At 50.5% G+C, this 114,759-nt stretch carries 114 protein-coding genes, 5 tRNA genes and 3 pseudogenes (2 of these 122 cut by a window edge); 53 read left to right on the forward strand and 69 right to left on the reverse strand.

Annotation, left to right across the window (positions count from 1 at the left end; genetic code table 11):
* Positions 1-281, reverse strand: the 5' portion of a protein-coding gene (locus BEB54_RS03670) for a hypothetical protein (protein ID WP_001235962.1). It extends 544 nt beyond the left edge of the window; the window shows 281 of its 825 coding nt (coding positions 1-281); the start codon lies at positions 279-281; its stop codon lies beyond the left edge, outside the window.
* A 93-nt stretch (positions 282-374) separates the two neighbouring features.
* Here BEB54_RS03670 and BEB54_RS03675 point away from each other — a divergent pair, with 93 nt between their 5' ends.
* Positions 375-977, forward strand: a complete 603-nt coding sequence (locus BEB54_RS03675; RefSeq protein WP_032184426.1) for a YebB family permuted papain-like enzyme — start codon at positions 375-377, stop codon at positions 975-977.
* Position 978: 1 nt separating this feature from the next.
* Here the strand turns inward: BEB54_RS03675 and ruvC are convergent, their stop codons facing one another.
* From ruvC to aspS, 4 genes are read right to left on the reverse strand one after another with little or no spacing between them, the layout of a single operon-like run.
* Positions 979-1,500, reverse strand: a complete 522-nt coding sequence (gene ruvC / locus BEB54_RS03680; RefSeq protein ID WP_001295503.1) for a crossover junction endodeoxyribonuclease RuvC — start codon at positions 1,498-1,500, stop codon at positions 979-981.
* A 34-nt stretch (positions 1,501-1,534) separates the two neighbouring features.
* The gene (locus tag BEB54_RS03685; protein WP_000907234.1) at positions 1,535-2,275 is read right to left on the reverse strand and encodes a YebC/PmpR family DNA-binding transcriptional regulator; all 741 of its coding nucleotides are present in this window, start codon (positions 2,273-2,275) and stop codon (positions 1,535-1,537) included.
* Between the two features lie 28 nt (positions 2,276-2,303).
* Entirely contained in the window at positions 2,304-2,756 is a 453-nt protein-coding gene (gene nudB, locus BEB54_RS03690; RefSeq protein ID WP_077626310.1) for a dihydroneopterin triphosphate diphosphatase, read from the reverse strand.
* Positions 2,749-4,521: an aspartate--tRNA ligase gene (gene aspS, locus BEB54_RS03695; RefSeq protein WP_032184428.1), complete on the reverse strand. Its 1,773-nt coding sequence runs from the start codon at positions 4,519-4,521 to the stop codon at positions 2,749-2,751. The genes nudB and aspS overlap by 8 nt, the downstream gene beginning before the upstream one ends.
* A 309-nt stretch (positions 4,522-4,830) precedes the next feature.
* Here aspS and BEB54_RS03700 point away from each other — a divergent pair, with 309 nt between their 5' ends.
* The 5 genes from BEB54_RS03700 to cmoB are packed head-to-tail and all read left to right on the forward strand — an operon-like array spanning position 4,831 to position 8,412.
* Positions 4,831-5,397, forward strand: a complete 567-nt coding sequence (locus BEB54_RS03700; RefSeq protein ID WP_000891621.1) for a hydrolase — start codon at positions 4,831-4,833, stop codon at positions 5,395-5,397.
* A complete protein-coding gene (locus BEB54_RS03705) occupies positions 5,394-6,212 on the forward strand; it encodes a DUF72 domain-containing protein (RefSeq protein WP_105268678.1) in 819 nt (272 codons plus the stop codon). The genes BEB54_RS03700 and BEB54_RS03705 overlap by 4 nt, the downstream gene beginning before the upstream one ends.
* A gap of 52 nt (positions 6,213-6,264) precedes the next feature.
* Positions 6,265-6,660 carry an MAPEG family protein gene (locus BEB54_RS03710; protein WP_000252980.1) on the forward strand — a complete coding sequence of 132 codons (396 nt, stop codon included), beginning with the start codon at positions 6,265-6,267 and terminating at the stop codon, positions 6,658-6,660.
* 40 nt (positions 6,661-6,700) lie between these two features.
* Positions 6,701-7,444, forward strand: coding sequence for a carboxy-S-adenosyl-L-methionine synthase CmoA (gene cmoA, locus BEB54_RS03715; protein WP_000019597.1), 744 nt, complete (start codon positions 6,701-6,703; stop codon positions 7,442-7,444).
* Entirely contained in the window at positions 7,441-8,412 is a 972-nt protein-coding gene (gene cmoB, locus BEB54_RS03720; RefSeq protein WP_000564729.1) for a tRNA 5-methoxyuridine(34)/uridine 5-oxyacetic acid(34) synthase CmoB, read from the forward strand. Before cmoA ends, cmoB begins: the two co-directional genes overlap by 4 nt.
* Positions 8,413-8,576: 164 nt before the next feature.
* Here cmoB and torZ read toward each other — a convergent pair whose 3' ends face one another.
* The 4 genes from torZ to BEB54_RS03740 form a co-directional block, all read right to left on the reverse strand.
* Positions 8,577-11,006 (reverse strand): trimethylamine N-oxide reductase TorZ, encoded by a 2,430-nt coding sequence (gene torZ, locus BEB54_RS03725; protein WP_105276928.1) that lies wholly within the window; start codon positions 11,004-11,006, stop codon positions 8,577-8,579.
* 24 nt (positions 11,007-11,030) lie between these two features.
* The gene (locus BEB54_RS03730) at positions 11,031-12,131 is read right to left on the reverse strand and encodes a NapC/NirT family cytochrome c (protein WP_032184432.1); all 1,101 of its coding nucleotides are present in this window, start codon (positions 12,129-12,131) and stop codon (positions 11,031-11,033) included.
* Between the two features lie 385 nt (positions 12,132-12,516).
* Positions 12,517-13,263 (reverse strand): copper homeostasis protein CutC, encoded by a 747-nt coding sequence (cutC, locus tag BEB54_RS03735; RefSeq protein WP_001185733.1) that lies wholly within the window; start codon positions 13,261-13,263, stop codon positions 12,517-12,519.
* 13 nt (positions 13,264-13,276) lie between these two features.
* A complete protein-coding gene (locus tag BEB54_RS03740) occupies positions 13,277-13,843 on the reverse strand; it encodes a VOC family protein (protein WP_032184433.1) in 567 nt (188 codons plus the stop codon).
* Positions 13,844-14,058: 215 nt separating this feature from the next.
* Here BEB54_RS03740 and argS point away from each other — a divergent pair, with 215 nt between their 5' ends.
* Positions 14,059-15,792, forward strand: a complete 1,734-nt coding sequence (gene argS, locus BEB54_RS03750; protein WP_001025314.1) for an arginine--tRNA ligase — start codon at positions 14,059-14,061, stop codon at positions 15,790-15,792.
* Between the two features lie 41 nt (positions 15,793-15,833).
* Here the strand turns inward: argS and yecV are convergent, their stop codons facing one another.
* The gene (yecV, locus tag BEB54_RS29210) at positions 15,834-15,878 is read right to left on the reverse strand and encodes a protein YecV (RefSeq protein WP_211180499.1); all 45 of its coding nucleotides are present in this window, start codon (positions 15,876-15,878) and stop codon (positions 15,834-15,836) included.
* Between the two features lie 90 nt (positions 15,879-15,968).
* Here yecV and BEB54_RS03755 point away from each other — a divergent pair.
* Positions 15,969-16,458: pseudogene (locus BEB54_RS03755) on the forward strand (lysozyme inhibitor LprI family protein).
* A gap of 120 nt (positions 16,459-16,578) precedes the next feature.
* Here the strand turns inward: BEB54_RS03755 and flhE are convergent.
* From flhE to flhD, 15 genes are all read right to left on the reverse strand, one after another.
* Positions 16,579-16,971: a flagellar protein FlhE gene (gene flhE / locus BEB54_RS03760; protein ID WP_001202066.1), complete on the reverse strand. Its 393-nt coding sequence runs from the start codon at positions 16,969-16,971 to the stop codon at positions 16,579-16,581.
* Positions 16,971-19,049: a flagellar biosynthesis protein FlhA gene (gene flhA / locus BEB54_RS03765; protein WP_000066967.1), complete on the reverse strand. Its 2,079-nt coding sequence runs from the start codon at positions 19,047-19,049 to the stop codon at positions 16,971-16,973. The genes flhE and flhA overlap by 1 nt, the downstream gene beginning before the upstream one ends.
* Positions 19,042-20,190 carry a flagellar biosynthesis protein FlhB gene (flhB, locus tag BEB54_RS03770; protein ID WP_032184435.1) on the reverse strand — a complete coding sequence of 383 codons (1,149 nt, stop codon included), beginning with the start codon at positions 20,188-20,190 and terminating at the stop codon, positions 19,042-19,044. Before flhB ends, flhA begins: the two co-directional genes overlap by 8 nt.
* A 201-nt stretch (positions 20,191-20,391) precedes the next feature.
* Positions 20,392-21,036, reverse strand: coding sequence for a protein phosphatase CheZ (cheZ, locus tag BEB54_RS03775; RefSeq protein WP_000983609.1), 645 nt, complete (start codon positions 21,034-21,036; stop codon positions 20,392-20,394).
* A gap of 10 nt (positions 21,037-21,046) precedes the next feature.
* A complete protein-coding gene (gene cheY / locus BEB54_RS03780) occupies positions 21,047-21,436 on the reverse strand; it encodes a chemotaxis response regulator CheY (RefSeq protein ID WP_000763867.1) in 390 nt (129 codons plus the stop codon).
* A 14-nt stretch (positions 21,437-21,450) separates the two neighbouring features.
* A complete protein-coding gene (gene cheB, locus BEB54_RS03785) occupies positions 21,451-22,500 on the reverse strand; it encodes a protein-glutamate methylesterase/protein glutamine deamidase (protein ID WP_105276927.1) in 1,050 nt (349 codons plus the stop codon).
* Positions 22,501-22,502: 2 nt separating this feature from the next.
* Entirely contained in the window at positions 22,503-23,363 is an 861-nt protein-coding gene (gene cheR, locus BEB54_RS03790) for a protein-glutamate O-methyltransferase CheR (RefSeq protein ID WP_000204337.1), read from the reverse strand.
* A gap of 18 nt (positions 23,364-23,381) precedes the next feature.
* On the reverse strand, positions 23,382-24,983 hold the full coding sequence (tap, locus tag BEB54_RS03795) for a methyl-accepting chemotaxis protein IV (RefSeq protein WP_000483206.1): 1,602 nt from the start codon (positions 24,981-24,983) through the stop codon (positions 23,382-23,384).
* Positions 24,984-25,028: 45 nt separating this feature from the next.
* Positions 25,029-26,690 (reverse strand): methyl-accepting chemotaxis protein II, encoded by a 1,662-nt coding sequence (gene tar / locus BEB54_RS03800; RefSeq protein WP_032184437.1) that lies wholly within the window; start codon positions 26,688-26,690, stop codon positions 25,029-25,031.
* Between the two features lie 144 nt (positions 26,691-26,834).
* The gene (gene cheW / locus BEB54_RS03805) at positions 26,835-27,338 is read right to left on the reverse strand and encodes a chemotaxis protein CheW (RefSeq protein WP_000147302.1); all 504 of its coding nucleotides are present in this window, start codon (positions 27,336-27,338) and stop codon (positions 26,835-26,837) included.
* A 20-nt stretch (positions 27,339-27,358) separates the two neighbouring features.
* A complete protein-coding gene (gene cheA, locus BEB54_RS03810) occupies positions 27,359-29,323 on the reverse strand; it encodes a chemotaxis protein CheA (RefSeq protein WP_077760049.1) in 1,965 nt (654 codons plus the stop codon).
* A gap of 4 nt (positions 29,324-29,327) precedes the next feature.
* Entirely contained in the window at positions 29,328-30,254 is a 927-nt protein-coding gene (gene motB, locus BEB54_RS03815) for a flagellar motor protein MotB (RefSeq protein WP_105271415.1), read from the reverse strand.
* Positions 30,251-31,138, reverse strand: coding sequence for a flagellar motor stator protein MotA (gene motA, locus BEB54_RS03820; RefSeq protein WP_000906336.1), 888 nt, complete (start codon positions 31,136-31,138; stop codon positions 30,251-30,253). Before motA ends, motB begins: the two co-directional genes overlap by 4 nt.
* A gap of 126 nt (positions 31,139-31,264) precedes the next feature.
* On the reverse strand, positions 31,265-31,843 hold the full coding sequence (gene flhC / locus BEB54_RS03825; RefSeq protein WP_001291603.1) for a flagellar transcriptional regulator FlhC: 579 nt from the start codon (positions 31,841-31,843) through the stop codon (positions 31,265-31,267).
* 2 nt (positions 31,844-31,845) lie between these two features.
* Positions 31,846-32,196: a flagellar transcriptional regulator FlhD gene (gene flhD / locus BEB54_RS03830; protein ID WP_001295647.1), complete on the reverse strand. Its 351-nt coding sequence runs from the start codon at positions 32,194-32,196 to the stop codon at positions 31,846-31,848.
* 780 nt (positions 32,197-32,976) lie between these two features.
* Here flhD and uspC point away from each other — a divergent pair.
* Positions 32,977-33,405, forward strand: coding sequence for a universal stress protein UspC (gene uspC, locus BEB54_RS03835; RefSeq protein ID WP_000122421.1), 429 nt, complete (start codon positions 32,977-32,979; stop codon positions 33,403-33,405).
* 6 nt (positions 33,406-33,411) lie between these two features.
* Here uspC and otsA read toward each other — a convergent pair whose 3' ends face one another.
* From otsA to araF, 5 genes are all read right to left on the reverse strand, one after another.
* Positions 33,412-34,836 carry an alpha,alpha-trehalose-phosphate synthase gene (otsA, locus tag BEB54_RS03840; RefSeq protein ID WP_001295646.1) on the reverse strand — a complete coding sequence of 475 codons (1,425 nt, stop codon included), beginning with the start codon at positions 34,834-34,836 and terminating at the stop codon, positions 33,412-33,414.
* Entirely contained in the window at positions 34,811-35,611 is an 801-nt protein-coding gene (otsB, locus tag BEB54_RS03845; RefSeq protein ID WP_105276926.1) for a trehalose-phosphatase, read from the reverse strand. Before otsB ends, otsA begins: the two co-directional genes overlap by 26 nt.
* 166 nt (positions 35,612-35,777) lie before the next feature.
* Positions 35,778-36,764: an arabinose ABC transporter permease AraH gene (araH, locus tag BEB54_RS03850; protein ID WP_001306740.1), complete on the reverse strand. Its 987-nt coding sequence runs from the start codon at positions 36,762-36,764 to the stop codon at positions 35,778-35,780.
* A gap of 14 nt (positions 36,765-36,778) precedes the next feature.
* On the reverse strand, positions 36,779-38,293 hold the full coding sequence (gene araG, locus BEB54_RS03855) for an arabinose ABC transporter ATP-binding protein AraG (RefSeq protein ID WP_105271412.1): 1,515 nt from the start codon (positions 38,291-38,293) through the stop codon (positions 36,779-36,781).
* 69 nt (positions 38,294-38,362) lie between these two features.
* Positions 38,363-39,352, reverse strand: a complete 990-nt coding sequence (gene araF, locus BEB54_RS03860; RefSeq protein ID WP_000548675.1) for an arabinose ABC transporter substrate-binding protein AraF — start codon at positions 39,350-39,352, stop codon at positions 38,363-38,365.
* A 796-nt stretch (positions 39,353-40,148) separates the two neighbouring features.
* Between araF and BEB54_RS03870 the strand changes: the two genes are divergently transcribed.
* Positions 40,149-40,652: a non-heme ferritin-like protein gene (locus tag BEB54_RS03870; protein WP_000179469.1), complete on the forward strand. Its 504-nt coding sequence runs from the start codon at positions 40,149-40,151 to the stop codon at positions 40,650-40,652.
* 79 nt (positions 40,653-40,731) lie between these two features.
* On the opposite strand, the gene yecJ is transcribed toward BEB54_RS03870, so the two are convergent.
* Both yecJ and azuC read right to left on the reverse strand, forming a co-directional pair.
* Positions 40,732-40,983: a DUF2766 family protein YecJ gene (yecJ, locus tag BEB54_RS03875; protein WP_000082120.1), complete on the reverse strand. Its 252-nt coding sequence runs from the start codon at positions 40,981-40,983 to the stop codon at positions 40,732-40,734.
* A 114-nt stretch (positions 40,984-41,097) separates the two neighbouring features.
* Positions 41,098-41,184: a stress response protein AzuC gene (azuC, locus tag BEB54_RS28500; protein WP_010723106.1), complete on the reverse strand. Its 87-nt coding sequence runs from the start codon at positions 41,182-41,184 to the stop codon at positions 41,098-41,100.
* A 262-nt stretch (positions 41,185-41,446) separates the two neighbouring features.
* Between azuC and BEB54_RS03890 the strand changes: the two genes are divergently transcribed.
* Complete coding sequence (locus BEB54_RS03890; protein WP_001237859.1) at positions 41,447-41,770, forward strand: YecR-like lipofamily protein; 324 nt, start codon at positions 41,447-41,449, stop codon at positions 41,768-41,770.
* 171 nt (positions 41,771-41,941) lie between these two features.
* On the forward strand, positions 41,942-42,439 hold the full coding sequence (gene ftnA, locus BEB54_RS03895) for a non-heme ferritin (protein WP_000917208.1): 498 nt from the start codon (positions 41,942-41,944) through the stop codon (positions 42,437-42,439).
* A 37-nt stretch (positions 42,440-42,476) separates the two neighbouring features.
* On the opposite strand, the gene BEB54_RS03900 is transcribed toward ftnA, so the two are convergent.
* Positions 42,477-42,716, reverse strand: coding sequence for a YecH family metal-binding protein (locus BEB54_RS03900; RefSeq protein WP_000377224.1), 240 nt, complete (start codon positions 42,714-42,716; stop codon positions 42,477-42,479).
* Between the two features lie 190 nt (positions 42,717-42,906).
* On the opposite strand from BEB54_RS03900, the gene tyrP reads away from it, so the two are divergent.
* Positions 42,907-44,118: a tyrosine transporter TyrP gene (gene tyrP / locus BEB54_RS03905; protein ID WP_000797564.1), complete on the forward strand. Its 1,212-nt coding sequence runs from the start codon at positions 42,907-42,909 to the stop codon at positions 44,116-44,118.
* Between the two features lie 49 nt (positions 44,119-44,167).
* Here the strand turns inward: tyrP and yecA are convergent, their stop codons facing one another.
* The 7 genes from yecA to uvrY form a co-directional block, all read right to left on the reverse strand.
* A complete protein-coding gene (yecA, locus tag BEB54_RS03910) occupies positions 44,168-44,833 on the reverse strand; it encodes a UPF0149 family protein YecA (protein ID WP_000847882.1) in 666 nt (221 codons plus the stop codon).
* A 195-nt stretch (positions 44,834-45,028) separates the two neighbouring features.
* Positions 45,029-45,115: transfer RNA gene (locus BEB54_RS03915), tRNA-Leu, on the reverse strand.
* Positions 45,116-45,127: 12 nt separating this feature from the next.
* Positions 45,128-45,201 (reverse strand) — tRNA-Cys (locus BEB54_RS03920).
* A 53-nt stretch (positions 45,202-45,254) separates the two neighbouring features.
* Positions 45,255-45,330, reverse strand: a tRNA-Gly gene (locus BEB54_RS03925).
* A gap of 151 nt (positions 45,331-45,481) precedes the next feature.
* Positions 45,482-46,030 (reverse strand): CDP-diacylglycerol--glycerol-3-phosphate 3-phosphatidyltransferase, encoded by a 549-nt coding sequence (gene pgsA, locus BEB54_RS03930; protein WP_001160187.1) that lies wholly within the window; start codon positions 46,028-46,030, stop codon positions 45,482-45,484.
* 56 nt (positions 46,031-46,086) lie between these two features.
* Positions 46,087-47,919, reverse strand: coding sequence for an excinuclease ABC subunit UvrC (gene uvrC / locus BEB54_RS03935; protein WP_097409633.1), 1,833 nt, complete (start codon positions 47,917-47,919; stop codon positions 46,087-46,089).
* A complete protein-coding gene (gene uvrY, locus BEB54_RS03940) occupies positions 47,916-48,572 on the reverse strand; it encodes a UvrY/SirA/GacA family response regulator transcription factor (protein WP_000611335.1) in 657 nt (218 codons plus the stop codon). The genes uvrC and uvrY overlap by 4 nt, the downstream gene beginning before the upstream one ends.
* 141 nt (positions 48,573-48,713) lie before the next feature.
* Here uvrY and BEB54_RS29780 point away from each other — a divergent pair, with 141 nt between their 5' ends.
* The 3 genes from BEB54_RS29780 to yecF are packed head-to-tail and all read left to right on the forward strand — an operon-like array spanning position 48,714 to position 49,255.
* Complete coding sequence (locus BEB54_RS29780; protein ID WP_001302039.1) at positions 48,714-48,830, forward strand: hypothetical protein; 117 nt, start codon at positions 48,714-48,716, stop codon at positions 48,828-48,830.
* A gap of 37 nt (positions 48,831-48,867) precedes the next feature.
* The gene (gene yecU / locus BEB54_RS28505; protein ID WP_000590344.1) at positions 48,868-49,044 is read left to right on the forward strand and encodes a protein YecU; all 177 of its coding nucleotides are present in this window, start codon (positions 48,868-48,870) and stop codon (positions 49,042-49,044) included.
* The gene (yecF, locus tag BEB54_RS03950; RefSeq protein ID WP_105282134.1) at positions 49,031-49,255 is read left to right on the forward strand and encodes a DUF2594 family protein YecF; all 225 of its coding nucleotides are present in this window, start codon (positions 49,031-49,033) and stop codon (positions 49,253-49,255) included. The genes yecU and yecF overlap by 14 nt, the downstream gene beginning before the upstream one ends.
* 67 nt (positions 49,256-49,322) lie before the next feature.
* Here the strand turns inward: yecF and sdiA are convergent, their stop codons facing one another.
* The 8 genes from sdiA to BEB54_RS03990 form a co-directional block, all read right to left on the reverse strand.
* On the reverse strand, positions 49,323-50,045 hold the full coding sequence (gene sdiA / locus BEB54_RS03955; RefSeq protein WP_001154273.1) for a transcriptional regulator SdiA: 723 nt from the start codon (positions 50,043-50,045) through the stop codon (positions 49,323-49,325).
* Positions 50,046-50,274: 229 nt separating this feature from the next.
* Positions 50,275-51,027 carry an L-cystine ABC transporter ATP-binding protein TcyN gene (gene tcyN / locus BEB54_RS03960; RefSeq protein ID WP_001272994.1) on the reverse strand — a complete coding sequence of 251 codons (753 nt, stop codon included), beginning with the start codon at positions 51,025-51,027 and terminating at the stop codon, positions 50,275-50,277.
* Positions 51,024-51,692 (reverse strand): cystine ABC transporter permease, encoded by a 669-nt coding sequence (gene tcyL, locus BEB54_RS03965; protein ID WP_001158220.1) that lies wholly within the window; start codon positions 51,690-51,692, stop codon positions 51,024-51,026. Before tcyL ends, tcyN begins: the two co-directional genes overlap by 4 nt.
* A gap of 14 nt (positions 51,693-51,706) precedes the next feature.
* Entirely contained in the window at positions 51,707-52,693 is a 987-nt protein-coding gene (gene dcyD / locus BEB54_RS03970) for a D-cysteine desulfhydrase (protein WP_001128238.1), read from the reverse strand.
* A 104-nt stretch (positions 52,694-52,797) separates the two neighbouring features.
* On the reverse strand, positions 52,798-53,598 hold the full coding sequence (gene tcyJ, locus BEB54_RS03975; protein WP_105282135.1) for a cystine ABC transporter substrate-binding protein: 801 nt from the start codon (positions 53,596-53,598) through the stop codon (positions 52,798-52,800).
* Between the two features lie 87 nt (positions 53,599-53,685).
* Positions 53,686-54,237, reverse strand: a complete 552-nt coding sequence (fliZ, locus tag BEB54_RS03980) for a flagella biosynthesis regulatory protein FliZ (RefSeq protein WP_001317902.1) — start codon at positions 54,235-54,237, stop codon at positions 53,686-53,688.
* Positions 54,238-54,282: 45 nt separating this feature from the next.
* Positions 54,283-55,002 carry an RNA polymerase sigma factor FliA gene (gene fliA, locus BEB54_RS03985; protein WP_001087467.1) on the reverse strand — a complete coding sequence of 240 codons (720 nt, stop codon included), beginning with the start codon at positions 55,000-55,002 and terminating at the stop codon, positions 54,283-54,285.
* Between the two features lie 164 nt (positions 55,003-55,166).
* On the reverse strand, positions 55,167-56,627 hold the full coding sequence (locus BEB54_RS03990) for a flagellin N-terminal helical domain-containing protein (RefSeq protein WP_021552331.1): 1,461 nt from the start codon (positions 56,625-56,627) through the stop codon (positions 55,167-55,169).
* A 254-nt stretch (positions 56,628-56,881) separates the two neighbouring features.
* On the opposite strand from BEB54_RS03990, the gene fliD reads away from it, so the two are divergent.
* The 4 genes from fliD (at position 56,882) to amyA (ending at position 60,649) form a co-directional block, all read left to right on the forward strand.
* Positions 56,882-58,294 (forward strand): flagellar filament capping protein FliD, encoded by a 1,413-nt coding sequence (gene fliD, locus BEB54_RS03995; protein WP_000146101.1) that lies wholly within the window; start codon positions 56,882-56,884, stop codon positions 58,292-58,294.
* Positions 58,295-58,308: 14 nt separating this feature from the next.
* Entirely contained in the window at positions 58,309-58,719 is a 411-nt protein-coding gene (gene fliS, locus BEB54_RS04000; RefSeq protein WP_000287768.1) for a flagellar export chaperone FliS, read from the forward strand.
* The gene (gene fliT / locus BEB54_RS04005) at positions 58,719-59,084 is read left to right on the forward strand and encodes a flagella biosynthesis regulatory protein FliT (RefSeq protein ID WP_001015040.1); all 366 of its coding nucleotides are present in this window, start codon (positions 58,719-58,721) and stop codon (positions 59,082-59,084) included. The genes fliS and fliT overlap by 1 nt, the downstream gene beginning before the upstream one ends.
* A 77-nt stretch (positions 59,085-59,161) precedes the next feature.
* Positions 59,162-60,649 (forward strand): alpha-amylase, encoded by a 1,488-nt coding sequence (amyA, locus tag BEB54_RS04010; protein WP_001245699.1) that lies wholly within the window; start codon positions 59,162-59,164, stop codon positions 60,647-60,649.
* 33 nt (positions 60,650-60,682) lie between these two features.
* Here amyA and yedD read toward each other — a convergent pair whose 3' ends face one another.
* Positions 60,683-61,096, reverse strand: a complete 414-nt coding sequence (yedD, locus tag BEB54_RS04015) for a lipoprotein YedD (protein WP_001295642.1) — start codon at positions 61,094-61,096, stop codon at positions 60,683-60,685.
* A 186-nt stretch (positions 61,097-61,282) separates the two neighbouring features.
* On the opposite strand from yedD, the gene yedE reads away from it, so the two are divergent.
* From yedE to BEB54_RS04035, 3 genes are all read left to right on the forward strand, one after another.
* Entirely contained in the window at positions 61,283-62,488 is a 1,206-nt protein-coding gene (gene yedE, locus BEB54_RS04025) for a selenium metabolism membrane protein YedE/FdhT (protein ID WP_000118901.1), read from the forward strand.
* On the forward strand, positions 62,485-62,718 hold the full coding sequence (gene yedF, locus BEB54_RS04030; protein WP_000790504.1) for a sulfurtransferase-like selenium metabolism protein YedF: 234 nt from the start codon (positions 62,485-62,487) through the stop codon (positions 62,716-62,718). Before yedE ends, yedF begins: the two co-directional genes overlap by 4 nt.
* A gap of 106 nt (positions 62,719-62,824) precedes the next feature.
* Complete coding sequence (locus BEB54_RS04035; protein WP_000334599.1) at positions 62,825-63,496, forward strand: SOS response-associated peptidase; 672 nt, start codon at positions 62,825-62,827, stop codon at positions 63,494-63,496.
* Between the two features lie 39 nt (positions 63,497-63,535).
* Here BEB54_RS04035 and BEB54_RS04040 read toward each other — a convergent pair whose 3' ends face one another.
* Positions 63,536-64,744, reverse strand: a complete 1,209-nt coding sequence (locus BEB54_RS04040; protein WP_000826464.1) for an RNA-guided endonuclease InsQ/TnpB family protein — start codon at positions 64,742-64,744, stop codon at positions 63,536-63,538.
* 7 nt (positions 64,745-64,751) lie between these two features.
* Here BEB54_RS04040 and tnpA point away from each other — a divergent pair.
* Positions 64,752-65,183: pseudogene (gene tnpA / locus BEB54_RS04045) on the forward strand (IS200/IS605 family transposase).
* Between the two features lie 951 nt (positions 65,184-66,134).
* Here tnpA and BEB54_RS04060 read toward each other — a convergent pair.
* The 4 genes from BEB54_RS04060 to fliE all read right to left on the reverse strand — a co-directional run bounded on the left by BEB54_RS04060 (position 66,135) and on the right by fliE (position 68,642).
* Positions 66,135-66,932 carry a helix-turn-helix transcriptional regulator gene (locus BEB54_RS04060; RefSeq protein ID WP_000879831.1) on the reverse strand — a complete coding sequence of 266 codons (798 nt, stop codon included), beginning with the start codon at positions 66,930-66,932 and terminating at the stop codon, positions 66,135-66,137.
* Positions 66,933-66,941: 9 nt separating this feature from the next.
* The gene (gene ybcL, locus BEB54_RS04065) at positions 66,942-67,493 is read right to left on the reverse strand and encodes a Raf kinase inhibitor-like protein YbcL (protein WP_001403087.1); all 552 of its coding nucleotides are present in this window, start codon (positions 67,491-67,493) and stop codon (positions 66,942-66,944) included.
* Positions 67,494-67,661: 168 nt separating this feature from the next.
* Positions 67,662-67,994 carry a multidrug efflux SMR transporter EmrE gene (gene emrE / locus BEB54_RS04070; RefSeq protein ID WP_001070440.1) on the reverse strand — a complete coding sequence of 111 codons (333 nt, stop codon included), beginning with the start codon at positions 67,992-67,994 and terminating at the stop codon, positions 67,662-67,664.
* A 333-nt stretch (positions 67,995-68,327) separates the two neighbouring features.
* Positions 68,328-68,642: a flagellar hook-basal body complex protein FliE gene (gene fliE, locus BEB54_RS04080; RefSeq protein WP_001274295.1), complete on the reverse strand. Its 315-nt coding sequence runs from the start codon at positions 68,640-68,642 to the stop codon at positions 68,328-68,330.
* A 214-nt stretch (positions 68,643-68,856) separates the two neighbouring features.
* Between fliE and fliF the strand changes: the two genes are divergently transcribed.
* From fliF to rcsA, 14 genes are all read left to right on the forward strand, one after another.
* On the forward strand, positions 68,857-70,515 hold the full coding sequence (gene fliF / locus BEB54_RS04085; protein WP_105282136.1) for a flagellar basal-body MS-ring/collar protein FliF: 1,659 nt from the start codon (positions 68,857-68,859) through the stop codon (positions 70,513-70,515).
* Entirely contained in the window at positions 70,508-71,503 is a 996-nt protein-coding gene (gene fliG / locus BEB54_RS04090; RefSeq protein WP_000067950.1) for a flagellar motor switch protein FliG, read from the forward strand. The genes fliF and fliG overlap by 8 nt, the downstream gene beginning before the upstream one ends.
* Complete coding sequence (gene fliH / locus BEB54_RS04095; RefSeq protein ID WP_001282706.1) at positions 71,496-72,182, forward strand: flagellar assembly protein FliH; 687 nt, start codon at positions 71,496-71,498, stop codon at positions 72,180-72,182. The genes fliG and fliH overlap by 8 nt, the downstream gene beginning before the upstream one ends.
* Positions 72,182-73,555, forward strand: a complete 1,374-nt coding sequence (gene fliI / locus BEB54_RS04100) for a flagellar protein export ATPase FliI (RefSeq protein ID WP_000213311.1) — start codon at positions 72,182-72,184, stop codon at positions 73,553-73,555. The genes fliH and fliI overlap by 1 nt, the downstream gene beginning before the upstream one ends.
* Before the next feature lie 18 nt (positions 73,556-73,573).
* Positions 73,574-74,017 carry a flagellar export protein FliJ gene (fliJ, locus tag BEB54_RS04105; RefSeq protein WP_000807584.1) on the forward strand — a complete coding sequence of 148 codons (444 nt, stop codon included), beginning with the start codon at positions 73,574-73,576 and terminating at the stop codon, positions 74,015-74,017.
* Positions 74,014-75,141, forward strand: a complete 1,128-nt coding sequence (locus tag BEB54_RS04110; RefSeq protein ID WP_000620066.1) for a flagellar hook-length control protein FliK — start codon at positions 74,014-74,016, stop codon at positions 75,139-75,141. The genes fliJ and BEB54_RS04110 overlap by 4 nt, the downstream gene beginning before the upstream one ends.
* 104 nt (positions 75,142-75,245) lie before the next feature.
* Entirely contained in the window at positions 75,246-75,710 is a 465-nt protein-coding gene (fliL, locus tag BEB54_RS04115) for a flagellar basal body-associated protein FliL (RefSeq protein WP_000133106.1), read from the forward strand.
* A gap of 4 nt (positions 75,711-75,714) precedes the next feature.
* The gene (fliM, locus tag BEB54_RS04120) at positions 75,715-76,719 is read left to right on the forward strand and encodes a flagellar motor switch protein FliM (RefSeq protein ID WP_001355882.1); all 1,005 of its coding nucleotides are present in this window, start codon (positions 75,715-75,717) and stop codon (positions 76,717-76,719) included.
* The gene (gene fliN, locus BEB54_RS04125; RefSeq protein ID WP_001282098.1) at positions 76,716-77,129 is read left to right on the forward strand and encodes a flagellar motor switch protein FliN; all 414 of its coding nucleotides are present in this window, start codon (positions 76,716-76,718) and stop codon (positions 77,127-77,129) included. The genes fliM and fliN overlap by 4 nt, the downstream gene beginning before the upstream one ends.
* A 2-nt stretch (positions 77,130-77,131) precedes the next feature.
* Positions 77,132-77,497, forward strand: a complete 366-nt coding sequence (fliO, locus tag BEB54_RS04130) for a flagellar biosynthetic protein FliO (protein ID WP_001295640.1) — start codon at positions 77,132-77,134, stop codon at positions 77,495-77,497.
* Positions 77,497-78,234, forward strand: a complete 738-nt coding sequence (gene fliP / locus BEB54_RS04135) for a flagellar type III secretion system pore protein FliP (protein WP_001253428.1) — start codon at positions 77,497-77,499, stop codon at positions 78,232-78,234. Before fliO ends, fliP begins: the two co-directional genes overlap by 1 nt.
* A 9-nt stretch (positions 78,235-78,243) precedes the next feature.
* A complete protein-coding gene (fliQ, locus tag BEB54_RS04140; protein ID WP_000187358.1) occupies positions 78,244-78,513 on the forward strand; it encodes a flagellar biosynthesis protein FliQ in 270 nt (89 codons plus the stop codon).
* 8 nt (positions 78,514-78,521) lie between these two features.
* Positions 78,522-79,307, forward strand: coding sequence for a flagellar biosynthetic protein FliR (fliR, locus tag BEB54_RS04145; RefSeq protein ID WP_001403088.1), 786 nt, complete (start codon positions 78,522-78,524; stop codon positions 79,305-79,307).
* 289 nt (positions 79,308-79,596) lie between these two features.
* The gene (gene rcsA / locus BEB54_RS04150; RefSeq protein ID WP_000103987.1) at positions 79,597-80,220 is read left to right on the forward strand and encodes a transcriptional regulator RcsA; all 624 of its coding nucleotides are present in this window, start codon (positions 79,597-79,599) and stop codon (positions 80,218-80,220) included.
* 43 nt (positions 80,221-80,263) lie between these two features.
* Here the strand turns inward: rcsA and dsrB are convergent, their stop codons facing one another.
* Complete coding sequence (dsrB, locus tag BEB54_RS04155) at positions 80,264-80,452, reverse strand: protein DsrB (RefSeq protein WP_001403089.1); 189 nt, start codon at positions 80,450-80,452, stop codon at positions 80,264-80,266.
* Positions 80,453-80,614: 162 nt separating this feature from the next.
* Between dsrB and yodD the strand changes: the two genes are divergently transcribed.
* Positions 80,615-80,842: a peroxide/acid resistance protein YodD gene (gene yodD, locus BEB54_RS04165; RefSeq protein WP_000844800.1), complete on the forward strand. Its 228-nt coding sequence runs from the start codon at positions 80,615-80,617 to the stop codon at positions 80,840-80,842.
* Between the two features lie 297 nt (positions 80,843-81,139).
* Positions 81,140-81,955, forward strand: coding sequence for a mannosyl-3-phosphoglycerate phosphatase-related protein (locus BEB54_RS04170; protein ID WP_001403090.1), 816 nt, complete (start codon positions 81,140-81,142; stop codon positions 81,953-81,955).
* On the opposite strand, the gene dgcQ is transcribed toward BEB54_RS04170, so the two are convergent.
* From dgcQ to BEB54_RS04190, 3 genes are all read right to left on the reverse strand, one after another.
* On the reverse strand, positions 81,952-83,646 hold the full coding sequence (gene dgcQ, locus BEB54_RS04175; RefSeq protein ID WP_001403091.1) for a cellulose biosynthesis regulator diguanylate cyclase DgcQ: 1,695 nt from the start codon (positions 83,644-83,646) through the stop codon (positions 81,952-81,954). The two genes, BEB54_RS04170 and dgcQ, sit on opposite strands and share 4 nt — an antisense overlap.
* Before the next feature lie 170 nt (positions 83,647-83,816).
* A complete protein-coding gene (locus BEB54_RS04185) occupies positions 83,817-83,999 on the reverse strand; it encodes a YodC family protein (RefSeq protein WP_000009307.1) in 183 nt (60 codons plus the stop codon).
* Between the two features lie 78 nt (positions 84,000-84,077).
* Positions 84,078-84,995, reverse strand: coding sequence for a DUF808 domain-containing protein (locus BEB54_RS04190; RefSeq protein WP_000922682.1), 918 nt, complete (start codon positions 84,993-84,995; stop codon positions 84,078-84,080).
* 172 nt (positions 84,996-85,167) lie between these two features.
* Here BEB54_RS04190 and yedA point away from each other — a divergent pair, with 172 nt between their 5' ends.
* The gene (yedA, locus tag BEB54_RS04195; RefSeq protein ID WP_001403092.1) at positions 85,168-86,088 is read left to right on the forward strand and encodes a drug/metabolite exporter YedA; all 921 of its coding nucleotides are present in this window, start codon (positions 85,168-85,170) and stop codon (positions 86,086-86,088) included.
* Here the strand turns inward: yedA and vsr are convergent.
* The 4 genes and pseudogenes from vsr to drpB form a co-directional block, all read right to left on the reverse strand.
* The gene (gene vsr, locus BEB54_RS04200; protein WP_000786003.1) at positions 86,077-86,547 is read right to left on the reverse strand and encodes a VSPR family DNA mismatch endonuclease; all 471 of its coding nucleotides are present in this window, start codon (positions 86,545-86,547) and stop codon (positions 86,077-86,079) included. The two genes, yedA and vsr, sit on opposite strands and share 12 nt — an antisense overlap.
* Positions 86,528-87,946, reverse strand: a complete 1,419-nt coding sequence (gene dcm, locus BEB54_RS04205) for a DNA-cytosine methyltransferase (RefSeq protein ID WP_001157247.1) — start codon at positions 87,944-87,946, stop codon at positions 86,528-86,530. The genes vsr and dcm overlap by 20 nt, the downstream gene beginning before the upstream one ends.
* 66 nt (positions 87,947-88,012) lie before the next feature.
* Positions 88,013-88,708, reverse strand: coding sequence for a phosphohydrolase (locus BEB54_RS04210; protein WP_000365598.1), 696 nt, complete (start codon positions 88,706-88,708; stop codon positions 88,013-88,015).
* A 39-nt stretch (positions 88,709-88,747) separates the two neighbouring features.
* Positions 88,748-89,029: pseudogene (drpB, locus tag BEB54_RS04215) on the reverse strand (cell division protein DrpB).
* A gap of 647 nt (positions 89,030-89,676) precedes the next feature.
* Here drpB and BEB54_RS04220 point away from each other — a divergent pair.
* Positions 89,677-90,735 carry a porin gene (locus BEB54_RS04220; protein WP_105282137.1) on the forward strand — a complete coding sequence of 353 codons (1,059 nt, stop codon included), beginning with the start codon at positions 89,677-89,679 and terminating at the stop codon, positions 90,733-90,735.
* Positions 90,736-91,326: 591 nt separating this feature from the next.
* Entirely contained in the window at positions 91,327-92,178 is an 852-nt protein-coding gene (gene hchA, locus BEB54_RS04230) for a glyoxalase III HchA (protein WP_000218222.1), read from the forward strand.
* 107 nt (positions 92,179-92,285) lie between these two features.
* Here the strand turns inward: hchA and hprS are convergent, their stop codons facing one another.
* Both hprS and hprR read right to left on the reverse strand, forming a co-directional pair.
* Entirely contained in the window at positions 92,286-93,644 is a 1,359-nt protein-coding gene (gene hprS, locus BEB54_RS04235) for a two-component system sensor histidine kinase HprS (RefSeq protein ID WP_000826783.1), read from the reverse strand.
* Positions 93,644-94,315, reverse strand: a complete 672-nt coding sequence (gene hprR, locus BEB54_RS04240; RefSeq protein WP_001340597.1) for a response regulator transcription factor HprR — start codon at positions 94,313-94,315, stop codon at positions 93,644-93,646. The genes hprS and hprR overlap by 1 nt, the downstream gene beginning before the upstream one ends.
* A 132-nt stretch (positions 94,316-94,447) precedes the next feature.
* Here hprR and hiuH point away from each other — a divergent pair, with 132 nt between their 5' ends.
* The 4 genes from hiuH (at position 94,448) to zinT (ending at position 97,517) form a co-directional block, all read left to right on the forward strand.
* The gene (gene hiuH / locus BEB54_RS04245) at positions 94,448-94,861 is read left to right on the forward strand and encodes a hydroxyisourate hydrolase (RefSeq protein ID WP_000920132.1); all 414 of its coding nucleotides are present in this window, start codon (positions 94,448-94,450) and stop codon (positions 94,859-94,861) included.
* A 108-nt stretch (positions 94,862-94,969) separates the two neighbouring features.
* Positions 94,970-95,974 carry a protein-methionine-sulfoxide reductase catalytic subunit MsrP gene (gene msrP / locus BEB54_RS04250; RefSeq protein ID WP_000740111.1) on the forward strand — a complete coding sequence of 335 codons (1,005 nt, stop codon included), beginning with the start codon at positions 94,970-94,972 and terminating at the stop codon, positions 95,972-95,974.
* Positions 95,975-96,610 carry a protein-methionine-sulfoxide reductase heme-binding subunit MsrQ gene (msrQ, locus tag BEB54_RS04255; RefSeq protein ID WP_001240090.1) on the forward strand — a complete coding sequence of 212 codons (636 nt, stop codon included), beginning with the start codon at positions 95,975-95,977 and terminating at the stop codon, positions 96,608-96,610.
* 256 nt (positions 96,611-96,866) lie between these two features.
* A complete protein-coding gene (zinT, locus tag BEB54_RS04260) occupies positions 96,867-97,517 on the forward strand; it encodes a metal-binding protein ZinT (protein WP_001007767.1) in 651 nt (216 codons plus the stop codon).
* A gap of 669 nt (positions 97,518-98,186) precedes the next feature.
* On the opposite strand, the gene BEB54_RS04270 is transcribed toward zinT, so the two are convergent.
* Positions 98,187-98,276 (reverse strand) — tRNA-Ser (locus BEB54_RS04270).
* 93 nt (positions 98,277-98,369) lie between these two features.
* Between BEB54_RS04270 and mtfA the strand changes: the two genes are divergently transcribed.
* The 3 genes from mtfA to BEB54_RS04285 all read left to right on the forward strand — a co-directional run bounded on the left by mtfA (position 98,370) and on the right by BEB54_RS04285 (position 100,767).
* Positions 98,370-99,167 (forward strand): DgsA anti-repressor MtfA, encoded by a 798-nt coding sequence (mtfA, locus tag BEB54_RS04275; RefSeq protein ID WP_001300801.1) that lies wholly within the window; start codon positions 98,370-98,372, stop codon positions 99,165-99,167.
* 100 nt (positions 99,168-99,267) lie between these two features.
* Positions 99,268-99,343: transfer RNA gene (locus BEB54_RS04280), tRNA-Asn, on the forward strand.
* Between the two features lie 161 nt (positions 99,344-99,504).
* Positions 99,505-100,767 (forward strand): tyrosine-type recombinase/integrase, encoded by a 1,263-nt coding sequence (locus BEB54_RS04285; protein ID WP_001403099.1) that lies wholly within the window; start codon positions 99,505-99,507, stop codon positions 100,765-100,767.
* Between the two features lie 193 nt (positions 100,768-100,960).
* Here the strand turns inward: BEB54_RS04285 and ybtS are convergent, their stop codons facing one another.
* Genes ybtS through ybtP form a run of 4 tightly spaced genes read right to left on the reverse strand, consistent with a single transcriptional unit; the run spans position 100,961 to position 107,067 of the window.
* Positions 100,961-102,265 carry a yersiniabactin biosynthesis salicylate synthase Irp9/YbtS gene (ybtS, locus tag BEB54_RS04290; protein WP_000703041.1) on the reverse strand — a complete coding sequence of 435 codons (1,305 nt, stop codon included), beginning with the start codon at positions 102,263-102,265 and terminating at the stop codon, positions 100,961-100,963.
* A 27-nt stretch (positions 102,266-102,292) separates the two neighbouring features.
* Complete coding sequence (ybtX, locus tag BEB54_RS04295; RefSeq protein WP_001286292.1) at positions 102,293-103,573, reverse strand: yersiniabactin-associated zinc MFS transporter YbtX; 1,281 nt, start codon at positions 103,571-103,573, stop codon at positions 102,293-102,295.
* On the reverse strand, positions 103,566-105,368 hold the full coding sequence (gene ybtQ, locus BEB54_RS04300) for a yersiniabactin ABC transporter ATP-binding/permease protein YbtQ (protein WP_105282138.1): 1,803 nt from the start codon (positions 105,366-105,368) through the stop codon (positions 103,566-103,568). Before ybtQ ends, ybtX begins: the two co-directional genes overlap by 8 nt.
* The gene (ybtP, locus tag BEB54_RS04305) at positions 105,355-107,067 is read right to left on the reverse strand and encodes a yersiniabactin ABC transporter ATP-binding/permease protein YbtP (protein ID WP_001317926.1); all 1,713 of its coding nucleotides are present in this window, start codon (positions 107,065-107,067) and stop codon (positions 105,355-105,357) included. The genes ybtQ and ybtP overlap by 14 nt, the downstream gene beginning before the upstream one ends.
* Before the next feature lie 256 nt (positions 107,068-107,323).
* Between ybtP and ybtA the strand changes: the two genes are divergently transcribed.
* The 3 genes from ybtA to irp1 form a co-directional block, all read left to right on the forward strand.
* A complete protein-coding gene (gene ybtA, locus BEB54_RS04310; RefSeq protein WP_000140405.1) occupies positions 107,324-108,283 on the forward strand; it encodes a yersiniabactin transcriptional regulator YbtA in 960 nt (319 codons plus the stop codon).
* Positions 108,284-108,473: 190 nt separating this feature from the next.
* A complete protein-coding gene (gene irp2, locus BEB54_RS04315; protein ID WP_001403100.1) occupies positions 108,474-114,581 on the forward strand; it encodes a yersiniabactin non-ribosomal peptide synthetase HMWP2 in 6,108 nt (2,035 codons plus the stop codon).
* 87 nt (positions 114,582-114,668) lie between these two features.
* A protein-coding gene (irp1, locus tag BEB54_RS04320) for a yersiniabactin polyketide synthase HMWP1 (RefSeq protein ID WP_097740709.1) crosses the window boundary here: on the forward strand, positions 114,669-114,759 show its start. It continues 9,401 nt past the right edge of the window; the window shows 91 of its 9,492 coding nt (coding positions 1-91); the start codon lies at positions 114,669-114,671; its stop codon lies beyond the right edge, outside the window.

Below are 114,759 nucleotides of genomic sequence, written 5' to 3' on the forward strand. Positions count from 1 at the left end.
TAGAAATCCAGTAAAGCATTCACCACCTGCCCCTGCTGTATAACGCTAAGCCTCACGGTGACACCACTTTGCGCCATTCTCGCATCGTTAAGGCTTGCACCAGCTTCACCCACGCCGTAGATATCATCACGCATATGAATAATTTGAGGCACAAACTCATTATTCTCATTTAAAGAAATACGTCCATATCGCCAGGGATAGCGGATGACATTATCTTGAGCAAATACATTCACGCATTGACTGATCGAAACTATAATTATCACATTAATAAATAACCGCATAAAACATTCCTTGTTATTATTACAATACAATGCTAATGCTTTACCATCACGAAAGATAGATGCTGTTTTATATATAAATAATGGATTGATATAGTGAAAATAAATTACCCAGCTAAATATGAAACCGGTGATATTGTTTTTACCTGCATCGGTGCTCGCCTGTTTGGGCAAATCTCTGCAGCCTCGAAATGCTGGAGCAACCATGTGGGGATAATCATTGGACATGACGGTGATGATTACCTGGTTGCGGAGAGTCGAGTTCCGCTCTCCACAATCACAACTTTGTCACGATTTATTGAACGGTCGACCGATCAACGCTACGGTGTTCGCCGCCTGGCAGGAGGTTTAACCGCAGAGCAGAAACTTGCTCTTGTCGAAAAGGTCCCTGCCCGGTTGCATAAGTTCTACCACACCGGTTTTAAATACGAATCATCCCGCCAGTTCTGTTCAAAATTCGTTTTTGATATTTATAAAGAGGCGCTATGTATTCCAGTGGGTGAAATAGAGACGTTTGGAGAACTGTTAAATAGCAATCCGAATGCAAAACTCACTTTCTGGAAATTCTGGTTCTTAGGTTCTATTCCGTGGGAGCGTAAAACCGTCACGCCAGCCAGTTTGTGGCATCATCCGGGTTTGGTGTTGATTCATGCGGAGGGAGTAGAAACGCCTCAGCCTGAATTGACCGAGGCGGTATAACTTAACGCAGTCGCCCTCTCGCCAGGTTCAGCCGCGATTCGCTCATTTGCATCGCATTCTGACTAACGTGGCAGTGGGTGATGGCAATTGCCAGCGCATCAGCGGCATCCGCCTGAGGATTAGCGGGGAGTTTCAGCAAGGTGCGGACCATATGCTGCACCTGGCTTTTTTCGGCACTACCAATACCTACCACCGTTTGCTTTACCTGACGTGCCGCGTATTCAAATACTGGTAATTCCTGATTCACCGCCGCCACAATCGCCACGCCACGCGCCTGCCCCAGCTTCAGGGCCGAGTCGGCATTTTTAGCCATAAAGACTTGTTCAATGGCGAAATAATCAGGCTGGAACTGGGTGATGATTTCCGTCACGCCCGCATAGATGAGCTTAAGACGAGACGGTAAATCATCTACTTTGGTGCGTATACATCCGCTACCCAGGTAGGACAGCTGCCTGCCCACCTGGCGGATGACGCCATAGCCGGTCACGCGCGAACCCGGGTCAATGCCGAGAATAATAGCCATCACGCGTCTCCGTTTTGCTGTTTAGCAGGCCTCATCAGAGAGTCGCTGCAACCTCATCAGAGATTTCACCGTTATGGTAGACTTCCTGCACGTCGTCGCAATCTTCCAGCATATCGATCAGACGCATCAGTTTCGGTGCGGTTTCTGCATCCATATCAGCTTTGGTGGACGGGATCATGGAAACTTCCGCGCTGTCTGCTTTCAGACCTGCAGCTTCCAGAGCGTCGCGTACTTTGCCCATTTCCTCCCATGCAGTGTAGACGTCAATCGCGCCATCATCATAGGTCACAACATCTTCAGCACCAGCTTCCAGAGCTGCTTCCATGATGGTGTCTTCATCGCCTTTCTCAAAGGAGATCACGCCTTTTTTGCTGAACAGATAGGCTACGGAACCATCAGTACCGAGGTTACCGCCACATTTGCTGAATGCGTGACGCACTTCAGCAACGGTACGGTTGCGGTTATCAGACAGACATTCAATCATGATTGCCGTGCCGCCAGGACCGTAACCTTCGTAGATGATGGTTTCCATGTTTGCATCATCATCACCACCCACACCACGGGCAATTGCGCGGTTCAGGGTGTCACGGGTCATGTTGTTAGACAGTGCTTTATCAATAGCTGCTCGCAGACGCGGGTTAGCATCCGGATCGCCACCGCCCAACTTAGCCGCGGTTACCAGCTCACGAATGATTTTAGTGAAGATTTTACCGCGCTTAGCATCCTGCGCAGCTTTACGATGTCTGGTGTTGGCCCATTTACTATGACCTGCCATAAAAATATCTCCAGGTAGCCCTGCCTGTTCAGGCAGCGTTAATTACAAACTGTTCAATCGCCTGCCGGTTGCTCCATGACTTTGTGAGCGCCGCCGCAGCATGCGCATCAAGCCACTTGTAGGCCAGATGTTCAGTGAAAACGATCTGGCGCTCGTGCGGGAGTGCAAGACAGAACCAAGATTCCGTATTACGCGTTACGCCCGGCGCATAGCGATGACGTAAATGTGAAAAAATTTCAAACTCCACCGTGCGCTGACAGTCAATTAAGGTCAGTTGTTCAGCGACAACATCAATGGTGACCTCTTCCTTTACTTCGCGCATGGCGGCTTGCGGCGCGGTTTCCCCCTCTTCCACACTGCCGGTTACCGACTGCCAGAAATCGGGATCATCACGCCGCTGTAACATCAGCACCCGTTTCGTATCTTGCGCATAAATAACCACCAGAATAGAAACGGGACGCTTATAAGTCATATCAATTATTCTCTGCCTTCTTCACAACCTGAATGCTCAGCTCGGACAGAGCAGTCGGGTTAGCAAAGCTTGGCGCTTCGGTCATCAGACACGCTGCCGCCGTGGTTTTCGGGAAGGCGATAACGTCACGGATGTTGTCGGTACCGGTCAGCAGCATGGTCAGACGGTCAAGACCGAATGCCAGACCTGCGTGCGGCGGAGTACCGTATTTCAGGGCGTCGAGCAGGAAGCCGAATTTCTCGCGCTGTTCCTCTTCGTTGATCCCCAGAATGCCAAACACCGTCTGCTGCATATCACCATTATGGATACGCACAGAACCACCGCCCACTTCGTAACCATTGATGACCATATCGTAAGCGTTCGCCACCGCATTTTCCGGTGCAGCTTTCAACTCTGCCGCCGTCATGTCTTTCGGTGAGGTGAACGGATGGTGCATTGCCGTCAGGCCGCCTTCACCGTCGTCTTCAAACATCGGGAAGTCGATAACCCACAGCGGTGCCCATTTGCCTTCGTCGGTCAGACCAAGGTCTTTACCCACTTTCAGACGCAATGCGCCCATCGCGTCGGCAACAATTTTCTTGTTATCGGCACCGAAGAAAATCATATCGCCATCTTGCGCGGCAGTACGATCCAGGATGGCTTCGATGATTTCAGCGTTGAGGAACTTCGCTACCGGGCTGTTGATACCTTCCAGACCTTTCGCACGTTCGTTAACTTTGATGTACGCCAGACCTTTCGCGCCGTAGATTTTAACGAAGTTACCGTATTCGTCGATCTGCTTACGGGTCAGCGATGCGCCACCCGGAACACGCAGAGCAGCAACGCGGCCTTTCGGATCGTTCGCCGGACCTGCGAATACCGCGAACTCAACGGATTTCAGCAGATCAGCAACGTCAGTCAGTTCCATCGGGTTACGCAGATCCGGTTTATCAGAACCATAACGGCGTTCTGCTTCTGCAAAGGTCATTACCGGGAAATCGCCCAGATCCACGCCCTTCACTTCCAGCCACAGATGACGCACCAGCGCTTCCATCACTTCACGCACTTGCGGCGCGGTCATGAAAGAAGTTTCCACATCGATCTGAGTAAATTCAGGCTGACGATCAGCGCGCAGGTCTTCGTCACGGAAGCATTTGACTATCTGATAGTAGCGGTCAAAACCGGACATCATCAGCAGCTGTTTGAACAACTGCGGGGATTGCGGCAGTGCGTAGAATTTACCTTTGTGCACACGAGAAGGCACCAGGTAGTCACGCGCGCCTTCCGGCGTGGCTTTGGTCAGCATCGGAGTTTCGATGTCGAGGAAGCCGTGGTCATCCATAAAACGGCGCACCAGGCTGGTGATTTTAGCGCGGGTTTTCAGGCGCTGAGCCATTTCCGGACGACGCAGGTCGAGGTAGCGGTATTTCAGTCGCGCTTCTTCGGTGTTGACGTGGTTAGAGTCAAGCGGCAGAACGTCTGCGCGGTTGATGATGGTCAGCGAGGAGGCCAGCACTTCGATTTCGCCGGTCGCCATATCGCGGTTGATATTTTTTTCGTCACGCGCACGTACGGTGCCCGTGACCTGAATGCAGAACTCATTACGCAGTTCAGAGGCCAGCTTTAACGCGTCCGCACGATCCGGATCGAAAAATACCTGCACGATACCTTCGCGGTCGCGCATATCGATGAAGATCAGGCTACCAAGATCACGACGACGGTTGACCCAACCACACAGAGTCACCTGCTGCCCCACGTGGGACAAACGGAGCTGTCCACAATATTCTGTACGCATGAGATATCCCTTAACTTAGCTGCCGGCGGATGCCCCCTGCTGCGCAGGTGACCAAGTCGCAGCGTTAGCTGTATGTCACAACTGAATGAAAAAAGGCGGCTATTATACTGGAAATTCTGCCGCACCGTAAGAGCCTGGCCCGCGCTGGAACGCCTCGTTACCACTTTATATCGGGCCTGAAATCAGACTCTACGCCAGTTTGCTATAAAGGTGTTGCCCGAACTCATAAAAATTAACAAAATTTGTCGTTCCGCCATCAGCTAATCGCATTAAGGTGAAAGGCACGATTTCGTTTTATCAGGAGACAACATGCTTGAACTGAATGCTAAAACCACTGCGCTGGTGGTGATTGATTTACAAGAAGGCATCTTACCTTTTGCCGGTGGCCCGCATACTGCCGATGAGGTGGTTAATCGCGCCGGGAAGCTGGCGGCGAAATTTCGCGCGAGCGGTCAGCCCGTGTTTCTGGTGCGCGTTGGCTGGTCTGCCGATTATGCCGAAGCATTAAAACAGCCGGTTGATGCCCCCTCCCCCGCTAAAGTGTTACCCGAAAACTGGTGGCAACATCCTGCTGCATTAGGTGCAACCGACAGCGATATCGAAATCATCAAACGTCAATGGGGTGCGTTTTACGGTACGGATCTGGAGTTGCAATTACGCCGCCGGGGTATCGATACAATAGTATTATGTGGGATCTCGACCAATATCGGTGTTGAATCCACCGCCCGCAATGCCTGGGAACTTGGTTTTAATCTGGTGATTGCCGAAGACGCCTGCAGCGCCGCCAGCGCCGAGCAGCACAATAACAGCATCAACCATATCTACCCACGCATCGCCCGTGTGCGCAGTGTGGAAGAGATCCTCAACGCATTATGATTTACATCGGTCTGCCGCAATGGTCGCATCCTAAATGGATCCGTCTGGGGATAACCAGCCTGGAAGAGTATGCCCGCCATTTTAACTGTGTGGAGGGCAACACCACGCTATACGCTCTGCCGAAACCCGAGGTTGTCCTGCGCTGGCGTGAGCAGACCACAGATAATTTTCGCTTCTGTTTTAAGTTTCCGGCGACCATTTCGCATCAGGCAGCATTACGGCATTGCGATGATTTAGTAACTGGATTTTTGACTCGCTTGTCACCGTTAGCGCCGCGCATTGGGCAATACTGGCTGCAACTGCCTGCCACATTTGGCCCACGGGATCTGCCTGCGCTTTGGCATTTTCTCGACTCTCTTCCCGGCGAGTTTAATTATGGTGTGGAAGTCCGACATCCACAGTTTTTCGCCAAAGGGGAAGAGGAACAAACACTTAATCGCGGTTTACATCAGCGCGGCGTTAATCGGGTGATTTTAGACAGCCGCCCGGTTCATGCAGCACGCCCACACAGTGAAGCTATTCGCGACGCTCAACGGAAAAAACCTAAAGTTCCCGTACATGCTGTGCTGACGGCGACAAATCCGCTGATCCGTTTTATCGGTAGTGATGATATGACGCAAAACCGAGAGTTGTTTCAGGTTTGGTTACAAAAATTAGCGCAGTGGCATCAGACCACTACGCCTTATCTTTTTTTACATACGCCAGATATTGCCCAGGCACCGGAACTGGTACATACCCTGTGGGAAGACTTACGTAAAACGCTTCCAGAGATCGGAGCAGTTCCGGCTATTCCACAGCAATCTTCTCTTTTCTGAATTTGCCACCTATCATAGACAGGTGCCATCGGCCATTTTAAAGGGAGTTTGTATGGTAAGCGCGCTATATGCCGTTTTAAGTGCGTTGTTATTAATGAAGTTCTCTTTTGATGTCGTTCGCCTGCGAATGCAGTACCGCGTTGCCTATGGTGACGGAGGTTTTAGCGAACTGCAAAGCGCTATTCGCATTCATGGTAACGCGGTGGAATATATTCCCATCGCGATTGTGTTGATGCTGTTTATGGAAATGAATGGCGCAGAAACCTGGATGGTGCATATTTGCGGCATCGTTTTGCTTGCTGGTCGTCTGATGCATTATTACGGTTTTCATCACCGTCTGTTCCGCTGGCGACGTTCTGGCATGAGCGCCACCTGGTGTGCGCTGTTGCTGATGGTGCTGGCGAATCTTTGGTATATGCCCTGGGAGTTGGTTTTCTCCCTGCGTTAGCGCACAATACGCCACTTTCTTTTTCCCGGATTTTTACGTTATGTCTCACCGCGACACGCTATTTTCTGCCCCTATCGCCAGACTGGGCGACTGGACCTTTGATGAACGGGTAGCCGAAGTCTTCCCGGATATGATCCAGCGTTCCGTTCCCGGCTACTCCAATATTATTTCCATGATTGGTATGTTAGCCGAACGCTTCGTTCAACCTGGTACGCAGGTTTACGATCTGGGTTGTTCTCTGGGCGCGGCGACGCTCTCAGTGCGTCGCAATATTCATCATGATAATTGCAAAATTATCGCCATCGACAACTCTCCGGCGATGATTGAACGCTGCCGTCGTCATATTGACGCTTATAAAGCCCCTACGCCAGTAGACGTTATTGAAGGTGATATTCGCGATATCACCATTGAAAACGCATCGATGGTTGTGCTGAATTTTACCCTGCAATTCCTGGAACCTTCAGAGCGTCAGGCGTTACTGGATAAAATTTATCAAGGGCTGAATCCGGGCGGCGCGCTGGTGCTTTCAGAAAAATTCAGTTTCGAAGATGCCAAAGTTGGTGAACTGCTGTTCAACATGCACCACGACTTTAAACGTGCCAACGGTTACAGCGAACTGGAGATCAGCCAGAAGCGCAGCATGCTGGAAAACGTGATGCTAACCGATTCTGTGGAAACCCATAAAGCACGCCTGCATCAAGCTGGTTTTGAGCATAGCGAGCTGTGGTTCCAGTGCTTTAACTTTGGTTCACTGGTGGCATTAAAAGCAGAGGACGCTGCATGATCGACTTTGGTAACTTTTATTCTCTGATTGCCAAAAATCATCTTTCACACTGGCTCGAAACACTGCCCGCGCAGATTGCTAACTGGCAGCGCGAGCAGCAGCACGGGCTGTTTAAGCAGTGGTCCAACGCGGTGGAATTTCTGCCTGAAATTAAACCGTATCGTCTGGATTTATTGCATAGCGTAACCGCCGAAAGCGAAGAGCCACTGAGCGCAGGGCAGATTAAACGCATTGAAACACTGATGCGCAACCTCATGCCGTGGCGCAAAGGGCCGTTTTCACTGTATGGCGTGAACATCGATACCGAATGGCGTTCTGACTGGAAATGGGATCGTGTTCTGCCCCATCTTTCTGATTTAACCGGGCGCACCATTCTTGATGTCGGCTGCGGCAGCGGTTATCACATGTGGCGCATGATTGGCGCAGGCGCACATCTGGCGGTGGGTATCGACCCTACGCAACTGTTCCTATGCCAGTTTGAAGCGGTGCGTAAACTATTGGGTAACGACCAACGGGCGCATCTGTTGCCCTTAGGGATTGAACAACTTCCGGCGCTGAAAGCCTTTGATACCGTCTTTTCGATGGGCGTACTTTATCATCGTCGTTCACCGCTGGAGCATCTCTGGCAGTTAAAAGATCAACTGGTGAATGAAGGTGAACTGGTGCTGGAAACACTGGTTATTGATGGCGATGAAAATACCGTCCTGGTGCCAGGCGATCGTTACGCGCAAATGCGTAATGTTTATTTCATCCCGTCAGCCCTGGCGTTGAAAAACTGGCTGAAGAAGTGTGGTTTTGTTGATATCCGCATTGCGGATGTGAGCGTTACCACGACCGAAGAGCAGCGACGCACCGAATGGATGGTCACCGAGTCTCTGTCCGATTTCCTCGACCCACATGATCCGGGTAAAACGGTGGAAGGCTATCCTGCGCCTAAACGCGCGGTACTGATTGCGCGCAAGCCGTAAAGGTCTGGTATTACTGCCGGATGCGGCGTGAACGCCTTATCCGGCCTACAAAGCCTTTGTAATTCAATATGTTGCAGGGACTATGTAGGTCTGATAAGCATAGCGCATCAGGCAGTTTTACGTTTGCATAACCTCAGCGCCCGTTTCCGGGCGCTTTTCACGTCTTATGCCTGAACAGCTGGCTGATCAAACGCCGTTAACTTCGGTGCATTGCCCGTATATTTTTCGATATACACCAGCGCAGAGTTACCGGCACAGGCATTTGCCAGCTGAGAGCTGGGGATATCCGCCGTTAACACGTTCGCACTGCCGTTTTTACACAAGCCATTTTCCAGATCTGGCCATGCACCTTCATGCACGCATACCACGCCTTTTTTGATCCCGTCAGTCACCACCGCGCCTGTCAGAATCTGACCACGTTTGTTCCAGACACGCACCAGATCGCCATTCGCAATACCAAAGCGAGCAGCATCTTCGGTGTGAATAGTGATCGGTTCACGATCGGCAACCGCATATTTTTTACGCAACTCAGCATAGTTAAGCTGACTGTGTAAACGGTGTGCCGGATGCGCGGTCAGAAGCTGCAACTGTTTCTCGTCGGCGGCACCCTTCCACTCATCAGGCGCAAGCCAGGTTGGGTGTGCCGGACAATCCTTATAGCCAAATTTTTCCAGCGTTTTAGAGTAGATCTCAATTTTGCCGCTTGGCGTACCCAGCGCATTTTTCACCGGATCGGCGCGGAAATCAGCATAACGAACGTACTGTTCGTTCTTCTCGCTGCGGCGCATTTCGATCAGTTTATTTTGCTGCCAGAAAGCATTAAACATCGGCATAGTCACGCGTTGCGCACGCGCACCTTTCTGAGCGGCATCATAGAAAAATTTCAGCCACGCCATTTCATCTCTACCTTCGGTATAGATCTCTTTTCCGCCAGGTTTGAGTAATTCAGCAAGATCGGCAAACACATCAAAATCGTTACGCGCTTCAAATTGCGGAGCGACAGCCTGCTTCATCGGTACAATATGCTGGTTGCTGTAATCACCGGTCATCGTCAAGTCATTGCGCTCAAACGATGTGGTGATCGGTAATACGATATCTGCATGTTTAGCAGCTGCGGTCCAGTAGCATTCAGAAACGACGATCATCTCCGGTTTCTGCCATGCTTTAATCAGACGATTAGTATCCTGGTGATGGGTAAAGTTACCGCCACCCGCCCACCAGATCATTTTGATATTCGGATACGTTTGTTCTTTACCGTTATGCTGATATTTGCCGCCAGGATTTTCCAGCGCATCAACAATACGGGCGACAGGAATCGCCGTCATTCCGCCATCATCAGCGGCCTCGCTGGCCTGTCCGGCAATCGCCGCAGACATTTCCGGCAGCACTCCGCCAACATGCGTCGGGTTGCCACCGTTTGAGTAATGATAAGAGAAACCAAACCCGCCGCCCGGTGTACCAATCTGCCCTAACATCGCCGCCAGCGTCACCAGCATCCAGTGTTTCTGTTCACCATATTGCTGGCGCTGAATTCCCCAGCCTGCCATCAGCATTGTGCGATTTGCCGCCATCAGTTCAGCGAGTTTGACTATCTGCGCTTCCGCTACGCCAGTAATTTCCGCCGCCCAGGCCGCGCTCTTCGGCGTATTATCGCTCTTACCTGTCAGATACTCTTCAAACTGCGGATACCCGGTGGTGTATTTTTCAAGGAACACTTTATCGTGTTTGCCTAGTGTCATCAGGGTATGTGCAATCCCCAACATCAGCGCCACGTCGGTGCCCATATTTGGCGCGATCCAGGTAGCATTGTCGCCAAAGAACTCAATAGTTTCGGAACGAATAGGGTCGATAGCAATCACTGGTTTGCCAGATTTTTTCAGCTGATGGAAGTATTCCAGCCCTTGCTCATCGGTACTGCTCCAGGCAATTTTTAAGGTATTCAGCGGGTTCATCCCCCACAACACCACCACCTGACTGTTTTCCAGAATCAGTGGCCAGGAGGTCTGCTGTTCATACACCTCCACGGAACCCACCACGTGCGGCATGATTACCTGTGCCGCCCCGGTTGAATAATCGCCGCTATGCCCTGAATAACCGCCCGCAAGATTCATATAACGTTGCAGTAAGGTTTGCGCTTTATGCAACACGCCAGAAGAGCGCCAGCCGTAAGATCCGGCAAAAATGGCCGATGGTCCGTTAGCTTTACGAATACGATCGTGTTGCCCATGAATCAGTTTTAATGCTTGTTCCCAGCTCACCTGTACATAGGTATCTTCGCCACGACCTTTCGCCGGTTGTAGTGGATTATCGAGATAGCTTTTTCTCACCATCGGATGCTGAATACGCGCCGTTGTATGTACCTGATCCGCCGCCGTAGACTGTAAGGAGTTCGGTATGGTTTTCGCCAGCGCGCCTGTCGAAGAAACAATCTTCCCGTCCTTCACTTCTACGTTCATCGCTCCCCAACGGCCCGCGGTGAGGATTTTGCCCCCCTTCTCTTCTGCCCATGCGGGTAGCGGTGCAGCCGATGTCACCACCAGCGCCCCAGCGGCAATACCGCTGTGTTTAATAAATTCACGTCTTGTTAATGTCATAACTTCCTCCCTGATCAACGAGGATCACTGTTTCTCGGTAATATCTTTGGCGTTGTACTGGAAGTACCGCGTCAAAATGTCCAGTTCGTTTTCGCTCATGCTGGTTCGCGCACCCATTCCTTTGGCAATGGACGGCCATGCATTGACGGTGTAATGGTCGGAGGCAATAGGGGCATGGCAACCAGCGCAATAGGTATCGTCAAGTTTTTCAGCGTATTGCCATAGCGGTTTACGGTCCGCTAATGCGGGATCGGTAAGCACACCCTGTAAAGACGCCTGACGCCATTGATTGCCGTATTCGTCAGCCTGCCATTCCCCGTTTACCGTTAACGCCTTGATACCTTCTTCACTTAATGTGGCTAGCGCCAGCCGTTGACCTGCCGCCAGGTAGAGCGTGTTTTCACTGCCCTGCATTTGATAACCCTGCAACAGAACGATCGGCTGTTTGCCACTGGCATCAACGACGGTGAGATCGGTACCAGGATTCACGGTAGCCAGCTCGCCTATGCGAGAAGTTTTGAAAGGATAAATATGTGCGCCATTGGTAACTGAAGTAGCGGCCTGACTTTCCAGCTCATGCGCCGCGTTGTCATCCATTTTTATTTCTGGTGGAAAATGGGCAATGCCTTTATGACAATCGATACAGGTTTCGCCGTCCTTTTGCGCTTTGTTATGCATTTTCTGCGCAGATTCACTTTGCGAGGCAATATCCATGGCATCAAAAGAATGGCAACTACGACACGTTGCAGAATCAGTTGCTTTTAATTCTTTCCATACTGTTTCGGCCATTTCCTGACGATGCGCTTCGAACTTATCGTCACTGTCTATTTTGCCGCTAACAAATTCATGATAAATATCTTTAGAAGCTTTTAATTTAGCAAATAAATAATCCACCCCTGACTTTGGAATATGGCAATCGGCACATTCCGCACGTATCCCTTTCTGGTTAGAAAAGTGGACAGTTCCCTGATATTCCTCAAAAGGTTTACTCATCGAGTGGCAGGAAAGGCAAAATGCGGTATCCGACGTTTTATGTAAGGCTTTTTGCGCCAGTAATAACCCGCCGCCACCAACCACAACCGTTATCAGCAAAAATAATAACCCAATGCGTTTTTTCCCTCGCATAGATTCCTCTAATTAATTCCAGAACACCGAAATCATTGTATAATTAAATATACAACGAATTGACCGCTTGCATAATTCGGCACAACACTGCCTGAAATAATCGATAAAGAATATGATTTATTACAATGTAATCATTAATTGCTAAGGAATAACTCAGTTGTTATTTAGAATATATATTTGTCAGTTTTAGTAATTTAAATTACATAATTAATATGAATATATAAAAATTTTTAGCACAACGCTATGCGCACTGTCACGCGCTCAACTGATTACAGAAATCGTTCGTTTTTTATACTTCTCGGGGATAAAAAAAGGCCCCTGTTGAAATTGCAGGGGCCTGGTACGAGCAAGCATCATATTGGGCGACATGATGCAACGGTAAAAATCATTTGGCCTGACGGCGTTCAATGATTCCTTTCATTTCAGCAACCGCCGCCCCGTCTACGACATAACGCGAATACTCGTCCGCGTGTGCATCTGATGACATGGACAATCCTTGATTACGATAACGCATTGGTGAGGCTTGCCACGCTCCCGCGGAGCTATGGACTTCCAGCACTCCGGCATCGAGGAAGTGGTGCAGGTTTTCTGCACGGACTCCTGCTCCGGCCATAATGATTGGAGCATCACCATGGGCAATAAGTTCCATAATTTTTGATAAACCTTGCAGTGCGTCTGATTTTTGCCCTGATGTCAGTACCCGAGCAACGCCCAATTCCGCAAGATTATTGAGTGTATTTAAAGGGTTAGCGCACATATCGAAGGCGCGATGAAAAGTCACTGCCAGCGGACCGGCAGCAGCCATTATTTTTTCCATTCGTGGCATATCGACATTCCCGTCAACATCGAGAACGCCCGTCACCAGTCCAGGAAAACCTAATTCGCGGACTGTGCGCACATCCTCAAGAATGGCGGCAAACTCACCGTCGCTGTAGCAAAAATCACCACCGCGTGGGCGAATAATTGGATGCACAGGGATCGTCACCCGCTGGCGCACGGATTTCAATACCCCCAACGACGGCGTTAAGCCCCCCTCTTTTGGGGCTGCGCATAATTCAACTCTGTCTGCGCCGTTTTGCTGCGCCGTTAGCGCGCATTCCATGCTGTAACAGCAAATTTCCAGTAATGCCATTTTTGCTCCTTAATTACGCCGACTGCTCGCTGGCAACGATCTCTTCAATGGACCACGGATGAAATTTAATGGTCGTTTTGCCATCGGTGACCGCCAGCGTCGGGTTCGGTAATCGCTCATGCTCACCTTTTGGCGAACTGGTTTTAACTGAGATCCCCGGCAGGCTGAGTCCTTCATCAGAAAGCAATGCCAGCGCACGGGAATTCAGCGTTTCTGGATCGCCCGGCAGAACGATTTCAATATGTTCCCAACCTTCGTGCGGGTAACGTTTTTCCCCGGGCCACGGTAGCTCGACAATGGAAAACTGCCAGTGCGCAACCTGTACCGGTTCATGCAATTTAAACAGACAAATCGGCCTGCTATTGATCATATTTTCTGACAAAAGCTCGCCGCACTGTTCAAACCCGCGACGCCAGCGTTCAGCGGTGACGTTTTGATGGCAACGCAAAGAAATGTGATCGGCAGTCAGTGGAGTGATATCCAACCCCAGACGGCGGGAAAGTTCATCTAATGCGTGGGTAAATCGCGGTAAATCCGATGCAATATCCTGCAGCTCGTCGATAGATTGCCAGTTCGCCATAATCACTCTTCGTCTTTCAGTAAAAGCGTTAATTTACCCTGTTGCCCTGCGCCAACCAACCGCTGATTTCACGCCGCTTCTGATGCAATAGTGAAAACGGCAATACACCACGCGCACGTTGCTGACGAAAACAGCCATTTGCAGTATACTCCCGCCCTAATTTCTTTAACTGGTGCGGGCAATTTTTGCTCGCTTCATCAATGTAAGGTATTCCGGTGAATATTCAGGCTCTTCTCTCAGAAAAAGTCCGTCAGGCCATGATTGCGGCAGGCGCGCCTGCGGATTGCGAACCGCAGGTTCGTCAGTCAGCAAAAGTTCAGTTCGGCGACTATCAGGCTAACGGCATGATGGCAGTTGCTAAAAAACTGGGTATGGCACCGCGACAATTAGCAGAGCAGGTGCTGACTCATCTGGATCTTAACGGTATCGCCAGCAAGGTTGAGATCGCCGGACCAGGCTTTATCAACATTTTCCTTGATCCGGCATTCCTGGCTGAACATGTTCAGCAGGCGCTGGCGTCCGATCGTCTCGGTGTTGCGACGCCAGAAAAACAGACTATTGTGGTTGACTACTCTGCGCCAAACGTGGCGAAAGAGATGCACGTCGGTCACCTGCGCTCTACCATTATTGGCGACGCAGCAGTGCGTACTCTGGAGTTCCTCGGTCACAAAGTGATTCGCGCAAACCACGTCGGCGACTGGGGCACTCAGTTCGGTATGCTGATTGCATGGCTGGAAAAGCAGCAGCAGGAAAATGCCGGTGAAATGGAGCTGGCTGACCTTGAAGGTTTCTACCGCGATGCGAAAAAGCATTACGATGAAGATGAAGCGTTCGCTGAGCGTGCACGTAACTACGTGGTAAAACTGCAAAGCGGTGACGAATACTTCCGTGAGATGTGGCGCAAACTGGTCGACATCACCATGACGCAGAACCAGATCACCTACGATCGTCTGAACGTGACGCTGACTCGTGATGACGTGATGGGCGAAAGCCTGTACAACCCGATGCTGCCGGGTATCGTGGCTGATCTCAAAGCCAAAGGTCTGGCTGTAGAAAGCGAAGGCGCAACCGTCGTATTCCTTGATGAGTTCAAAAACAAGGAAGGCGAACCGATGGGCGTGATCATTCAGAAGAAAGATGGTGGCTATCTCTACACCACCACTGATATCGCCTGTGCTAAATATCGTTATGAAACATTGCATGCCGATCGCGTGCTGTATTACATCGACTCCCGTCAGCATCAACACCTGATGCAGGCGTGGGCGATCGTCCGTAAAGCAGGCTATGTGCCGGAATCCGTACCGCTGGAACACCATATGTTCGGCATGATGCTGGGCAAAGACGGCAAACCGTTCAAAACGCGTGCTGGCGGTACGGTGAAACTGGCCGATCTGCTGGATGAAGCCCTGGAACGCGCACGCCGTCTGGTGGCAGAGAAGAACCCGGATATGCCAGCCGATGAGCTGGAAAAACTGGCTAATGCGGTTGGTATTGGTGCGGTGAAATACGCAGATCTCTCCAAAAACCGCACCACGGACTACATCTTCGACTGGGACAACATGCTGGCGTTTGAGGGTAATACCGCGCCATACATGCAGTATGCTTACACGCGTGTATTGTCCGTGTTCCGTAAAGCAGAAATTGACGAAGAGCAACTGGCTGCAGCTCCGGTAATCATCCGTGAAGATCGTGAAGCGCAACTGGCAGCTCGCCTGCTGCAGTTTGAAGAAACCCTCACCGTGGTTGCCCGTGAAGGCACGCCGCACGTGATGTGTGCTTACCTGTACGATCTGGCCGGTCTGTTCTCTGGCTTCTACGAGCACTGCCCGATCCTCAGCGCAGAAAACGAAGAAGTGCGTAACAGTCGTCTGAAACTGGCACAACTGACGGCGAAGACGCTGAAGCTGGGCCTGGATACGCTGGGTATTGAGACAGTAGAGCGTATGTAATCGATTTTTCGTGAGAGTGAAGCCTGATCAGGGTTACCTGATCAGGCTTTTTTATTGCCATCTAAATGTATTCTGAAAATGGACATGCCACTATTTTCTCACTATTGGATAAGAGGCCAGAAGCGTAATATCCGGCCCCAGGGAAACGATAACGGTTGAATTTAAGGAATACCGCAGTGTTTAAATTTCTTGTATTAACATTAGGCATTATCTCTTGCCAGGCTTACGCAGAAGATACGGTTATAGTCAATGACCATGACATTTCAGCCATCAAAGATTGTTGGCAAAAAAATTCAGATGATGATACTGACATTAACGTGATCAAATCATGCCTGCGACAAGAATACAATCTCGTCGATGCGCAATTAAATAAAGCTTATGGTGAAGCTTATCGTTATATAGAACAAGTACCACGCACAGGTGCCAAAAAACCTGATACCGAACAACTTAACTTGCTTAAAAAAATCACAACGAGCCTGGCTGGATTTTAGGGACAAAGAATGTGAATTAATCCTTTCAAATGAAGACGTTCAGGATTTAAGTGCCCCTTATTCTGAATCAGAATGGCTCTCATGTATGATCATACAGACCAATACGCGAACTCGCCAGTTGCAGTTATACCGTAACTCTGAAGATTTTTATCCAAGCCCTTTGACAAGAGGATAATTCACATATTTTTGGCATGTTTTGTTGTAAGCTATTCCTGATAAATAATTGCAACAAAACATCGAGCCTTTTTCACTGAGTTATTAAACATGCCGCGAGCGCGTAATTTTTATTTGTCCTTCAGCGATAATTCACAATCACTTCATTACGTTGTACTTTTAGCGGCGGAATTAACCGCCCGCCGCCAGGCACTTCCCAGATAAATCGCAACGGTTCTGCCGCCGGTATACCGGAAAAGGCCACGGTGGTTCCGCTCTGCCCCTCTAATTCGACACAACGAGATTGTGAACACAAGCGAACCCGCAGCCCTACGGGAGTTGGGCCGATAAGCTGATAACGCCACGCAACCAGCGTCATCAATCCTGATGCAGGTTGTCGCGAAGAAAGAGGCGCTGACGACATCGATTCACCACGGTGATTCAACGTAACGCCCACACTGCTCGCCTGCCACATCCCCTCCCCGGCGGCTTGCGCCAGCAGCGGAAACAATAATATTGCTAATAAGGCTCTCATTATTTGCCGCCAATCGTCGCCGTCATACGGATATGTCGGTTATCTGATAGTTCCAGATTCGACAGCACCACTAACTGCGGCAGGCTGCGACGCAGGAAGCGAGACAATAATGGTCGCAGCGCGTGGTTCACCAATAATACTGGCGGCGCACCCAGCATCTCCTGACGGGATAGCGCTTCCTGAGTTTGTGCCAGTAAACGATCCGCCAGCCCAGGCTCCAGTCCGCCCCCACCCTGCAAGGCCTGTAGTAACAAACGTTCCAGCGGTGTATCGAGGCCAATAACATGGACTTCATCTTTGCCAGGAAACCACTGCTGGGTTATAGCCCGTCCTAACGCCACGCGCACGACGGCGGTTAATTCATGTGGATCGCTTTGGATGGGCGCATGTTCCGCCAGCGTTTCGAGAATAGTGCGCATATCGCGAATCGGGACTTTTTCATCGAGGAGATTTTGCAGCACTTTATGCAGTGTGGTGAGCGTGACGACGCCAGGAACGAGATCTTCCGTCAGCTTTGGCATCTCCTGAGCGACACGATCCAGCAGCTGCTGCGCCTCCTGACGACCAAACAGCTCTGCGGCATGCTGGCTTATGAGGTGGTTAAGATGCGTAGCCACCACCGTGCTGGCCTCAACCACGGTATAACCTTGAATCTGCGCCTGTTCTTTTAGCGCACTTTCAATCCAGATAGCATTCAGACCAAACGCCGGATCGACGGTCGCCTCTCCTGGTAACGTTCCAGCTGCGGTACCTGGGTTTATTGCCAACCAGCGCCCCGGATATGCATCACCACTGCCTATCTCCACGCCTTTCATCAAAATACGGTAGCGGGCAGGTTGCAGATCCATATTGTCGCGAATGTGTACTACCGGCGGCAGAAAGCCCATTTCCTGAGCAAATTTCTTGCGAATACTGCGAATACGACCCAGTAGTTCACCATCCTGCTGAAAATCGACCATCGGGATCAGTCGATAACCCACTTCCATTCCCAGAGAATCTTCCAGTTGAACATCGTTCCACGTTGCTTCGACAACGGCATTATTCTCTGCCATTTTTACCGGTTTTGGTTCGGCAGGCGCTTTTTGTTCGCGTCCGCGGATCCACCAGGCCAGCCCCAGCAATCCGGCAGTGAACAGCAAAAATACCAGGTTCGGCATTCCAGGCACCAGGCCGAGTAAACCGAGCACGGCGGCGCTTAACAACATAACGCTCGGGTTACTGAAAAGCTGATTCACCATCTGTTCGCCAACATCCTGATCAGTGCTGACGCGCGTAACGATAACCCCCGCGGCGGTAGAAATCACCAGCGCCGGAATTTGTGCTACCAGACCGTCACCAATGGTCAATAGCGTATAACTTTCCGCCGCATGTCCCATGCTCATGCCATGTTGCAGCACACCGACCAGCAATCCGCCGACAACGTTAATGACCATGATGAGGATCCCGGCGATGGCATCGCCGCGAACAAACTTACTTGCCCCGTCCATTGAGCCGTAAAAATCGGCTTCCTGAGTGACTTCACTGCGGCGTTTTTTCGCCTCATCTTCACCAATCAGTCCGGCGTTAAGGTCGGCATCAATCGCCATCTGCTTTCCTGGCATACCATCGAGAACAAAGCGCGCGCCTACTTCTGCGATACGCCCGGCACCTTTGGTAATAACCATAAAGTTGATGATCACGAGAATGACGAACACCACGATACCGATAGCGAAATTGCCACCAACGAGGAAGTGACCGAACGCTTCGACCACCTTCCCTGCCGCCGCCGCGCCAGTATGCCCTTCCATCAAAATGATACGGGTTGAAGCCACGTTAAGTGCCAGACGTAACAGGGTGGTAAACAACAGAATGGTTGGAAACGCAGCAAACTCGAGCGTGCGCTGGGTAAACATCGCGACCAGCAACACCATGATCGACAAGGCAATATTGAAGGTGAACAGCAGGTCGAGTATGAATGCGGGCAGTGGCAGCACCATCATCGACAAGATCAACAGGATCAAAATCGGTCCGGCAAGGATCTGCCATTGTGTCGATTTCAGGTTTGCGGGCAGGCGCAGCATCGCGGCCAGATTACTCATGGGTCGGTTTCTCGTTAATAAAATCCAGGGCTTCCGGCACCGGAAGATGAGTAGGTTGTACAGGGCGCTGTCCACCAGCCAGACGCCAGCGTTTCAGTTGCCAGACCCAGGCCAGCACTTCCGCCACTGCGGCGTACAGTTGACCCGGGATTTGTTGACCGATCTCCGCATGTCGATACAGCGCTCGCGCCAGCGGCGGCGCTTCAAGCGTAGGGACGTTATTTTCAGCGCCAATTTCACGAATGCGCAGTGCGACCAGCCCTGCACCTTTAGCGACCACTTTCGGTGCGCTCATTTTGTTTTCGTCATACTGCAACGCTACCGAATAGTGGGTCGGGTTATTGACAATGACATCCGCTTTCGGCACATCGTTCATCATCCGACGCCGTGCGGCAGCTCGCTGCATCTGACGGATCCGCCCCTTAACATGAGGGTCGCCTTCGCTTTGTTTAAACTCATCACGAATATCCTGCCGCGACATACGCAGTTTTTTCAGGTGGCTAAAGATTTGGAAAAAAACGTCAAATCCCACCATCGGAATAACACCAAGCACCACCAGCAGTGCGCATAGCCCAACCAGATCCATCGCATTACCCATGGCAGTAATCGGAGACTCAGCCATTAAGCGCATCATCTGCGGCCAGTGATGCCAGAGATAAAACCCCGTCACGCTGCCAACCAGGATGGTTTTCAAAATCGCTTTAAGCAACTCCGCGCCAGTCTGTGCCGAGAATATCCGTTTAATTCCCGGTAGTGGGTTGAGTTTGGAAAACTTCGGCTGCAAGGATTTTCCGCTAAATACCAGCCCTCCCAGCATGACCGGAGAAATGAGCGCCACCAGCACCACGCCGCTAATCAGTGGCAGCAGCGCCAGCATGGCTTCTCTGATCAGCAGAATAATCTGCCCGAGGATCAGATTCGGGTCATTGATAATATTGTGATCAAAATGCAGCCCAGCGGAGAGCATGCCCGACAATCGACGGGCCAGCGACACACCGCCAAACCAGATAACACTAACGCCCACCAACAAAATCAGCAGTGAGGTCAGTTCACGGGAACGCGGGATCTGCCCTTCCTCCCGCGCTTTTTCAAGTCGGTGGGGTGTGGGGGCTTCTGTTTTGTCGTCGCTCTCGTCAGACACGTCGCCAATCCTGGAAAGAGTATTAAGCGTAAATGATGCCAGAGCGCAAAGCGTTCAATGGTTTGAGTAAGGGGCAAAACAGGCGGGATTTAGGGCTTTTGCTGCCACACATCAAGCATAGTATGCGTTTGTCGGTTGCAGCGTCATCGCGTTATCCGACCGCCTGATATGACGCGGTCACGCCACATCAGGCAATACAAATCAAAATCCAAGACTATCCAACAAATCGTCTACCTGATCCTGACTGGCTACCACACCGGCTTTGCTGGTATCAACCTGAGGTCCATTAAGCAAACTCTGGTTTTCACGTTTTGGACGCGACTCCTGTTCCGGGATGTTTTCCAACAGCACCATCAGCAATTGACGTTCGATCTCCTGAATGACATCCATCATCCGCTTAATGACCTGTCCGGTGAGGTCCTGAAAATCCTGCGCCATCATGATTTCCAGTAGTTGCGCGTTAGTAAAGCTGGTATGCGCGGGGACATCTGCCAGAAATTGCCGCGTATCTGTCACCAGTTCACGGGCATCGGCAAGGTCAATCGGATCGGCAAACCAATCATCCCAACGTTGGGTTAATGCTTTTGCTGATTTCTCCATTTGATCCTGATGTGGTTGTGACGCTTCAACACTGTTCAGCGCCCGCTCTGCAGCCTGGGCAGTCATCTGCACAACATAGTACAAACGATCGCGGGCATCGGGGATGGCTTCCGCCGCTTCGGCAATTGCCTGATCCAGCCCCAGCTCGCGCAAACTGTCGCGCAACATACGCGTCAGGCTGCCGATGCGCGCAATGATATCGCCAGCTGAATGCTCGTCAGCAGGTTTGATTGATGGTTGCATCATAGTCGCATCCTCACATGCCCAGTTTCTCAAAGATTTTGTTGAGTTTTTCCTCCAGCGTCGCGGCGGTAAATGGCTTCACCACATAGCCACTGGCCCCCGCTTGCGCCGCAGCAATGATGTTCTCTTTCTTCGCTTCTGCAGTCACCATTAACACCGGCAATGCCGACATCGCGCCATCCGCACGAATCGTTTTCAGCAATTCCAGGCCATCCATGTTGGGCATGTTCCAGTCGGAGATAACAAATCCATAACCGCCTGCCTGCAACTTATTGAGGGCGTCGACGCCATCTTCCGCTTCCTCAACATTATTGAATCCCAGCTCTTTCAGTAGGTTACGCACAATGCGTCGCATGGTGGAAAAGTCATCCACAACCAAAAATTTAAGTTCTTTATCCGCCATTTCACACTCCTGATTTAAATACGTATCGCCTGTCCGGCACTGATTTTCGCCAGCATTTGCTGGCTTACCTGGCTAAGATCGACCACTTCGCAAACACCACCCATATTGATGGCCTCGCGCGGCATGCCGAACACCACGCAACTTGCTTCGTTTTGTGCAAGGGTCCATGCCCCCGCCTGACGCATCGCTAACATTCCCGCCGCGCCGTCGTTGCCCATACCGGTCAGGATCACCCCAACCGCATTACGCCCCGCCTGTTTGGCAACAGAATGGAACAACACATCTACCGAAGGCCGATGACGGTTAACCGCCGGGCCATCGTGGATTTTGATTTGATAATTCGCGCCGCTACGCGCCAGTTCCATATGCCGATCTCCAGGTGCGATATAAGCATGCCCCGGCAGAACGCGTTCTCCGTCTTCGGCTTCTTTAACACCGATTTGGCACAACTTATTAAGTCTGTCGGCAAAAGAGCGGGTGAAACCGGGCGGCATATGCTGGGTAATTAACAGTGCCGGACTGGAAAGCGGTAACGGTTGCAGGACGTGACGAATTGCCTCAGTTCCCCCCGTTGAAGCACCAATCGCAATCAGTTTTTCAGAACTCAACAACGGCCCCGCTTTCAGCGTTGTCGGTGCCGACAATGGTTTATGTGCCGCAAGGCTCGCCTTTGCTGCCGTGCGTACCTTTTCAGCAATCATTTCGCTATACGCCAGCATTCCTTCGCGAATACCTAACTGCGGTTTGGTGACAAAATCTATCGCCCCCAGCTCCAGCGCGCGCAGCGTAACTTCTGACCCTTTGCCGGTCAGGGAAGAAACCATCACAACGGGTATTGGACGCAAACGCATTAATTTTTCGAGAAAATCCAGTCCGTCCATCCGCGGCATTTCAACATCCAGCGTCAATACATCGGGATTGAATTTCTTAATCAAATCACGCGCAACCAGCGGGTCAGGGGCGGTCGCCACCATTTCCATGTCGCTATGGCTGTTGATGATTTCTGTCATGATCTGGCGCATTAGTGCCGAATCATCGACAGATAACACCCTGATTTTGCTCATCGTTAATCCTTACTTAGCGCATACACCGTCTGACCACGCAGCGTGAAGCGGCGCTCAAGGTGGCTAAAGTTTTCAGAGTGACCCGCAAACAGCAATCCGTCGGGTTTAAGGAGCGGAACAAAGCGGCGCAAAATCTCCTGCTGGGTAGTTTGATCGAAGTAGATCATGACGTTACGACAGAAGATCGCATCAAACGGCCCCGGCACGGTGTATTGTTTCGCCAGTAAATTCAGCGGGGCAAAATCAACATAGTTCGCCAGCTCCTGACGCACGCGTACCAGCCCTTCATGCGGTCCCGTCCCTCGCATGAAGTACCGCTGCAGTTGCTGCGGCGTCAGATTTTTCAGCTCTTCATGGCGATAAATACCGCTTCTGGCTTTTTCCAGCACCTCGGTGTCGATATCGCTGGCAAACACTTTCCAGCGTCCAGGCGCGGTGCCCAATGTGTCAGCCAGCGTCATCGCAATGCTGTACGGCTCTTCGCCGGTCGAAGCCGCCGCGCTCCATACGCGATACTCGCCAGAACGACGCCGGGCGTGATCCGCGAGCAGAGGAAAATGATGCGCCTCACGGAAAAAAGCCGTCAGATTCGTGGTCAGCGAATTGATAAACGCCTGCCACTCACCGCTGTGCTGGTTAGATTCCAGCAAGTTCAAGTAATGGCCGAAATCCGTCAGTCCCAGCGAACGCAAGCGACGAACTAATCGGTTGTAAACCATGTCGCGTTTATGGTCAGCCAGAACGATCCCGGCTCGTTGATAGATCAATTGACTTATCCGCCGAAAATGCGCGTCGGAAAGCGCCAGGCGCTCGGTCATCTGTAACAATAAAGACGTTTGCCCACAGGGCAGAGATGAAGTCATAGCGCCTTCTCAATCACTTCAGGATACCACTGGCGCAATCTGTAACTGCGCCGACTCATGTCTTGCTACTTCATGTTCTTCAAGGGTAAATGCCGCCACGCGCGACGAAAGATTGTCAGCCTGGTTCGCCAGTTGTTCCGTTGCCGCCGCCGCTTCTTCTACCAGGGAGGCGTTCTGCTGTGTCACCTGATCCATCTGGCTGACAGCCTGTGCAACTTGTTCAATCCCACGCCGTTGTTCTTCCGACGCCGAGGCAATTTCTCCCATAATGTCGTTCACGCGGGTTACTGAACTGACAATATCGGTCATGGTCGCGGCGGCGTTATTCACCAGTTTCGAACCCTGCTGGACACGATTGACAGACTCTTCGATCAGCCCTTTGATCTCTTTTGCCGCCTGGGCGCTACGGCTGGCAAGATTGCGCACTTCACCTGCCACTACCGCAAAACCACGCCCCTGCTCTCCGGCGCGAGCCGCTTCCACTGCCGCATTCAGGGCCAGAATATTGGTCTGGAAAGCAATGCCGTCGATAACGCTGATAATGTCGCCAATTTTTTGCGAGCTGGTGGCGATTTCCTGCATGGTGTGAGTCATGGTACTGACCTGGACACCCCCCGCCTGCGCCGTTGTCGCGGCTTTTTTTGCCAGTTCCGAAGCCTGTCGCGCGTTATCGGCGTTTTGCCCTACCGTGGCGGTTAATTGCTCCATACTGGCGGCCGTTTGTGACAACGATGCCGCCTGCTGTTCGGTACGACTTGAGAGATCGTTATTGCCTGCGACAATCTCCGCGATACCAATGTGCATCTCCTGGCTTCCCTTACGCACATCACTCACCGTCCCACGTAAAGCCTGCTGCATGGTCTTCAGGCTGGCAAAAATGGCGGTGATCTCATTGCGACCATATACCGCAATCGGACGCGCCAGATTACCCGCAGCAATGCTGTCAAAATGGCTACCGATGATGGCCAGTGGTTGAACAATCATCTTGCGCGTCCACCACAGCGCACTGCTGATGTAGAGCGCTGCAACAATAATCATGCTGATAAACACCAGCGCCGAAATCTGATAGTTACGCTGGCTTTGCGCACTGGCGGCTTCCAGCACATGGTTGATCTCCTGCTGCCAGGCCTCAAAGTTAACGTCAAACGCATTCTGTGATTCCTGCACCGGCGCAGTGAGGAAATCCGAAAGTTGATTACTTTCAAGCCAGGTCGCCTGATGTTCGAGATCGTTGTGCCAACGGGCAAAACTTTTCTCCGTCTCTTTTTGCAACGCCCTGACGTGCTCGTTGCCCGCAGTCATCGCCATAAAACTTTTAAACAGCGTGGTGGATTGCGTCAGACTGGCGCGCGCCGTCGTCATCAACGTTTTAATGTCATCCGCCGGATAGCTAAGCGCCGTCAGAGTGCCCGCTTTGTTCAGCGCGGTACTGGCCTGTAACATTACCGCCCGAGTTTGCGCTAATGCCGCACGTTGCTGATTGCTCTGCTCGACCTGATTCAATCGTTGCAAATCATCGCGAAATGCCCAAAAAGACATGCCGTTACTGCCAATCTGCAAGATCCCGCAGAGAATCAAAATTAAAAACAGCGTGGTCGAAATTCGAATACGATTAAACATCAACGCTCCCCATCAGGCGGCAATGACCGCGTTAGTCAATGCTCGTTAAAATGTTTCCCAGTTTGGATCTTGTTCAGCAATTCGCAGTCGTGGCTGTGCCGGTGGTTGCTCACTGGCAGGACGAGATGATGTTTGCGTTTTATTGGTGAGTGGGCTGGCTGCCAGATGGAACGCAGAAACCGCTTGTGTTAAACGACTGGCCTGTTCTTCCAGCGCAGCGGCGGCAGCAGCTGATTCCTGCACCAGCGATGCGTTCTGTTGCGTGACGCGATCCATTTCCGAAACCGCCAATGCGACTTGATCGATGCCGCGGCTCTGTTCATCTGATGCCGATGCAATTTCGCCCATAATGTCAGTCACGCGAGTGACAGCATTGACGATATTGTTCATTGTTTCCCCGGCGCTTTCGACCAACACCGAACCGGTATCAACGCGCGAGACGGAGTCTTCAATGAGGGCTTTGATCTCTTTTGCCGCCTGGGCGCTGCGACTGGCAAGATTACGCACTTCGCCCGCCACCACGGCAAAACCACGGCCTTGTTCACCCGCTCGCGCGGCTTCAACCGCGGCATTCAGCGCGAGGATATTAGTCTGGAAGGCAATACCGTCGATAACGCTGATAATGTCGGCAATTTTCTTCGAACTATCGGCGATCTCATGCATCGTTTTCACTACGCCATCCACTACTTTGCCGCCATGCTGGGCGGTGTCGGAGGCACTTTGCGCCAGTTGTGAGGCCTGGCGGGCGTTATCGGCGTTTTGCTTCACTGTCGCGGTGAGCTGCTCCATGCTGGCGGCAGTTTCTTCCAGCGCAGATGCCTGCTGTTCAGTACGGGAGGAAAGATCGGTATTGCCCGCCGCAATTTCACGGGTACCGACATAGATGGCATCTGAACCTTCGCGCACATGAGTGACGGTGTCAGTCAAAGAGCGTTGCATATGTGAGACGCTCTGCGCCAGATCGCCCATTTCACTGCGCCCGTCAATGGTCAGGGTATTCGCCAGGTTACCACCGGCGATTTCGCGAATATGAGCAATAATTTTTGCCAGCGGTGTAAGCAACATACGGCGAATGCCGTACCACGCCACCAGCAGAATCATTACCACCACCAGCGCGATAACCGCCAGTTGCCACTGGGCAAATCGGTAATCATCTGCGTTGTCAGTGACGATATCGCGATACAGTTTTTCACTGCTGAGGGCGTACTGAGCAAACGCTTCGCCCATTGCATTTTGCATTCCCTGGGTTGGCTGAGCGAAATAAGCTCCAGTATTGCCATAATCAAGATAATCAATCAGTTCAGTTAATGCTGTGTGATAGTTTTTATATTTTTCATCAATATTACGACTGGTAGCGACCATTTCAGGTAACGGCGCCATGCTTTTAAATTTTTTATAATGTGTCGCGGCCTGGGCCAAAGTTTTCCTGGCGCTATCAAGCAATTCAACTTTGGCGTTACTTTGTTGATTGGAAGAATCCATCATCATCCGCACCGCTGATCGACTCAGGTTAATGCGCGTTTGCAGCATTAAATCCCAGGTTGACGTCAGCTCGCCCTGCTGTTCCCGTAATTGATTGGAAACCACAAAGCTCTTCTGGCTATGGTGAAGGGAAGAAAAAAACAGACTGCCGGAAATAAGCTGTAACAGTGCGAATACCCCCAGCACCATTACCAACAGCGTGACTACGCGGATACGGTTAATCATAAGGCACCTTCCTGAAAACAAGTTGATCTCGTTATCGGCAAGGAAGGGGGAAACTTTATTGCTGATGCCACCCGCCGCGAAACTGAAATAAAAAACCCGATGCGCAGGTCATCGGGTTCATTGCAATTGAGGAAATCAGGAGAATTACGCCACTTCTGACGCCGCGCTATCTAACAGCGCCATCTCTTCGCTGTTCAGCAGTTTTTCGATGTTCACCAGAATCAACATGCGGTCGCCCAGTGCGCCGAGTCCAGTGAGATATTCTGTTGAAAGCGTCACGGCAAATTCCGGTGCCGGACGAATTTGCTCCGCCGTCAATGAAAGAACGTCCGAAACCCCGTCCACTACGATGCCGACGACCCGCTGCCCGAGATTCAGGACAATAACTACTGTGTTGTCGTTATAGTCCACATCCACCTGACTGAACTTAATTCGTAAGTCGACAATCGGCACAATAACACCGCGCAGATTAGTGACACCTTTGATAAACGCTGGCGTGTTTGCAATCCGTGTCACCTGATCGTAACCACGGATCTCCTGCACTTTCAGAATATCAATACCGTACTCTTCGTCACCAAGGGTAAATACCAGGAATTCCTGGCCTGACGGCTCGCTGGCCAGCTTTGTTACATTCGTCATACCGGTCATATTGTTACCTTTTTACTCATTCAGGCGGCGGTGTTCGCCATACGTTGTTCGCGGTTTATCGCCTGCAAGGCGGAGACATCAACAATCAGTGCCACGCTGCCGTCGCCAAGAATGGTCGCAGCAGAAATGCCGGGGACTTTGCGATAGTTACTTTCAAGGTTTTTAACCACAACCTGGTGTTGACCAATTAATTGATCCACAAGCAAGGCGTAGCGGCGACCGCCACTTTGTAAGATCACCACAATTCCCTGGGTGGCTTCGGTTTTCGCGCCCGCGACGTTGAACACTTTCCACAGTTCAACGATGGGCAGATATTCACCACGCACTTCCAGCACCCGCTCGCCACCTGCCAGTGGATGCAGATCGGCTTCACGGGGTTGCAGTGATTCCATGACCGCATTCAGCGGCAGAATGAAAACTTCATCCGCAACGCGTACGGACATGCCGTCGAGGATGGCCAGCGTCAGCGGCAGTAAAATGCGGATCGTAGTGCCAGTACCCTGCTTCGACTGGATTTCGACATGACCGCCCATCTCCTGGATATTACGTTTAACGACGTCCATGCCGACGCCGCGCCCAGAGACGTCGGTGACCTGCTCCGCCGTGGAGAAGCCAGGTGCAAATATCAGCATCGCGACTTCGTCGTCGCTCATGTTTTCGCTGACGGTCAAACCTTGCGAGGCCGCTTTTGCCAGAATTCGCTCACGGTTTAGCCCCGCCCCATCGTCGGTCACTTCAATGCAAATGTTGCCGCCCTGATGTTCGGCAGACAGAATTAAATTTCCGACGCTGTTTTTACCTGCGGCGAGCCGTTTTTCTGGCAGTTCAATACCGTGATCGAGGCTATTGCGTACCAGGTGGGTCAGCGGGTCGATAATGCGTTCTATCAGGCTCTTGTCGAGTTCAGTGGAACTGCCCACCAGCGTCAGTTCTACCTGCTTGCCGAGTTTTCCCGCCAGATCTCGCACCAGGCGGGGATAGCGACTAAAGACATACTCCATCGGCATCATGCGAATCGACATCACTGATTCCTGCAAATCACGAGCGTTACGTTGTAACTGCCCCATGCTGGTAATCAAATCACCATGATTAACCGGGTCCAGTTCGCTGGAACGCTGGGCAAGCATGGACTGGGTGATGACCAGCTCGCCGACGAGGTTAATCAGTTGATCAACCTTTTCTACCGCCACACGAATGCTGGTGGATTCACTGCTGCGTGTCGTTTTTTCCCGCTCCACGCGTCCAGTTGGGGCTTGTTCGGTTGCCAGTTTAAGCACTGGTGGGGGAGATGTTTTTGGCGAAACTTCTACTGTTTCAAAGGTAATCTGATCGGCCTCGATCACAAAACAGAGTACCGCTGTGATGTCATCTTCGGCAATGTCGCCCGGTAATATTGCCGAGAGAGAATCCGCCCCCTTTACCACGTCAGTTAGGGTTGTCAGATGTCCCAGCTCTTCTTCCAGCAGGTCGACTTCCCCGGCCTTCAGGCGAGAAAGGATAATTCGACGCGGTGACTGACAGCGACTCTGCTCATCTTGCGGTTCACTTTTGGCAACCACACTTAATCGGGTCACTGCGGATGGCATTTCGCCTTTCGCTTCTAATGCCAGTTGACGCAAGGCCTGGCAGATATAATCGAAGCTGGCGGCATCCGGCTCTTGCGACTGTTTATAAGCGTCGAGCTGTTCTTGCATGATGTCCTTCGTTTCCAAAAACAGATTAATAATGTCGGTGTTGAGTTGCATCTCACCTCGTCTGGCTTCGTCGAGCAGGTTTTCCATCAGATGCGTGGTTTCCTGCAAAACGCTGAAGCCAAAGGTTCCTGCCCCTCCTTTGATCGAGTGGGCAGCCCGAAAGATGGCATTCAATTGTTCGGCATCTGGCGCTTCCGGCTGCAAAACCAGCAGATGCTGCTCCATGTCAGCCAACAGTTCGTCCGCTTCATCAAAAAATGTCTGATAAAAATCGCTTATATCCATGCTCACGCTGTCACCTCGGTTCGGCTGATGGCATTGTGGGAACACTGACCTGTGGTGCAACCTCAGGTTTTTCCAGGGCGCTTACTGGCTCATTCTGGCTTTCGGCGTTTTCATGCAAAATGGCCTGTTCGGCTTGTTTGTTCAGTACCAGCAGGCTGATGCGACGGTTGACAGCATCATCAGGACCTCGATCGCTTAAGCGCATCGTTGCCGCCATGCCGACGACACGTAACACTTTGCCGCCATCCAATCCGCCAACCATCAGTTCGCGGCGGGATGCATTGGCTCGATCGGCAGAAAGCTCCCAGTTGCTATATCCTTTCTCACCACTGGCGTAAGGGAAATCATCGGTATGACCCGAAAGGCTAATACGGTTGGGAATACCATTCAGAACGGGCGCGATGGCGCGCAGAATGTCGCGCATATAGGGTTCGACGTCGGCACTGCCGGTTCTGAACATCGGGCGATTCTGGCTATCGATGATCTGAATACGTAGACCTTCCTGGACCAGATCGATTTTGAGATGTGGACGTAACGCCCGCAGTTTCGGATCGGATTCAATCAACTGGTCGAGATCGCCACGCAATTTCCGCAATCGACTTTGCTCCATGCGTTTTTTCAGCTCTTCGATGTTCGGCTGCTTATTCACTTCCCCCTGGCTTTGGGTGTAATCATCACCCCCACCGGGAATTGGGCTTTCACTATTAGAAATGCGATCGCCGCCCGTAACCGCAGTCGCCAGTGGAGTCCGGAAGTACTCCGCAATCTGAATCAGCTCTTTTGGGCTGGAGATGGAGATTAGCCACATCACCAGAAAAAAGGCCATCATCGCGGTCATAAAGTCGGCATAAGCAATCTTCCACGATCCATGTGCTGCCCCGTGGCTTTTGGCTTTGCGTCGTTTGACGACAATTATCGGATGCGCTTGACTCTTCATGCTTCCTCGGTTGTCGTCTGTTGTTGCGGATTTTTCACCGCACGCACATGCTCTTCCAGTTCAATAAACGACGGACGTTCGCTGGAATAGAGCGTTTTGCGACCAAACTCAACGGCGATAGGCGGTGCGTAACCGTTCAGATTAGAAAGCAGTGTGACTTTCACGCATTGCATCATTTTGCTGGTTTCGGCGCTTTTCTGACGTAAAACACTCGCTAATGGGGAAATAAATCCGTAAGCCAATAAAATACCGAGGAAAGTCCCCACCATCGCATGTGCGATAAGCGCCCCCAGCTCGGCGGCAGGACGATCGGCTGAACCTAACGCGTGAACGACCCCCATCACAGCCGCGACAATACCAAACGCCGGAAGTGAGTCCCCGACCAATGCCAGACTGTTCGCCGGGACTTCTGCTTCGCTTTCGTGCGTCTCAATCTCTTCATCCATCAGGGCTTCAATTTCGAAGGTATTCATGTGACCGCTGATAATCAGGCGCAGATAATCGACGATAAAATCAAGCATGACGCTATCCGCAAGGATGCGTGGGTAGCTGGCGAAGATCTCGCTCTCACGGGGATTTTCAATATCGCGTTCCAGCGAAAACATCCCCATCTGCCGCGATTTCGCCATCAACCGATAAAGCAGAGCGAGCAGATCCATATACATTGCTTTGGTATATTTGGAGCGACGAAATAGTAACGGCAGCGCCTTCAGCGTGCCTTTAATCGCTTTACCATTATTGCCGACGATAAACGACCCAATCCCTGCACCGGCAATAATCACCAGTTCAGCGGGTTGATAGAGTGCTCCAAGGCTTCCACCGGTCATCAGATAACCGCCGAAAACTGTACCGAGAACAACCAGGTAACCTAATAAGATAAGCACGACATCATCCTTCCACTGTTGACCATGACAGGATGTTCAGTCGTCAGACGTTAACGTGCGATTGGGGCAAAAAAAAGCAGCGGTACGTCGTTACCGCTGCTGGAATGTTTCGCCACACCGTATCAGTTAAACAGCCTGTACTCTCTGTTCATCCAGCAGTTGTGGGATAATATCGGCAGGATTCTGAGAAAGTTTACGTCTTTTTACTGCCCGGGATGGCGGCTGACATAAGCTGCAGGCAAAGCTGCCAACAGGCTGGTGAGCGTGGGTAATAAAATTGCCGCCGCAGCAGTTGCAGCTGGAAAGTTGCAGTAATCCACTTTCAACAAACCGTACCAATGTCCAGGCACGGGTTAATGCCAGTAGCGGTCCTTCTTCTGCTTGCGGGCACTGTTCAAGGTATAAACGGTAGGCTTTGATTACCGCATCGACGCCATTACACAAGCCGGTTTTCAGTAAAAACTGCCATGCGTTACAGAACATCGAAGCATGAACGTTTTGTTCCCAGGTCATAAACCAGTCGGTTGAGAATGGCAGCATGCCTTTCGGCGGTGGGCTTCCGCGCAGTTCTTTATAGAGTTTTATCAGGCGTCCGCGACTTAACTGTGTTTCGCTTTCCAGCATCTGCAAACGAGCGCCCAGGGTAATCAATTCCATTGCCAGCTGAATATCCCGCGCTTCCTGAACAATGCTTTTTTCACTCATGATCACGCCCTTTTCTTGCGCAGCGCTTCTTCAGGCTGATTAACATCATTCAGCAAGCGTGTTGAGAGCATGATGCCGGTATGAATTTGCTGGAGATCGTCAACGCGGGAATCTTGCGTCAACTGAGTAATCGTCTGGTGGCTGTCAAAACGAAAGTGACAAACCAGTTGATTGGTTTCTGCCAGCTTAACCATTTGCGGAAGAGTCAGTGCCGCTAACGTTGTCGCCATTTCTTCATTTATGCCGAGACGAAACATTGCGGACGCTTTGTCCTGAACAATCAGACGCTGTGCAAGTAGTAAATATGACAAGTTGATGTCATAAATGTGTTTCAGCAACTCGGAGGTATGCATTATTCCCACCCAGAATAACCAACTTTATTTTTATGCGGTCTCACCGCACCCCGTGATGTCGCCGGGAAGCCCCGGTAAAAAATAATTAGCATTAGAATAGTTGCGATAAGCTGCAATAGGCAGAGCCCCTTTTTTGGATTTAATAAGTCCTTACAAATAGAAGGGGTTCTTTACACTTATCTAAGATTTTTCCTAAATCGACGCAACTTTACTCGTCACTACACTCACATACAACGGAGGGGGGCTGCGATTTTCAATAATGTGTGATGCAGATCACACAAAACGCTCAATTACTTAACATAAATGTATAAGTCATACTTTTGTTTTGGGTGTATTTCAATCTGTTAAAAAGTTTTTCGCTACGATAGCAAGTAAAAATGAAACAGGAATAATCGAAATGGGATGTTGCGCACAGTTAAAATAACTCACCGTAAATAATCATCTGCTATAAATAATTGCTTTAATGCAATACCCGATAAGCTATTTTTAAACAGACACTTACCGCACAACAAACTAATTAAATACAAAGAAAGGCAACAATCAACTTAATGTTAATAAAATGTTTTGCATATATTAACCACTTGTTTGATATGGAGAATCAGTACATTATTTTCTTATAATTACAGTTGAAATCATATAATCACCGAGAGTGATTGATTAATTGTATTTACTAATAATCACACTAATATTTACCTGTTTGACTGAGTTGGGATTGCGTCGATTCTCCATTAGGAGTAAAGCTTTAATGTCACCTGAAGTTCACAGAATAAGGAACAGGTTATGAGCTATAGCAATATTCTTGTCGCCGTTGCGGTTACACCGGAAAGTCAGCAACTGCTAGCAAAAGCGGTATCTATCGCCAGGCCAGTAAAGGGACACATCAGTTTAATTACTCTCGCTTCCGACCCGGAAATGTACAATCAATTAGCCGCGCCGATGCTTGAAGATTTACGCAGCGTGATGCAGGAAGAAACGCAAAGCTTTCTTGATAAGTTAATTCAGGATGCGGGGTATCCCGTTGACGAGACGTTTATTGCCTACGGTGAGTTAAGCGAACATATTCTGGAGGTTTGTCGCAAACATCATTTCGATTTGGTGATTTGCGGTAATCACAATCACAGTTTCTTTTCGCGAGCATCCTGCTCGGCGAAAAGAGTGATTGCCTCAAGTGAGGTCGATGTGCTGTTAGTTCCACTTACGGGAGATTAACCGCACTTACGCAAGCTTAGGAAAGGTAGCAACTTTATCGCGCTGCTGGCTTTCCGCGCTTCGCGGAACTATCTGCTTTAGGTCGCTAATGAAGCACTCCTGCCAGTGGTTAATATCGTTTTTCACGATAACGTCCAGCATTTCTGCATGACGGGAAATACGTTCCGCCAGCGACATAGTCAATGCACGATCCAGCGCAGCTGCAACTTCGTCACGATCGTAGGGATTAACAATTAACGCCGACGTTAACTCGTTTGCCGCTCCCGCAAATTGCGAAAGAACAAGTACGCCCGGGTTGGCTGGGTCCTGAGCGGCAACATACTCTTTTGCCACCAGGTTCATCCCGTCACGCAGTGGCGTCACTAAGCCCACGTCAGAGTAGCGGAATATTTTCATCAGTAATTTACGGTCAAAATGCTGATTCAAATAATAAAGCGGCGTCCAGCCTAATTGCCCATATTTACCATTAATTCGTCCGGCTTCATTTTCGAGCTGATGACGAATATCCTGATAGGCTTGCACATCACCACGCGACGTTGGCGCGATCTGGGTATAACGAATTTTACCGTGATGTTGCGGATATTTTTCCAGTAACGCTTCATAGGCGAGAAAACGCTCCGGCAAACCTTTTGAATAATCCAGTCGTTCGACAGAAAAGATATTTTGTACGTTTTTCAGTTCCGCTTTGAGTTGCGCCAGTTTTGGCGGCAGTGGTCCGGCAGCCTGTTTCGCTATTTCTTTCGGTTCAATGCCGATCGGGTAAACTTCCGTTCGAAACGCTTTGCCCCACGCCGTATGGCTTTTTGCGCTACGCGTCGTGACGCGGGTCAGGTTAGAAAGGCAATCCAGGAACGCCAGACGATCGTTTTCTGTCTGGAAACCCAGCAAATCATAATCACAAAGCTGTTCAAGCAAGGTGTCATATGTCGGCAGCGCGTTGAAGATTTCCGGTGTCGGGAAAGGAATATGCAAAAAGAAACCAATGCGATTATTCACCCCACGTTTGCGTAATTCATGCGCAAAGGGCAACAGGTGATAATCGTGGATCCAGATAATGTCATCGTCTTGCAACAGCGGCAGTAATTTATCTGCCAGCAACGCATTTACGCGTAGATAGCCGTCCCAGGCAGGACGCTGAAATTGCACCAGATCGAGGCGATAATGAAAAGCAGGCCAGAGAACGGCATTGGAGAATTGGTTGTAGTATTCGTCAAGGTCCTGTTCGCTGAGGTTAAAAGAGGCCCACGTAATGTTACCCTTTTTCACCTTTTTTAGCGGCTGATCCTCATTTCCTGTTTCGCCACTCCAGCCAAACCACAGTCCACCTGCGGCTTTCAGTGCCCCCAGTATGCCAACGGCAAGGCCACCGGCACTGGCGGCGTGCTCATCTGGTGGTGCAATCCGGTTAGATACTACGACTAAACGACTCATAGTCATCACTCCTGTTATTTTCTCTTTTTTGTTGTAATGCGGTGGTTATCATTTCAAGCCAGCTCCAGACATCCGGCACGGCCGCCAGTCGCCATGATGCCTGAGTTGCGCCTGTGCCAATTTTTACTGACATTCCGCCCAGCCGGTTAACGACAGCGAAGCCAGATTCATCGGTTAAATCATCGCCCAGAAATACCGGCGTTCGCCCGATAAAGGGAGCTTCCTGCATAAAGGCAGCAATCGCCTCACCTTTACTGGTGCCTCGCGGCTTGATCTCGACAACACACTTTCCCTGCTGTAACGCCATTTGTGGCCAGATCTGAGTAATACGTTGCGCTAATGTCATTAATGCGTCTTCATGCTGCGGAGCCTGACGATAATGCAGCGCAAAGGCCATCCCTTTCGTCTCCAGCTCCGCACCGGGAAACTGGGCGATAGCCGTATGCAGTTGCACGCTAATATCACGCGCAATCGCATCCGGCAGATGAACGATATGCGTTTTACCATTGATGTCACGGCGCTCCGCCCCATGCACGCCCGCTAACGGGAAGCGATAAGGTTTTGCCAGTGCATCAAGCTCCACCATTGAGCGCCCTGATATCAATGCCAATGCACCATCACTTGCGGTTGCCAGTAGCTGAAGTCCTTGCAGAATATTGTCAGGCACGACGACCTGATCGGGATGCGGTTTGATTTCCGCCAGCGTTCCATCGAGATCAAAAAACCAGGCATATTTCGCGGATAGTTCAGGGGTTTCGGTTAACGGTTCTGTCACCCGGTTCTCCTCCTTCTCTTTTCTTATTGTGTTGCGCAGAACGCGCTTTACAGACATGTAAGTATAGACAGTGTGACGGGGGTCGCCATTTGTAACGAAGAACAGCCAACCGTTGTGGCGGCTGGCTGTGGTGGGAAAAAAAGCTAAATTGTTGCAGAAAAAAGCATCAAACAGTACGTTTCGCTTTTTGCTTGTAACGGTCGAAGATCACCGCTGCCAGCAGGATTAAGCCGCGAACCACGTACTGGGCGAAAGGAGAAATATTAAGCAGGTTCATGGCGTTTTCCACGGTGCCTAAAATTAAGATACCCGCCACCACATATGAGATTTTTCCGATGCCACCTTTCAGAGAAACGCCACCTAAAACGCAGGCGGAGATAACAATCAGCTCATAACCAATCGACGTCATTGGCTGCCCACTGGTCATACGTGAAGCCAGAATAATTCCGGCTATCGCTGATACCAGACCAGAGAGAACAAAGATAATAATTTTGGTGCGAACAACCGGTACACCCGCCAGACGCGCAGCCTCTTCGTTCCCGCCAATCGCCAGGGTGTTACGCCCAAAGGTGGTTTTATTCAACAGCAAACCAAAGACAATCAGACACGCGACGGTAAGCCAGATTGGCGCAGGCAGACCGAACCAGTTGGCGTAACCAAGGGCAAAGAAGCTTTCATCTTCGATACCGACCGCTTTACCGTCTGAAATGATGTACGCCAGACCTCGAACAATCTGCATCGTTGCCAGTGTCGTGATCAGGGCATTTATTTTCAGTTTGGCGATAACAAAGCCATTGACCAGACCACAGAGAACGCCCAGCAACAAACCCGCTGCCACGCCAATCCACAGGCTTTCAGTCAGGTTGATAACCACCGCCGTGGTGACACCCGCACAGGCAATTACGGAGGCGACAGAAAGGTCAAAGTCACCGGAAGCAAGGCAGAACAACATGCCACACGCCACCATCCCCGACATAGAAATTGCCAGGCCCAACCCTTTCATATTAATGAAGGTGGCAAAATTTGGGACAAAAATGGCACAGGCGATAAAAAGCACCGCAAACACCACCAGCATGCCGTACTGATCCCAGATACGCCCGAAGCTGAATGACGACTTAGGTGCACCAGAACCCGATGTAGAAACAGAAGACATCATACTCTCCTTACTCAGGCAACTGCCTGGCTAACTTTAGGCATCGCAAGGCTCAGTGCCTGACGCTCATCTGCCTGCTCGTGTAACAATTCACCGGCGATTTCGCCTTCCCGCATCACCACAATCCGGTCGGCAACGCCGAGGACTTCGGGTAAGTCGCTGGAGGCAAACAGCACCGCCACGCCCTGCGCTGCCAGCGCATAAATCACGTTGTAAATTTCATGCTTAGCACCAACATCAATGCCGCGCGTAGGTTCATCCAGCAAAATGACCTTCATCTCTTCCGATAACCAGCGGCCCAGAATGGCTTTTTGCTGATTTCCGCCTGAAAGATTCATGATCAGTTGCTCTGCGCCCGGCGTTTTGATGTTGAGCGAACGAATGTGGTGATCGGCATTGTTTTCTTCCCAACCGTTGTTGATTACACAACCGCCGAGCACATGTTTGCGTCTGGCACTGATGTTGATATTGTCGCGAACGGAGTGCACAGGAATAATGCCTTCCGCTTTGCGATCTTCCGGGCAGAGCATCATGCCTGCGGCAATGGCATGACCCGGTTTACGGATATCGATCGGCTGTTGGTCGATATAAACCTGACCGGCGGTGATTTGCGTCCCGCCAAACATGCCTTTCATTAATTCACTGCGCCCGGCCCCCACCAGACCAAACAGACCGACAATTTCACCACTACGAACCGCCAGACTTATTGGCGTACGCACGCCTGGTGCTTTCACAGCATCAAGACGCAGCCGCTCCTCGCCATAACTACGCGGTTGCCAGCCGTAGATATCGCCGATGTCGCGCCCGACCATCGCCTGCACCAGCGCGTCATGATCAACCTGCTGCATATCGGTAAAGGTTTTGACATAACGCCCATCTTTAAAGACGGTGATGGCATCACTGAGGGCAAATATTTCTTCCATACGGTGAGAAACATATAAGATCACGCGCCCTTCTTTACGCAGTTCACGAATAACGCGGAAAAGATTGTCGATTTCACGGGCAGAAAGGGAACTGGTTGGCTCATCAAAGGCGATGATTTTGGCGTTACGCGCCAGCGCTTTGGCAATCTCAACCATCTGCCACTGACCAATAGAGAGATATTTCAGCGGCGTATCCGGGTCAATATCCATACCAAGATGTTTAAGTTGTAAACCCGCTTCATAATTCAGCAGTGAGCGATTCACTATGCCGCCTTTATGAGGAAGCTGGCCGAGATAGATGTTTTCCGCGACGGTCATTTCCGGCACGAGATGCAGTTCCTGATAAATAATCGCCACACCCGCGTTAAGTGCCGCGGTCGTGTCGGAAAAGGACATTTCTTGTCCATTAATCACTACAGAACCCGTGGTTGGCGCATAGTTGCCGCTGAGGATTTTTAAGAGAGTTGATTTTCCTGCGCCATTTTCACCCATCAACGCATGAACCTGACCGGCATAGCAGTCAAAACTAATATCCGTCAGCGCCTTAACGCCGGGAAACGTTTTACCGATGCCGCGAAATGAGAGATACGGGGTAGACTGTTGCATAACGTCTCCGTGAATCACTGGTCGTTCACACCCCCTCTGCATCATGCAGAGGGGAATTTTTTCGGCAGATTACTTACCGCCTAAACCTTTTTTCTCCAGTTCTTCTTTAAAGTTGTCACGCGTGATCAGTACCACGTCGGTAACTTCGGTAAATTTTGGCGGTTCAACGTCTTTTGCTACCCAGTTGTAAAGCATTTCACTGGATTTATAGCCATGTACGTCCGGGCTTGGCAGCAGGGAACCGTAGAAGCCGGTTGCCTGTGCTTTAGACAGTTCGCTTACTGCATCCACACCGTTAATACCAATACCGATGATATCGGCTGCTTTAAAGCCCTGACCTTCGGTTGCACGTACGCCGCCAAGTACGGTGCTGTCGTTCATACCGACGATCAGCCAATGTTTAACTTCCGGATGTTGAACCAGCATTGAGTTGGCAGCGTCAAATGCCCCCGGGATGTCGTTAGATTTGGTAGGTACCTGATAAATTTGTTTTTCCGGGAATCCGGCCGCTTTCAGCGCATCCATAGATCCCGTAGTACGGCGACGTGCCGTATCCAGTTCGTTGGCGGTAATCGCCATCACCGCGCTTTCTTTGACATCCCAGCCACGTTTCTGCATCTCTTTATACAGTTCCTGGCCCTGACGTTCGCCAATTTTAGTCGCCGCCATCATCACCAGAGGAACGGTATCCATTGGCTTACCTTTGGCGTTAACAAACTGGTCATCCACGGCAATGACTTTCATATCGTAGCCACGCGCTTTCGCCACAATGGCAGAGCCGAGCTTCGGGTCCGGAGTACAAATAACGAAACCTTTTGCGCCACTGGCTGCCAGGCTGTCGATCGCGTTCAATGTTTTTTCGCCATCCGGCACGGCAATCTTAATAACCTCAAACCCTAAATCCTTCCCGGCTTTATCGGCAAACTTCCATTCGGTCTGGAACCACGGCTCTTCCGGTTGCTTCACCAGGAAACCGAGCTTCAAGTTCTCCGCCATAGCGGATTGTGACATAACGGCTGCCAGACCAATGGCTGCCAGGGCTTTAGTAAATTTGTGCATGGTTCTCTCCAGCTTTAGTGTCGTTTTGTGTAGGGCAAAAACGAATAACTCTCGTTAATTTAATCGGAAAACAAAGCATTACCTTTTAACTAAAAGATAAGTGACTGTGTTGACATAGTTTTAGCGAGAAATTAATTCTCCATAGGAGAGCAATATCACATCGCAGAATTACAGTGAGAACGTGCATAAATTTAGCGGGAAAAGACATAGAGAAAGGCTCATTTGTCAGACAAATCATCGAGTACACAGCAGATTAATCCATAAGATTAGCCTGGAAGTCCTTGTTGTGTTTTGTACCCATACGGAACGTCTTCTTTTTAACCAGTCAATTGGCCACATTACCTGGCGTTGAGCTTTTGAAATGGTGTAATAACCGCAACTCAAAGATGTGGAAAATGCGCGTCATTCATTTCGCCATTAATTATCACTGTGCTCATTAATTAACAGAACACGTATACTGAGAGCCATATCGCAAAAATGAAAAAACGTTTTAAAAAATCATTGCTTCATCATGAATTCAAATCCCCCTATTAATATCAACAAGATACAAAAAGCATCATCATTAAAATTCATTGCAGTTACATTGATTTCATCAATGAAATGTAAAAATATATAAACTTGATGATTTAAGCATTTTCTTATACCCGTTCAGACGTTATTCTTATTTCAGATCATCGTCAGAATTGACTCCACGATCACATTTCGGACCGGCAGAAAGGAATTATTCTGCAAACAGTAATTATGGTGTTTTGATTTATCTTGCACCTCTCCACTTCTGGATATAAGGATATTAGGTATGGCAACCGCTGGAATGCTTCTCAAACTCAACTCTCAAATGAACCGCGAGTTTTACGCATCCAATCTCTACCTTCACCTGAGTAACTGGTGTTCTGAACAGAGTCTGAACGGCACCGCCACTTTCCTTCGCGCCCAGGCACAGAGTAACGTGACCCAAATGATGCGCATGTTTAACTTTATGAAGAGTGTCGGCGCTACTCCCATCGTTAAAGCCATTGATGTTCCCGGTGAAAAACTGAACTCACTGGAAGAACTTTTCCAAAAAACGATGGAAGAATACGAGCAACGTTCAAGCACGCTGGCACAGTTAGCCGATGAAGCTAAAGAACTGAATGATGATTCAACCGTCAATTTCCTGCGCGATCTGGAAAAAGAGCAGCAGCATGATGGCCTGTTGCTGCAAACCATTCTTGATGAAGTGCGCAGTGCGAAACTTGCTGGTATGTGCCCTGTGCAGACCGACCAACATGTTCTGAATGTCGTGTCACACCAGCTGCATTGATCATACATCGGCGCTAATGCATTGCGCCGATGAAGTTTTTGAGAAACCGCTGCCTCATCTGTTTGAAGCAGTGGTTTTTTTAATGGGATTCGCCCTGTGGGGTAAACTTGAGTTCAATCAGCGCGATGGCTTTTTGGATTGCCCGCATGGTGACCGGGTCTGCGGCGGCGGGATGGTGAGTAAAGTCGATATTCTTCAGCTGGCTGGACATTTTTTCGCGAACTTCAACGGGCGCGATTACATCCAGAACGTCGAGAATTTGTTTGATAACCAACTGGCAAGCAACCACATCAGAAACCAGTTCCTGATCGGCATTCAGCGGCTGGGACATCGTAAACTCCTGATAGCATTTTGAAAGCCGTTATAGTAGCGGCTTCACATCTTCAGCGATAGTCACATACACCGTCATCAGGACACAAAAAAACCTGCCGGAGCAGGTTTTTTGTTATCGGAACATATTGCCTGGCGGTACGTCTTTGAACGTCTTGCAATAGTTATTGAACATACTTTTCAGGATCTTGCGCAGTTTCATCGCGGCACTCCGACTATTTGTTATGCAGGTGTTATTGTCTTTGCACTTATAATATGACAACCATCACAAAAATCAATCTTTATGTGATGCGAATCACATAAATAACCCTTTAATGTTATAAAAATGATAATCAAAAAGCAGCCCCCCCATTTCTGACACATACAGATGGCGAGAAATAGCGCCTGCCAGGCGTCTTTTCCGGCCATTGTCGCAGCGCTGTAACGCGTAAAATACTGCTTTCTTTTACTCTTCTGGCTGGACCATGAGACTTCTGATTCTGACTCTTTCATTAATAACGCTGGCGGGGTGCACAGTTACTCGCCAGGCTCATGTGGGCGAAGTTGACGCGGCAACAGGTATTGTTCGGTTGGTTTATGATCAGGCTTTTTTGCAGCATGCCCGTACCGATCGTTATGTCAGTCGCGGGATCGCCGATCGCGCATGCCAGCAGGAAGGCTATACCCACGCTATCCCCTTTGGTCAGCCAGTAGGCAACTGTAGCCTCTTTGCGGGTTCCTTATGTTTGAATACGGAATTCACTTTGTCATATCAGTGCCATCATTCCGCCTTCCCTGTCTTTCTCTAAACGTTTTAATCAGCGAGGGGGATCTTCGCTGATTAAATAAATAGCGGTAATGCGTTTTATTCCCATTCGTATTTTTAATAAATGAAGTTTATATTTTACCTTTTGCAAATAATAAAATAACAAATTATAGTGACGCCACAGCAACAAATATAACCTTTGTGGAGCACTATCATGCTGAAACCAGAAATGATTGAAAAACTTAATGAGCAGATGAACCTGGAACTGTACTCTTCACTGCTTTATCAGCAAATGAGCGCCTGGTGCAGCTATCATACCTTCGAAGGTGCTGCCGCGTTCCTGCGCCGCCACGCCCAGGAAGAGATGACGCATATGCAGCGTCTGTTTGATTACCTGACTGATACCGGAAACTTACCGCGTATTAATACCGTTGAATCTCCGTTTGCTGAATATTCTTCACTTGATGAATTATTCCAGGAAACCTATAAACACGAACAATTAATCACGCAGAAAATTAACGAACTGGCTCATGCTGCAATGACCAATCAGGACTACCCAACATTTAATTTCCTGCAATGGTATGTTTCTGAGCAGCATGAAGAAGAGAAACTGTTCAAATCGATTATTGATAAATTAAGTCTGGCAGGCAAAAGCGGCGAAGGTTTGTATTTTATCGACAAAGAACTCTCTACCCTCGACACACAAAACTAATGTTCTCCGGCGGCAGGTTTACTGCCGCCGTTTCAAATCAGTGACGGCAAATCTTACTCTGATCGGTCGAAAAACCTTCTTCCGAAGGTATAAATTTGCCTTTTGCTGCCAGAAACGCTACCAGCTCTCCCGCTGTCATCCCTTCTGCCGAGCAGGTGTGAAAACGTGCCTGTTCACCAAAACGCGCTTTAATCGCTGCTTCCAGACTGGCATGCGTATATTGCTCGCCTGATTCAATCATCATATTTAACACTTCATGACCGTGAATAGAGTCCATCGTTCCTCCTCAAAAAAAGGCTAGCGTAGCGATTGCCGCTTACCAAGACTTTGCGCCAGCGCAGGACTGAACGCATTTTATTGTACATTTATATTTACACCATATGTAACGCCGGTTTGACGAAGCAGCCGTTATGCCTTAACCTGCGCCGCAGATATCACTCATAAAGATCGTCAGGACAGAAGAAAGCGTGAAAAACAGAACTCTGGGAAGTGTTTTTATCGTGGCGGGAACCACAATTGGCGCAGGCATGCTGGCAATGCCGCTGGCTGCGGCAGGTGTTGGTTTTAGCGTCACGTTAATCTTGTTGATTGGGCTTTGGGCGTTGATGTGCTACACGGCGCTATTACTACTGGAGGTGTACCAGCATGTCCCGGCAGATACCGGTCTGGGCACGCTGGCAAAACGCTATCTGGGACGCTACGGTCAGTGGCTGACGGGCTTCAGTATGATGTTCTTAATGTATGCTCTGACTGCGGCATACATCAGCGGTGCTGGTGAATTGTTGGCTTCCAGCATCAGCGACTGGACAGGTATTTCAATGTCGGCAACCGCTGGCGTGCTGTTGTTCACTTTTGTTGCCGGTGGCGTGGTTTGTGTCGGAACTTCGCTGGTCGATTTATTTAACCGTTTTCTGTTCAGCGCCAAAATTATTTTTCTGGTGGTGATGCTGGTACTGCTACTTCCGCATATTCATAAGGTGAATCTTTTAACCCTGCCGTTGCAACAGGGGCTGGCACTGTCTGCAATCCCAGTGATTTTTACGTCGTTTGGTTTTCACGGTAGCGTGCCGAGCATTGTCAGTTATATGGATGGCAATATTCGTAAGCTACGCTGGGTGTTTATAACCGGTAGTGCGATCCCCCTGGTGGCATATATTTTCTGGCAGCTGGCGACGCTTGGCAGCATTGATTCAACAACCTTTATGGGATTGCTGGCTAATCATGCCGGATTAAACGGGCTGTTACAGGCGTTACGCGAAATGGTGGCCTCTCCGCATGTTGAGCTGGCGGTGCATTTATTTGCTGATTTGGCCCTCGCCACGTCCTTCCTTGGTGTAGCATTAGGTTTATTTGATTATCTGGCAGATTTGTTTCAGCGTTCAAATACCGTTGGTGGACGATTGCAAACTGGTGCAATTACCTTTTTGCCGCCACTGGCGTTTGCACTGTTTTACCCACGAGGTTTTGTGATGGCGCTGGGTTACGCCGGTGTGGCGCTGGCGGTACTGGCATTGATTATCCCTTCGCTGCTGACCTGGCAAAGCAGGAAACACAATCCTCAGGCGGGTTATCGGGTGAAAGGTGGTCGTCCGGCGCTGGTGGTGGTGTTTCTCTGTGGAATTGCTGTGATTGGCGTGCAATTTTTGATTGCGGCAGGCTTGTTACCAGAAGTGGGATGATTAGATCTTATTGGGTGCCAGAATTAACGCTGACACCCAATTTGACCTCTTAATGCAGGCAGCACTGCTTAAATTTCTTACCACTGCCGCACGGACAAGGATCGTTACGACCCGGTTTCTCTTCTGCTTTGATCGGTTGCTGAACAGCTTTTTCCTGCGGATGCGCCATCCAGTATGCATGTAAATCAAGCGCCGCCAGTCGAATGGCATCTACGCTCTCTTCAAACGCTTCTGGCGACATCTTCTCTACCCGCTCGAAGTTTTCCTCAGTACCGTGCAGCGCAATCGCCTCCAGCGCCGGTTTTAACGAATCGGGCAACGTTGACCAGTCAGAAAGTGCCACGCCCCGCATATAGCCAAAGCACCACTCCTCAACAATCGTCAGCTCGCTGCCATCGACTTCTCGCAAGCCGAATAACGGCTCAAACTGCTCCGGGAATTCGTTCAGACGCTCTGCGGTATCGGCCATATGCTGAAAAGCCAGGTTCATAAAGCGCGTCATCTCTTTCTCTGACGCCCAGCGTGGCACATAGTCAGCCCCACCCCATACGGCAACCAGCCACTGTGCCGGTTCAATCTCTTGCGGAGAACTCAACACCGCCGTCAATAAACCGTCCAGCTCCGCCACATCAAGAATGGCGTGGTCAGTGTTGTATTTGGTCAGAATATCGTCCAGCCATTCCAACTCACTTTCGTTTAACGGTCCCGTTTTCATACGCTTTTCCTTGTGGATCTCAACTCGCCAACACCTATCTTACATGTCGGTCCGTATCAGAGATACTTTTTGAGTGGCTTTGCCGGTGATTAAAAATTAAGGAGGGTGTAACGACAAGTTGCAGGCACAAAAAAACCACCCGAAGGTGGTTTCACGACACTGCTTATTGCTTTGATTTTATTCTTATCTTTCCCATGGTACCCGGAGCGGGACTTGAACCCGCACAGCGCGAACGCCGAGGGATTTTAAATCCCTTGTGTCTACCGATTCCACCATCCGGGCTCGGGAAGAAAGTGGAGGCGCGTTCCGGAGTCGAACCGGACTAGACGGATTTGCAATCCGCTACATAACCGCTTTGTTAACGCGCCAAATTCTTCAGGCCTTTCAGCCGGACATCCGCTGACGCCGATGTCTTTTAAACTGGAGCGGGAAACGAGACTCGAACTCGCGACCCCGACCTTGGCAAGGTCGTGCTCTACCAACTGAGCTATTCCCGCATTCATCAAGCAATCAGTTAATCACTTGATTTTATTATCGTCTGGCAATCAGTGCCGCCGTTCGATGCGTTGCATTCTACTTACCTGGCGCGATGAGTCAACGATATTTTTCACCACTTTTGATCGTTTGCTGAAAATTGCGCCGAAACGATCACTGATCAAGCAAATCTGCACGCGCAGCGCTCAAATATTGCAACATTGACCACAGAGTCAGTACCGCAGCCACAAAGAAAAGTGCAATACCGGCGTACTCAACCCAAATGTTCGGACGCCACAGCAGCCAGGCCAGCGCTACCATCTGGGCAGTGGTTTTCACTTTCCCAATCCAGGAGACAGCCACGCTACTGCGTTTACCCAACTCTGCCATCCATTCGCGTAGCGCAGAAATAATAATTTCACGGGCGATCATCGTTGCCGCCGGTAATGTCACCCACCAGCTGTGATAATGCTCGGTTACCAGCACCATGGCGATAGCCACGAGAACTTTATCTGCTACAGGGTCAAGGAAAGCACCAAACCGGGTACTCTGGTTCCAGCGGCGTGCCAGAAAACCATCGAACCAGTCAGTCACCGCCGCGACGCAGAAAATGAGCGCGGCGGCAAACGGCGACCAGGTGACAGGCAGATAAAAGACCAATACAAAGAATGGGATAAGGATGACACGGAACAGTGTAAGCAACGTAGGGATATTAAATTGCATAATGACGGGTAACTATCTGTTGTCAGTAAGATTACCCCTATGTTGCTACAGAGACATCAATGTTTCAACGACCAGAAGATCTTTTCTGCGAGACCTTGCGAAATACCCGGCACTTTTGCAATTTCCTCAACGCTGGCGTTACGTAAACCTTGCAAACCGCCCATATATTTCAACAACATTTGCCGACGTTTTGGCCCAACGCCTTCGATGGTTTCAAGGGAACTGGTATTTTTAACCTTCGCCCGTTTTTTGCGGTGCCCGCCAATCGCGTGATCGTGTGATTCATCGCGAATATGCTGGATAACATGCAGCGCGGGAGAATCTGGCGGCAAACTGAATCCCTCACCTTCCGGCTCAAAGAACAGCGTTTCCAGCCCAGCCTTCCTATCTGCTCCTTTGGCAACGCCAAGTAGCAGCGGATGATTTTTATCCCATGAGACATCCAGTTCGGCGAAGACATTTTTCGCCTGCGCAAGCTGGCCTTTGCCGCCGTCGATAAGGATCACATCCGGGATCTTACTGTCGTCGATGGCTTTACCATAACGCCGACGCAGCACCTGATTCATCGCCGCATAATCATCGCCCGGCGTAATGCCAGTAATGTTATAGCGCCGATACTCCGCACGCAGCGGGCCGTTAGCATCAAATACCACACAGGAGGCGACGGTTTGTTCACCCATGGTATGGCTGATGTCAAAGCACTCCATCCGCTTCACTTCCAGCAATTTCAACACGCTGGCAAGCGCGGTCAGTCGCTGGTGAACGGTAGATTGCTGCGAAAGTTTGCTGGTTAAGGCCGTCGCCGCATTGGTGCGCGCGAGTTTCAGATAACGCGCCCGATCGCCGCGAGGTTTGGTTTGAACATTAATCTTGCGTCCCGCCAGTTCTGAAAGGGAATCGGCGAGCAGCGTTTTATCGCTAAGATTAAAATCGAGCAGGATCTCACCCGGTAAGGTGCGCATCTGGCTGCCTTGTAAATAGAACTGACCTACGAAGGTTTCCACCACCTCGCTCAGTTCCGTACCGCCCGGCACTTTCGGGAAATAGCTGCGGCTGCCGAGCACTTTACCCTGACGAATGAACAATACGTGGACACAAGCCATGCCCGCATCGAACGCCACACCAATAACGTCAAGGTCGTCGCCAGTATTGGACACAAACTGTTTTTCGGTGACGCGTCGCACCGCCTGAATTTGGTCGCGAATACGTGCCGCTTCTTCAAACTCCAGATTCTGGCTGGCAGTTTCCATACGGCTAATGAGTTGCGTAAGCACCTGATCATCTTTGCCAGACAAAAACAGGCGCACATACTCGACCTGCTGAGCGTATTCTTCTTCACTCACCAGTCCTTCAACGCACGGCCCCAGACAGCGCCCTATCTGATATTGCAGACACGGACGCGAGCGATTGCGATAAACACTATTTTCGCACTGGCGAATGGGGAATATCTTTTGCAGTAACGCCAGTGTTTCACGTACGGCATAGCCATTCGGGAACGGGCCGAAATATTCACCTTTGGCATGCTTCGCACCACGATGCATCGCCAGACGCGGGTGGGTATCGCCACTCAGGAAGATAAAAGGATAAGATTTATCATCGCGTAGCAAAACGTTGTAACGCGGCTGATAGAGTTTGATGTAGTTGTGTTCCAGCAACAGCGCTTCGGTTTCTGTATGAGTAACCGTTACATCAATTTGCTGGATCTGGGCGACCAGCGCTTCGGTTTTGCGCGAAGCGAGGTTGCTACGGAAATAGCTGGAAAGCCGTTTTTTCAGGTCTTTCGCTTTGCCGACATAGATAACCGTACCACCAGCATCGTACATGCGATAAACGCCTGGCTGGCTGGTTACGGTTTTTAAAAACGCTTTTGCGTCAAACTGATCACTCACTGACTTGATAATGTCTCCGCATTACACAGACCATGGCGAATTGCCAGGTGAGTCAGCTCAACATCGCCATGAATGTTTAGTTTACTGAACATACGATAGCGGTAGCTGTTCACCGTTTTCGGACTGAGATTGAGCTGTTCTGAGATCTCATTGACCTTCTGGCCCTTGGTGATCATCAGCATAATCTGCAATTCACGTTCAGACAAACTGGCAAATGGGCTTTCTGTTTTTTCTGGTTCGATCTGGCTTAACGCCATTTGTTGAGCGATGTCAGAAGCAATGTAACGCTGCCCTGAATAGACAGAACGAATCGCACTCACGACTTCCTGCGGAGCCGCGCCTTTGCTGAGGTAGCCCGCAGCACCGGCCTGCATGACTTTCGCTGGTAAAGGGTTTTCTGTATGGACGGTAAGCATGATGATTTTGACATCAGCTGTGGAACGCGCGATTTTACGCGTCGCCTCAAGACCGCCAATGCCCGGCATACTCATGTCCATTAGCACCACGTCAACGGCATTTGTCCGGCACCACTTAACGGCGTCTTCACCGCACGATGCCTCACCGACGACTTTTATACCCTTTATATCTTCCAGAATGCGTCGTATCCCTGCGCGCACCAGTTCGTGGTCATCAACAAGTAGAACGTTGATCAAAGGAATATCTCCAGAAATAGGGATAACGCTACTGATAGTTAGTCATTCGTATATTAGCGGTTTTTATTGCAACTTTGAAACGTTAAAAATGGTGGGTATTCGATTTTTCTCTCGTTTTTGTCAATTCGATTGTCCACAGTTATGGTCACGCCCGTCACCAACGGCTTACCGGATCGTTTCACAGTAAGCCCTGCGACGAAATGTGACAAAAATTACCTTTATTCAGCAAAAATGAAAATCAGCCCGCTGAATATGTAACATTAATTAACCCGAACAATACGGGCAAAAAACATTCATGATAAAAATATTTATTGGTCATTATATTAACGCATTTAATAGCACCGTTGACGATACGCTCAAAAAACAACCACTGCTATTTTTAGCAAAGCTTATGGTATACTCCGCCGCCTTAACATTTTTCACCGCAAATTTTCATTGCAACATGACGAGGAAAATAAATGAGTACGCCTGATTTTTCTACTGCCGAGAATAATCAAGAACTGGCAAATGAAGTCTCCTGCCTGAAAGCGATGCTGACGCTGATGCTGCAGGCGATGGGACAAGCTGACGCGGGCCGCGTGATGTTAAAGATAGAAAAACAGCTTGCGCTGATCGAAGACGAAACCCAGGCTGCAGTATTTTCCAAAACGGTTAAGCAAATTAAACAAGCCTACCGTCAGTAATATAAAACCGGCTGATAGCGTGCCTTTCAGCCGGTTTTTGCATCTGGCACGCAGGACAGAAAAGAGATCAAATTAAGCCAGTAGCGGCCGCGTAACAGGCAACCTGGGTCTTATTCGGTGCATTGATTTTTTTCTGCATGTTTTTCTGATGGAAATTGACCGTATTCTCAGAGATTGACAAAATCATCGCTATCTCTGCTGATGTCTTCCCTTCCGCCGTCCATTTCAAAATTTCTTTTTCGCGCTTGCTGAAATTCATCTCTGGCGTCATCACTATTTCATCATTTAAACGCATCAGAGCCATCAGACTTTCGCGCACCAGTAACTGCATTTTTAATTGCAGTTCATCACTAAGAATGGGTATTTCGCGCGCGCTGCTACGGGAAAAGGACAAAAAGCCCAGCGCCCGGTTTGGCAGCATTAAATACTGAGTGACACCGCGGCGTAAACCATGTGCGCGCGCGGCTTCCCATAACGGCTGTGCTTCGCTGAATAAGTCATCATTCCACATTAAATGGCCCTGACTAAAGTTTTCAGGGTTCAGCACCGGATCAATTGCGAGAAAGTTTTTTGCCTGATAATAACTAACCCACGCCTCAGGGTAATTGGTGTAGAAAGCCACTTTAGGTCGCGTGAATGGTACCGGGTGGCGAACACATAACGAATAGTAATCGTACTCTAGCTGCTGAGCCTGAAGCTCTATTTCATGGTAGACCTCTTCTGCGGCCTCCATCCTCTGAAAACGCAACAGCATCGTGCGACGCCAGCTGAAAAAATCCGTATCCTGCATAGTAAACCGCAACGCCCCTGAGAGTGAGTATCATTTATAATGATAATTCAAACTATCACATAAATAAGATTTATATATAATTTATATTATTCAGGCAATGAATTACTTTTGCAAGCCATCGCATTCTCTTATGTTATTAATGAGTTATGCTGATTTGTTAGGCTGTTTTATCACGCTTGAAATGGCGTCCCGCCCCGACAGGTGAATCGTCGGGGCTGATTTTTTCTTATTATTGCAGCAGAAACTTCTCGAGGAACTGGCGGGTGCGAGGCTGCTGGGGATCGGCAAATAACGCTTTTGCTGCCCCCTGCTCGACTATCCGCCCCTGGTCCATAAAAATCGCCCGGTCCGCAACATCCCGGGCAAAGCTCATTTCGTGCGTCACAATCACCATCGTGCGCTTTTCCTGCGCCAGCTGACGGATGGTGTTCAGGACTTCGCCCACCAGCTCTGGATCCAGCGCCGACGTTGGCTCGTCAAACAAAATCACCTCAGGACGCATTGCCAGCGCACGTGCAATCGCAACACGTTGCTGTTGACCGCCAGACAAACGACGTGGATAGCTGGTTTCTTTACCGGCCAGCCCAACTTTCGCCAACAGCTCGCGAGCGCGCGCCGTGGCCTCTTCTTTCGGTTCGCCTTTGACGATCACCGGCCCTTCAATAATGTTTTCCAGCACCGTACGATGCGGAAACAAATTAAAGTTCTGGAAGACAAACCCGACGTGCTGACGCAACTGGCGAATCAGCGATTTTTGCTGACTTAATGAACGTGCAGTATCAATAGTGATATCGCCAACGGTGATCGTTCCCGCTTCGGGTTGTTCCAGCAGATTTATGCTGCGTAGCAACGTGGTTTTGCCGGAACCACTCGGACCGATAATTGCCACCACTTCGCCAGGCTTTACCTCAAGGTCGATACCGTGCAGCACCGTCTGACCGTGAAATTTTTTCACCAAGTTCTTAACTTCAATGGCACTCATTTTGGTTCTCTCTCCTGGCGATTAAGTTGATTCTCAAAATGGTTCTGCAACGTCGATAATACTGTCGCCATGATCCAGTAGATGAGCGAAGCCGCCAGGTACATGGTGAACACCTCCAGCGTGCGCGAGGTAATCAACTGCGCCTGACGGAACAGCTCCGGCACCTGGATTGTCGCGGCCAGCGACGTATCCTTTACCAGGCTGATAAAGCTGTTCGACAGCGGCGGCAACGCCACCCGCGCCGCCTGTGGCAAAATCGCGCGACGCATAGTCTGCCATGGCGTCATACCAATACTGGCAGCTGCTTCCCACTGACCTTTATCAATAGAAGAAATGGCGGCGCGCAGTGTTTCGGCGGCATAGGCGGCAGTGTTCAGCGACAGACCAATCATTGCTGACGGAATGGGATCTAATTCGATACCAAACTGCGGCAGGCCGTAATAGATCATAAACAGTTGTGCGATGAGCGGTGTACCACGAAAAATAGAGATATAAAAACGCGCCAGCCAGCGCACGGGCCAGATTGGCGACAGGCGCATCAGCGCGAGAATAAACCCGAGCAGTAAGCCAAAAAACATGCCGCCGATACTGAGTTGCAGCGTATACCCAGCCCCTTTCAGCAGGAACGGCAAGGAATCAATAACCAGTTGTATACTTTCTTGCATGAGCGTTCCCGGAGCTAAACGTGGGGATGATAGGCGAACAGCGCAGGCGCACCGCCGGTATGAATAAACAGAATCGGCCCTTCATCTTTGAAGCGTTTCTGACTGATACCGTCAATCAGCCCCGCCATCGCTTTTCCGGTATACACAGGATCAAGCAGAATGCCTTCCAGCCGCGCCAGCAATTTCACTGCTTCCATGCCTTCGTCGTTCGGCACGCCGTAGCCAGGTGCAAAATAGTCATCCCAGAGTATAATTTCCGCTGATGCGGTCAGCTCCAGTTCTTTCGCAATCGCCTGTTGTAGGTTAACCACTTTCGGCAACTGATCGGCAACGGAACGCGACACGGTCACGCCAATCAGTTCGCTTTCAGGCATCAGGTGTTCCAGCCCAACAGCCAGTCCGGCGTGAGTTCCGGCACTGCCCGATGCGACTACCACCGACGAAATATTAACCGCCCCTTCACACTGTTGCGCGATTTCCAGCGCACTCTCCACATAACCTAGCGCGCCAAGAGCATTAGAACCGCCAACCGGAATGACATACGGGCGAAAGCCTTGTGCTTCGACTCGCGTCGCCAGCTCTTCCAGTTGGGCATTGGGATCGGTCAGTGCTTCGCACATTTCAATCTGGGTATTGAACAGATCCAGCAACAAGCGATTGCCGTTGGTTAAATAGTTTTCTGCGGTTGTGCCAATAGGATTTTCCAGCAGCGCCACACAGTGCAGACCGAGTTTCGCCGCAACTGCGGCAGTCTGCCGCACATGGTTAGACTGGATCGCCCCGGCAGTAATCAGCGTATCGGCACCTTCGCGCAGAGCATCTGCTGCGAGAAATTCCAGCTTACGTAATTTATTGCCGCCCATTGCCATGGGGGTGACGTCATCCCGTTTGATGAAAATTTCCCGTCCAAGATAATCAGAAAAGCGCGGCAGATATTCGAGCGGTGTTGGCGCGCCGATAAACTCCAACCGTGGAAAACGGGTTAAATTATGCAGTGGCATAACAGCCTCCGATGTGTGTTGTTGTGATTTTCTTATTATGCACGCTGAAAACGCGTAAATAAAAAAGGCGCTGGTGAAAGCGCCCTTTTTTGTCATTATGCTGATTATTTGGTCACATCAGCACCAAACCATTTTTCGGAAAGGGCTTGCAGAGTGCCATCTTTTTGCATTTCCGCAATTGCATCGTTCACTGCTTTCAGCAGGTCTTCATTTCCTTTACGCAGCGCCACGCCAGACTCCTGACGGGAGAATGCTTCACCGGTTACTGCCAGCGTATCGTTGGTTTTCTTCACCAGATCCAGCGCCGCCAGACGGTCAACGAGGATCGCATCGATACGGCCTACGCGCAGATCCTGATATTTGGTCGGGTCATCATCATAGGTACGCACATCGACGCCCTGAACATTCTGCCGCAGCCACTCTTCATAGTTGGTGCCCAGACCGACACCCACTTTTTTGCCTTTCAGATCAGCAGCCGTTTTAATGGTGCCTTCGTTACCTTTTTTCACCAGCGCCTGAATACCAGAAATGGTGTACGGGGTAGAGAAATCGTATTTTTTCTTGCGCTCATCAGAAATGGTGACCTGATTAATCACCACATCAATGCGTTTAGAGTCCAGCGACGCCAGCATACCGTCCCATTTGGTCGGTTTTAGTGACGCCTCAACGCCAAGATGTTTTGCCAGCTGTTGGGCAAATTCCACTTCAAAACCGGTTAATTTGCCGTCACCCCCCTGAAAACTGAACGGCGGATAAGTGCCTTCCAGCCCTACCAGCAGCGTGCCGCGCTCTTTAACTTTATTAAGCAGACCTTCATCTGCAAAACTTTTAACGCTCATGCCCGCAACCAGCGCTACGGCCATCACACTCATCAATGCCTGACGTCCCAGATGTGCTAATTTCATATTTACCCCGAATGTTGTTATGTCTGTTTGCAGTGTAGAGCCATTGTTTGTAAACACAAAAACAACTCCGCTACATCTTATTCTTATTTAATATATATCAGAAGCAGGCAGGCTGGAGGATTTCTGCACAAGTCCGGTACACGTTTGACGCTGATAGTGTTGATACTTCCGTAATGCGATGCGGTAATTGTTGGTGCTGGTGGTGGGCAGCCACGGGGCGAGGATTTCATCAAGGAAACCGTCCTGCAGCGGATCGAGGGAAATATTTTGCTCGTGTAGATGATTCCCCAAACGGCGCAAACGAACGACATATTCACGCACCGTACCTGGGCTCATTTCAGTTTGCTCAAAAAGAAATTGCTTAAAGCCGATAATATCGAAAAAATCACTCTGCGTTTTGCAATGTAAATCACCGCAAAATCGGCACAATGCCGCCCATGATTTTTGTTCCGTTTGCCAGCCATTTTCATCAAGCAGCGCGTCCAGGCGGGAAATCTCGATTTTATTCACTATTTTGCCGTCGCGAACTAAGGTAATGCGATCGAGTAATTTACGGCAATGCGCGCAATGAGTCTGGCTGTGTTTAAAGTCTTTAAGATAGCGGCTTAATGGCCGTCTTTTCAGGTGCTGCACCATCATTAAGAACTCCTGGTAGTCAAAATTAAAGTGCGGCATTTACTGACGTTATAACTTACCCAGTTTAGTGCGTAACCGTTTAATGGCCTGGCTGTGTAACTGACTGACCCGCGATTCCCCGACCTCCAGCACCGCACCAATCTCTTTGAGATTCAGCTCTTCCTGATAATAGAGGGTTAATACCAGTTTTTCGCGCTCCGGCAACGTTTCGATGGCTTCCATCACCCGCTGGCGCAGATTACTGTCCAGCAGTTGTTGTAGCGGGTTTTCTCGCTGATGATCATCAGTAACCAGTTCGATGCTATCGCCGTGCTCTTCGCGCCACTCATCGTAGGAGAAGAGCTGGCTGTTATTGGTGTCGAGCAACATTTGGCGATAATCGGCAATATCGATCCCTAAACGTTCCGCAACCTCAGTTTCCGTGGCGTTGCGGCCAAGTTCCTGCTCCAGTTGCCCTATTGCCTGTGCCACTTCACGCGCGTTGCGTCGCACGCTGCGCGGCACCCAGTCACGGCTGCGAAGTTCATCCAGCATAGCGCCACGTATACGCTGCACTGCGTAAGTTGTAAATGCCGTTCCTTGTAGGGCGTCATAGCGTTCGACGGCATTAAGTAACCCAATGCCGCCCGCCTGTAGCAGATCGTCAAGTTCCACGCTCGCGGGCAGTCGAACCTGCAGGCGCAATGCTTCGTGACGCACCAGCGGGACATAACGCTGCCACAGCGAGTGTTTATCCATTACACCTTCAGCGGTATAGAGTGAATTCACGATAAACAGCCCTGCGTTATATGAGTTATCGGCATGATTATCCGTTTCTGCAGGGTTTTTAATCGGACGATTAGTGGGTGAAATGAGGGGTTATTTGGGGGTTACCGGTAAATTGCGGACAGAAAAAACCCCGCCGTTGGCGGGGTTTGAGCGATAAGTGTAAATTAACGCAGCAGAGACAGTACGTTCTGCGTGGTCTGGTTAGCCTGCGCCAGAACAGAGGTACCCGCTTGTTGCAGGATCTGCGCACGAGACATGTTAGACACTTCGGTCGCGTAGTCAGCATCTTCGATACGGCTACGGGCAGAAGACAGGTTGTTTACGGTGTTGCCAAGGTTGGTGATAGCAGAGTCGAAACGGTTTTGTACTGCACCGAGGTCAGAACGCAGATTGTCAACTTTAGCCAATGCCTTGTCGATGGTTTCGAGCGGGTTGGTAGTAGATTGCAACGATTTTGCTGCATCTTCTTTTACCAGAATCGGGCTACCACCTTCTGATTTGCTCAGATACATAGTTTTGCCAAGCCCAGTTACTGTCTTACCATCAGCGCTAACTTCATAATCAGCGCCATTTACAACTAAAGAACTACCCACTTTTTTAGCGTTATTTAAGTCCAGATCCGATGCTGTAGCGGCTTTGTTTTCAACCTTAGTTGTAGTGAACTGACCTGCACTATTTTTGTAAACAGGATCAGACGTTTTTAATGTTGCGTCCTTCCCTGTCGCATCAATAGTAAAGGTTACATCTTTGCCATCAATATTAGCGATTAGAGTGCCGTTACCACTGCCATCAAATGCACCAGTGCCTTTGTTGGTGAAAGTAATACCTTGGTATTTAATTGAGGCATCTTTAGCTAAAGAAACTGCGGCTTTTGCAAGCCCAGTCGCATCAATACCTGTACCACCGACTTTTGTATCACTCTTAGTAGTCAGAGAACCATCGGTAGCGCTAACAAAAATTGCGTCACCATCCTCATTTTGAACTGCTCCACTATCTACATTAACAGTATAGTTATCAGTACCGTTAATTTGATAATTATCAGTACCTGTCGCTTTAAATTTAGAAATCAGGTCACTGCCAGTTGCTTTCTGCGCGCCATCGATATTAAAGCCGTCCAGGCCGAGAGTTTTCGCATCAATTTTTGCCAGATTGATAGTGATGGTTTCCCCATCATTAGCACCAACCTGAATTTTCATTTCATTATTTTCGGCAAGGACTTTCACGCCGTTAAACTGAGTTTGCTCAGATACACGGTCAATTTCTTCCAGACGTTGAGTAATTTCTGCCTGAATAGAAGAAAGATCGCTGTCAGAGTTAGTACCGTTAGTTGCCTGAACAGTCAGTTCACGTACACGCTGCAGGTTGTTGTTAATTTCATTCAGCGCACCTTCAGTAGTCTGCGCAACAGAAATACCATCATTCGCGTTACGGGAAGCCTGAGTCAGACCTTTAATATTTGCCGTAAAACGGTTAGCAATCGCCTGACCTGCTGCGTCATCTTTAGCACTGTTAATACGCAGGCCAGAAGAGAGACGCTCAATAGCAGAGCTAAGAGAAGACTGAGATTTGTTCAGGTTATTCTGGGTCAACAGCGACAGGCTGTTTGTATTAATGACTTGTGCCATGATCTTTTCCTTATCAATTACAACTTGATGTTATTGGGCTGTTGCCCACGGTTTCTCACCGTACCCCTTGTATCGGCACCTGAATTTCGAACTTTAGAAAATTTTAGTTTCTCTCCTGTTTTTTCTTAACGGCTGAAATATCCGTAATATACAACTCTACTCTGCGCATCATCTTCGTGAATCAACTATTAAACTTTGCGCACAAATTGCCGATAACCCGCTTATCTACTGTTTGCAATCAAAAGGAATTAGGTATGGCTTCATTTACATCTCTTGGCGTTGGTTCGAATCTGCCGCTGGATACATTGCTAAACAACCTGACCATCGCTGAAAAAAAACGCTTAAACCCAATTACTCAGCAACAGAGTGACAACACCGCACGTCTGACAGCCTATGGCACATTAAAAAGTGCATTAGAAAAATTCCAGACTGCAAATACTGCGTTAAATAAAGCCGATCTGTTCAAAAGCACTACCGTTACCAGTAGCAATGAAGACCTTAAAGTTTCCACCGAAGCAGGTGCTGCCCCCGGTATCTATACCATCAGCGTAACCCAACTGGCGCAGGCGCAATCTTTACGAACTGATTCCCCGACAATCATTGCATCAACAAAAGATGCACTGGGTGATGAGTCATCAGATACACGCACAATAAAAATTACCCAAGACGGCCGTAAAGAGCCGCTGGAAATCAAGCTCAATAAAGATCAGACGTCATTGGATGAGATCAGCAAAACCATTAACGATGCCGATAGTGGAATTTCCGCTAGTATCGTTAAAGTCAAAGATGGTGACTATCAATTGGTATTGACCGCCAGTGAAGGTCTGGCCAATAAAATGACCATATCTGTTGAGGGTGACAGTAAATTAAATGATCTGCTGGCTTATGACAGCAAGACCAACACCGGGAATATGAAGGAACTGGTTAACGCGCAAAATGCACAGCTAAACGTTAACGGTATCGATATTGAACGTTCAAGTAACAAAATTACCGATGCTCCTCAGGGAGTGACTCTCGATTTGACCAAAAAAGTCACTGACGTCCGGGTCACGGTGACAAAAAGCAACGATAAAGCAACCGAAGCAATTAAAGGCTGGGTGGATTCATATAACTCCCTCATTGACACCTTTAACACCCTGACAAAATATAAAGAAGTAGACCCAGGTGCTGAAGCACAAGATAAAAATAATGGTGCACTTCTCGGAGACAGCGTTGTACGTACAATTCAAAGCGGCATCCGCGCACAATTTGCAAACGGTGCCAGCGACGGTGCCTTCAAAACATTAAACGAGATCGGGATTAAGCAGGACGGCACGACGGGTAAGCTGAAAATTGATGATGATAAACTCAAAAAAGTCCTGAATGAAAATACAGCATCCGTACGTGAATTGCTGGTAGGCGATGGTAAAGAAACAGGAATTACCACCAAAATTGCCACCGAGGTAAAAGGTTACCTTGCCGATGATGGCATTATTGATAGCGCACAGGACAGTATTAACGCCACACTGAAAAAACTAACCAAACAGTATCTATCCGTCAGTGCCAGCATTGATGACACCGTGGCGCGTTACACTGCACAGTTTACGCAATTAGATACCATGATGAGCAAACTGAATAACACCAGTACCTATCTCAGCCAACAATTTACTGCAATGAGTAATTCCTGATCACGGAGGTCAGCATGTATACCGCGAGCGGCTCAAAAGCCTATGCACAAATTGGCGTCGAAAGCGCCGTAATGAGCGCCAGCCAGCAGCAGCTGGTCACCATGCTATTTGATGGAGTGCTGAGCGCACTGGTTAGAGCGCGCCTGTTTATGCAGGACAACAATCAGCAAGGCAAAGGCGTCTCTTTGTCAAAAGCGATCAACATCATTGAGAACGGACTGCGGGTGAGTCTTGATGAAGAGAGCAAAGACGAATTAACCCAAAACTTGATTGCTCTTTATAGCTATATGGTCAGGCGCTTGCTGCAAGCCAATTTACGCAACGATGTCTCCGCAGTCGAAGAAGTGGAAGCATTAATGCGTAATATTGCCGATGCCTGGAAAGAGTCGTTACTCTCCCCTTCTTTGATTCAGGACCCAGTCTGATGAACCATGCACCGCATTTGTATTTCGCCTGGCAACAACTCGTCGAAAAAAGCCAGCTCATGTTACGCCTGGCAACGGAAGAACAATGGGAAGAACTCATCGCCAGCGAAATGGCGTATGTGAATGCGGTGCAGGAGATTGCACATCTGACTGAAGAGATTGACCCGTCCACCACGATGCAGGAGCAGCTCCGCCCGATGCTGCGCCTGATTCTCGACAACGAAAGCAAGGTAAAGCAGTTATTACAGATTCGGATGGATGAACTGGCGAAACTGGTCGGTCAGTCATCGGTGCAAAAATCGGTGTTAAGTGCCTATGGCGATCAGGGCGGCTTTGTGCTGGCTCCGCAGGATAACCTCTTTTGAATCTGAACGAGTCGATGGCTCGCGAATAATCCGATTACGGCTACGCTTCTAATGTTCCCCTTGAATGGAGTCGAAGAATGCGTAATCCCACGCTGTTACAATGTTTTCACTGGTATTACCCGGAAGGCGGTAAGCTCTGGCCTGAACTGGCCGAGCGCGCCGACGGTTTTAATGATATTGGTATCAATATGGTCTGGTTGCCGCCCGCCTATAAAGGCGCATCGGGCGGGTATTCGGTCGGCTACGACTCCTATGATTTATTTGATTTAGGCGAGTTTGATCAGAAAGGCAGCATCCCTACTAAATATGGCGATAAAGCACAACTGCTGGCCGCCATTGACGCTCTGAAACGTAATGACATTGCGGTGCTGTTGGACGTGGTAGTCAACCACAAAATGGGCGCGGATGAAAAAGAAGCTATTCGCGTGCAGCGTGTAAATGCTGATGACCGTACGCAAATTGACGAAGAAATCATAGAGTGCGAAGGCTGGACGCGTTACACCTTCCCCGCCCGTGCCGGGCAATACTCGCAGTTTATCTGGGATTTCAAATGTTTTAGCGGTATCGACCATATCGAAAACCCTGATGAAGATGGCATTTTTAAAATTGTTAACGACTACACCGGTGAAGGCTGGAACGATCAGGTTGATGATGAACTCGGTAATTTCGATTATCTGATGGGTGAGAATATCGATTTCCGCAATCATGCCGTGACGGAAGAGATTAAATACTGGGCGCGCTGGGTGATGGAACAAACACAATGCGACGGTTTTCGTCTTGATGCGGTCAAACATATTCCGGCGTGGTTTTATAAAGAGTGGATCGAACACGTACAGGAAGTTGCGCCAAAGCCGCTGTTTATTGTGGCGGAGTACTGGTCGCATGAAGTCGATAAACTGCAAACGTATATTGATCAGGTGGAAGGCAAAACCATGCTGTTCGATGCGCCGCTGCAGATGAAATTCCATGAAGCATCGCGCATGGGGCGCGACTACGACATGACGCAGATTTTCACGGGTACATTAGTGGAAGCCGATCCTTTCCACGCCGTGACGCTCGTTGCCAATCACGACACCCAACCGTTGCAAGCCCTCGAAGCGCCGGTCGAACCGTGGTTTAAACCGCTGGCGTATGCCTTAATTTTGTTGCGGGAAAATGGCGTTCCTTCGGTATTCTATCCGGACCTCTACGGTGCGCATTACGAAGATGTCGGTGGTGACGGGCAAACCTATCCGATAGATATGCCAATAATCGAACAGCTTGATGAGTTAATTCTCGCCCGTCAGCGTTTCGCCCACGGTGTACAGACGTTATTTTTCGACCATCCGAACTGCATTGCCTTTAGTCGCAGTGGCACTGACGAATATCCCGGCTGCGTGGTGGTCATGTCGAACGGGGATGATGGCGAAAAAACCATTCATCTGGGAGAGAATTACGGCAATAAAACCTGGCGTGATTTTCTGGGGAATCGGCAAGAGAGCGTAGTGACCGACGAAAACGGCGAAGCGACCTTCTTTTGCAACGGCGGCAGCGTCAGCGTGTGGGTTATCGAAGAGGTGATTTAAATTCATCCCCGGCGGCAAGCCGGGGAGATTTCATTACGGCAGTGGCGTCGGTAACGGCGCTTTATCCAGCGCGGCGGCACACTCTGCCGTCGGGCGATCCACACGCTCCATCGTCATACCATCGTACTCAATGGTGTTACCGTCACGCTCAACCTCGTACAGCTCACGTTTTACGGTAACGTTAGTGAGATCATCAGACATCAATGTCAACTTGCCCGGCACGGCAATCACCCGCTGCCACTGACGGCAATCCAGGGTATCGCCCTCTTTAGTGACAATCAGGCTGCCTATCGCTTCCGGACTGACCAGCGCACGTTGCGGCCCTTTGGTCTGCCAGTAGCCCGCCAGCCAGTCCGGCGCGGGGGTTTTCACGACATTGTTATAGTTTTCGACTTCGGCACAGCCCGCCAGCAACATGAGCGCGCCTGCAATTGCGAGTTTTTTCATCATTCGTCCTGCATGAGAAGAAAAGAGGATTGTGGCATTAAAGCCCTGATGTCGCCAGCCTTTCCAGGTTCAGAGAGAAATTTGATCTAACTATTATTTTTGTGAATTATTACCCCGAAAATAAATTTGCATGATGTATGATTCGCGATTCTTGTTTCAAACCTTCTGAGTTCAGAGGCTACATTCATGTCATGGCAGCAATTCAAACACGCCTGGTTGATTAAATTCTGGGCACCCATCCCTGCGGTCATCGCGGCGGGTATTCTCTCCACTTACTATTTTGGCATTACTGGCACCTTTTGGGCTGTCACGGGTGAATTTACCCGTTGGGGCGGTCAGCTCCTGCAGCTGTTTGGCGTCCATGCTGAAGAGTGGGGTTATTTTAAAATTATCCATCTGGAAGGATCGCCATTAACCCGCATCGACGGGATGATGATCCTCGGCATGTTTGGCGGCTGCTTTGCCGCAGCGCTGTGGGCCAACAATGTCAAACTGCGCATGCCGCGCAGCCGTATCCGCATTATGCAGGCCATTATTGGCGGCATTATCGCCGGTTTTGGCGCGCGTCTGGCAATGGGCTGTAACCTGGCGGCGTTCTTTACCGGCATTCCTCAGTTCTCGCTGCATGCCTGGTTCTTTGCCATCGCCACTGCCATTGGTTCATGGTTTGGCGCGCGCTTTACCCTGCTGCCCATCTTCCGTATTCCCGTGAAAATGCAGAAAGTTTCTGCCGCCTCACCGCTGACGCAAAAACCGGATCAGGCGCGGCGTCGTTTTCGTCTCGGGATGCTGGTCTTTTTCGGCATGCTGGGCTGGGCGCTGCTCACGGCGATGAACCAACCCAAACTGGGGCTGGCAATGCTGTTTGGCGTCGGCTTTGGTTTACTGATTGAACGTGCGCAAATCTGCTTTACTTCGGCGTTCCGCGATATGTGGATCACCGGACGTACCCATATGGCGAAAGCAATCATTATCGGTATGGCGGTGAGTGCCATCGGGATCTTCAGTTACGTACAGTTAGGCGTTGAACCCAAAATCATGTGGGCGGGACCAAACGCGGTAATTGGTGGTTTACTGTTTGGTTTTGGCATCGTGCTGGCAGGCGGCTGCGAAACCGGCTGGATGTACCGCGCGGTAGAAGGCCAGGTGCACTACTGGTGGGTCGGTCTGGGCAATGTGATCGGCTCGACGATTCTGGCGTATTACTGGGATGATTTCGCTCCGGCGCTGGCCACCGACTGGGACAAAATCAACCTGCTGAAAACCTTTGGCCCGATGGGTGGCCTGCTGGTGACATATTTGCTGTTGTTTACTGCGCTGATGTTGATTATCGGCTGGGAAAAACGCTTCTTCCGCCGTGCGGCACCGCAGACTGCTAAGGAGATCGCATGAAAAATATCGTTCCTGATTACCGCCTTGATATGGTGGGTGAACCCTGCCCTTATCCGGCAGTCGCAACTCTTGAGGCGATGCCGCAGTTAAAAAAAGGGGAAATCCTGGAAGTGGTGAGCGACTGTCCACAGTCGATCAATAATATTCCACTGGATGCGCGTAATCACGGCTATACGGTGCTGGATATTCAGCAAGACGGGCCGACCATTCGTTATTTAATTCAGAAGTAATCCCTCATTCCCGCTGTGGCCCACAGCGGGAACATCGTTGCCTCTGACACATAGATTTTACCCGCCCCCTCTCCTATTCTTTTCAGTATGATCTCAGGAGGTTTCTATGTGTGGACGCTTTGCCCAATCCCAAACGCGTGAAGATTACCTTGCGCTTCTCGCGGAAGATATTGAACGCGATATTCCCTACGATCCCGAACCCATTGGCAGATACAACGTCGCGCCGGGAACCAAAGTTCTTCTGCTCAGTGAACGTGATGAACACCTTCATCTAGATCCGGTTTTCTGGGGATATGCTCCCGGATGGTGGGATAAACCGCCGCTGATTAACGCCCGCGTAGAAACTGCGGCCACCAGTCGTATGTTTAAACCGCTCTGGCAACATGGTCGGGCAATCTGTTTTGCCGATGGCTGGTTTGAGTGGAAAAAAGAAGGCGACAAAAAACAGCCTTATTTTATCTATCGCGCTGATGGACAACCTGTTTTTATGGCCGCGATAGGTAGCACACCGTTTGAGCGCGGTGACGAAGCCGAAGGATTTTTAATTGTCACTGCAGCAGCAGACCAGGGTCTGGTAGATATTCATGACCGCCGCCCGCTGGTTCTGTCGCCAGAAGCTGCACAGGAATGGATGCGGCAAGAGATTGGCGGTAAAGAAGCATCAGAAATTGCTACCAACGGCTGTGTGCCAGCAAACCAGTTCACCTGGCACCCGGTATCGCGCGCGGTAGGTAATGTCAAAAACCAGGGCGCGGAGTTAATTCAACCTGTTTGTTGACATCCTCCACGCCCTGAAGGACGAGGATCCCTGCTACGTTCAGGCTGTCGCCTGAATCATTTCGGTGGGTTCCTGCTTCAACGGGCGGCCTGACTGCACCATCTCTCCACAGGCAAGAACGGCGTGCCCCGCCGCTAAAATGTTACGAGCGCCATTTACATCGGCGTTCGCTGTATATCCACATACCTGGCATCTGAATTTACTTTGTGACAGGCGGTTTTCTTTCGCTGTATGACCACAGCACGCGCAACGCTGGCTTGTGTACGCTGGCGGAACAGCAAGCACCTGACCGCCACGCCAGAGCTGCTTGTACTCAAGCTGGCGGCGCATTTCATACCAGCCCTGATCCAGTATCGAACGGTTTAAACCTGATTTTGCCCGGACATTGCGCCCCGGCTGGCTGACCGTACCCGCTGCTGACTTTGACATGTTGCTGACCTTCAAATCCTCAATGACTATCATTGCGTGGTTTTTGCTGACGGTCGTTGTGACTTTGTGAAGGTAGTCCCTGCGGATATTTGCGATACAGGAATGCAGTCGCTGTATTTTGCGTTTCTGCTTTTGCCAGTTGTTGCTGAATTTGACCTTGCGGCTTAACTGTCGCTGAAGTCTCGCCAGCTTCTTCTGGTTTTTCTGAAAACTGTTTACAGGCTCAAAGACTGTGCCATCTGACAGCGTGGCGAGTTTAGCCACGCCAGCATCCAGCCCGACCATTGATGCTGAAGGGTGAACCGGAGTTGATACTTCACTTTCTGTCTGAATACTGATGTACCACTTACCGCAGGACTGGCTGACAGTGACATTTTTCACAACACCCGTGACCTGACGGCTGTTCCGGTAGCGCATCCAGCCCAGTTTCGGCAGAAAAATACGGCTGTTTTCCTGATCGAGCTTAACGCCCTGCGGGTAGCGGAATACATCATTCTGTCCCCGCTTTTTGAATCGGGGAAAAGCAGCCCGATTCTGGAAGAAGTTTTTGTAAGCCCGCTCAAGGTCTTTCAGTGACTGTTGCAATGGCTGTGACGGGGCATCTTTAAGCCATTGCGTTTCAGTGGCATTTTTCCACTCAACCAGCCAGGAAGCCATTTTCCCGTAAGGGATGTATTTATTACCGACCTCATGATTCTCATTCTGACGTGCCAGAGCACGATTGAAAACGAAACGACATGCGCCTGCGAAGCGCCTCATTTCACGCTCCTGTTGACCACCGGGTCTTAACTGGAATTTAAATGCTTGTAGTCGTTTCACAGGCCAAATGATACTTTGGTCTGTGAAAAAAGAAACCGATATCCGGCGTGGAAGGCATTGTGTTTTCCTGATGCATGTTCACCTGGTCTTTGTCACCAGATACCGACGTCAGATTTTTGACCATGACGCGACAGAAAAACTACGCACTTACTTTTCAAATGTATGTGCTGATTTTGAAGCTGAACTGGTTGAAATGGATGGCAAACCAGATCACGTCCATTTGTTAATTAACTATCCTCCCAAACTGGCGATATCCAGTCTGGTAAACAGCCTCAAAGGCGTATCGGGTAGGTGACTGCGACGAGATCGACCAGATATTGCAGTCAGGTATTACTACAAAGGCGTTTTGTGGAGTCCTGGCTATTTTGCCAGTAGCTGCGGAGGTGCGCCAATATCCGTCATCCGCCAATACATTGAACAACAGCAAACACCTGGTTAGGTGGAAAACCACGCCTTATATCCCTGCCCTGAAGGACGGGGTTTTACGGCGCACCGGATAAGCCTGGAGATTATCTACACCAGCATGGACATCATTGTACTATGCCCCGTACATGCCCCATCACATCCTCAACATCAAAGTATTAGAGCCTTGCAAACCATTATGCGTCTCAGTTTGTCTCATCTATCTTACGCAAAAAAAATAGAACTAATATCAAGCGGCGCTATATTGCGTATTAAATAAAACCACCTCAATTACATTAATAAATCTAAACAAACATCATGCAAATAATTTCCATGGTTATTTCTAGGCTATTTAAATTAAATAAATAAATTATGAGTCAATCATAAATAACAACCTTTAATATAATTTAACTACCAAATTTATATTCGTTCACAAAATAGTCATGCATTGTGTGCAATAGAAACAGTTCAGATAAAGATAGGGATCTACTTCACAATTTAAATGAGAAACTAAAACTTACATCTTGAAATAATCTCATTGATTGGATGAATATTTGTAGTGCAGTGACATCATTTTTAAATAATAGTTCAAATAAAAGGCTCACGATGAAAAAATTAACAGTGGCAATTTCTGCTGTAGCTGCATCTTAACGTATAAACTAGATTTAATAACAACGAACTAGATTTAATAACAACGATATCCGTACCTATCCGGATATCTAATGTCATAAGCATCCCTTTAATTATCCCCTCAACCTCTTGTAACTTTCCCACTCTTGAACTCCACATAGTCCAAACGCCGGATGCAAAAAAATCACACGTGCATTTCTGAAATTGTGATGGAGGAAGATAGTATCAATTATATGTGCTTATAAACGTCCCCGATTAGCGCAGAAGTCACCGGATTGTTCAGGCTCCAATAGGTTGAGTATGCCGTATTTATTTTCCAAAATAAAAATCTATGCTGTTGCTCCTTCATAAAATACTTTTACTCTCTGGACGCTTTTCTTAGCTCTCTTGGTGTTATCTTAAAACGATTATGGAACCTTTCAGTAAAACGAGAAGGACACTTGTAACCATTTTCCCTGGCAATCTCGCTGATGGGTTTTACTGTCGTTTGTATAGCAGACAACGCATTATTTAACCTCACGTCGTCCAATATACTTTGAAAACTTACTCCCTCGCTTGCCAGACGGCGATGCAATGTGGAAACAGAAATGTAGAGATATCTCGCTACCTTGTTTGCTGTCCATTTTGTTCCAGGTTCGGATAGCATTAGGTTATAACAACGACTTATTAATGATTGTTTACTATCTGATAAAAGTAAACAATTAACATGATGTGCTCCTAATGAAAGTAGAACGCCCATTGCTAAGTGTTCCTGAATTTGCGTTGAGAAGCCTCGGGAAATAGATGTTTTTAGTTGCTCCCAACAATATATTAACTCGGGATTCTGAGGTAAGCAGAAACCTGTCGTGTTACGAATTTGATCGGTTATCGCATAAAGATTTTGGAACTTTTCAATTAGATCAATGGGATAATAAAGCATTTCTGCAAGATAAAGACCTGCTTCTGGGTAATTCGCAATATAAAATTCATATCCACAGGGAAATAATATTATCTGATTATTATCAACAGTTAGACTATGCGTCTCCCAATTGATAATTTTTTTTCCCTGACGGATACGACATAAAGCTGGCATAAGAGGCTTAACCCTGTGAATCTCATGATGTTTATGCATCCGTATTTCTTCAATCTTTAGGTTAGTCCTATCTTTTGCCAGCATACTCTTATCCTACTTTACCTCATAAACGGGTATTATCTCAGCGGTTGCAATTTTATTGGCATTAAGCATATAACCAACTAACGCTCCGCTGGAATTAGAATCCACAGGAATCTTATCAGTTTTTAGAGCCCATATTTTAAACTGGTAATGATGGGGTTTATCTCCTTTGGGAGGACATGCTCCACCAAATCCCGCATAGCCAAAATCATTTCGGCCTTGGACAGCACCAGTCGGAAGTTTTGTACCATCACGTCTTCCTGCATCAGCGGGCAAATATGTTACCGTTGCTGGAATATTAGCAACAGTCCAGTGCCACCATCCGCTGCCTGTAGGCGCATCTGGATCATACACAGTTACGGCAAAGCTGTTGGTGCCTTCTGGAGCACCAGACCAGGTTAATGAGGGCGATGTATTACCCCCCTCACACCCAAATCCAGAAAATACATGAGACGTTGTAAGTTGCTCTCCTGTTTTTATTTCATTACTAGTGACCTGAAATGCTGCGGCCTGCGCAGAAAATGTTATGAATGCCAATACACTTGAAACGATAAGTTTTTTCATAAAAACCTCTTTGTTGTGACCTATCGTTATTTTATTTGATGTGCATTGATCTCATTATGCAAAAAGGCGCAATGATCGCGCAAATGCAATCATAATTATAAAGTTGCCCCGAACATTAGCCATAATATGCACAAATCAGATTCCTGTTATCTCAAGGATGATTATTTTTTAATGCGGTGCGCTTCGTGACAACAAGTTAATGACTAACACACCGGCACAAATCAACATCATGCCTATGATGGCTGGCAAGTCCAGTCGTTGGCCAAAAAATCCCCAGGAAAGCAAACTAATCAGAACGATACCGACTCCTGACCAGATAGCATAAGCAATCCCTGTAGGTATATAAGCCAGTGTCTGAGCTAATAACCAAAATGATGCACAATAGCAAATAATTGTGCCAACAGAGGGCCATAACCGTGTAAACCCCTCTGAAAACTTCATTAAGGTTGTACCAATGACCTCTGCAAGTATTGCGCCACCAAGATAAATATAAGGGTTCATAGCATATTCTTTCCTGTTCATACTGGAGAGAATTGTACTACAGTTTGAACACAACTCACCGTTTTCATCCTGGTGTATGTGTATCCAGGGGGCTCTGGCGTGGCAAGAGATAAAGGCAGGAACAATAATGATCAGAAGGAACCCCAGGCTAACAAAAGAGTTCACTCTTCCTATGAGCAAAGCGAAGACAAAACATGTTATCGCGTTTACGGATCGTGGATGGCAGAAAACTTTCAGGATCAGGTATCCATTTTAAACCAGAAATTGAGTGAGTTTGCCCCATCCATGCCCCAAGCGGTGAGATTGGAAGTAATTAACAACAGGTTACAAAACCTACACCTGCATGGACATCACTTCCTGATACGCCGCCACCAGCTTATTACGCACCTGAATCCCCATTTGCATAGAAACTGAGGCTTTTTGCATATCGGTCATCACATCGTTTAACGCCACGCCGGGTTCACCGAGGGTGAATTTTTCTGCCTGCGTGCGGGCAGCTGTTTGTGTATCGCTAATGCGATCGAGCGCGGCGTGCAGCTGCCCGGCAAAACTAATGGTCGGTTGCGGCAGTGAATCCTGTGCACGCGCACTCATCGCCGTAGCCTGTAACTGGCTGATAACCCCTTCAATCCCCTGTATCGCTGACATTTTCGTCTCCTGGATAATTTCTGGTAGCAAAGCCTACCAGTAAGTCAATAAGACAAAGGCGCTAAATAGCAACAAAAAAACGGGTTTATTGGCGGATAGAAAAAAACGAAAGCACAAATAATGGCAGCGTCAATTTTTCGAGTTTGCTGACCCGGGAGTGAGTCTTGTTCCACTTTGCCAATAACGCCGTCCATAATCAGCCACGAGGTGCGCGATGAATGCGACTGCAGCCCAGACAAAATCTCTTGAGTGGCTTAATCGCCTGCGTGCGAATCCGAAAATTCCATTGATTGTTGCCGGTTCCGCGGCAGTGGCGGTCATGGTCGCACTGATCCTGTGGGCGAAAGCCCCCGACTACCGCACATTATTCAGCAATCTTTCCGATCAGGATGGTGGCGCAATTGTCAGCCAACTGACGCAAATGAATATTCCTTACCGCTTCAGCGAAGCCAGCGGCGCTATTGAAGTTCCGGCAGATAAAGTTCACGAACTGCGTCTGCGCCTGGCACAACAAGGTTTGCCCAAAGGCGGCGCGGTCGGTTTCGAACTACTCGATCAGGAAAAGTTTGGTATCAGCCAGTTCAGCGAACAGGTGAATTATCAGCGGGCGCTGGAAGGCGAGCTTTCTCGTACCATCGAAACTATCGGCCCGGTAAAAGGGGCGCGCGTACATCTGGCAATGCCGAAACCGTCTTTATTCGTCCGTGAACAAAAATCCCCTTCTGCATCGGTGACGGTAAATCTGTTACCCGGCCGCGCACTCGATGAAGGGCAAATTAGCGCCATTGTGCATCTGGTTTCCAGCGCCGTTGCTGGTCTGCCGCCGGGAAACGTCACGCTGGTGGATCAGGGCGGACATCTGTTAACCCAGTCCAATACCAGCGGGCGCGATCTTAATGATGCTCAGTTGAAATATGCCAGCGATGTCGAAGGCCGTATTCAGCGGCGTATTGAAGCAATCCTGTCGCCTATTGTTGGTAACGGTAATATTCACGCCCAGGTCACGGCGCAGCTGGACTTCGCCAGTAAAGAACAAACGGAAGAACAGTATCGCCCTAACGGTGATGAATCTCAGGCGGCGCTTCGTTCACGCCAGCTTAATGAGAGCGAGCAAAGCGGTTCCGGTTATCCGGGCGGCGTACCGGGGGCGTTGTCGAATCAACCGGCACCTGCGAATAACGCGCCAATCAGCACGCCTCCGGCAAATCAAAATAACCGCCAGCAGCAGGCGAGCACCACCAGCAATAGTGGGCCGCGTAGCACACAGCGGAATGAAACCAGTAACTACGAAGTCGATCGCACCATTCGTCATACCAAAATGAACGTGGGCGATGTGCAACGTCTGTCAGTCGCGGTAGTGGTGAATTACAAAACCTTGCCAGACGGTAAACCATTGCCTCTCAGCAACGAACAGATGAAGCAAATTGAAGATCTGACCCGCGAGGCGATGGGCTTTTCTGAAAAACGCGGTGACTCGCTCAATGTCGTTAACTCGCCGTTCAATAGCAGTGACGAAAGCGGCGGAGAACTGCCGTTCTGGCAACAGCAAGCGTTTATCGATCAGTTGCTGGCTGCCGGTCGCTGGTTGCTGGTACTGCTGGTGGCGTGGCTGCTGTGGCGGAAAGCGGTACGCCCGCAGTTAACACGTCGCGCTGAGGCGATGAAAGCTGTACAGCAACAGGCGCAGGCCCGTGAGGAAGTGGAAGATGCGGTGGAAGTCCGCCTGAGCAAAGACGAACAACTCCAACAACGACGCGCTAACCAACGTCTGGGGGCAGAAGTCATGAGCCATCGTATCCGTGAAATGTCTGATAACGATCCGCGCGTGGTGGCGCTGGTCATTCGCCAGTGGATAAATAACGATCATGAGTAACCTGACAGGCACCGATAAAAGCGTCATCCTGCTGATGACCATTGGCGAAGACCGGGCGGCAGAGGTGTTCAAGCACCTCTCCCAGCGCGAAGTGCAAACCCTGAGCGCTGCAATGGCGAACGTCACGCAGATCTCCAACAAGCAGCTAACCGATGTGCTGGCGGAGTTTGAGCAAGAAGCTGAACAGTTTGCCGCACTGAATATCAACGCCAACGATTATCTGCGTTCGGTATTGGTCAAAGCTCTGGGTGAGGAACGTGCCGCCAGCCTGCTGGAAGATATTCTCGAAACTCGCGATACCGCCAGCGGTATTGAAACGCTCAACTTTATGGAGCCGCAGAGTGCCGCCGATCTGATTCGCGATGAGCATCCGCAAATTATCGCCACCATTCTGGTGCATCTGAAGCGCGCCCAGGCCGCCGATATTCTGGCGTTGTTCGATGAACGTCTGCGCCACGACGTGATGTTGCGTATCGCCACCTTTGGCGGCGTGCAGCCAGCCGCGCTGGCGGAACTGACCGAAGTACTGAATGGCTTGCTCGACGGTCAGAATCTCAAGCGCAGCAAAATGGGCGGCGTGAGAACGGCAGCCGAAATTATCAACCTGATGAAAACTCAGCAGGAAGAAGCCGTTATTACCGCCGTGCGCGAATTCGACGGCGAGCTGGCGCAAAAAATTATCGACGAGATGTTCCTGTTCGAAAATCTGGTGGATGTCGACGATCGCAGCATTCAGCGTCTGTTGCAGGAAGTGGATTCCGAATCGCTGTTGATCGCGCTGAAAGGGGCCGAGCAGCCACTGCGCGAGAAATTCCTGCGCAATATGTCGCAGCGTGCCGCCGATATTCTGCGCGACGATCTCGCCAACCGTGGTCCGGTGCGTCTGTCGCAGGTGGAAAACGAACAGAAAGCGATTCTGCTGATTGTGCGCCGCCTTGCCGAAACTGGCGAGATGGTAATTGGCAGCGGCGAGGATACCTATGTCTGATAATCTGCCGTGGAAAACCTGGACGCCGGACGATCTCGCGCCACCACAGGCAGAGTTTGTGCCCATGGTCGAGCCGGAAGAAACCATCATTGAAGAGGCCGAACCCAGCCTTGAGCAGCAACTGGCGCAACTGCAAATGCAGGCCCATGAGCAAGGTTATCAGGCGGGAATTGCCGAAGGTCGCCAGCAAGGTCATGAGCAGGGCTATCAGGAAGGACTGGCCCGGGGGCTGGAGCAAGGTCTGGCAGAGGCGAAGTCTCAACAAGCGCCAATTCATGCCCGGATGCAGCAACTGGTCAGCGAATTTCAAACTACCCTTGATGCGCTTGATAGTGTGATTGCTTCGCGCCTGATGCAGATGGCGCTGGAGGCGGCACGTCAGGTGATCGGTCAGACGCCAACAGTGGATAACTCGGCACTGATCAAACAGATCCAACAGTTGTTGCAGCAAGAACCGTTATTCAGCGGTAAACCACAGCTGCGCGTGCACCCGGATGATCTGCAACGTGTGGATGATATGCTCGGCGCAACCTTAAGTTTGCATGGCTGGCGCTTGCGGGGCGATCCCACACTCCATCCTGGCGGCTGTAAAGTCTCCGCCGATGAAGGCGATCTCGACGCCAGTGTCGCCACTCGCTGGCAAGAACTCTGCCGTCTGGCAGCACCAGGAGTGGTGTAATGACCACGCGCCTGACTCGCTGGCTAACCACGCTGGATAACTTTGAAGCCAAAATGGCGCAGTTGCCTGCGGTACGTCGCTATGGGCGATTAACCCGCGCTACCGGGCTGGTGCTGGAAGCCACCGGATTACAATTGCCGCTCGGCGCAACCTGTGTCATTGAACGCCAGAACGGCACTGAAACGCACGAAGTAGAAAGTGAAGTCGTTGGCTTTAACGGTCAACGGCTGTTTTTAATGCCGCTGGAGGAAGTCGAAGGTGTCCTGCCCGGCGCGCGTGTTTATGCCAAAAACATTTCGGCAGAAGGGCTGCAAAGCGGCAAGCAGTTACCGCTCGGTCCGGCGTTATTAGGTCGTGTTCTGGACGGCAGCGGTAAACCGCTCGATGGCCTCCCCTCCCCCGATACGACGGAAACCGGTGCGCTGATTACCCCGCCATTTAACCCGTTGCAACGTACACCGATTGAACATGTGCTGGACACCGGCGTGCGCCCAATCAATGCCCTGCTTACCGTTGGGCGTGGGCAGCGTATGGGACTGTTTGCCGGGTCTGGCGTTGGTAAAAGTGTGCTGCTGGGGATGATGGCCCGTTACACCCGCGCCGATGTCATTGTCGTGGGTTTGATTGGTGAACGTGGGCGCGAAGTAAAAGATTTTATTGAGAATATCCTCGGTGCCGAGGGACGTGCACGCTCCGTGGTGATTGCCGCTCCGGCGGATGTCTCTCCGCTTCTGCGAATGCAAGGTGCCGCCTATGCCACGCGAATTGCCGAAGATTTTCGCGATCGTGGTCAGCATGTGTTGCTGATTATGGACTCCCTCACCCGCTACGCGATGGCCCAGCGTGAAATTGCGCTGGCGATTGGCGAACCACCTGCCACTAAAGGTTATCCACCGTCGGTGTTTGCCAAATTACCGGCACTGGTCGAGCGTGCCGGAAATGGAATTAGCGGCGGCGGCTCGATTACCGCGTTTTATACCGTGCTCACCGAAGGCGATGACCAGCAGGACCCCATTGCAGACTCCGCGCGGGCGATCCTCGACGGTCACATTGTGCTGTCTCGCCGACTGGCGGAAGCCGGGCACTATCCGGCTATCGATATTGAAGCGTCGATCAGCCGCGCAATGACGGCGTTGATCAGTGAGCAACATTACGCGCGAGTGCGCACCTTCAAACAGCTGTTGTCGAGTTTTCAGCGTAACCGCGATCTGGTTAGCGTCGGCGCGTATGCCAAAGGCAGCGATCCGATGCTCGACAAAGCCATCGCCCTGTGGCCGCAGCTGGAGGGCTATTTGCAACAAGGCATTTTTGAACGTGCGGACTGGGAAGCGTCTCTCCAGGGGCTGGAGCGTATTTTCCCGACAGTGTCATAACCCAGGAGATAACGGCAGATGGCAGAACATGGCGCGCTGGCGACCCTGAAAGATCTGGCAGAAAAAGAGGTAGAGGATGCCGCGCGCCTGCTGGGTGAAATGCGTCGCGGGTGTCAGCAGGCGGAAGAACAGCTCAAAATGCTGATCGATTATCAGAATGAATATCGCAATAACCTCAACAGCGATATGAGTGCCGGGATGACCAGCAACCGCTGGATCAACTATCAGCAGTTTATCCAGACGCTGGAAAAAGCCATTACTCAGCATCGCCAGCAACTTAATCAGTGGACGCAGAAAGTTGACATTGCCCTGAACAGCTGGCGAGAAAAGAAACAACGTTTGCAGGCCTGGCAGACACTGCAGGAACGGCAATCCACGGCGGCACTGCTTGCAGAAAACCGCCTCGATCAGAAAAAGATGGATGAGTTCGCCCAGCGCGCCGCCATGAGGAAACCTGAATGATTCGCTTAGCGCCCTTAATTACCGCCGACGTTGACACCACCACATTGCCTGGCGGCAAAGCCAGCGATGCTGCACAAGATTTTCTCGCGTTGTTGAGCGAAGCATTAGCAGGCGAGACAACTACCGACAAAGCGGCCCCCCAGTTGCTGGTGGCAACAGATAAGCCCACGACAAAAGGCGAGCCGCTGATCAGCGATATTCTTGCCGACGCGCAACAAGCGGATTTACTGATCCCCGTGGATGAAACACCGCCTGTCATCAACGACGAACAATCCACATCAACACCATTAACCACCGCTCAAACGATGACGTTGGCTGCGGTGGCTGGCAACAATACGGCAAAAGACGAAAAAGCGGATGATCTGAATGAAGACGTCACCGCAAGCCTGAGCGCCCTTTTTGCGATGTTGCCGGGTTTTGACAATACGCCCAAAGTGACTGATGTGCCGTCAACCGTGTTACCGGCAGAGAAACCAACGCTCTTCACAAAACTGACTTCTGCGCAACTCACAACAGCACAGCCTGATGATGCCCCCGGCACGCCAGCTCAGCCATTAACACCGCTGGTAGCAGAAGCCCAGAGTAAAGCGGAAGTCATCAGCACACCTTCACCGGTGACCGCTGCCGCCAGCCCGCTAATCACTCCACACCAGACACAGCCACTGCCCACCGTCGCCGCGCCTGTGTTGAGTGCACCGCTGGGTTCTCACGAATGGCAACAATCATTAAGCCAGCATATTTCGCTGTTCACCCGCCAGGGGCAACAAAGTGCAGAGTTGCGTCTGCACCCGCAGGATTTAGGTGAAGTGCAAATCTCCCTCAAAGTGGATGATAACCAGGCGCAAATCCAGATGGTTTCACCGCATCAACACGTACGCGCCGCCCTGGAAGCAGCGCTTCCGGTACTGCGAACGCAGCTGGCCGAAAGTGGCATTCAGTTAGGGCAAAGCAACATCAGTGGCGAAAGCTTTAGTGGTCAGCAGCAGGCCGCTTCCCAGCAACAGCAAAGCCAACGCACAGCAAACCATGAACCTCTGGCGGGGGAAGACGACGATACGCTTCCGGTTCCCGTCTCTTTACAAGTACGTGTAACAGGCAACAGCGGCGTTGATATTTTCGCCTAACGTCAGAGGTAGCACCGTAATCCGCGTCTTTTCCCCGCTTTGTTGCGCTCAAGACGCAGGATAATTAGCCGATAAGCAGTAGCGACACAGGAAGACCGCAACACATGACTGATTACGCGATAAGCAAGAAAAGCAAGCGATCGCTTTGGATCCCGATTCTGGTATTCATTACCCTCGCGGCCTGTGCCAGCGCAGGTTACAGCTACTGGCATTCGCATCAGGTTGCCGCTGACGACAAAGCGCAGCAACGCGTCGTGCCCTCCCCGGTCTTCTATGCGCTGGATACCTTTACGGTCAATCTGGGCGATGCAGATCGCGTACTTTATATCGGCATAACCCTGCGCCTGAAAGATGAAGCTACCCGCTCGCGGCTGAGTGAGTATTTGCCGGAAGTCCGTAGCCGTTTGCTGTTACTGTTTTCGCGTCAGGATGCTGCCGTACTGGCGACAGAAGAAGGCAAGAAAAACCTGATTGCCGAGATTAAAACCACGCTTTCCACCCCGCTTGTTGCCGGGCAACCGAAACAGGATGTCACCGACGTGCTGTATACCGCTTTTATTCTGCGATAACGACATGGGCGATAGTATTCTTTCTCAAGCTGAAATTGATGCGCTGTTGAATGGTGACAGCGAAGTCAAAGACGAACCGACAGCCAGTGTTAGCGGCGAAAGTGACATTCGTCCGTACGATCCGAATACCCAACGACGGGTTGTGCGCGAACGTTTGCAGGCGCTGGAAATCATTAATGAGCGCTTTGCCCGCCATTTTCGTATGGGGCTGTTCAACCTGCTGCGTCGTAGCCCGGATATAACCGTCGGGGCCATCCGCATTCAGCCGTACCATGAATTTGCCCGCAACCTGCCGGTGCCGACCAACCTGAACCTTATCCATCTGAAACCGCTGCGCGGCACAGGGCTGGTGGTGTTTTCACCGAGTCTGGTGTTTATCGCCGTGGATAACCTGTTTGGCGGCGATGGACGCTTCCCGACCAAAGTGGAAGGTCGCGAGTTTACCCATACCGAACAGCGCGTCATCAACCGCATGTTAAAGCTGGCGCTTGAAGGCTATAGCGACGCCTGGAAGGCGATTAATCCGCTGGAAGTTGAGTACGTGCGTTCGGAAATGCAGGTGAAATTTACCAATATCACCACCTCGCCGAACGACATTGTGGTTAACACGCCGTTCCATGTGGAGATTGGCAACCTGACCGGCGAATTTAATATCTGTCTGCCATTCAGCATGATCGAGCCGCTACGGGAATTGTTGGTTAACCCGCCGCTGGAAAACTCGCGTAATGAAGATCAGAACTGGCGCGATAACCTGGTGCGCCAGGTGCAGCATTCACAGCTGGAGCTGGTCGCCAACTTTTCCGATATCTCGCTACGCCTGTCGCAGATTTTAAAACTGAAACCCGGCGACGTCCTGCCGATAGAAAAACCCGATCGCATCATCGCCCATGTTGACGGCGTCCCGGTGCTGACCAGTCAGTACGGCACTCTCAACGGTCAGTATGCGTTACGGATAGAACATTTGATTAACCCGATTTTAAATTCTCTGAACGAGGAACAGCCCAAATGAGTGACATGAATAATCCGGCCGATGACAACAACGGCGCAATGGACGATCTGTGGGCTGAAGCGTTGAGCGAACAAAAATCAACCAGCAGCAAAAGCGCTGCCGACGCGGTGTTCCAGCAATTTGGCGGTGGTGATGTCAGCGGAACGTTGCAGGATATCGACCTGATAATGGATATTCCGGTCAAGCTGACCGTCGAGCTGGGCCGTACGCGGATGACCATCAAAGAGCTGTTGCGTCTGACGCAAGGGTCCGTCGTGGCGCTGGACGGTCTGGCGGGCGAACCACTGGATATTCTGATCAACGGTTATTTAATCGCCCAGGGCGAAGTGGTGGTCGTTGCCGATAAATATGGCGTGCGGATCACCGATATCATTACTCCGTCTGAGCGAATGCGTCGCCTGAGCCGTTAGTGATGAATAACCACGCTACTGTGCAATCTTCCACGCCGGTTTCTGCTGCGCCACTGCTGCAGGTCAGCGGCGCACTCATCGCCATTATTGCCCTGATCCTCGCTGCTGCCTGGCTGGTAAAACGGTTGGGATTTGCCCCGAAACGCACTGGCGTTAACGGTCTGAAAATTAGCGCCAGTGCTTCGCTGGGCGCGCGTGAACGGGTTGTGGTGGTCGATGTGGAAGATGCACGGCTGGTGCTCGGCGTTACCGCAGGGCAAATCAATCTGCTGCATAAACTTCCCCCTTCAGCACCAACAGAAGAGATACCGCAGACCGATTTTCAGTCGGTCATGAAAAATTTGCTTAAGCGTAGTGGGAGATCCTGATGCGTCGTTTGTTGTCTATCGCACCTGTCCTTCTCTGGCTGGTTACGCCCCTCGCCTTCGCGCAACTGCCGGGTATCACCAGCCAGCCGCTGCCTGGCGGTGGACAAAGCTGGTCGCTCCCGGTGCAGACGCTGGTGTTCATCACCTCGTTGACGTTTATTCCGGCAATTTTACTGATGATGACCAGTTTCACCCGCATCATCATTGTTTTTGGTTTATTGCGTAACGCGTTGGGAACACCCTCCGCGCCACCTAACCAGGTATTGCTGGGACTGGCGCTGTTTTTGACCTTTTTTATTATGTCGCCGGTGATCGATAAAATTTATGTCGATGCGTACCAGCCATTCAGCGAAGAGAAAATCTCAATGCAGGAGGCGCTGGAAAAAGGGGCGCAGCCGCTGCGTGAGTTTATGCTGCGTCAGACCCGCGAGGCGGATTTAGGGTTGTTTGCCAGACTGGCGAATACTGGCCCGTTGCAGGGACCTGAAGCTGTGCCGATGCGCATTTTGCTCCCGGCCTACGTGACCAGCGAGTTGAAAACCGCATTTCAGATAGGCTTCACGATTTTCATTCCTTTTTTGATTATCGACCTGGTGATTGCCAGCGTGTTGATGGCATTGGGGATGATGATGGTTCCCCCAGCCACAATTGCTCTGCCCTTTAAACTGATGCTGTTTGTACTGGTGGATGGCTGGCAATTGCTGGTCGGTTCGCTGGCGCAGAGCTTTTACAGCTAGAGAGGCAAAATGACACCTGAATCGGTCATGATGATGGGGACTGAAGCGATGAAAGTCGCGCTGGCACTGGCTGCCCCGCTGTTGCTGGTGGCGCTGGTCACGGGTCTTATCATCAGTATTTTGCAGGCCGCCACCCAGATTAACGAAATGACGCTGTCGTTTATTCCGAAAATCATCGCCGTATTTATCGCCATTATTATTGCCGGACCGTGGATGCTCAATCTGTTGCTGGATTACGTCCGCACCTTGTTCACTAACCTGCCGTATATCATCGGGTAGGCCGTACAATGATGCAGGTGACAAGCGATCAATGGCTTTCCTGGCTAAGTCTGTACTTCTGGCCGTTACTGCGCGTGCTGGCGCTCATTTCTACCGCGCCAATTCTGAGCGAACGCAGCGTGCCGAAGCGGGTAAAACTGGGTCTGGCAATGATGATCACGTTCGCTATTGCCCCATCATTACCTGCCAACGATGTTCCTGTTTTTTCGTTCTTTGCTCTGTGGCTGGCCGTGCAGCAGATCCTGATCGGCATTGCGCTTGGTTTCACCATGCAATTTGCCTTTGCCGCTGTGCGAACCGCTGGCGAAATTATCGGTCTGCAAATGGGGCTGTCATTTGCGACGTTTGTCGATCCGGCCAGCCATCTCAACATGCCCGTTCTAGCGCGTATCATGGATATGCTGGCGTTACTGCTGTTCCTGACATTTAACGGTCATTTATGGTTGATTTCACTGCTGGTCGATACCTTTCACACCCTGCCGATTGGTGGCGAACCGTTGAACAGCAATGCGTTTCTGGCACTCACCAAAGCAGGGAGTTTGATTTTCCTTAACGGGCTGATGCTGGCGTTACCGCTCATTACTCTGCTGCTGACCCTGAATCTGGCATTAGGTTTACTGAATCGTATGGCCCCGCAATTATCCATTTTTGTTATTGGATTTCCATTAACTCTGACTGTCGGTATCTCTTTAATGGTGGCATTAATGCCGTTAATTGCGCCTTTTTGCGAACATTTATTCAGTGAGATGTTTAATTTGCTGGCTGATATTATTAGTGAATTGCCATTAATATAATTCCGTAACGTTTACCATGTTATCCTAAGGATTATCCGAAAAATAATACCTACGAACATCTTCCAGGATACTCCTGCGGCGAAATATTTGTTTTAAGCTCACTCACATATCGCAACATTTACTTTACTTTAAGACAATTCCAGGCAAATTATACAACACTTTACGGGATAGTAAGTCCGCCTGAAAAATCGCGAGAGTGGCGCATTAGGTGACCCATGTTGTTCCGTTTAGTCATGATGAAATATTCAGGTAAGGGGAATTATCGTTACGCATTGAGTGAGGGTATGCCATGTCAACGATTATTATGGATTTATGTAGTTACACCCGACTAGGTTTAACCGGGTATCTGTTGAGTAGAGGGGTTAAAAAAAGAGAAATCAACGACATTGAAACCGTTGATGACCTTGCCATAGCTTGTGATTCACAGCGCCCTTCAGTGGTGTTTATTAATGAGGACTGTTTCATCCATGATGCTTCTAACAGTCAGCACATCAAGCACATCATTAATCAACATCCCAATACGTTATTTATCGTTTTTATGGCAATTGCCAATGTTCATTTTGATGAATATCTATTGGTCAGAAAAAATTTATTGATAAGTTCTAAATCGATTAAACCGGAATCTCTCGACGATATCCTTGGCGATATTCTGAAAAAAGAGACAACGATAACCTCTTTTTTAAATATGCCGACGTTATCATTGAGCCGAACCGAATCGAGTATGTTGCGAATGTGGATGGCAGGTCAGGGAACCATTCAAATCTCTGACCAAATGAATATCAAAGCCAAGACCGTTTCATCGCATAAAGGTAATATTAAACGTAAGATCAAAACGCATAATAAACAGGTTATCTACCATGTCGTCCGACTGACGGATAATGTGACTAATGGTATTTTTGTCAACATGCGCTAACACATTCTGACTGGTGGTTTCCCACCAGTCAGGCTGAATAAGATTACTCTGCTTTCTCCACAAAGATACCGTCCTGATGCCCTGCTTCATTAAAGAACCAGATGCCGAGCGGGTAGTCTTCCAGCGAAACCAGGTACATTGTGCCTTCACTAAACACCTCAACTGCCAGTACCACGCCAGGACGACGCGGACCGCCATCCGTTTTGACTGTTACCCGATCATTCACCTTCATCGTTTTCCTCCTGTGGCTTTGTGCCAGTGTAGAACAATTTCGTTTTTCTGGCAGCGCCAGGCGCGCGCGAGTGCTGATTTTCTCGACGGTCTATACTTAAGTGATGCCAGGCGGACTTAACGACTGGCGGCAACAACAGAGTAACGGTTGCGAGGAAAGATGATGAAAACCGCAAAAGAGTACAGCGATACCGCAAAACGTGAGGTCAGCGTCGATGTCGATGCCCTGCTGGCGGCGATCAATGAAATTAGCGAAAGCGAAGTTCATCGCAGCCAGAACGATTCTGAACACGTTAGCGTCGATGGACGTGAATATCATACATGGCGTGAATTGGCGGATGCCTTCGAACTGGATATTCATGACTTCAGCGTCTCTGAAGTGAATCGTTGAATGCACAATAAAAAAATCCCGACCCTGAGGGGGTCGGGATGAAACTTGCTTAAGCAAGAAGCACTTAAAAAATTCGTTACACCAGGAAATCTGATGTGTTCATCACCTTATCCGCAATTTTTTTCGCTGACAAGAAAATATTCGCTATATGAATGATTAACGCTACTTATGAATAGAAATGTGACGCACGTCACCCCTTGGTGGCTCTGGCGTCAGCGGGATCGCTCCCGAAAAAATCATCTTTGATAATTTGTGCTGTTTTGAGAATCATCCTGGTAAGGGGAGAACTGCGCGACCATGTTTTCAATTCAACAACCACTACTGGTTTTTAGCGATCTTGATGGCACCCTGCTGGACAGTCATAGTTATGACTGGCAACCAGCTGCCCCCTGGCTCAGCCGTTTACGCGAAGCGAATGTTCCCGTCATTCTCTGTAGCAGTAAAACTTCAGCGGAAATGCTGTACTTGCAAAAAACGTTGGGGCTACAAGGGTTACCGCTGATTGCCGAAAATGGCGCAGTGATCCAGCTTGCTGAACAATGGCAGGATATAGACGGTTTTCCACGCATCATCTCAGGTATTAGCCATGGCGAAATCAGCCAGGTTTTAAATACGCTACGCGAGAAAGAACATTTTAAATTCACAACTTTTGATGATATCGACGATGCAACCATCGCCGAATGGACGGGATTAAGCCGTAGCCAGGCGGCGCTGACGCAGCTGCATGAGGCGTCGGTAACGCTAATCTGGCGCGACAGTGACGAGCGTATGGCACAATTTACCGCTCGTCTGAACGAACTGGGCTTACAGTTTATGCAGGGTGCGCGCTTCTGGCACGTCCTGGATGCCTCTGCCGGAAAAGATCAGGCTGCCAACTGGATTATCGCGACCTATCAACAATTGTCAGGCAAACGCCCAACCACACTTGGCCTGGGCGATGGGCCAAACGATGCGCCCTTACTGGAGGTAATGGATTACGCCGTGATTGTGAAAGGGCTAAACCGTGAAGGGGGGCATCTGCATGATGAGGATCCGGCCCACGTCTGGCGAACGCAGCGTGAAGGACCGGAAGGATGGCGTGAAGGGCTGGACCATTTTTTCTCCGCCCGTTAAGCGTTATCGCTCGCGAATACCCGATTACGCCCAGCCTGTTTAGCGAGATAAAGCCGACGGTCGGCCAGTGACTGGAGTTGTTCAAAATCATAATCACCGGTTTCCTCGCTGCTACTTACCCCCAACGAGGCACTGATGCGTATCGTCGTACTCTTGGCAATCAACATCTCTTTTTCATTTAACTTCAGGCGAATACGTTCTGCGACTTCCGCAGCCTCCGTCAGACTCGCGCCTGGCAGAATCACACAAAACTCCTCACCACCGACCCGCCCGGCAACGTCCTGCGCACGCAAGGAACTGCTAATTAATCCGGCAGCATGAGAAAGAACACGGTCGCCCGCCTGATGACCAAAGCGGTCATTAATCGCTTTAAAATGGTCAAGATCGACCTGAATGACAGAAAAAGGATGTTGGTGCGTCTGACACAATTTAGCGAGCGGACGGGCTTTTTCGAACAGTGCGCCACGATTATATAAACGGGTTAAGGTGTCGTGCCACGCCTGCCACTGCAACGAGCTTTGCAGAACATACATGTTGCTGACCATCCGGCGAATCACATACCAGGAGATGAGTAACATGGTGGTAAAGAGCGCCCACAGCAGGGTTAATGCAATGCTGATACTGCCGAAATCGCCGCGCACGCCTTCGCTTAACGTATGGACGCGCACCAGCACACCGTCGAAATGGTTCAGACGTTCCCAGCTAACATAGCGACTGTCCATACGAATGCCGCCCCGCGTGTCATGTTCCATTGCCTGCGCCAGCAAGGCCAGTTCACGAGGGTCAAAAATATTCCCTGTTGGATGGTCAGGATTGGAAGAGGTCAAAAATCTCAGCTTACTGTCATAGAGCTGATACTCACCATCGAGGTTTTTATCGATGGCGTTTCTTAAAAATTGCTGCATGGTACGCACGGGAATACTCATCCCCAGCACGCCATACCAGTAGTTATTACTGTCTACCGGAACACTGACGGTAACCTGCGGTTCAGTATTGCTGGCGTGTTCCGGTTGCGAAGTGAACCAGCGTACCGCGCGGTGACGATTTTCTCGTTGCGAATGGCCGATAAACCAGGGTTGGGTGACATAGCCGTAATAACGCGTTGGTACATTGCGCGTAAACAAGGTCGGCTGCGTCGAAACGTAAAATCCGGCACGCGAGACATACATCGCCTGTTCAACCATCGACGAGGTGTTGTGCGCCAGTCGCAGCAAGTAACCAACTTCCAGTGCAGCGGTAATTTCATTGTCGAGGCTTTCATTTTCGCGAGACAGGAGATTCCCCTCGCTGACTAATGCATCCGATACGCCATTGACTGACAGGGTGCGTCGTCGGTTGAGTTCGATTTGCCAGGCGTGCTCGTCGCGATGCTGTTCGAACTCGGTTACAGCATCACGCAGAGAGGTGAAATCCAGTGGCGCTACGAGAGCTTCGCGCATGCCATTACGCAAAAAGATCAGTTTGTCGACGTTATACTGCAAATGCTTATCGAGCGCGTTGGCTACGTTTTCCAGATGATTACGCTGGCTGGAGATATAGGCATCTTCCAGCACTACCACTTCACGCCAGGTCAGCAAGGTGGAAAAAAGCAATACCACGATAAAGCAGAGATTAACGACATGACCAGGCCCCAGGCGGCGTGCGAGTTTTTTCAACCAGCTCTGGTTTTCCATTTTTGTCTCGTGCTGCACCCTGACGACTCCCAACCTGCTTTTTTATGATTCTGGCATAACCTGGCGATAGCGTACCGCAAAACAGCGATAATTTTATAATGGTGGCATGATAAGACGCGACTATCATTCATTGCAGGCATTGGCACACCAGGCCGGATGTGATCCGGCCTGGTGTTAATGATACCCTTTCAAACTTCTTCCGCAGAACGACTCCCCTCCCCCGGAACAAGCTCGGTTTCATGAAAAGCTTCCCGCTTGACCCCGTAACCGTCATACCAACGACACTCAACCATACCGCTGGAGTATCCAGTGACAATCATCCGCGGGCCGCCCTCTTTAACCGTAACTTCCTCACTAACCATAAAGCTCATACTCGCCTCCTTTTTTCGAGTGAAACTCGTTCACCTTAGTTGAAGATGGCGAATTTTGCATAATAGCCTGTGCGAGTATTAATGTGCCTGACCGCGTATTTTCGCTACGGCTTTCACTCCCAGCACCACGATGCCGCCGATGATAAATCCAAGAATCAGATTTAAAACAGTCGGTAATATCATCGCCACCACTGCACTTTGCTGCCCGGCGAAATGTTCAATGGCGTGATGCAGCGGTGCAATACCATGTACCACAATCCCGCCGCCGACGAGGAACATCGCCAGCGTGCCGACAATCGATAATGCTTTCATCAACCAGGGCGCAATGATCAATAACCCTTTACCTAATGCCTGCATCAGCGCGCTGGATTTTTCCGCCAGCCAATACCCCAGGTCATCAATCTTAACGATAACCCCTACCAGACCGTAGACGCCCACGGTCACTACCAGCGCGATGCCTGAAAGCACCAGCACCTGATTAAGCAACGGCGCTTCGGCCACAATCCCCAGCGTGATGGCGACGATTTCCGCAGACAATATAAAATCGGTACGAATCGCCCCTTTTATTTTGTCCTTTTCAAACTTCAGCGGATCCTGCGCCGCCAGCTTCTCCAGACGCTGCTGGCTCTGCGCCGGATCTTCTTTATGTTTACGCGCCTCCAGCATATGCAGCACTTTCTCTACTCCTTCAAAGCAGAGAAACGCGCCACCAATCATCAACAGAGGCGTAATCGCCCACGGGATAAACGCACTGATGATCAGCGCCAGCGGCACCAGAATCACTTTATTAATCAGCGATCCTTTCGCCACACCCCAGACCACGGGAAGTTCCCGGTTGGCCCGCACGCCTGAAACTTGTTGCGCATTGAGCGATAAGTCATCCCCTAATACACCGGCGGTTTTCTTCGCCGCCAGTTTGCCCATCACGGAGATATCGTCCAGCAGTGTGGCGATATCATCGAGCAACGTCAGTAAACTACTCCCGGCCAAAAGCATTCCCTCTCATTTTTATTGTTGAAGGGTGTAAGTATGAAGCAAAAACGGCAGCTCTGATACTTGCTTCACAGGTCAACATTTTTTTAACAATCAAGTGCAATTATATCTCTCGCCAGCAGAATGATTTTCACGTTTACTATGACCCACCTTTTTATTTCCACCGTGAGGGATTATGCGTTTCCGCCAGTTGTTATCGCTTTTTGGCGCGCTGTTTGCGTTGTATATCATTTGGGGCTCAACCTATTTTGTCATTCGGATTGGCGTGGAAAGCTGGCCTCCGTTAATGATGGCAGGCGTGCGATTCCTGGCAGCCGGTATTTTATTGCTGGCATTTTTGCTACTGCGCGGACACAAACTCCCCCCGCTACGTCCGCTGCTTAATGCCGCGCTGATTGGCCTATTATTGCTGGCTGTCGGTAATGGCATGGTGACGGTTGCCGAACATCAAAATGTTCCTTCCGGCATCGCCGCCGTAGTGGTTGCAACCGTGCCCCTCTTTACCCTGTGCTTCAGCCGCCTGTTTGGCATTAAAACGCGCAAACTGGAATGGGTGGGTATTGCCATTGGGCTTGCCGGAATCATCATGCTCAATAGCGGTGGAAATTTAAGCGGCAATCCGTGGGGCGCGATTCTGATTTTAATCGGCTCGATTAGCTGGGCGTTTGGCTCGGTTTATGGCTCGCGCATTACCTTACCTGTAGGGATGATGGCGGGTGCGATTGAGATGCTGGCGGCAGGCGTGGTGTTAATGATCGCGTCGATGATTGCGGGTGAAAAACTGACGGCGCTCCCTTCCCTTTCAGGCTTCCTTGCGGTCGGCTATCTGGCGCTGTTTGGTTCGATTATCGCCATCAACGCTTATATGTATTTAATCCGCAACGTCAGTCCGGCTCTCGCCACCAGCTACGCCTACGTTAACCCGGTGGTCGCGGTCTTGCTGGGTACGGGACTGGGTGGAGAAACACTGTCGAAGATTGAATGGCTGGCGCTCGGCGTAATTGTCTTCGCGGTGGTACTGGTCACGTTGGGAAAATATCTCTTTCCGGCAAAACCCGTAGTTGCGCCAGTTATTCAGGACGCATCAAGCGAGTAAATGAATCCCCTGCGTGTCGATCTGCGCGCTGGCACCTTCGCCGCAGATCCACTCTTCCAGACGCTCGATAAGCGCTTCATCCGTCAGCTTCTCGCGCCCACGTAACGCACACTCCCAGACAATCAGTACGCGCCAGCCGAGCTCCTGCAAGCGACTGATATCGCGGCGATCGCGCTCAACATTTTTACCTATCTTCTCCAGCCAGAACTCAGTTCGAGTCGCAGGCACTTTAAACAGATAGCAGTGATGATGGTGCCAGAAGCAGCCGTGGGTAAATATCACGCAACGATATTCATCAACGACAAAATCCGGACGTCCGGGCAGACTGGCGTCCTGAACGCGAAATGCCAGGCCCTGCCCGGTTAACAGACTGGCGAGGCGCTTCTCTATCGCCGTATCACGCGTGGCAATCGCGCGCATATTTTTGCTGCGAGTGGCCTTATCGTGAACGTCGGCCATGTTGTGCCTCTTGCTGACGCAACGCCACCGCCTGTTTGATTTTTGGCTCAAGCAGTTTTGCCACCGCGGCAAAGACCGGCACGACCACCGAGTTACCGAACTGGCGATAGGCCTGAGTGTCCGAAACCGGAATGCGGAATTTCGCTTCTCCCGGCGCTTCAAAACCCATTAAGCGCGCGCATTCCCGAGGCGTTAACCGACGTGGACGATGTTGCTGATTCAGCGGATCGTCAAAGTCTTTTTCACCCGTGGCCATATCCCATCCGCGATCGATTAAAATTTCCGCGCCATCTTTGTAATAACGCGCAGACAGCGTACGGGTGACGCTTTGCGGATTGTTCGGATAAACCATTCCATAACCGAAGCCGTTACCGCGCGCCTGATGTTTTTTCGCATATCGATAGAGGTACTTCCACAGTACCGGCGTCAGGATATATTTCGCCTCGACCATCGGATCCAGCAGCTGCGCCAGCGTCACTCGCTGCGCAGGGAAACATCCGCTGATATCACGCAGAGTAAAATCGGCTTTCAGATTAAGATCGCGACGAAAACCCACCAGCACGATGCGTTCACGGTGCTGCGGCAGAAAATGTTTACCATCGATGATTTTCGGATCGTCCGGCCCGTTATCTTCTGCATCAGCCACGTCATAGCCCAGTTCGTCCAGCGTCTGCATGATGATGCGGAACGTTTTACCCTGGTCGTGGCTTTTCAGGTTTTTGACGTTTTCGAGCACAAACATCGCCGGACGACGCGCGTCGATAATGCGCACCACATCAAAGAACAGCGTGCCCTGAGTATCGCAGGCAAAACCGTGCGCCCGCCCGAGCGAGTTCTTTTTCGATACGCCAGCCAGCGAAAATGGCTGACAAGGGAAACCGGCCAGTAAAACATCGTGTTCAGGAATGTGTTGACGAATATGTTCCGCCGCCGCCTCATCACTCACACCTTCTTTATGGCTGAGGGTTATGTCGCGGATATCTTCATTAAAATGATGCGTCGCCGGGTCGCAATAATGGTTGGCTTTATAAGTGCGTACCGCATGTTTGTTCCATTCGCTGGTAAACACGCATTGTCCGCCAATCGATTCAAAACCGCGACGGATACCGCCAATTCCGGCAAATAGATCGATAAAGCGAAACGCATAATGCGGATGATGTGCCGGTGGTTTGGGTAACAACGTTTGCAGATGGGCGAACTCTTTCTCACTTAAACGGTGCCATGCCGAGTCATTCGCCAGCGCACGTTTTAAAATTGCCGCGCTCCAGTGATTCTCACCCACACCATTAAGCTGCGCCACCAGCGTTTTAACATCATAAATTTGCAGCAGTTTCTCCAGCATTGCCTGTGCGGCATTCCCGGTGCTGTATGAATCGGTTACTGATATATTTTCCTGCATAGATTTAACCGGCCATCTGAGATGGCCGACAGGTTAACATAATTACAGCCATTTAGGGCCACGCGCTCAGCCCGCAGGTGAAAACGCATCTATCACCTTGTGATCGACACCTTCATTCTCCCCCGCCAGTTCGGCACTGAGCTTCGCCATAAACTCGACTAAAAATTGCGCGTTGTGCTGCGCCAGCTGCTTGCCTCTTACGGTTTGCATGGTTTGCGGTAGCTTCAGCAACTTAGTCTGGAAATGATCCAGCGCGTAGCGTTTATCATCAAGCGGGCGATACTGTGCGAACGGATCTTCGCCATCAAACAGCGCCACGCCCAATGCCCCTGAAACGGCAAACACGCGCGCCAGGCCAATCGCCCCCAGGGCTTCCAGCCGATCCGCATCCTGGACGATTTTAGCTTCCGTTGTTAAGGGGGCGATTTGCGCGCTGAAACTGTGAGCGGCAATGGCATGACAAACGGCCTCGATTTTCTCCGCCGGAAATTGCTCGAACTCTTCACGGAGCAGGCGACGCGTCTCTTCTGCCGCCAGGATTGAAGAACGCTGCCGTTGCGGATGATTTTTCGCCAGGCTCACAATATCGTGGAAATAACAGGCGGTTAAAATCACCAGCATATCGACGTCATCATCTGCCGCCAGCTTCTGTGCCGTAGCCCAGACGCGGCGAAAATGATACACGTCATGGGCCGCGTCCTGGTGCTGATGATGGTTTTTCAACCAGTTTTCGAACTGTGTCTGCCAGTGTTGTAAGTCCATACGCGCTCCGTTGCCAAAGAGTCGCCACCTTAGCAGTTTTTATTCATAGCGTCTGCTACGTGCGGGACGAGGTCGGGTGTACCAGGCAATGCTGCCTAACAATGCCCCGACCAGAGCCATAAATAAAAATCCGACCAGTGCCCCTAACCACTTTCCCGCGGTAGAGCCTAAATCGCTTTCAAATCCCGACACGGGGGCATCGGGGATCCGGCTCATCACCCAGATGTAACGCGCCATTGCCCAGACGAAATAGCCACACCATGTATAGAAAGCTCACAAAGCCAGTTTGCCACCAGGGCTGCGAGAGAGCCTCTCTTCCATCTTTGTCGAACCGTATTCCATTTTGAGATAACCCGGAAAATTCAGACTTAGTACTATTATGTGATAAAAGTCACATTTTTCCACATTGAATGAGCCAGTCAAGACTCAATCATTTTTTGAACAAATAGATAAATTTTGCGCAACGGCAGTGAATACAGGAAAAATCGTTTTGAGCGATTTTATTTATCTTTGATATCGGCTTTATTAATTCATTTAATCAATATATTAGCACTGAATACAATTATACCTTTTTATTTTTCTGTGTCATGATGCCTCCGTTATTAGCCTTTTATCGTCTTGTTTATATTTTTTGGGCCGGCATGATGCCGGCTTTTTTATGCCTTCATTAATGTGCGCGTGATCACACCAGCCGTTTAGCGCATCAATCATTGATACCCCCTATCTTTCCGCTAAACTCATAATATATTGATATGAATTGATAATTTTCATGAATACTTATGTTTAGAATTCATAATTCTGAATTATATTAAATAGATTAGAAACATTTTGAAATCTTTTAAATATATTTGTTACATGTAATCTTTAAAATAAAATGAACTTCATAGAATAGTATCCAAATGTGCTTTTTTTGGATAACGGCACTTATTGATATATTCATGAAGATTATAATCACAAGGGAATACATAATGAAAAGAAAAGTTCTGGCAATGCTGGTCCTGGCGTTATTAGTTGCTGGCGCAGCAAATGCGGCTGAAATTTATAATAAAGATGGCAATAAACTGGATCTGTACGGCAAGATGGTTGGTGAGCGCATTCTGACCGACCGTGAAAATGGTGAAAAAGGCGATAATTCTCAAGATACCTCTTATGCCCGTGTAGGCGTGAAAGGTGAAACTCAGATCAACCCTGAATTGACTGGTTACGGTCAGTTTGAACTAGACCTGGAAGCATCAAACAGACACAACCCTGACCAAACTCGTTTGGCTTATGCTGGTTTGAGTTACAAAGATTTTTGTTCATTCGACTATGGTCGTAATGTCGGTGTCGCGTATGATGCAGAAGCATTTACTGATATGTTTGTTGAGTGGGGCGGTGATTCATGGGCTGGTACTGACCTGTTCATGACCAACCGTACCAACGGTGTTGCAACCTATCGTAACACAGATTTCTTTGGCATGGTTGAAGGTCTAAATTTTGCTCTGCAATATCAGGGTAAAAATGAAGGTACAGGCAACTACAAAGCAAATGGCGATGGCCATGGTTTATCTGTAACTTACACTATTGACGGTTTCTCATTTACTGGTGCTTACGCAAACTCTGACCGTACTGATTTCCAGTCTAGTGATAGTAAAGGTGAAAAAGCAGAAGTTTGGGCACTGTCAACAAAATATGATCCCAACAACGTCTATGCTGCTGTGATGTACGGTGAATCTCACAACATGAATTCCGACGACGGTGATGTTGTGAACAAAACACAAAACTTCGAAGCTGTTCTGCAATATCAGTTCGACTTCGGTCTGCGTCCATCCATCGGTTACTCCTATTCTAAAGCACTGGACGTAGCAGGTTACAAAGATTCTGATCGTCTGAACTACATTGAAATCGGTACCTGGTATTACTTCAATAAGAACATGAACGTATATACCGCTTATCAGATCAACCTGCTTGATAAGAGTGATTATGTTCTCGCTCATGGACTGAACACCGACGACCAACTCGCATTTGGTATCGTCTACCAGTTCTAATCAGCCAACGCGCCGCGGCGTGTTACTGTAAAACATAACACTAGCCTGAGTTCGTCCCTCATCGAACTCAGGCTTTTTTATTGGCATTTCATCTCCATCTGCGGCACACGCAATTGCCAAAGCATATCGATACAGCACCTTACCCTGCCCCTCCTGGCACAATATCTCTACCAGCTACTCTTCCAGCCAACACTCCAAATACATTTCTTTATGTATTAATCCGCAACAAACACGCCTCCCATATAGAAATATTTGCAAAAATAGTGCATGAAATAAGCTTTTTCTCTACCAATCCGGGATATAAATATTGATCAGCACCACAATATTCCACAGCACTAAATCTCTTCCCTCCGCCCCGCATCTCTGATAATGGTCTAAAATCATTGAGGCCACTTGCGACGACGTTGCTCAATAAGGAAAATTTGGCGTGAATAATATTCAACACCAGTGCAGCATCATCATTACATACTTACACCCGCAGACTACCGCTTTCGATATATTGACTCAATTTTCCAGACTGGTTAAAAATAGCGACCAGCTCAGTCGCAAATATAGTGACTACCCTAACTAAGCAACAATAAGGAATACACTATGACTGTTCAAACAAGTAAAAATCCGCAGGTCGATATTGCTGAAGATAATGCATTCTTCCCTTCAGAATATTCGCTTAGCCAATATACCAGTCCTGTCTCTGATCTTGATGGCGTGGACTATCCAAAACCGTATCGCGGTAAACATAAAATTCTGGTGATCGCCGCGGACGAACGTTATTTGCCGACCGATAACGGAAAACTGTTCTCGACCGGTAACCATCCGATTGAAACGTTGCTGCCGTTGTATCATCTCCATGCTGCAGGTTTCGAATTCGAAGTGGCGACCATTTCCGGTCTGATGACCAAGTTTGAATACTGGGCTATGCCGCACAAAGATGAAAAAGTAATGCCATTCTTTGAGCAGCATAAATCGTTGTTCCGCAATCCGAAAAAACTCGCGGATGTTGTCGTCAGCCTCAACGCAGACAGCGAATATGCAGCAATCTTTGTTCCTGGTGGTCATGGCGCACTTATTGGTTTACCAGAAAGCCAGGACGTGGCTGCTGCTTTGCAGTGGGCAATCAAAAATGACCGTTTTGTTATCTCCCTTTGCCACGGCCCGTCGGCTTTTCTGGCGCTTCGCCACGGCGATAACCCACTGAATGGTTATTCCATTTGCGCATTCCCAGACGCCGCAGACAAACAAACGCCAGAGATAGGCTATATGCCGGGTCATCTCACCTGGTACTTCGGCGAAGAGCTGAAGAAAATGGGCATGAACATTATTAATGACGACATCACCGGGCGAGTACATAAGGACCGTAAAGTTCTCACCGGCGACAGTCCTTTCGCAGCGAATGCGTTGGGTAAACTGGCGGCGCAGGAAATGCTGGCAGCTTATGCGGGTTAATCCCTGTTACGTATGAATGTAAGCGCATAATCAATCGCAGCCACGTTAATACTCACGACGTGGCTGCGTTTTTTCATGGTTGATTTATGGCGTACTGAAGCCCTATGTTAATTTCTTTGCGGTAACGTAATTCGGAACACATTATGCTTATTAAAATAGTGATACGTAGCACTTCCCCCATGCAATTCGGCAATCGCTTTGACTAAAGAAAGACCAAGTCCCTGACCTTCGGAATGACGCGAATTATCTCCCCGCCAAAATCTACGGAAGAGTTTTTCAGGCTCATTAATTTTCGTTCCAGGACTGGCGATATCAATATTAAGATAGCCGTTGGTATCAAGAAAACTGGTTATATGAATGCGCGATTTTTCTGGTGAATATCTAATGGCATTAACAATAAGATTCGATAACATTCGTTGCAGTAAAATTTTATCCGCAAAGATTTGCTGATTGCACTCGACCTTAAAGCAAATCTCTTTCTCGTCTGAAAGGTATTCAAGATAATCCAACAAATTTTCGACTTCCTTATTGAGAAAAAGTGAGTCCAGTTTCACCAAAACATTGTTTTTATCTGCCCGGGCAAGAAACAGTATGTTCTCTGTTAACCGCGAAATATTTTCCAGCTCTTCAATGTTACCGGCAATTGTTTTTTGATATTCAGCGATACTTCTGGTTTGACTGAGCGTAACCTGATTCTGACCCAGTAATGCATTAATGGGCGTTCTAAGTTCATGAGCGAGATCGTCAGCAAACTGACTTAGACGCTCAAAATCTTTGACTAAAGCATGATGCATTTTATTCAACGCCTGCCCAAGAGGTTTTAGTTCTCTCGGTAATGCGCTAACCTCAACAGGCTCCCGGCTATCGTTATAATTCAGCGCTTCCGTTACACCACTCAACTTTTTGATCTCTCGTAATCCCGTTCTGATTAACAGCGGACTTAATACTGAGCAAAGTACAATGGCGACAATGCAAATTATAATGCTATTAATTTTATACTGTTCAAGCATGTTATGTCTGGCTGAAGCCAATTTAGCCACAGTAACCGTTAATGATGGCGAAACTTCATCAATATTAATTCGTAAAGCATCTATCTCTGTATCATTAATAATGCTTCTGTAAATGCCAGCTGCGCTGATTGTCTCAGTAGCAGGTATGTTATTTAACATGTCATCACTGACATTCGTCCGGTTAACAATTTTGTTGATGCTATCACCATGAATGATCAAGATATCCTGACTAACATCCATCATCCGGTTAAAGTACACAGGTAACGTATCTGGATTTACCCCATCAATTAACAACTGCTTGATCTGCGCTGTCCGGTTAATGAGTGTTGTATCATCGCGCCATTTCAACTCACTTGCCAGGCCATTATAGAGAGTCCATACAATTCCAGCGCCAGCAACAGACAGCAGCAATATAAAAAGCAAGGTTAAACGGACGGTTATAGATAATCTTTTCATTATTTTTTTACCGCTACGAATGAATAGCCCATCCCCCGGATTGTGGCGATTAGCTTTTCAGGAAAAGGATCATCAACTTTTGCGCGGAGCCTGCGAATGGCGACGTCCACCGTATTGGTATCACTATCAAAGTTGATTCCCCAAATTTCACTCGCAATAACCGTTCTGGGGATAATCTCACCAGCTCTGGAGGCCAGTAGCCAAAGTAACTGAAACTCCTTGCGCGTCAGTGTAATACTGATATTGTCCCTGCTCACACTTTGACTAACAGAGTCCATTCTTAAGCCACTGATTTCTAATGTTGAATTCAGAGTGTGATGTTGCCTTAATTGTGCCCGAACCCTTGCCAGCAACTCAGAAAATGAAAAAGGTTTTACCAGATAATCATTTGCCCCACTGTCCAGCCCTCTGACTCTGTCATCGACAGAATCTCTTGCAGTAAGGCAAATAACCGGAGTTTGCTTTGCTGTTCTTAACGTTTGTAAGATCTGCCAGCCATCCATACCCGGAAGCATAATATCCAGAATGATCAATGCATAATCATCCTTAAGCGCAAGATAAAGCCCATCTCTGCCATCAGAAACGGCATCAATGACATAACCCGCTTCGGAAAGCCCCTGCGTTACCCACTCCTGGGTCCTTTGATTATCTTCAATAAGTAAAATCTTCATGAAAATAATATGCCATAAATCATATGTTATAGAAACAGCCTGGTTCATTACAAAATTGTAATGCTGCTGTAAGGTTACCGTGGACGCTTTTTCGCTATCCTCAAAACTCATTCACATGACAAGGATATAAACATGTTAAAGCGTTATTTAGTACTCTCCGTAGTAACGGCTGCATTTTCATTACCTTCTTTGGTCTATGCTGCACAACAAAACATTCTTAGTGTGCACATTTTGAACCAGCAAACAGGAAAACCCGCTGCCGACGTGACAGTCACTCTTGAAAAGAAAGCGGACAACGGCTGGTTACAACTTAATACCGCCAAAACAGATAAGGATGGACGAATTAAGGCACTGTGGCCCGAGCAAACTGCAACTACGGGCGATTACCGTGTCGTATTTAAAACCGGGGACTATTTCAAGAAACAAAATCTTGAAAGTTTCTTCCCTGAGATCCCCGTTGAATTTCATATTAATAAAGTGAACGAGCATTATCATGTGCCTTTATTACTTAGCCAATATGGGTATTCAACCTATCGTGGCAGTTAATGCATAAATATGTAAAAGCAGATCTCTGCTACTGTTAGGGAGGACACTCCCTGACAGATTAACAGTAAACGGCTCTTGCTGGCTAAAGACAAAAAAGTGTGATGGCTTATGAAAAAGAATCAATTTTTAAAAGAATCAGATGTTACGGCCGAGTCGGTATTCTTTATGACGCGTCGGCAGGTGTTAAAAGCACTGGGCATCAGCGCGGCTGCACTTTCTTTGCCTCACGCTGCGCATGCCGATCTGCTTAGCTGGTTTAAAGGGAATGATCGCCCACCCGCCCCCGCCGGAAAACCGTTGGAGTTCAGCAAGCCTGCCGCCTGGCAAAATGACCTGCCACTGACGCCAGCAGATAAAGTCTCCGGTTATAACAACTTCTATGAATTCGGGCTGGATAAAGCCGATCCCGCCGCTAATGCTGGTAGCCTGAAAACCGATCCATGGACACTGAAAATCAGCGGCGAAGTGGCAAAACCATTGACCCTCGATCACGATGATTTAACCCGTCGCTTTCCGCTGGAAGAGCGTATTTATCGTATGCGCTGCGTGGAAGCATGGTCGATGGTGGTGCCGTGGATTGGTTTTCCGCTGCACAAATTGCTGGCGCTTGCCGAACCCACCAGCAATGCGAAGTATGTCGCTTTCGAAACAATTTATGCACCGGAACAAATGCCAGGCCAGCAGGACCGCTTTATCGGTGGCGGGCTGAAATATCCTTATGTCGAAGGATTGCGTCTCGACGAAGCAATGCATCCGCTCACACTGATGACCGTGGGTGTTTATGGCAAGGCGTTACCGCCACAAAATGGCGCGCCGGTGCGACTGATTGTGCCGTGGAAATATGGCTTTAAAGGGATTAAATCGATAGTCAGTATTAAGCTGACCCGCGAGCGTCCGCCAACCACCTGGAATCTGGCAGCGCCTGACGAATACGGTTTTTACGCCAACGTTAATCCGCATGTTGATCACCCGCGCTGGTCACAGGCTACCGAACGATTTATTGGTTCAGGCGGCATCCTCGATGTACAGCGCCAGCCAACGCTACTGTTTAATGGTTACGCCGAGCAGGTGGCATCGCTGTATCGTGGCCTGGATTTGCGGGAGAATTTCTAAATGCGTCTGACAGCAAAACAGGTGACATGGCTGAAAGTTTGCCTGCATCTTGCCGGATTGTTGCCGTTTCTCTGGCTGGTCTGGGCGATTAATCACGGTGGATTGGGTGCCGATCCGGTGAAAGATATTCAGCATTTTACTGGTCGCACTGCACTGAAATTTTTGCTGGCGACCTTGTTAATCACACCTCTGGCACGCTACGCAAAACAGCCGTTATTGATACGCACTCGCCGCCTGTTAGGCTTATGGTGCTTTGCCTGGGCGACACTGCATTTAACCAGTTACGCATTGCTGGAGCTGGGCGTGAATAATCTGGCGTTATTAGGTAAGGAGTTAATTACCCGGCCTTATTTAACGTTAGGTATTATCAGCTGGGTAATTTTGCTTGCGTTAGCGTTCACTTCAACCCAGGCGATGCAGCGAAAACTCGGTAAACACTGGCAACAGTTGCATAACTTCGTCTATCTTGTCGCGATCCTGGCCCCAATACATTATTTGTGGTCAGTGAAGATTATTTCACCGCAGCCACTCATCTACGCTGGGCTGGCGGTACTGCTTTTAGCCTTACGGTATAAGAAGTTGCTTTCCCTTTTTAACCGTTTACGCAAGCAGGTTCACAACAAATTATCTGTATAACTTCATATTGCCGACAAAGTACGCGTTATCCCTGCCGGATGCGGCGCGAGCGCCCTATCCGGCCTACGCAGATCACATCAAGTTATGTTTCGTTTGTCATCAACCTCAAATCATCGACATAATTTATTTTATTTCAATAAGATAGATAAGCACACCTGAGAGAACTATTCTCTTGTCTCCTAAGAGTTGTTGCATTTTGTTATATGTTACAATATAACATTACACATCATATACATTAACTCTGGAGGAAACTGTTTTGGCGATTCGTCTTCATAAACTGGCTGTTGCTTTAGGTGTCTTTATTGTTAGCGCTCCTGCCTTTTCGCATGGTCATCACTCACACGGCAAACCCTTAACAGAGGTCGAACAAAAAGCTGCTAATGGTGTTTTTGATGATGCCAATGTACAAAACCGAACGCTCAGTGACTGGGATGGAGTCTGGCAATCCGTTTATCCTTTACTGCAAAGTGGCAAACTTGACCCCGTCTTTCAGAAGAAAGCGGATGCAGATAAAACCAAAACATTTGCTGAAATTAAAGATTATTATCGCAAAGGTTATGTGACAGACATCGAGATGATTGGCATTGAGGACGGCATTGTCGAATTCCATAGAAATAATGAAACAACATCCTGTAAATATGATTACGATGGATACAAAATACTCACCTATAAATCAGGCAAGAAAGGCGTTCGTTACTTATTCGAATGTAAAGATCCTGAAAGCAAAGCCCCTAAATATATACAATTTAGCGATCATATAATTGCACCACGAAAATCATCTCATTTTCACATTTTTATGGGTAATGATTCCCAACAGTCTTTATTGAATGAAATGGAAAACTGGCCAACGTATTATCCCTATCAGTTGAGTAGCGAAGAAGTGGTCGAGGAGATGATGTCTCATTGATTTTTTTGCGCTGACTTCAGTTATTTAACAGAACAGTGCCTGGTAGTAACAACAATAATTTGCCAAGACAAATAAGTAAGACAAACTCAGACACGCTCATACTTGAGTCGTGTCTTTTTTATTATGTCTGTAGAAAAAAAATGCGAAAAAGGCGAACAATAAATACACAACTCAGCCATACAGACTGGCAGCACAAATGTTTCCAGGAGCAAGTCATCTGTCATGGTAAAGCTAACCAGAAATATAGGTTAATTTTGGTGTTTAAACCTTTTTTACTTGTTAGTATGATACAAAGGCTTTCAAAAAAGCTGGGAAATTCAACAACTCTTGGAAATTATGGACTTTGTCCCGCGGCTTTAATCTGACGGCCGCGTTCCTTTTTTGACTCAATTATTGACCCCTTCTCTACGCAACTTCAGTTCCCGCCAGCAACTTTGCGGCAGTTTCATAGGATCAATGTCTAAAAGAATAATGGTGACCGATAAGAAAACGACTGAATAACTGTAGATTTTCGCTCGAAACCTTCCTGTCAGCTCCATAGCGAATCAAGTGCTGAATGTCACAGTATCGAACAGAAAACAGTGACGATCTAACCCTTCAAGAATATTCTACGATTGTTCTGTTTAGGAAAAGCAAGGCGGGAAGTCAGGAGATAAGTCATTGATAAAGTGGCGGAGAGAGGGGGATTTGAACCCCCGGTAGAGTTGCCCCTACTCCGGTTTTCGAGACCGGTCCGTTCAGCCGCTCCGGCATCTCTCCGTTCAGATGGTTGCCATGATGTCAGGAAATTTGGCATTTTAACAGTCCCTGTCCGTGCAATTTTGTTCAAGTGACGAGTTTGCGAGCAAAACGATGATTAAGTGGCCCTGGAAAGTACAAGAATCAGCACATCAAACTGCCCTTCCCTGGCAGGAAGCACTATCGATCCCCCTTTTAACGGGTCTGACGGAACAGGAACAAAGCAAATTAGTCACTCTTGCCGAACGTTTTTTACAGCAAAAGCGGCTTGTTCCTTTACAGGGCTTTGAACTGGATTCATTAAGAAGCTGCCGGATAGCACTTCTATTTTGCCTACCCGTTCTGGAGTTAGGACTGGAATGGCTGGATGGTTTTCATGAAGTCTTAATTTATCCTGCGCCATTTGTGGTCGATGATGAATGGGAAGACGATATCGGTCTGGTGCATAACCAACGTATTGTTCAGTCAGGTCAGAGCTGGCAGCAAGGGCCTATCGTTTTGAACTGGTTGGATATACAAGATTCTTTTGATGCATCTGGTTTTAACCTGATTATTCATGAAGTCGCTCATAAGCTGGACACCCGTAACGGCGATCGCGCCAGCGGAGTTCCCTTTATTTCGTTGCGTGAGGTTGCTGGCTGGGAACACGATCTTCATGCTGCAATGAACAACATTCAGGAAGAAATCGAATTAGTTGGTGAGAATGCGGCGAGCATTGATGCTTATGCTGCCAGTGATCCTGCTGAATGTTTTGCCGTACTTTCTGAATATTTCTTTAGCGCCCCAGAACTTTTTGCTCCTCGTTTCCCTTCATTGTGGCAACGTTTCTGTCAATTTTATCAACAAGATCCTTTGCAGAGACTGCATCACGCTAATGATACAGACTCGTTTTCGGCGACGAATGTTCATTAATTAACAACTTTGCAGATTAATTAACCAATTGAAATGGCTTATGAAATTTAGTGTTGACAGACAAGGTACCGCTAAGTAATATGCGCTCCGTTCACACGATTCCTCTGTAGTTCAGTCGGTAGAACGGCGGACTGTTAATCCGTATGTCACTGGTTCGAGTCCAGTCAGAGGAGCCAATTTTCTGTTTTCATGCATCCTTGCAAATCTTTATCTGATGTTGATTCAACAGGTTAGTGTGAAAACTCTTCTCGGTGCATTTTGATTTTACCCTACGCATCGGGAAAAATTGGTGGTCAAATCTGGGGTCAGGTTAGTTCGATAATGGAGTGCCCCCCATATGTTCCTTACCGACGCAAAAATCCGCACCCTCAAGCCTTCTGATAAACCCTTTAAAGTCTCCGATTCTCACGGTCTGTATCTGCTGGTCAAGCCGGGTGGCTCCCGCCACTGGTATCTCAAATACCGTATTAGCGGTAAAGAATCCCGCATTGCGCTGGGTGCCTATCAAGCCATCTCCCTGTCTGATGCGCGACAGCAACGTGAAGGTATCCGTAAAATGCTGGCGCTGAATATCAACCCGGTACAGCAGCGGGCTGCTGAACGTGGCTCACGAACACCGGAGAAAGTTTTTAAAAACTTGGCGCTGGCGTGGCATAAAAGTAACAGGAAATGGTCGCAGAACACCGCCGACCGTCTGCTTGCCAGCCTGAACAATCACATCTTTCCGGTCATCGGGAACCTACCTGTATCAGAACTTAAACCCCGTCATTTCATTGACCTGCTGAAAGGGATCGAGGAAAAAGGTCTGCTGGAGGTTGCGTCCCGCACACGGCAGCACCTGAGTAACATAATGCGCCATGCGGTCCATCAGGAGTTAATCGATACGAACCCTGCAGCAAACCTTGGCGGCGTGACCACACCTCCTGTCAGACGGCACTATCCTGCCCTGCCGCTGGAGCAGCTGCCTGAACTGCTTGAACGTATTGGGGCATATCATCAGGGCCGTGAACTGACCCGGCATGCCGTTCTGCTGATGCTGCATGTGTTCATTCGCTCCAGTGAACTGCGTTTCGCCCGCTGGTCAGAGATTGATTTCACAAACCGAGTCTGGACGATACCCGCGACGCGAGAACCCATTATTGGCGTGCGTTATTCCGGCCGCGGGGCAAAAATGCGAATGCCGCATATCGTCCCCCTCTCAGAACAGTCCATCGCCATTCTGAAACAGATTAAGGATATCACCGGTAATAATGAACTGATCTTCCCCGGCGACCATAACCCGTATAAGCCAATGTGTGAAAACACGGTCAATAAGGCACTGCGGGTGATGGGTTACGACACGAAAAAGGATATCTGCGGTCACGGCTTCCGGGCAATGGCATGCAGTGCGCTGATGGAATCGGGTTTATGGGCAAAGGACGCAGTAGAACGCCAGATGAGTCATCAGGAGCGCAATACCGTGCGCATGGCTTATATTCATAAGGCAGAGCACCTAGAAGCCCGCAAAGCGATGATGCAGTGGTGGTCGGATTATCTGGAAGCATGCCGAGAATCTTATGCACCGCCTTATACAATTGGTAAAAATAAGTTTATCCCATAGTATACTAACGAATCCCTCACTCTGGCAAATTACCACCACCTCCACAGGAGGTGGTTCTATATAGACTTTTATCAACTTCATGACGAAAAACACCTATTTTATCCCAAAAGAAGACAATAGAGTCACAGAGGAATCAAAGAGCGACTCAATTGTCTTTGGACAGTCTGGTTGTGAGGTTAGAAAACAGTTACTCCTACACCATTAAATAGGGCGCAATGCTCGCTAATTTCTCCCGGGTTTCTGTCAGTTCGCGTTCCGGCGTAGATTGCGCGATGATTCCCGCCCCCGCCTGTATCCAGCTGCGCTGGCTATCCTGAAATACGGAACGCAGAACTAGCGCCGCATCAAAGCGCGTATCGTCCAGCAGCAGGATTGCGCCGGAATAAAGCTCTCGCGGCGTCTTCTCAATTTGCATAATCGCGTTCAGAGCAGCATTTTTAGGGATACCTGAGGCGGTAATCGACGGAAACAGCACGGTAAACGCATCCCAGGCATCCTTGTTTTCCGAAAGCTGACCGCTCACGCCAGACCCCAGATGCTGAACGCTGCCGCGCTGGCGAACCGACATTAAATCTTCAACCACCACGCTGCCCGGCTGGCAAACAGCCTCCAGTTCAGCAATAGCTTCTTTGACAGAAAGGATATGCTCAAGCACCTCTTTACTGTCGTGCAGCAGTTCTGCCTCTTTCGCCTTATTATGCTCCGGGTTTCCCATGCGATCGCGGGTGCCCGCAAGCGGTTCAGTGACCACTTTATTGCCCGTCACTGACATCACCAGTTCCGGGCTAAAGCCCAGCGCTTCGCGTCCTTCCTGACGGAACATAAACGAGCGCACAGGCGTGTTTGCCTGCCGCCCGTATAACAGCGTGGCGGGCATATCAATCCGCGATGGCAGGGGAATGGCGCGCGAGACAATCACTTTGACATACTCGCCACGGCGGATCTCCGCAACGGCGCGCGCAACCTGTTGTTTATATGCCTCACCATTGAGGGCGGTATCCACCGCCAGTGGTGCGTTCTGCGTCGTTGTACCGGCCTCTTTTACCCACTCGCACAAACGTCGGCACCCGTCGGCGGAGTCCGCATAAACGGTGACATTTCCCTTTTCAAAAATAAGTTCTTCACGGGGAACGGTTAACGTCAGCAGCGGCCACTCCCCGGCGTTAAAGGCAATCCCCCGCGCATGCGCCGCAAAGTTGAACCCAACCTGTCCATATACCCGACGTCCTTTCACCTGAGGATGCGCCATAAAACGACGCGCGCAGTCGGCAATGGAATCCACCGCCCATTTTTGCTCCCCGGCATCATCAATAAATGTCGCCTGCGTTCCGTCGGCATTAATGTGCAGCCGTGCCTGGCACCCTTTGCCTAAATACCAACAGGGTTGACGCTCATAGACATAACACTCTTCTTCTGCGAACTGGCGTAAAACGCCAGAAATCGTCGGTAGCCATTGTTCCTCTGGTAACGCCAGATGTAGAAATTCACTGATTTTCATCCCTTACCTCTCTGTGTTATTCCCGGATCAATCAATTGCGCTTGTCATCAGTTCTCTTGCCGAATGCAGCCGGATATAAGCAACCCACGCCGCCAGCAACGTGAATGCCCCGGCAAACAGGAAGCAGGCCGCATAGCCAAAATGTTGAGCAACAACGCCACCGATAACGCCTGCCAGAATGGCGATTGCCGCATCAGTACATTGAAAGAGGGTGAAGTCGACACCGGCCTGCAAAGGCGATGAAAGCGACATCAGCGTGGCGTAAAGACAGACCAGCGCGCAGGCCAGCGAAATGGACTGGACAAGGACCAGACACTGGAGAATCTGCAGCAGCAGATGACCCGGCGCCATCATGAGAGTCATCACCACCGCCAGCAGCGCGATCCCCTGGACGCCATAAGCCGTCAACAGCGCTCTGCCGGGTGAGGTGTATTTCATCAGCAATCCGCCGGCCAGCGTTCCTGCTATGCCCGCTGCAATATTGCCGCCGCTGAACAGCGCGCCCAATGCGGACATGCTCAACCCATGATCCAACAACAGCGGTGCCAGAAGAGGCAGCACAAACCGCATGCCTGAATTCAGCATCAATACCAGCAGTAAGCCCAGGCGAGCCTGCTTCCTCCTTAGCGCATAACCTAACGCCGGAACATGCGGGATAGTCGCTGTTCGCGTCGGCTCCGTAATGCGCCACAGCGGGAGTGACAGCGCCATAATCAGCACCGCCATCATCAGCATGGCGACAGGCCAGCCGGATGCCGCCGACAGCATCAGGAACACCCCGCCGCCGCACATCATTCCCAGATAGCTGCCGCCGACCTGCACGCTGTTTCCCCAGCCGTAACCCGTGCGGGTCAGTTGATCGACACAAAAGCCGTCGCTGGCGATATCAATGGTGGAGGCGACCGTGCCTGCCACCATAAACAGAACAAATAACGCGACGATTTGCGTATCGGGGAATCCCCCTTCTCGCCCAAACCAGCCAATCGCTGCGACAATAGTCAGGATCGCCGCTAGCGCGACCTGACCACGCAGGATTAACATGCGGGAACGGCGTTCCTGGCTACCGGGCGGAAGCCGCCAGCGCTCGATCCACGGCGCCCAAATAAACTTCAGCGCCCAGGGCAGCATAAACAGGGTTGTCGCACCGGCAAGCGCCAGCGAACCGCCAGCAGCGCGCACCAGCGCGGGTAAGGACTGCATAGACAGCGCCGATACCAGACTCTGCGTCACATAGACGCCGGCAATAGCAAAAATCACCCGCCCGGTCGTCAACGTCAGCGGTTTCACATTCGACTGAACATCACTCATGCACCCACTCTCCAGACGCGGAAACCCCGTCGTCGCGCCACACGCGCGCGGCCATTTGCGCCTGCCACAGCGCCTGATAACGTCCATGATGTGAGAGCAATTGCGCATGAGTACCCTGCTCAACCACCTGTCCCTCTTCCATCACCAGAATGTTTCCGGCCCCGGCGATGGTGGATAAACGGTGAGCGATGATAATCACCGTCCGGTTGTGAACCAGGTTATCGATCGCTTTTTGCACCGCCAGCTCGCTTTCAATATCCAGCGCGGCAGTCGGTTCATCGAGAATGACGACCGGCGCGTTTTTCAATAACGCTCTGGCAATGGAAATCCGCTGGCGCTCGCCGCCCGATAGCTGGCCGCCCATCTCTCCCATTGGCGTCAGCCAGCCTTGCGGAAGACGGGAAATAAACTCAAGGCACTGCGCCGCGCGGGCGGCCTCTTCTACCTCCTGCCGCGTCGCCTGTGGGCGCGCGATACGGATATTCGCCAGCAGCGTGTCATCAAACAGCCAGACATCCTGGAAAACAACAGAAATCAGGCTATTGAGCTGTTCCGGCGTCAGGCGGCGAATATCGACGCCGCCAATAGAAATCTGCCCTTGCTGCGGATCGGCATAGCGCATTAACAGTTTGGTGACCGTAGTTTTGCCTGCGCCGGAGGCACCCACCAGCGCGCTCATACTGGCTGCCGGGAACGTCAAAGAAACATGATTAAGCGCGTAGCCGTCGCCTTCTTCGTAGCGATAGCTGACGTTGTCAAAGCGGATATCGTAACGTTCCGGCATCTCGCTTTGCTCTGCGACGGGAAGCGGTGCTATCGCCATAAACTGCTCAATCCGTTGCAGGGCGCTGGCAATCAGTTCCACAACCGAGGTGTAGCTGATAAACATCGCCATCGGTTCTGCGAAGCGCATAATCATCGCGACGGCGGCAATCAAAAAGGCGAGGTTCAGAGTGCCCGTCACTACCCAGACGATCCCGGATAACACCACCACCTGTAGGCCCAACTCCACGACGCTGGCGATCAGCATCGTTGCGCCAGCGCCCTGACGGTGAGTGCGGGTCTGTAAGTTTTCCAGCGCATTGAAATGCGCCAGCAGCGCCCGGCTTTTATCGGCATCGCTGCCGCAGGTGCGCAATACCATCATCCCCTGAGCAAATTCAACGATATCGCCGCTCAGACGCTGGTGCGCTTCCCCCAGCGTCTGCATTTGTCGCCGCATCGCCGGGCGGCGCCAGTAATAAAACGGCACCAGCAGAGGGAAGATCAGCAACATCACCAGCCCCAGCCGCCAGTCTATCCACAATGTCGCCAGCGACGCCGTCAGCGGCGTGACAATGGTGAGCAGCAAAATATTGGCTATCGCAATAACATAATTGAGGTTTTCATCCACGCTGCCCAGCAGCAAGGCGTTCATTTCACCCGCCCTGCCGCGCTGGAGCTTCTCCAGCGGCACGCGGCGTAACTGCTCGCCAAGTCGCAGGCGCAACTCATGGGTAGCCTGCGCCAGATGACCACGGTATTCAAAGCCCAGGCCATACCAGCGTAGCACCAGCGTCACAATTGCGGCGACGCTGAAGGCCATAGCCCAGTTAAGAAGTTGCGGCGCGTCTCCCCGTAACAGCGCATCAATGATCGGATAAAGAGAGGCAAAGGCGATCCCCTGCATGAATGCCGCCAGCAACAGCGCCAGCATACTGCGTCGCAGCATCCTGGCCTGACTGCCAACGCTGGAGATAAGCTGGCGCCAGATGACGCGCCAGGCCAGGTTATCCGCAGGATTATTGTCTTTCATTTTCCACCACCTCTTCCTGTGTTCCACCCGGCACCCAATGCTGCGCCTGCTGATAGTGTTGCCAGAGCCGTTGATACAGGCCGCCCTGCGCCAACAGTTGCGTATGGTTCCCCATTTCCCTGAGCTGTCCGTCGGAAAACAGCAATATCACATCGGCCTGAGTCACCATTGAGAGACGATGCGCGACCATGATGACCGTCCGGCCACGCATGGCCGCCGCGAGCGCCTTGATAAGCGCCGCTTCGTTTTCCGGGTCAGCAAACGCCGTCGCCTCATCGAGCACCAGGATGGGGCGATCCTGCAAAAGCGCCCGGGCGATAGTAATGCGCTGCCGCTGGCCGCCGGAGAGAAATACCCCACGTTCCCCGACTCGAGTGTTGTAACCTTCTGGCAGAGCGCTAATAAAATCATGGGCCTGCGCCACTCTGGCCGCCGCTATAACCGCCTCCAGCGGCGTATCCGGCGCGCCCAGACGAATGTTATTGGCTATCGTGTCGGCAAAAAGGAAGTTGTCCTGAAACACAAACGAGAGTTGCTTCATCAGGGTGTCCGTCTGCATATCACGCAGATCCACGCCGCCAATACGGATATGGCCTTTGTCCGGGTCGGCGTAACGCAGCAGCAAGCGCGCCACGGTGCTTTTTCCGGCGCCGCTTGGCCCGACCAGCGCCACAATTTGCCCGGCAGGCACATGAAAGCTCACCTCCTGCAACGCGGCGCCAGTACGCGCTTGCGGATAATGAAAGCTCACCTGCTCAAAGGTAATGCTCGCCTCTTGCGGCTGCTGGTCAGACTGCGGCAGCGATAACTCCGGCATCGCGAGAACCTGATAAATACGCTGAATGCTTAAACGCGTTTGCGCGACCAGGTTATTGAGCATCATCATTGGCATTACGGCTTCGGCCATTCCGCTGCCCAGCAGTAAAACGGCCACCCACGCGATAAAATCGAAACTGCCATAGTGCAACAGGCCGTATCCCGACCAGATCAGGACAAACAGGGTCGGGAGAGGATTCAGAATCGAGAAGGAAAAACGCGCTGAAAAACCGGCTTTGCGATACCAGGTTTTGAGCACATCGACCCACTCTTCAAGGGCGCGTTGATAGCGCAAAAAACTGGTGCTGCCGCTATCAAACGTTCTCACCACGGGCATGGCCTGCACGAACTCAATAACCGCCGCGCTAACCTGCTCGCGCGCCTTATGATAACGCTGAGCCATATTTTCCGAACGCTGGCGGGCGAGCACGAGAATAACCGATCCAAACGCCAGTACCCCCAGCGTCGCGATTGCCAGCCGCCAGTCCAGCCAGAACAAGATAACGATTGTCGCCAGCGGCATGATGATCGCGCGGGCATAGAGCGGCGTGCTGTCGGCCACAAAAATATGTAACGACTTCACGTCATCCAGCATCACTTTCGCCACTGACCCGCTGCCCATTTGCTGTAACACGCCAGGCGGAAGCTGCAATGCTTTACGGGCTAACCTGCTGCGCAGAATGTTCTCCAGATGAAAAGCCGCGTAATGAGAGGTGTTGAACGCCTGTAAGCGCAGAACAAAAGTTAAGACCACGCAGCCGATCACGCCGCCCAGCGGCCAGGCCGGAATAGCGTCAGGCGTCGCGCGAATGTCACGCAGGCTCCACGCCAGAAAAAGGAGCGCCCCCAGGCTGGTTAATGCCGCCAGCCCCGCCAGCGCCATAGCTAAAATAACCTTCCTGCGAACCGGTGTAATCACCTGCCAGAGAGGAAATCGGGACAGCGATTCAGTATTGGATGATTGAGATGACATGGGAGTAACTGAATTTCCTGATGAATTTTTACGGACGCCAAAAACGACAATTCAGGGTGGCGTTCTGAGAATTAATGTGAATAATAACCATTATCAATAACTCATCTACCCCATTCGGTTCTATTTATACCCGCATTGGTCTAAGCCACAGGGAGATAACCAGGTCATGACGGAGTCACCGCAAACGCAATCTGAAATCTCTATTCACCAGTTGGTGGTCGGGAAACCTGCAAACGATGGCAATATTCCTGCTCAGTGTGAACTGCTGCGCTGTTCGTTGCAGGAAGGTATGGATATTTTGCTCTGGAGGGGCCATTTTGCGCGGCCAGAGACGTTGCAGCTACACGACGATCTGGGCAGGATTAACTTCTCGTGCATCCTGGAAGGCACATCGCGCTTTGCGATTCAGGGACTCCGGCGCCACACCGACTGGGAGCTTGCGCGCAATCGCCATTACATTACCCATACGCCAGACTGTCGCGGCAGCGCCTCCTATTGTGGCCGATTCGAGAGCATTACCCTCTCCTTCAGCCCTGAAACCCTCGCGCTGTGGGTGCCGGATATTAGCGCGGTCATTAAGAATAAGATCGACTCCCACTGCTGTTGCCAGCAGCAGCGTTGTAATGCTGAAACCCACTTAACGGCTCAGGCCTTGCGTCACGCGCTGATGCGCATGCACGGCGGCTTCAGTCATGAACAAAAGCCGTCGACGCTATGGTTGCAGGGGCAAAGTCTGGTCATGCTCAGTCTGGTGCTGGATGAACATCGCGAAGACGCCAGTTGCCTCTCCTGCCACTTCAACCCGATGGAACGCCAGAAACTGCTGCGGGCGAAGGATCTGCTGCTGGCTGATCTGACGCAAGCGCCGGGCGTCGCGGAGCTGGCCAGAGAGTCCGGTCTGAGCGTTCTCAAAATTAAGCGAGGCTTCCGCGTTCTGTTCAACAACAGCGTCTATGGCCTGTTTCAGGCTGAACGAATGCAGGAAGCCAGAAGACGCCTGGCCAACGGCAATACCTCCGTCATGACGGTGGCGGCCGATCTGGGCTATGCCAACGCCAGCCATTTCTCTGCCGCCTTCCAGAAACAGTTTGGCGTAACTCCTTCGACCTTTAAACGCGGGATGTAACCGGGGTCGCGCCCCCCTAAACTCCTCCCTGACAGAGGCCCGGATACCCCATCCGGGCCTCTGTTCTTTCCGCCTGTTACCAACCCGAAACGGGCATAAATAAACCCGTTTCGGGTAGCATCCAATTGTTAATAATTATTATTCTCATATTAGTAATGCTTTTCGGTAAGACGTGCCATCAGGAGGAAGAATGATTTCTGGCGCACCATCTCAGGATTCGCTGTTACCGGACAACCGCCACGCGGCTGATTACCAACAATTACGCGAGCGGCTCATACAGGAACTGAATTTAACGCCGCAGCAGTTACATGAAGAGAGCAACCTGATCCAGGCCGGCCTGGATTCCATAAGATTGATGAGATGGTTACACTGGTTTCGTAAAAATGGCTACCGCCTTACCCTTCGCGAGCTGTATGCCGCCCCCACGCTGGCGGCATGGAACCAGTTAATGCTCAGCCGGTCGCCGGAGAACGCGGAAGAAGAAACGCCGCCCGACGAATCATCCTGGCCGAACATGACCGAAAGTACCCCCTTCCCATTGACGCCAGTACAGCACGCCTACCTGACGGGCCGCATGCCGGGGCAGACGCTTGGCGGCGTGGGTTGCCACCTGTATCAGGAGTTTGAAGGCCATTGTCTGACGGCGTCGCAGCTGGAGCAGGCCATCACGACCTTGCTGCAACGCCACCCAATGCTGCATATCGCCTTTCGCCCCGACGGGCAGCAGGTCTGGCTACCGCAACCTTACTGGAACGGCGTCACCGTTCATGATTTACGCCATAACGACGCTGAAAGCCGCCAGGCCTATCTGGACGCACTGCGCCAGCGCCTGAGCCACCGTCTTTTACGCGTGGAAATCGGCGAAACGTTTGATTTTCAGCTGACGCTCTTGCCGGACAATCGCCACCGCCTCCATGTCAATATTGACCTGCTGATTATGGATGCCTCCAGCTTTACGCTTTTCTTCGATGAGCTTAACGCCCTGCTGGCCGGAGAATCGCTGCCGGCTATCGACACCCGCTATGATTTCCGCTCGTATTTGCTGCACCAGCAGAAGATCAATCAACCACTGAGAGACGTCGCGCGCGCTTACTGGCTGGCGAAAGCATCGACGCTTCCCCCCGCGCCCGTCTTGCCGCTGGCCTGCGAACCCGCCACGCTACGTGAAGTCCGTAATACCCGACGCCGCATGATTGTCCCGGCAACACGCTGGCACGCCTTTAGCAACCGGGCCGGCGAGTATGGCGTGACGCCGACAATGGCACTGGCGACCTGTTTTTCTGCCGTGCTGGCTCGCTGGGGCGGCCTGACGCGTCTGCTGCTTAACATCACCTTATTCGACCGCCAGCCGCTGCAACCGGCGGTTGGCGCGATGCTTGCCGACTTCACCAATATTCTTCTGCTGGATACCGCCTGCGATGGCGATACCGTCAGCAACCTGGCGCGTAAAAACCAGCTCACGTTTACGGAGGACTGGGAGCATCGCCACTGGTCCGGCGTCGAATTACTCCGTGAACTCAAACGCCAGCAGCGCTACCCCCACGGCGCCCCGGTGGTATTTACCAGCAATCTGGGGCGTTCCCTCTACAGCAGCCGCGCAGAATCGCCGTTGGGCGAGCCGGAATGGGGCATCTCGCAAACGCCGCAGGTCTGGATAGATCATCTGGCGTTCGAGCATCACGGCGAGGTCTGGCTACAATGGGACAGCAACGACGCGCTGTTCCCTCCGGCGTTAGTCGAAACATTGTTCGACGCCTACTGCCAGTTGATTAACCAACTCTGCGATGACGAAAGCGCCTGGCAAAAGCCGTTCGCAGATATGATGCCCGCCAGCCAGCGCGCGATACGCGAACGGGTCAACGCCACCGGCGCCCCCATTCCCGAAGGCTTGCTGCATGAAGGCATTTTCCGTATCGCTCTGCAACAGCCGCAGGCGCTGGCGGTAACGGACATGCGTTATCAGTGGAATTATCATGAGCTGACAGACTATGCCCACCGTTGCGCGGGCAGGTTAATCGAGTGCGGGGTTCAGCCCGGCGATAATGTGGCTATCACGATGTCGAAAGGCGCAGGACAACTTGTTGCGGTTCTGGCCGTCCTGCTGGCCGGGGCGGTTTACGTTCCGGTTTCGCTGGATCAGCCTGCCGCACGGCGCGAGAAAATCTACGCTGACGCCAGCGTCCGGCTGGTGCTCATTTGTCAGCACGACGCCAGCGCCGGGTCAGACGATATTCCCGCCCTTGCCTGGCAGCAGGCCATTGAGGCGGAGCCGATCGCCAACCCGGTAGTACGCGCCCCCACGCAACCGGCCTACATTATCTACACCTCCGGCTCTACCGGTACGCCGAAAGGGGTAGTCATTTCTCACCGGGGAGCGCTTAACACCTGTTGCGATATCAATACCCGCTATCAGGTTGGCCCGCATGACAGGGTGCTGGCCCTCTCCGCCCTACATTTTGATTTATCGGTTTACGACATTTTTGGCGTACTGCGCGCGGGCGGCGCGCTGGTGATGGTGATGGAAAATCAACGGCGCGATCCTCACGCATGGTGTGAGCTGATCCAGCGCCATCAGGTCACGCTCTGGAACAGCGTCCCGGCGCTGTTCGATATGCTGCTGACCTGGTGTGAAGGTTTCGCCGACGCCACGCCGGAAAACCTGCGCGCAGTGATGCTTTCCGGCGACTGGATCGGGCTTGACCTCCCCGCCCGTTATCGGGCCTTCCGGCCACAAGGACAATTTATCGCGATGGGCGGCGCCACCGAGGCGTCTATCTGGTCTAACGCCTGCGAAATTCACGACGTCCCCGCCCACTGGCGCTCCATCCCTTACGGTTTTCCGCTAACCAACCAACGCTACCGGGTGGTGGATGAACAGGGCCGGGACTGCCCTGACTGGGTGCCGGGTGAATTATGGATTGGCGGCATTGGGGTCGCGGAAGGCTATTTCAACGATCCCCTGCGTAGCGAGCAGCAATTTTTGACGCTCCCGGACGAGCGCTGGTATCGCACCGGCGATCTCGGCTGCTACTGGCCAGATGGCACAATCGAGTTCCTCGGTCGTCGCGACAAGCAGGTCAAAGTCGGAGGATATCGCATCGAGCTGGGCGAAATCGAAAGCGCGCTCAGCCAGCTGGTGGGGGTGAAACAAGCAACCGTTCTGGCGATCGGCGAAAAAGAAAAAACGCTGGCGGCATACGTTGTTCCTCAGGGCGAGGCTTTTTGCGTTACCGATCATCGGAACCCGGCACTGCCGCAGGCGTGGCACACGCTTGCGGGAACGTTGCCCTGTTGCGCCATCTCGCCAGAGATCTCCGCAGAACAGGTAGCCGATTTCCTTCAGCATCGCCTGCTAAAACTGAAGCCGGGTCACACCGCTGGCGCCGATCCTCTCCCCCTGATGAACTCACTCGCTATCCAGCCGCGCTGGCAGGCCGTGGTGGAACGCTGGTTAGCATTTCTGGTGACACAACGGCGACTGAAGCCCGCTGCTGAAGGTTATCAGGTCTGCGCTGGTGAAGAACGCGAGGATGAGCACCCGCACTTCAGCGGACATGATTTAACGTTATCGCAAATTCTTCGCGGTGCCCGTAACGAACTGTCGTTACTGAACGACGCGCAGTGGTCGCCGGAAAGCCTGGCCTTTAACCATCCGGCCAGCGCCCCGTATATTCAGGAACTGGCGACAATTTGCCAACAGCTTGCACAGCGCTTACAGCGCCCGGTACGCCTGCTTGAGGTGGGAACCCGCACTGGCCGCGCCGCAGAATCGCTGTTAGCACAGCTCAACGCCGGACAGATTGAGTATGTCGGGCTTGAGCAGAGCCAGGAGATGCTGCTGAGCGCCCGGCAGAGGCTCGCCCCCTGGCCTGGCGCCCGTCTGTCCCTCTGGAATGCAGACACGCTGGCGGCGCACGCTCACTCGGCGGACATTATCTGGCTTAATAACGCCCTGCATCGTCTGCTGCCGGAAGATCCCGGGCTCCTTGCGACATTACAACAGCTTGCCGTTCCCGGCGCGCTGCTCTACGTGATGGAGTTTCGCCAGTTAACGCCGTCCGCCCTACTCAGCACGCTCCTGTTAACCAATGGGCAGCCGGAGGCCTTGCTGCATAACAGCGCCGACTGGGCGGCATTATTTAGCGCGGCCGGCTTCAACTGTCAGCATGGCGATGAGGTCGCGGGGTTACAACGCTTCCTCGTACAATGTCCTGACAGGCAGGTGCGCCGCGATCCCCGTCAACTTCAGGCCGCCCTCGCCGGGCGTCTGCCGGGGTGGATGGTGCCGCAACGGATCGTCTTCCTCGACGCCTTACCGCTGACAGCTAACGGGAAAATTGACTACCAGGCGCTGAAGCGTCGTCATACCCCTGAAGCGGAAAACCCGGCCGAAGCGGATTTACCCCAGGGCGACATTGAAAAACAGGTTGCCGCCCTCTGGCAGCAACTCTTATCAACTGGCAATGTCACCAGAGAAACCGACTTCTTCCAGCAAGGCGGCGATAGCCTGCTGGCGACCCGTCTGACCGGGCAACTTCATCAGGCAGGTTATGAAGCGCAATTAAGCGACCTGTTTAATCATCCCCGGCTGGCGGATTTTGCCGCCACGCTGCGGAAAACCGACGTCCCGGTCGAACAACCATTCGTCCACTCCCTTGAAGATCGCTACCAGCCCTTTGCGCTTACCGACGTGCAGCAGGCTTACCTGGTGGGGCGTCAGCCGGGCTTTGCCCTGGGCGGCGTCGGCTCACATTTCTTTGTTGAATTTGAAATTGCCGATCTGGACCTCACCCGGCTGGAGACGGTCTGGAACCGATTAATCGCCCGCCACGATATGCTGCGCGCCATCGTGCGTGATGGACAGCAACAGGTGCTCGAACAGACGCCCCCCTGGGTGATACCCGCACACACCCTCCATACGCCTGAAGAGGCGTTGCGGGTGCGCGAAAAACTGGCGCATCAGGTACTCAACCCCGAAGTGTGGCCGGTATTCGATCTCCAGGTCGGATACGTGGACGGGATGCCTGCCCGCCTGTGGCTGTGTCTGGATAACCTGTTGCTTGACGGTCTGAGCATGCAGATCCTGCTGGCGGAGCTGGAGCACGGCTACCGCTACCCGCAACAGCTGCTTCCGCCGCTGCCCGTCACCTTCAGGGATTATCTGCAACAACCCTCGCTACAGTCGCCCAATCCAGATTCTCTGGCATGGTGGCAGGCGCAGCTTGATGATATTCCTCCGGCGCCTGCGTTGCCGCTGCGCTGCTTGCCTCAGGAGGTTGAAACACCGCGCTTCGCCCGCCTGAACGGCGCACTGGACAGCACGCGCTGGCATCGGCTGAAAAAACGGGCGGCTGACGCCCATCTCACCCCGTCGGCCGTACTGTTGTCGGTGTGGTCAACGGTTCTCTCTGCATGGAGTGCACAGCCTGACTTCACGCTTAACCTTACGCTTTTCGACAGGCGACCGCTGCACCCGCAAATCAACCAGATTCTGGGCGATTTCACCTCGCTGATGCTGCTGAGCTGGCATCCCGGCGAAAGCTGGCTGCACAGCGCGCAGTCACTACAGCAGCGGCTGAGCCAGAACCTCAACCACCGCGATGTGTCAGCCATCCGCGTGATGCGTCAACTGGCGCAACGGCAAAACGTGCCAGCCGTTCCGATGCCCGTCGTCTTTACCAGCGCGCTGGGCTTTGAGCAGGATAACTTCCTCGCCCGGCGTAATCTGCTCAAACCGGTCTGGGGCATCTCCCAGACGCCGCAGGTCTGGCTCGATCACCAGATTTATGAATCCGAAGGCGAACTGCGCTTTAACTGGGATTTTGTCGCCGCGCTGTTTCCTGCCGGGCAGGTGGAGCGCCAGTTTGAACAGTATTGCGCATTGCTAAACCGAATGGCCGAGGATGAAAGCGGCTGGCAACTGCCGCTCGCCGCGCTGGTGCCTCCCGTTAAACACGCAGGGCAATGCGCAGAGCGCTCACCGCGCGTATGCCCTGAGCACTCTCAGCCACACATTGCGGCGGACGAGAGCACCGTCAGCCTGATTTGCGACGCCTTCCGCGAGGTGGTTGGCGAGTCTGTCACGCCCGCAGAAAACTTCTTTGAGGCGGGCGCAACGTCGCTGAATCTGGTGCAACTGCACGTTTTGTTACAACGTCACGAATTTTCCACCCTGACGTTGCTTGACCTCTTCACCCACCCTTCTCCTGCTGCCCTGGCCGATTATCTGGCCGGCGTCGCCACGGTGGAGAAAACACAACGACCTCGCCCTGTTCGCCGTCGTCAGCGGCGGATATAGCGCGAAGCAAACTGATTTTCCCCGGAACGCCATCGCGAACGCATGGCGTTCCATTGACTTTGTGAATCTTAGGAAACGGGACCGATTATGGATAACTTGCGCTTCTCTTCTGCGCCGACAGCAGATTCCATTGATGCATCGATCGCTCAACACTACCCGGACTGCGAACCTGTCGCGG

This window comes from Escherichia sp. MOD1-EC6021 (genome assembly GCF_002965245.1).
Lineage (GTDB): Bacteria > Pseudomonadota > Gammaproteobacteria > Enterobacterales > Enterobacteriaceae > Escherichia > Escherichia coli_F.

What these genes read in the sequence shown, in the direction of transcription:
- ruvC (WP_001295503.1), bottom strand. Translation starts at nt 1,500, where the DNA reads ATGGCTATTATTCTCGGCATTGACCCGGGTTCGCGCGTGACCGGCTAT.
- BEB54_RS03685 (WP_000907234.1), bottom strand. Translation starts at nt 2,275, where the DNA reads ATGGCAGGTCATAGTAAATGGGCCAACACCAGACATCGTAAAGCTGCG.
- aspS (WP_032184428.1), bottom strand. Translation starts at nt 4,521, where the DNA reads ATGCGTACAGAATATTGTGGACAGCTCCGTTTGTCCCACGTGGGGCAG.
- BEB54_RS03700 (WP_000891621.1), top strand. Translation starts at nt 4,831, where the DNA reads ATGCTTGAACTGAATGCTAAAACCACTGCGCTGGTGGTGATTGATTTA.
- BEB54_RS03705 (WP_105268678.1), top strand. Translation starts at nt 5,394, where the DNA reads ATGATTTACATCGGTCTGCCGCAATGGTCGCATCCTAAATGGATCCGT.
- BEB54_RS03710 (WP_000252980.1), top strand. Translation starts at nt 6,265, where the DNA reads ATGGTAAGCGCGCTATATGCCGTTTTAAGTGCGTTGTTATTAATGAAG.
- cmoA (WP_000019597.1), top strand. Translation starts at nt 6,701, where the DNA reads ATGTCTCACCGCGACACGCTATTTTCTGCCCCTATCGCCAGACTGGGC.
- cmoB (WP_000564729.1), top strand. Translation starts at nt 7,441, where the DNA reads ATGATCGACTTTGGTAACTTTTATTCTCTGATTGCCAAAAATCATCTT.
- torZ (WP_105276928.1), bottom strand. Translation starts at nt 11,006, where the DNA reads ATGACATTAACAAGACGTGAATTTATTAAACACAGCGGTATTGCCGCT.
- BEB54_RS03730 (WP_032184432.1), bottom strand. Translation starts at nt 12,131, where the DNA reads ATGCGAGGGAAAAAACGCATTGGGTTATTATTTTTGCTGATAACGGTT.
- cutC (WP_001185733.1), bottom strand. Translation starts at nt 13,263, where the DNA reads ATGGCATTACTGGAAATTTGCTGTTACAGCATGGAATGCGCGCTAACG.
- BEB54_RS03740 (WP_032184433.1), bottom strand. Translation starts at nt 13,843, where the DNA reads ATGGCGAACTGGCAATCTATCGACGAGCTGCAGGATATTGCATCGGAT.
- flhE (WP_001202066.1), bottom strand. Translation starts at nt 16,971, where the DNA reads ATGAGAGCCTTATTAGCAATATTATTGTTTCCGCTGCTGGCGCAAGCC.
- flhA (WP_000066967.1), bottom strand. Translation starts at nt 19,049, where the DNA reads ATGAGTAATCTGGCCGCGATGCTGCGCCTGCCCGCAAACCTGAAATCG.
- cheZ (WP_000983609.1), bottom strand. Translation starts at nt 21,036, where the DNA reads ATGATGCAACCATCAATCAAACCTGCTGACGAGCATTCAGCTGGCGAT.
- cheY (WP_000763867.1), bottom strand. Translation starts at nt 21,436, where the DNA reads ATGGCGGATAAAGAACTTAAATTTTTGGTTGTGGATGACTTTTCCACC.
- cheB (WP_105276927.1), bottom strand. Translation starts at nt 22,500, where the DNA reads ATGAGCAAAATCAGGGTGTTATCTGTCGATGATTCGGCACTAATGCGC.
- cheR (WP_000204337.1), bottom strand. Translation starts at nt 23,363, where the DNA reads ATGACTTCATCTCTGCCCTGTGGGCAAACGTCTTTATTGTTACAGATG.
- tap (WP_000483206.1), bottom strand. Translation starts at nt 24,983, where the DNA reads ATGTTTAATCGTATTCGAATTTCGACCACGCTGTTTTTAATTTTGATT.
- tar (WP_032184437.1), bottom strand. Translation starts at nt 26,690, where the DNA reads ATGATTAACCGTATCCGCGTAGTCACGCTGTTGGTAATGGTGCTGGGG.
- cheW (WP_000147302.1), bottom strand. Translation starts at nt 27,338, where the DNA reads ATGACCGGTATGACGAATGTAACAAAGCTGGCCAGCGAGCCGTCAGGC.
- motB (WP_105271415.1), bottom strand. Translation starts at nt 30,254, where the DNA reads ATGAAGAGTCAAGCGCATCCGATAATTGTCGTCAAACGACGCAAAGCC.
- flhC (WP_001291603.1), bottom strand. Translation starts at nt 31,843, where the DNA reads ATGAGTGAAAAAAGCATTGTTCAGGAAGCGCGGGATATTCAGCTGGCA.
- flhD (WP_001295647.1), bottom strand. Translation starts at nt 32,196, where the DNA reads ATGCATACCTCCGAGTTGCTGAAACACATTTATGACATCAACTTGTCA.
- uspC (WP_000122421.1), top strand. Translation starts at nt 32,977, where the DNA reads ATGAGCTATAGCAATATTCTTGTCGCCGTTGCGGTTACACCGGAAAGT.
- otsA (WP_001295646.1), bottom strand. Translation starts at nt 34,836, where the DNA reads ATGAGTCGTTTAGTCGTAGTATCTAACCGGATTGCACCACCAGATGAG.
- araH (WP_001306740.1), bottom strand. Translation starts at nt 36,764, where the DNA reads ATGTCTTCTGTTTCTACATCGGGTTCTGGTGCACCTAAGTCGTCATTC.
- araG (WP_105271412.1), bottom strand. Translation starts at nt 38,293, where the DNA reads ATGCAACAGTCTACCCCGTATCTCTCATTTCGCGGCATCGGTAAAACG.
- araF (WP_000548675.1), bottom strand. Translation starts at nt 39,352, where the DNA reads ATGCACAAATTTACTAAAGCCCTGGCAGCCATTGGTCTGGCAGCCGTT.
- BEB54_RS03870 (WP_000179469.1), top strand. Translation starts at nt 40,149, where the DNA reads ATGGCAACCGCTGGAATGCTTCTCAAACTCAACTCTCAAATGAACCGC.
- yecJ (WP_000082120.1), bottom strand. Translation starts at nt 40,983, where the DNA reads ATGTCCCAGCCGCTGAATGCCGATCAGGAACTGGTTTCTGATGTGGTT.
- azuC (WP_010723106.1), bottom strand. Translation starts at nt 41,184, where the DNA reads ATGAAACTGCGCAAGATCCTGAAAAGTATGTTCAATAACTATTGCAAG.
- BEB54_RS03890 (WP_001237859.1), top strand. Translation starts at nt 41,447, where the DNA reads ATGAGACTTCTGATTCTGACTCTTTCATTAATAACGCTGGCGGGGTGC.
- ftnA (WP_000917208.1), top strand. Translation starts at nt 41,942, where the DNA reads ATGCTGAAACCAGAAATGATTGAAAAACTTAATGAGCAGATGAACCTG.
- BEB54_RS03900 (WP_000377224.1), bottom strand. Translation starts at nt 42,716, where the DNA reads ATGGACTCTATTCACGGTCATGAAGTGTTAAATATGATGATTGAATCA.
- yecA (WP_000847882.1), bottom strand. Translation starts at nt 44,833, where the DNA reads ATGAAAACGGGACCGTTAAACGAAAGTGAGTTGGAATGGCTGGACGAT.
- pgsA (WP_001160187.1), bottom strand. Translation starts at nt 46,030, where the DNA reads ATGCAATTTAATATCCCTACGTTGCTTACACTGTTCCGTGTCATCCTT.
- BEB54_RS29780 (WP_001302039.1), top strand. Translation starts at nt 48,714, where the DNA reads ATGGTCACGCCCGTCACCAACGGCTTACCGGATCGTTTCACAGTAAGC.
- yecU (WP_000590344.1), top strand. Translation starts at nt 48,868, where the DNA reads ATGATAAAAATATTTATTGGTCATTATATTAACGCATTTAATAGCACC.
- yecF (WP_105282134.1), top strand. Translation starts at nt 49,031, where the DNA reads ATGAGTACGCCTGATTTTTCTACTGCCGAGAATAATCAAGAACTGGCA.
- sdiA (WP_001154273.1), bottom strand. Translation starts at nt 50,045, where the DNA reads ATGCAGGATACGGATTTTTTCAGCTGGCGTCGCACGATGCTGTTGCGT.
- tcyN (WP_001272994.1), bottom strand. Translation starts at nt 51,027, where the DNA reads ATGAGTGCCATTGAAGTTAAGAACTTGGTGAAAAAATTTCACGGTCAG.
- tcyL (WP_001158220.1), bottom strand. Translation starts at nt 51,692, where the DNA reads ATGCAAGAAAGTATACAACTGGTTATTGATTCCTTGCCGTTCCTGCTG.
- dcyD (WP_001128238.1), bottom strand. Translation starts at nt 52,693, where the DNA reads ATGCCACTGCATAATTTAACCCGTTTTCCACGGTTGGAGTTTATCGGC.
- tcyJ (WP_105282135.1), bottom strand. Translation starts at nt 53,598, where the DNA reads ATGAAATTAGCACATCTGGGACGTCAGGCATTGATGAGTGTGATGGCC.
- fliZ (WP_001317902.1), bottom strand. Translation starts at nt 54,237, where the DNA reads ATGATGGTGCAGCACCTGAAAAGACGGCCATTAAGCCGCTATCTTAAA.
- BEB54_RS03990 (WP_021552331.1), bottom strand. Translation starts at nt 56,627, where the DNA reads ATGGCACAAGTCATTAATACAAACAGCCTGTCGCTGTTGACCCAGAAT.
- fliD (WP_000146101.1), top strand. Translation starts at nt 56,882, where the DNA reads ATGGCTTCATTTACATCTCTTGGCGTTGGTTCGAATCTGCCGCTGGAT.
- fliS (WP_000287768.1), top strand. Translation starts at nt 58,309, where the DNA reads ATGTATACCGCGAGCGGCTCAAAAGCCTATGCACAAATTGGCGTCGAA.
- fliT (WP_001015040.1), top strand. Translation starts at nt 58,719, where the DNA reads ATGAACCATGCACCGCATTTGTATTTCGCCTGGCAACAACTCGTCGAA.
- amyA (WP_001245699.1), top strand. Translation starts at nt 59,162, where the DNA reads ATGCGTAATCCCACGCTGTTACAATGTTTTCACTGGTATTACCCGGAA.
- yedD (WP_001295642.1), bottom strand. Translation starts at nt 61,096, where the DNA reads ATGAAAAAACTCGCAATTGCAGGCGCGCTCATGTTGCTGGCGGGCTGT.
- yedE (WP_000118901.1), top strand. Translation starts at nt 61,283, where the DNA reads ATGTCATGGCAGCAATTCAAACACGCCTGGTTGATTAAATTCTGGGCA.
- yedF (WP_000790504.1), top strand. Translation starts at nt 62,485, where the DNA reads ATGAAAAATATCGTTCCTGATTACCGCCTTGATATGGTGGGTGAACCC.
- BEB54_RS04035 (WP_000334599.1), top strand. Translation starts at nt 62,825, where the DNA reads ATGTGTGGACGCTTTGCCCAATCCCAAACGCGTGAAGATTACCTTGCG.
- BEB54_RS04060 (WP_000879831.1), bottom strand. Translation starts at nt 66,932, where the DNA reads ATGCTGGCAAAAGATAGGACTAACCTAAAGATTGAAGAAATACGGATG.
- ybcL (WP_001403087.1), bottom strand. Translation starts at nt 67,493, where the DNA reads ATGAAAAAACTTATCGTTTCAAGTGTATTGGCATTCATAACATTTTCT.
- emrE (WP_001070440.1), bottom strand. Translation starts at nt 67,994, where the DNA reads ATGAACCCTTATATTTATCTTGGTGGCGCAATACTTGCAGAGGTCATT.
- fliE (WP_001274295.1), bottom strand. Translation starts at nt 68,642, where the DNA reads ATGTCAGCGATACAGGGGATTGAAGGGGTTATCAGCCAGTTACAGGCT.
- fliF (WP_105282136.1), top strand. Translation starts at nt 68,857, where the DNA reads ATGAATGCGACTGCAGCCCAGACAAAATCTCTTGAGTGGCTTAATCGC.
- fliG (WP_000067950.1), top strand. Translation starts at nt 70,508, where the DNA reads ATGAGTAACCTGACAGGCACCGATAAAAGCGTCATCCTGCTGATGACC.
- fliH (WP_001282706.1), top strand. Translation starts at nt 71,496, where the DNA reads ATGTCTGATAATCTGCCGTGGAAAACCTGGACGCCGGACGATCTCGCG.
- fliI (WP_000213311.1), top strand. Translation starts at nt 72,182, where the DNA reads ATGACCACGCGCCTGACTCGCTGGCTAACCACGCTGGATAACTTTGAA.
- fliJ (WP_000807584.1), top strand. Translation starts at nt 73,574, where the DNA reads ATGGCAGAACATGGCGCGCTGGCGACCCTGAAAGATCTGGCAGAAAAA.
- BEB54_RS04110 (WP_000620066.1), top strand. Translation starts at nt 74,014, where the DNA reads ATGATTCGCTTAGCGCCCTTAATTACCGCCGACGTTGACACCACCACA.
- fliL (WP_000133106.1), top strand. Translation starts at nt 75,246, where the DNA reads ATGACTGATTACGCGATAAGCAAGAAAAGCAAGCGATCGCTTTGGATC.
- fliM (WP_001355882.1), top strand. Translation starts at nt 75,715, where the DNA reads ATGGGCGATAGTATTCTTTCTCAAGCTGAAATTGATGCGCTGTTGAAT.
- fliN (WP_001282098.1), top strand. Translation starts at nt 76,716, where the DNA reads ATGAGTGACATGAATAATCCGGCCGATGACAACAACGGCGCAATGGAC.
- fliO (WP_001295640.1), top strand. Translation starts at nt 77,132, where the DNA reads ATGAATAACCACGCTACTGTGCAATCTTCCACGCCGGTTTCTGCTGCG.
- fliP (WP_001253428.1), top strand. Translation starts at nt 77,497, where the DNA reads ATGCGTCGTTTGTTGTCTATCGCACCTGTCCTTCTCTGGCTGGTTACG.
- fliQ (WP_000187358.1), top strand. Translation starts at nt 78,244, where the DNA reads ATGACACCTGAATCGGTCATGATGATGGGGACTGAAGCGATGAAAGTC.
- fliR (WP_001403088.1), top strand. Translation starts at nt 78,522, where the DNA reads ATGATGCAGGTGACAAGCGATCAATGGCTTTCCTGGCTAAGTCTGTAC.
- rcsA (WP_000103987.1), top strand. Translation starts at nt 79,597, where the DNA reads ATGTCAACGATTATTATGGATTTATGTAGTTACACCCGACTAGGTTTA.
- dsrB (WP_001403089.1), bottom strand. Translation starts at nt 80,452, where the DNA reads ATGAAGGTGAATGATCGGGTAACAGTCAAAACGGATGGCGGTCCGCGT.
- yodD (WP_000844800.1), top strand. Translation starts at nt 80,615, where the DNA reads ATGAAAACCGCAAAAGAGTACAGCGATACCGCAAAACGTGAGGTCAGC.
- BEB54_RS04170 (WP_001403090.1), top strand. Translation starts at nt 81,140, where the DNA reads ATGTTTTCAATTCAACAACCACTACTGGTTTTTAGCGATCTTGATGGC.
- BEB54_RS04185 (WP_000009307.1), bottom strand. Translation starts at nt 83,999, where the DNA reads ATGAGCTTTATGGTTAGTGAGGAAGTTACGGTTAAAGAGGGCGGCCCG.
- BEB54_RS04190 (WP_000922682.1), bottom strand. Translation starts at nt 84,995, where the DNA reads ATGCTTTTGGCCGGGAGTAGTTTACTGACGTTGCTCGATGATATCGCC.
- yedA (WP_001403092.1), top strand. Translation starts at nt 85,168, where the DNA reads ATGCGTTTCCGCCAGTTGTTATCGCTTTTTGGCGCGCTGTTTGCGTTG.
- vsr (WP_000786003.1), bottom strand. Translation starts at nt 86,547, where the DNA reads ATGGCCGACGTTCACGATAAGGCCACTCGCAGCAAAAATATGCGCGCG.
- dcm (WP_001157247.1), bottom strand. Translation starts at nt 87,946, where the DNA reads ATGCAGGAAAATATATCAGTAACCGATTCATACAGCACCGGGAATGCC.
- BEB54_RS04210 (WP_000365598.1), bottom strand. Translation starts at nt 88,708, where the DNA reads ATGGACTTACAACACTGGCAGACACAGTTCGAAAACTGGTTGAAAAAC.
- BEB54_RS04220 (WP_105282137.1), top strand. Translation starts at nt 89,677, where the DNA reads ATGAAAAGAAAAGTTCTGGCAATGCTGGTCCTGGCGTTATTAGTTGCT.
- hchA (WP_000218222.1), top strand. Translation starts at nt 91,327, where the DNA reads ATGACTGTTCAAACAAGTAAAAATCCGCAGGTCGATATTGCTGAAGAT.
- hprS (WP_000826783.1), bottom strand. Translation starts at nt 93,644, where the DNA reads ATGAAAAGATTATCTATAACCGTCCGTTTAACCTTGCTTTTTATATTG.
- hprR (WP_001340597.1), bottom strand. Translation starts at nt 94,315, where the DNA reads ATGAAGATTTTACTTATTGAAGATAATCAAAGGACCCAGGAGTGGGTA.
- hiuH (WP_000920132.1), top strand. Translation starts at nt 94,448, where the DNA reads ATGTTAAAGCGTTATTTAGTACTCTCCGTAGTAACGGCTGCATTTTCA.
- msrP (WP_000740111.1), top strand. Translation starts at nt 94,970, where the DNA reads ATGAAAAAGAATCAATTTTTAAAAGAATCAGATGTTACGGCCGAGTCG.
- msrQ (WP_001240090.1), top strand. Translation starts at nt 95,975, where the DNA reads ATGCGTCTGACAGCAAAACAGGTGACATGGCTGAAAGTTTGCCTGCAT.
- mtfA (WP_001300801.1), top strand. Translation starts at nt 98,370, where the DNA reads ATGATTAAGTGGCCCTGGAAAGTACAAGAATCAGCACATCAAACTGCC.
- BEB54_RS04285 (WP_001403099.1), top strand. Translation starts at nt 99,505, where the DNA reads ATGTTCCTTACCGACGCAAAAATCCGCACCCTCAAGCCTTCTGATAAA.
- ybtS (WP_000703041.1), bottom strand. Translation starts at nt 102,265, where the DNA reads ATGAAAATCAGTGAATTTCTACATCTGGCGTTACCAGAGGAACAATGG.
- ybtX (WP_001286292.1), bottom strand. Translation starts at nt 103,573, where the DNA reads ATGAGTGATGTTCAGTCGAATGTGAAACCGCTGACGTTGACGACCGGG.
- ybtQ (WP_105282138.1), bottom strand. Translation starts at nt 105,368, where the DNA reads ATGAAAGACAATAATCCTGCGGATAACCTGGCCTGGCGCGTCATCTGG.
- ybtP (WP_001317926.1), bottom strand. Translation starts at nt 107,067, where the DNA reads ATGGCGCTGGCGGGGCTGGCGGCATTAACCAGCCTGGGGGCGCTCCTT.
- ybtA (WP_000140405.1), top strand. Translation starts at nt 107,324, where the DNA reads ATGACGGAGTCACCGCAAACGCAATCTGAAATCTCTATTCACCAGTTG.
- irp2 (WP_001403100.1), top strand. Translation starts at nt 108,474, where the DNA reads ATGATTTCTGGCGCACCATCTCAGGATTCGCTGTTACCGGACAACCGC.